General features: G+C 71.5%; 98 protein-coding genes (1 of these 98 running past the window's edge). 62 read left to right on the forward strand and 36 right to left on the reverse strand.

Going from position 1 to position 115,007, the window contains the following annotated elements:
* Positions 1–43: 43 nt before the first annotated feature.
* Positions 44–388, reverse strand: a complete 345-nt coding sequence (locus ABZ434_RS15635) for a hypothetical protein (RefSeq protein ID WP_359135859.1) — start codon at positions 386–388, stop codon at positions 44–46.
* A 137-nt stretch (positions 389–525) separates the two neighbouring features.
* Positions 526–1,308: a hypothetical protein gene (locus ABZ434_RS15640; protein ID WP_359135861.1), complete on the reverse strand. Its 783-nt coding sequence runs from the start codon at positions 1,306–1,308 to the stop codon at positions 526–528.
* A 696-nt stretch (positions 1,309–2,004) separates the two neighbouring features.
* On the opposite strand from ABZ434_RS15640, the gene ABZ434_RS15645 reads away from it, so the two are divergent.
* Positions 2,005–2,220, forward strand: coding sequence for an I78 family peptidase inhibitor (locus ABZ434_RS15645; RefSeq protein ID WP_359135863.1), 216 nt, complete (start codon positions 2,005–2,007; stop codon positions 2,218–2,220).
* Positions 2,221–2,319: 99 nt separating this feature from the next.
* Here the strand turns inward: ABZ434_RS15645 and ABZ434_RS15650 are convergent, their stop codons facing one another.
* Complete coding sequence (locus ABZ434_RS15650; protein WP_359135865.1) at positions 2,320–3,354, reverse strand: phosphatase PAP2 family protein; 1,035 nt, start codon at positions 3,352–3,354, stop codon at positions 2,320–2,322.
* A 554-nt stretch (positions 3,355–3,908) separates the two neighbouring features.
* On the opposite strand from ABZ434_RS15650, the gene ABZ434_RS15655 reads away from it, so the two are divergent.
* Entirely contained in the window at positions 3,909–5,648 is a 1,740-nt protein-coding gene (locus ABZ434_RS15655; RefSeq protein ID WP_359135867.1) for an MFS transporter, read from the forward strand.
* Positions 5,649–5,743: 95 nt separating this feature from the next.
* A complete protein-coding gene (locus ABZ434_RS15660; protein WP_359135869.1) occupies positions 5,744–6,955 on the forward strand; it encodes an acyl-CoA dehydrogenase family protein in 1,212 nt (403 codons plus the stop codon).
* 36 nt (positions 6,956–6,991) lie between these two features.
* Here ABZ434_RS15660 and sepF read toward each other — a convergent pair whose 3' ends face one another.
* On the reverse strand, positions 6,992–7,435 hold the full coding sequence (sepF, locus tag ABZ434_RS15665; protein ID WP_359135871.1) for a cell division protein SepF: 444 nt from the start codon (positions 7,433–7,435) through the stop codon (positions 6,992–6,994).
* Between the two features lie 248 nt (positions 7,436–7,683).
* Here sepF and ABZ434_RS15670 point away from each other — a divergent pair, with 248 nt between their 5' ends.
* Positions 7,684–8,973: a DUF5685 family protein gene (locus ABZ434_RS15670; protein ID WP_359135873.1), complete on the forward strand. Its 1,290-nt coding sequence runs from the start codon at positions 7,684–7,686 to the stop codon at positions 8,971–8,973.
* A 7-nt stretch (positions 8,974–8,980) separates the two neighbouring features.
* On the opposite strand, the gene ABZ434_RS15675 is transcribed toward ABZ434_RS15670, so the two are convergent.
* Positions 8,981–9,922, reverse strand: a complete 942-nt coding sequence (locus ABZ434_RS15675; protein ID WP_359135875.1) for an ABC transporter substrate-binding protein — start codon at positions 9,920–9,922, stop codon at positions 8,981–8,983.
* Between the two features lie 489 nt (positions 9,923–10,411).
* Between ABZ434_RS15675 and ABZ434_RS15680 the strand changes: the two genes are divergently transcribed.
* The 8 genes from ABZ434_RS15680 (at position 10,412) to ABZ434_RS15715 (ending at position 19,227) form a co-directional block, all read left to right on the forward strand.
* Positions 10,412–11,278: an amino acid ABC transporter permease gene (locus ABZ434_RS15680; RefSeq protein WP_359135877.1), complete on the forward strand. Its 867-nt coding sequence runs from the start codon at positions 10,412–10,414 to the stop codon at positions 11,276–11,278.
* Positions 11,275–13,119 carry an FAD/NAD(P)-binding protein gene (locus ABZ434_RS15685; RefSeq protein ID WP_359135879.1) on the forward strand — a complete coding sequence of 615 codons (1,845 nt, stop codon included), beginning with the start codon at positions 11,275–11,277 and terminating at the stop codon, positions 13,117–13,119. The genes ABZ434_RS15680 and ABZ434_RS15685 overlap by 4 nt, the downstream gene beginning before the upstream one ends.
* Before the next feature lie 109 nt (positions 13,120–13,228).
* Positions 13,229–13,981: an amino acid ABC transporter ATP-binding protein gene (locus ABZ434_RS15690; RefSeq protein ID WP_359136190.1), complete on the forward strand. Its 753-nt coding sequence runs from the start codon at positions 13,229–13,231 to the stop codon at positions 13,979–13,981.
* Between the two features lie 207 nt (positions 13,982–14,188).
* The gene (locus tag ABZ434_RS15695) at positions 14,189–15,256 is read left to right on the forward strand and encodes an LLM class flavin-dependent oxidoreductase (protein WP_359135881.1); all 1,068 of its coding nucleotides are present in this window, start codon (positions 14,189–14,191) and stop codon (positions 15,254–15,256) included.
* Positions 15,253–16,548: an NtaA/DmoA family FMN-dependent monooxygenase gene (locus tag ABZ434_RS15700; protein WP_359135883.1), complete on the forward strand. Its 1,296-nt coding sequence runs from the start codon at positions 15,253–15,255 to the stop codon at positions 16,546–16,548. The genes ABZ434_RS15695 and ABZ434_RS15700 overlap by 4 nt, the downstream gene beginning before the upstream one ends.
* Positions 16,549–16,552: 4 nt before the next feature.
* Positions 16,553–17,353 (forward strand): DUF1684 domain-containing protein, encoded by an 801-nt coding sequence (locus ABZ434_RS15705; protein WP_359135885.1) that lies wholly within the window; start codon positions 16,553–16,555, stop codon positions 17,351–17,353.
* Positions 17,354–17,617: 264 nt separating this feature from the next.
* Positions 17,618–18,517 (forward strand): S1 family peptidase, encoded by a 900-nt coding sequence (locus ABZ434_RS15710; RefSeq protein WP_359135887.1) that lies wholly within the window; start codon positions 17,618–17,620, stop codon positions 18,515–18,517.
* Positions 18,518–18,747: 230 nt separating this feature from the next.
* Positions 18,748–19,227 carry a hypothetical protein gene (locus ABZ434_RS15715; RefSeq protein WP_359135889.1) on the forward strand — a complete coding sequence of 160 codons (480 nt, stop codon included), beginning with the start codon at positions 18,748–18,750 and terminating at the stop codon, positions 19,225–19,227.
* A 30-nt stretch (positions 19,228–19,257) separates the two neighbouring features.
* Here the strand turns inward: ABZ434_RS15715 and ABZ434_RS15720 are convergent, their stop codons facing one another.
* A complete protein-coding gene (locus tag ABZ434_RS15720; RefSeq protein WP_359135891.1) occupies positions 19,258–20,184 on the reverse strand; it encodes a DUF4231 domain-containing protein in 927 nt (308 codons plus the stop codon).
* A gap of 226 nt (positions 20,185–20,410) precedes the next feature.
* On the opposite strand from ABZ434_RS15720, the gene fxsA reads away from it, so the two are divergent.
* The 4 genes from fxsA to fxsT all read left to right on the forward strand — a co-directional run bounded on the left by fxsA (position 20,411) and on the right by fxsT (position 28,390).
* Positions 20,411–20,578 carry an FxSxx-COOH cyclophane-containing RiPP peptide gene (fxsA, locus tag ABZ434_RS15725; protein ID WP_219571751.1) on the forward strand — a complete coding sequence of 56 codons (168 nt, stop codon included), beginning with the start codon at positions 20,411–20,413 and terminating at the stop codon, positions 20,576–20,578.
* A gap of 74 nt (positions 20,579–20,652) precedes the next feature.
* Positions 20,653–22,899 (forward strand): radical SAM/SPASM protein FxsB, inactivated metallohydrolase extension form, encoded by a 2,247-nt coding sequence (fxsB, locus tag ABZ434_RS15730; protein ID WP_359135892.1) that lies wholly within the window; start codon positions 20,653–20,655, stop codon positions 22,897–22,899.
* Between the two features lie 213 nt (positions 22,900–23,112).
* Positions 23,113–24,471, forward strand: a complete 1,359-nt coding sequence (gene fsxC, locus ABZ434_RS15735) for an FxsC protein (RefSeq protein WP_359136193.1) — start codon at positions 23,113–23,115, stop codon at positions 24,469–24,471.
* On the forward strand, positions 24,455–28,390 hold the full coding sequence (fxsT, locus tag ABZ434_RS15740) for an FxSxx-COOH system tetratricopeptide repeat protein (protein WP_359135894.1): 3,936 nt from the start codon (positions 24,455–24,457) through the stop codon (positions 28,388–28,390). Before fsxC ends, fxsT begins: the two co-directional genes overlap by 17 nt.
* Positions 28,391–28,433: 43 nt before the next feature.
* On the opposite strand, the gene ABZ434_RS15745 is transcribed toward fxsT, so the two are convergent.
* Positions 28,434–29,309: an alpha/beta fold hydrolase gene (locus ABZ434_RS15745; protein ID WP_359135896.1), complete on the reverse strand. Its 876-nt coding sequence runs from the start codon at positions 29,307–29,309 to the stop codon at positions 28,434–28,436.
* A 419-nt stretch (positions 29,310–29,728) separates the two neighbouring features.
* Here ABZ434_RS15745 and ABZ434_RS15750 point away from each other — a divergent pair, with 419 nt between their 5' ends.
* Both ABZ434_RS15750 and ABZ434_RS15755 read left to right on the forward strand, forming a co-directional pair.
* A complete protein-coding gene (locus tag ABZ434_RS15750; RefSeq protein WP_359135898.1) occupies positions 29,729–30,814 on the forward strand; it encodes a S1 family peptidase in 1,086 nt (361 codons plus the stop codon).
* A gap of 269 nt (positions 30,815–31,083) precedes the next feature.
* On the forward strand, positions 31,084–32,511 hold the full coding sequence (locus tag ABZ434_RS15755) for a serine hydrolase domain-containing protein (protein ID WP_359135900.1): 1,428 nt from the start codon (positions 31,084–31,086) through the stop codon (positions 32,509–32,511).
* 61 nt (positions 32,512–32,572) lie between these two features.
* On the opposite strand, the gene ABZ434_RS15760 is transcribed toward ABZ434_RS15755, so the two are convergent.
* Entirely contained in the window at positions 32,573–33,070 is a 498-nt protein-coding gene (locus tag ABZ434_RS15760) for a phospholipase (protein ID WP_359135902.1), read from the reverse strand.
* 353 nt (positions 33,071–33,423) lie between these two features.
* On the opposite strand from ABZ434_RS15760, the gene ABZ434_RS15765 reads away from it, so the two are divergent.
* The 4 genes from ABZ434_RS15765 to ABZ434_RS15780 are packed head-to-tail and all read left to right on the forward strand — an operon-like array spanning position 33,424 to position 36,432.
* A complete protein-coding gene (locus ABZ434_RS15765; RefSeq protein WP_359135904.1) occupies positions 33,424–33,930 on the forward strand; it encodes a DUF2617 family protein in 507 nt (168 codons plus the stop codon).
* Positions 33,927–34,322 (forward strand): DUF4247 domain-containing protein, encoded by a 396-nt coding sequence (locus ABZ434_RS15770; protein ID WP_359135906.1) that lies wholly within the window; start codon positions 33,927–33,929, stop codon positions 34,320–34,322. Before ABZ434_RS15765 ends, ABZ434_RS15770 begins: the two co-directional genes overlap by 4 nt.
* 48 nt (positions 34,323–34,370) lie before the next feature.
* Positions 34,371–34,811 (forward strand): DUF350 domain-containing protein, encoded by a 441-nt coding sequence (locus tag ABZ434_RS15775; protein ID WP_328893121.1) that lies wholly within the window; start codon positions 34,371–34,373, stop codon positions 34,809–34,811.
* 25 nt (positions 34,812–34,836) lie between these two features.
* Positions 34,837–36,432, forward strand: a complete 1,596-nt coding sequence (locus ABZ434_RS15780) for a polyamine aminopropyltransferase (RefSeq protein WP_359135912.1) — start codon at positions 34,837–34,839, stop codon at positions 36,430–36,432.
* Between the two features lie 449 nt (positions 36,433–36,881).
* On the opposite strand, the gene ABZ434_RS15785 is transcribed toward ABZ434_RS15780, so the two are convergent.
* Complete coding sequence (locus tag ABZ434_RS15785; RefSeq protein WP_359135914.1) at positions 36,882–37,937, reverse strand: DUF3533 domain-containing protein; 1,056 nt, start codon at positions 37,935–37,937, stop codon at positions 36,882–36,884.
* 161 nt (positions 37,938–38,098) lie between these two features.
* On the opposite strand from ABZ434_RS15785, the gene dnaE reads away from it, so the two are divergent.
* The 3 genes from dnaE to ABZ434_RS15800 all read left to right on the forward strand — a co-directional run bounded on the left by dnaE (position 38,099) and on the right by ABZ434_RS15800 (position 43,679).
* Positions 38,099–41,575 carry a DNA polymerase III subunit alpha gene (dnaE, locus tag ABZ434_RS15790; protein WP_359135916.1) on the forward strand — a complete coding sequence of 1,159 codons (3,477 nt, stop codon included), beginning with the start codon at positions 38,099–38,101 and terminating at the stop codon, positions 41,573–41,575.
* Between the two features lie 23 nt (positions 41,576–41,598).
* Positions 41,599–42,597 (forward strand): hypothetical protein, encoded by a 999-nt coding sequence (locus tag ABZ434_RS15795; protein ID WP_359136196.1) that lies wholly within the window; start codon positions 41,599–41,601, stop codon positions 42,595–42,597.
* Between the two features lie 188 nt (positions 42,598–42,785).
* Positions 42,786–43,679, forward strand: coding sequence for an alpha/beta fold hydrolase (locus ABZ434_RS15800; protein WP_359135918.1), 894 nt, complete (start codon positions 42,786–42,788; stop codon positions 43,677–43,679).
* Between the two features lie 31 nt (positions 43,680–43,710).
* On the opposite strand, the gene ABZ434_RS15805 is transcribed toward ABZ434_RS15800, so the two are convergent.
* Entirely contained in the window at positions 43,711–44,778 is a 1,068-nt protein-coding gene (locus ABZ434_RS15805; protein ID WP_359135920.1) for a lytic polysaccharide monooxygenase, read from the reverse strand.
* 229 nt (positions 44,779–45,007) lie between these two features.
* Here ABZ434_RS15805 and ABZ434_RS15810 point away from each other — a divergent pair, with 229 nt between their 5' ends.
* Positions 45,008–46,555 (forward strand): trifunctional class I SAM-dependent methyltransferase/NUDIX hydrolase/VOC family protein, encoded by a 1,548-nt coding sequence (locus ABZ434_RS15810; protein WP_359135922.1) that lies wholly within the window; start codon positions 45,008–45,010, stop codon positions 46,553–46,555.
* A 210-nt stretch (positions 46,556–46,765) separates the two neighbouring features.
* On the opposite strand, the gene htpG is transcribed toward ABZ434_RS15810, so the two are convergent.
* The 3 genes from htpG to ABZ434_RS15825 are packed head-to-tail and all read right to left on the reverse strand — an operon-like array spanning position 46,766 to position 49,701.
* Positions 46,766–48,709: a molecular chaperone HtpG gene (htpG, locus tag ABZ434_RS15815; protein ID WP_359135924.1), complete on the reverse strand. Its 1,944-nt coding sequence runs from the start codon at positions 48,707–48,709 to the stop codon at positions 46,766–46,768.
* Positions 48,710–48,758: 49 nt separating this feature from the next.
* Positions 48,759–49,292: a DUF402 domain-containing protein gene (locus ABZ434_RS15820; RefSeq protein ID WP_359135926.1), complete on the reverse strand. Its 534-nt coding sequence runs from the start codon at positions 49,290–49,292 to the stop codon at positions 48,759–48,761.
* Positions 49,273–49,701, reverse strand: coding sequence for a hypothetical protein (locus tag ABZ434_RS15825; RefSeq protein ID WP_359135928.1), 429 nt, complete (start codon positions 49,699–49,701; stop codon positions 49,273–49,275). The genes ABZ434_RS15820 and ABZ434_RS15825 overlap by 20 nt, the downstream gene beginning before the upstream one ends.
* 69 nt (positions 49,702–49,770) lie before the next feature.
* Between ABZ434_RS15825 and ABZ434_RS15830 the strand changes: the two genes are divergently transcribed.
* Positions 49,771–50,145, forward strand: coding sequence for a GntR family transcriptional regulator (locus tag ABZ434_RS15830; RefSeq protein WP_359135930.1), 375 nt, complete (start codon positions 49,771–49,773; stop codon positions 50,143–50,145).
* Positions 50,146–50,240: 95 nt separating this feature from the next.
* On the opposite strand, the gene ABZ434_RS15835 is transcribed toward ABZ434_RS15830, so the two are convergent.
* On the reverse strand, positions 50,241–51,347 hold the full coding sequence (locus ABZ434_RS15835; RefSeq protein ID WP_359135932.1) for a DUF5925 domain-containing protein: 1,107 nt from the start codon (positions 51,345–51,347) through the stop codon (positions 50,241–50,243).
* A 235-nt stretch (positions 51,348–51,582) separates the two neighbouring features.
* Here ABZ434_RS15835 and ABZ434_RS15840 point away from each other — a divergent pair, with 235 nt between their 5' ends.
* From ABZ434_RS15840 to ABZ434_RS15850, 3 genes are all read left to right on the forward strand, one after another.
* Positions 51,583–52,374: an SGNH/GDSL hydrolase family protein gene (locus ABZ434_RS15840; RefSeq protein ID WP_359135934.1), complete on the forward strand. Its 792-nt coding sequence runs from the start codon at positions 51,583–51,585 to the stop codon at positions 52,372–52,374.
* 283 nt (positions 52,375–52,657) lie between these two features.
* Positions 52,658–52,921, forward strand: coding sequence for a hypothetical protein (locus ABZ434_RS15845; protein ID WP_359135936.1), 264 nt, complete (start codon positions 52,658–52,660; stop codon positions 52,919–52,921).
* 174 nt (positions 52,922–53,095) lie between these two features.
* Entirely contained in the window at positions 53,096–53,704 is a 609-nt protein-coding gene (locus ABZ434_RS15850) for a TetR/AcrR family transcriptional regulator (protein WP_359135938.1), read from the forward strand.
* Positions 53,705–53,719: 15 nt separating this feature from the next.
* Here ABZ434_RS15850 and ABZ434_RS15855 read toward each other — a convergent pair whose 3' ends face one another.
* Positions 53,720–54,556 carry an ABC transporter permease gene (locus tag ABZ434_RS15855; RefSeq protein ID WP_359135940.1) on the reverse strand — a complete coding sequence of 279 codons (837 nt, stop codon included), beginning with the start codon at positions 54,554–54,556 and terminating at the stop codon, positions 53,720–53,722.
* Positions 54,553–55,515: an ATP-binding cassette domain-containing protein gene (locus ABZ434_RS15860; protein WP_359135943.1), complete on the reverse strand. Its 963-nt coding sequence runs from the start codon at positions 55,513–55,515 to the stop codon at positions 54,553–54,555. The genes ABZ434_RS15855 and ABZ434_RS15860 overlap by 4 nt, the downstream gene beginning before the upstream one ends.
* Positions 55,516–55,578: 63 nt before the next feature.
* Here ABZ434_RS15860 and ABZ434_RS15865 point away from each other — a divergent pair, with 63 nt between their 5' ends.
* Positions 55,579–56,289 (forward strand): TetR/AcrR family transcriptional regulator, encoded by a 711-nt coding sequence (locus ABZ434_RS15865; protein ID WP_359135946.1) that lies wholly within the window; start codon positions 55,579–55,581, stop codon positions 56,287–56,289.
* Between the two features lie 16 nt (positions 56,290–56,305).
* On the opposite strand, the gene ABZ434_RS15870 is transcribed toward ABZ434_RS15865, so the two are convergent.
* From ABZ434_RS15870 to hmgA, 3 genes are all read right to left on the reverse strand, one after another.
* Positions 56,306–57,523 (reverse strand): type ISP restriction/modification enzyme, encoded by a 1,218-nt coding sequence (locus ABZ434_RS15870; protein ID WP_359135949.1) that lies wholly within the window; start codon positions 57,521–57,523, stop codon positions 56,306–56,308.
* Between the two features lie 100 nt (positions 57,524–57,623).
* Complete coding sequence (locus ABZ434_RS15875) at positions 57,624–58,403, reverse strand: GntR family transcriptional regulator (RefSeq protein ID WP_359136199.1); 780 nt, start codon at positions 58,401–58,403, stop codon at positions 57,624–57,626.
* A gap of 46 nt (positions 58,404–58,449) precedes the next feature.
* Positions 58,450–59,778 carry a homogentisate 1,2-dioxygenase gene (gene hmgA / locus ABZ434_RS15880; protein ID WP_359135952.1) on the reverse strand — a complete coding sequence of 443 codons (1,329 nt, stop codon included), beginning with the start codon at positions 59,776–59,778 and terminating at the stop codon, positions 58,450–58,452.
* A gap of 130 nt (positions 59,779–59,908) precedes the next feature.
* On the opposite strand from hmgA, the gene ABZ434_RS15885 reads away from it, so the two are divergent.
* The 10 genes from ABZ434_RS15885 to ABZ434_RS15930 all read left to right on the forward strand — a co-directional run bounded on the left by ABZ434_RS15885 (position 59,909) and on the right by ABZ434_RS15930 (position 74,421).
* Positions 59,909–62,176, forward strand: coding sequence for a right-handed parallel beta-helix repeat-containing protein (locus ABZ434_RS15885; protein WP_359135955.1), 2,268 nt, complete (start codon positions 59,909–59,911; stop codon positions 62,174–62,176).
* Positions 62,173–63,000, forward strand: coding sequence for a hypothetical protein (locus tag ABZ434_RS15890; RefSeq protein WP_359135958.1), 828 nt, complete (start codon positions 62,173–62,175; stop codon positions 62,998–63,000). Before ABZ434_RS15885 ends, ABZ434_RS15890 begins: the two co-directional genes overlap by 4 nt.
* The gene (locus ABZ434_RS15895) at positions 62,997–64,307 is read left to right on the forward strand and encodes a hypothetical protein (protein WP_359135961.1); all 1,311 of its coding nucleotides are present in this window, start codon (positions 62,997–62,999) and stop codon (positions 64,305–64,307) included. The genes ABZ434_RS15890 and ABZ434_RS15895 overlap by 4 nt, the downstream gene beginning before the upstream one ends.
* Positions 64,308–64,404: 97 nt before the next feature.
* Positions 64,405–65,025 carry a TetR/AcrR family transcriptional regulator gene (locus ABZ434_RS15900; protein WP_359135964.1) on the forward strand — a complete coding sequence of 207 codons (621 nt, stop codon included), beginning with the start codon at positions 64,405–64,407 and terminating at the stop codon, positions 65,023–65,025.
* A gap of 143 nt (positions 65,026–65,168) precedes the next feature.
* Entirely contained in the window at positions 65,169–67,421 is a 2,253-nt protein-coding gene (locus tag ABZ434_RS15905; RefSeq protein WP_359135966.1) for a molybdopterin-dependent oxidoreductase, read from the forward strand.
* Positions 67,422–67,541: 120 nt separating this feature from the next.
* Positions 67,542–68,966, forward strand: a complete 1,425-nt coding sequence (locus ABZ434_RS15910; RefSeq protein ID WP_359135968.1) for a citrate:proton symporter — start codon at positions 67,542–67,544, stop codon at positions 68,964–68,966.
* 3 nt (positions 68,967–68,969) lie between these two features.
* On the forward strand, positions 68,970–70,241 hold the full coding sequence (locus ABZ434_RS15915; RefSeq protein ID WP_359135971.1) for an MFS transporter: 1,272 nt from the start codon (positions 68,970–68,972) through the stop codon (positions 70,239–70,241).
* 133 nt (positions 70,242–70,374) lie between these two features.
* Positions 70,375–71,733 (forward strand): ABC transporter ATP-binding protein, encoded by a 1,359-nt coding sequence (locus ABZ434_RS15920; RefSeq protein WP_359135974.1) that lies wholly within the window; start codon positions 70,375–70,377, stop codon positions 71,731–71,733.
* A gap of 169 nt (positions 71,734–71,902) precedes the next feature.
* On the forward strand, positions 71,903–73,297 hold the full coding sequence (locus ABZ434_RS15925; protein ID WP_359135977.1) for an aldehyde dehydrogenase family protein: 1,395 nt from the start codon (positions 71,903–71,905) through the stop codon (positions 73,295–73,297).
* 44 nt (positions 73,298–73,341) lie between these two features.
* Positions 73,342–74,421: a Zn-dependent alcohol dehydrogenase gene (locus ABZ434_RS15930; RefSeq protein WP_359135980.1), complete on the forward strand. Its 1,080-nt coding sequence runs from the start codon at positions 73,342–73,344 to the stop codon at positions 74,419–74,421.
* A 56-nt stretch (positions 74,422–74,477) separates the two neighbouring features.
* Here ABZ434_RS15930 and ppk2 read toward each other — a convergent pair whose 3' ends face one another.
* From ppk2 to ABZ434_RS15945, 3 genes are all read right to left on the reverse strand, one after another.
* Positions 74,478–75,413 carry a polyphosphate kinase 2 gene (gene ppk2 / locus ABZ434_RS15935; RefSeq protein ID WP_359135983.1) on the reverse strand — a complete coding sequence of 312 codons (936 nt, stop codon included), beginning with the start codon at positions 75,411–75,413 and terminating at the stop codon, positions 74,478–74,480.
* Positions 75,379–76,359, reverse strand: coding sequence for a DMT family transporter (locus ABZ434_RS15940; RefSeq protein WP_359135985.1), 981 nt, complete (start codon positions 76,357–76,359; stop codon positions 75,379–75,381). The genes ppk2 and ABZ434_RS15940 overlap by 35 nt, the downstream gene beginning before the upstream one ends.
* 67 nt (positions 76,360–76,426) lie before the next feature.
* Positions 76,427–77,077, reverse strand: coding sequence for a TetR/AcrR family transcriptional regulator C-terminal domain-containing protein (locus ABZ434_RS15945; protein ID WP_359135988.1), 651 nt, complete (start codon positions 77,075–77,077; stop codon positions 76,427–76,429).
* 64 nt (positions 77,078–77,141) lie between these two features.
* Between ABZ434_RS15945 and ABZ434_RS15950 the strand changes: the two genes are divergently transcribed.
* The 3 genes from ABZ434_RS15950 (at position 77,142) to ABZ434_RS15960 (ending at position 79,379) form a co-directional block, all read left to right on the forward strand.
* A complete protein-coding gene (locus ABZ434_RS15950; RefSeq protein ID WP_359135990.1) occupies positions 77,142–78,293 on the forward strand; it encodes an acyl-CoA dehydrogenase family protein in 1,152 nt (383 codons plus the stop codon).
* A gap of 87 nt (positions 78,294–78,380) precedes the next feature.
* Positions 78,381–78,671, forward strand: coding sequence for a YiaA/YiaB family inner membrane protein (locus ABZ434_RS15955; protein WP_359135993.1), 291 nt, complete (start codon positions 78,381–78,383; stop codon positions 78,669–78,671).
* A gap of 84 nt (positions 78,672–78,755) precedes the next feature.
* Positions 78,756–79,379: a TetR/AcrR family transcriptional regulator gene (locus ABZ434_RS15960; RefSeq protein WP_359135996.1), complete on the forward strand. Its 624-nt coding sequence runs from the start codon at positions 78,756–78,758 to the stop codon at positions 79,377–79,379.
* A gap of 78 nt (positions 79,380–79,457) precedes the next feature.
* Here the strand turns inward: ABZ434_RS15960 and ABZ434_RS15965 are convergent, their stop codons facing one another.
* Positions 79,458–79,919, reverse strand: coding sequence for a MaoC family dehydratase (locus ABZ434_RS15965; protein ID WP_136328192.1), 462 nt, complete (start codon positions 79,917–79,919; stop codon positions 79,458–79,460).
* A gap of 132 nt (positions 79,920–80,051) precedes the next feature.
* On the opposite strand from ABZ434_RS15965, the gene soxR reads away from it, so the two are divergent.
* Positions 80,052–80,537 (forward strand): redox-sensitive transcriptional activator SoxR, encoded by a 486-nt coding sequence (gene soxR, locus ABZ434_RS15970; protein ID WP_359136000.1) that lies wholly within the window; start codon positions 80,052–80,054, stop codon positions 80,535–80,537.
* 67 nt (positions 80,538–80,604) lie between these two features.
* On the opposite strand, the gene ABZ434_RS15975 is transcribed toward soxR, so the two are convergent.
* A complete protein-coding gene (locus ABZ434_RS15975; RefSeq protein ID WP_359136003.1) occupies positions 80,605–81,216 on the reverse strand; it encodes a hypothetical protein in 612 nt (203 codons plus the stop codon).
* Positions 81,217–81,446: 230 nt separating this feature from the next.
* Between ABZ434_RS15975 and ABZ434_RS15980 the strand changes: the two genes are divergently transcribed.
* A complete protein-coding gene (locus ABZ434_RS15980; RefSeq protein ID WP_359136006.1) occupies positions 81,447–84,293 on the forward strand; it encodes a penicillin acylase family protein in 2,847 nt (948 codons plus the stop codon).
* Between the two features lie 51 nt (positions 84,294–84,344).
* On the opposite strand, the gene ABZ434_RS15985 is transcribed toward ABZ434_RS15980, so the two are convergent.
* Positions 84,345–85,622, reverse strand: a complete 1,278-nt coding sequence (locus ABZ434_RS15985) for a DUF1343 domain-containing protein (RefSeq protein ID WP_359136008.1) — start codon at positions 85,620–85,622, stop codon at positions 84,345–84,347.
* 185 nt (positions 85,623–85,807) lie between these two features.
* On the opposite strand from ABZ434_RS15985, the gene ABZ434_RS15990 reads away from it, so the two are divergent.
* The 5 genes from ABZ434_RS15990 to ABZ434_RS16010 all read left to right on the forward strand — a co-directional run bounded on the left by ABZ434_RS15990 (position 85,808) and on the right by ABZ434_RS16010 (position 93,795).
* Entirely contained in the window at positions 85,808–86,572 is a 765-nt protein-coding gene (locus ABZ434_RS15990; protein WP_359136010.1) for an SDR family oxidoreductase, read from the forward strand.
* On the forward strand, positions 86,569–88,227 hold the full coding sequence (locus ABZ434_RS15995; RefSeq protein ID WP_359136013.1) for an AMP-binding protein: 1,659 nt from the start codon (positions 86,569–86,571) through the stop codon (positions 88,225–88,227). Before ABZ434_RS15990 ends, ABZ434_RS15995 begins: the two co-directional genes overlap by 4 nt.
* A gap of 38 nt (positions 88,228–88,265) precedes the next feature.
* The gene (locus tag ABZ434_RS16000; RefSeq protein ID WP_359136016.1) at positions 88,266–88,859 is read left to right on the forward strand and encodes a TetR/AcrR family transcriptional regulator; all 594 of its coding nucleotides are present in this window, start codon (positions 88,266–88,268) and stop codon (positions 88,857–88,859) included.
* A 116-nt stretch (positions 88,860–88,975) separates the two neighbouring features.
* Positions 88,976–89,140 (forward strand): hypothetical protein, encoded by a 165-nt coding sequence (locus ABZ434_RS16005; RefSeq protein WP_359136019.1) that lies wholly within the window; start codon positions 88,976–88,978, stop codon positions 89,138–89,140.
* Between the two features lie 71 nt (positions 89,141–89,211).
* Positions 89,212–93,795 (forward strand): HEAT repeat domain-containing protein, encoded by a 4,584-nt coding sequence (locus tag ABZ434_RS16010; RefSeq protein WP_359136022.1) that lies wholly within the window; start codon positions 89,212–89,214, stop codon positions 93,793–93,795.
* Between the two features lie 31 nt (positions 93,796–93,826).
* On the opposite strand, the gene ABZ434_RS16015 is transcribed toward ABZ434_RS16010, so the two are convergent.
* A complete protein-coding gene (locus ABZ434_RS16015) occupies positions 93,827–95,041 on the reverse strand; it encodes an acyl-CoA dehydrogenase family protein (RefSeq protein WP_359136025.1) in 1,215 nt (404 codons plus the stop codon).
* 8 nt (positions 95,042–95,049) lie between these two features.
* The gene (locus ABZ434_RS16020; RefSeq protein WP_359136028.1) at positions 95,050–96,072 is read right to left on the reverse strand and encodes a phosphotransferase family protein; all 1,023 of its coding nucleotides are present in this window, start codon (positions 96,070–96,072) and stop codon (positions 95,050–95,052) included.
* 153 nt (positions 96,073–96,225) lie between these two features.
* On the opposite strand from ABZ434_RS16020, the gene ABZ434_RS16025 reads away from it, so the two are divergent.
* Both ABZ434_RS16025 and ABZ434_RS16030 read left to right on the forward strand, forming a co-directional pair.
* On the forward strand, positions 96,226–97,515 hold the full coding sequence (locus ABZ434_RS16025; RefSeq protein WP_359136029.1) for a glucarate dehydratase family protein: 1,290 nt from the start codon (positions 96,226–96,228) through the stop codon (positions 97,513–97,515).
* 67 nt (positions 97,516–97,582) lie between these two features.
* Positions 97,583–98,518: an NADP-dependent oxidoreductase gene (locus tag ABZ434_RS16030; protein WP_359136032.1), complete on the forward strand. Its 936-nt coding sequence runs from the start codon at positions 97,583–97,585 to the stop codon at positions 98,516–98,518.
* Positions 98,519–98,590: 72 nt separating this feature from the next.
* Here ABZ434_RS16030 and ABZ434_RS16035 read toward each other — a convergent pair whose 3' ends face one another.
* From ABZ434_RS16035 to ABZ434_RS16050, 4 genes are all read right to left on the reverse strand, one after another.
* The gene (locus tag ABZ434_RS16035; RefSeq protein ID WP_359136035.1) at positions 98,591–98,902 is read right to left on the reverse strand and encodes a DUF202 domain-containing protein; all 312 of its coding nucleotides are present in this window, start codon (positions 98,900–98,902) and stop codon (positions 98,591–98,593) included.
* The gene (locus ABZ434_RS16040) at positions 98,899–99,294 is read right to left on the reverse strand and encodes a DUF202 domain-containing protein (RefSeq protein WP_359136038.1); all 396 of its coding nucleotides are present in this window, start codon (positions 99,292–99,294) and stop codon (positions 98,899–98,901) included. Before ABZ434_RS16040 ends, ABZ434_RS16035 begins: the two co-directional genes overlap by 4 nt.
* 44 nt (positions 99,295–99,338) lie before the next feature.
* A complete protein-coding gene (locus ABZ434_RS16045; RefSeq protein WP_359136041.1) occupies positions 99,339–99,851 on the reverse strand; it encodes an NUDIX domain-containing protein in 513 nt (170 codons plus the stop codon).
* Positions 99,852–99,990: 139 nt separating this feature from the next.
* Positions 99,991–100,884, reverse strand: coding sequence for a DMT family transporter (locus ABZ434_RS16050; RefSeq protein ID WP_359136044.1), 894 nt, complete (start codon positions 100,882–100,884; stop codon positions 99,991–99,993).
* Between the two features lie 218 nt (positions 100,885–101,102).
* Here ABZ434_RS16050 and ABZ434_RS16055 point away from each other — a divergent pair, with 218 nt between their 5' ends.
* A complete protein-coding gene (locus ABZ434_RS16055) occupies positions 101,103–102,758 on the forward strand; it encodes an FAD-binding dehydrogenase (RefSeq protein ID WP_359136047.1) in 1,656 nt (551 codons plus the stop codon).
* A 109-nt stretch (positions 102,759–102,867) separates the two neighbouring features.
* Positions 102,868–104,115 carry an aromatic acid exporter family protein gene (locus tag ABZ434_RS16060; protein ID WP_359136050.1) on the forward strand — a complete coding sequence of 416 codons (1,248 nt, stop codon included), beginning with the start codon at positions 102,868–102,870 and terminating at the stop codon, positions 104,113–104,115.
* 12 nt (positions 104,116–104,127) lie between these two features.
* On the opposite strand, the gene ABZ434_RS16065 is transcribed toward ABZ434_RS16060, so the two are convergent.
* A complete protein-coding gene (locus ABZ434_RS16065) occupies positions 104,128–104,559 on the reverse strand; it encodes an ASCH domain-containing protein (protein ID WP_359136053.1) in 432 nt (143 codons plus the stop codon).
* Positions 104,560–104,768: 209 nt separating this feature from the next.
* Between ABZ434_RS16065 and ABZ434_RS16070 the strand changes: the two genes are divergently transcribed.
* Entirely contained in the window at positions 104,769–105,434 is a 666-nt protein-coding gene (locus ABZ434_RS16070; protein ID WP_359136203.1) for a molybdopterin-dependent oxidoreductase, read from the forward strand.
* The gene (locus ABZ434_RS16075; protein ID WP_359136056.1) at positions 105,418–106,056 is read left to right on the forward strand and encodes a cytochrome b/b6 domain-containing protein; all 639 of its coding nucleotides are present in this window, start codon (positions 105,418–105,420) and stop codon (positions 106,054–106,056) included. Before ABZ434_RS16070 ends, ABZ434_RS16075 begins: the two co-directional genes overlap by 17 nt.
* Here the strand turns inward: ABZ434_RS16075 and ABZ434_RS16080 are convergent.
* Entirely contained in the window at positions 106,042–107,439 is a 1,398-nt protein-coding gene (locus ABZ434_RS16080; RefSeq protein ID WP_359136059.1) for a gluconate:H+ symporter, read from the reverse strand. The two genes, ABZ434_RS16075 and ABZ434_RS16080, sit on opposite strands and share 15 nt — an antisense overlap.
* An 11-nt stretch (positions 107,440–107,450) precedes the next feature.
* The gene (locus ABZ434_RS16085) at positions 107,451–107,960 is read right to left on the reverse strand and encodes a gluconokinase (RefSeq protein ID WP_359136062.1); all 510 of its coding nucleotides are present in this window, start codon (positions 107,958–107,960) and stop codon (positions 107,451–107,453) included.
* A 180-nt stretch (positions 107,961–108,140) separates the two neighbouring features.
* Here ABZ434_RS16085 and ABZ434_RS16090 point away from each other — a divergent pair, with 180 nt between their 5' ends.
* Complete coding sequence (locus ABZ434_RS16090) at positions 108,141–108,842, forward strand: FadR/GntR family transcriptional regulator (protein ID WP_359136065.1); 702 nt, start codon at positions 108,141–108,143, stop codon at positions 108,840–108,842.
* Positions 108,843–109,058: 216 nt separating this feature from the next.
* On the opposite strand, the gene ABZ434_RS16095 is transcribed toward ABZ434_RS16090, so the two are convergent.
* Positions 109,059–109,772 (reverse strand): TetR/AcrR family transcriptional regulator, encoded by a 714-nt coding sequence (locus ABZ434_RS16095; protein WP_359136068.1) that lies wholly within the window; start codon positions 109,770–109,772, stop codon positions 109,059–109,061.
* A gap of 99 nt (positions 109,773–109,871) precedes the next feature.
* On the opposite strand from ABZ434_RS16095, the gene ABZ434_RS16100 reads away from it, so the two are divergent.
* The 4 genes from ABZ434_RS16100 to ABZ434_RS16115 all read left to right on the forward strand — a co-directional run bounded on the left by ABZ434_RS16100 (position 109,872) and on the right by ABZ434_RS16115 (position 114,936).
* The gene (locus tag ABZ434_RS16100; RefSeq protein ID WP_359136071.1) at positions 109,872–111,395 is read left to right on the forward strand and encodes an APC family permease; all 1,524 of its coding nucleotides are present in this window, start codon (positions 109,872–109,874) and stop codon (positions 111,393–111,395) included.
* A 44-nt stretch (positions 111,396–111,439) separates the two neighbouring features.
* Positions 111,440–113,077 (forward strand): amidohydrolase, encoded by a 1,638-nt coding sequence (locus ABZ434_RS16105; protein WP_359136074.1) that lies wholly within the window; start codon positions 111,440–111,442, stop codon positions 113,075–113,077.
* A gap of 144 nt (positions 113,078–113,221) precedes the next feature.
* Entirely contained in the window at positions 113,222–114,307 is a 1,086-nt protein-coding gene (locus ABZ434_RS16110) for an S-(hydroxymethyl)mycothiol dehydrogenase (protein WP_359136077.1), read from the forward strand.
* Positions 114,307–114,936, forward strand: coding sequence for an MBL fold metallo-hydrolase (locus ABZ434_RS16115; protein ID WP_359136080.1), 630 nt, complete (start codon positions 114,307–114,309; stop codon positions 114,934–114,936). The genes ABZ434_RS16110 and ABZ434_RS16115 overlap by 1 nt, the downstream gene beginning before the upstream one ends.
* Before the next feature lie 9 nt (positions 114,937–114,945).
* Here the strand turns inward: ABZ434_RS16115 and ABZ434_RS16120 are convergent, their stop codons facing one another.
* On the reverse strand, positions 114,946–115,007 hold the final stretch of the coding sequence (locus ABZ434_RS16120) for a pseudouridine synthase (RefSeq protein WP_359136083.1). Its footprint extends 874 nt past the window's final position; 62 of the gene's 936 nt are visible here — the last part of the coding sequence; its start codon lies beyond the right edge, outside the window — the gene reads right to left on this strand; its stop codon occupies positions 114,946–114,948.

Below are 115,007 nucleotides of genomic sequence, written 5' to 3' on the forward strand. Positions count from 1 at the left end.
GGGCCACCCGTTTCAACGGGTGGCCCGGGGCTTCGTCGTGCGGTCAGGCTCCCTGGGAGCCCGGTGGCAGTGCCGCGGGCCGGCCCCGGCCCGCGTGCCGTCCGACCCGCTGCCACGAACCGAGGCTCCCCGTGTGGCTGCTCGGGGCGCCCTGCCCGCCCGTGCCGGCAGCGGTGCTTCCCGCTCCACCGCTCCCGGAGTGCGCGGAGTGGACGCTCAGCGGGGCGCGGGAGCCGAAGAGTCCGGCACCGAAGGCCGGCAGGCCCAGACTTTCCTCGCCACTCCGATCGCCCGGCAGCGCCCTGAACGACCTGCGGTACTCCGAGTACAGCGCGTCGTAGATCGGGGTGTGGGACGGGCCGCCCGATGGGTCCTGCGCGGGGCGCATGGCAGGGATCGGGCTCGGACGCTGGTGGGAGGGGTCGTATGAGTGCACGTATGTGCCAACGACCCCGCGGTCCGTCGGATGCGGGCCCGCGGGAGAAATAGCGGTTCGCCGCGGGCGCGCGGGGTGCACGCTCATGGTCAGGTCCCGGCCAGCGGCATCGCGGCGGCGACCAGCAGCCCGCCGGCCGCGGCCTTCTCCAGGGCGTCGCGCAGCAGGTCCTCGCGGGGCTGCTGGCCGATCGATCCGGCCGGGGCGGCATAGACCAGCACGGTCTGGGACTTGTTGGCCGCGGTCCGCCAGCCCTCGGTCACCTGAAGGGGAGCGTGGGCCTGCCACCAGGCCACCGGGGCTCCGCCGCCCGTGCCGGGCTGGAGCACCGCGTGCAGCTGCCCCATGGCGAGCAGGATCGACCAGCCGTGCAGCACCTCGGGTACCTGGTCCATACGGTGGACCGGGCGGAAGTTCTGCTCCAGCAGCAGCTGGAGGAACTCGTCACCGCCACTGCCGTCGGTCCCCGGGCGGGCGATCGCCCCGGTCGGCTCGACGACCAGGGCGGGATGGAGCTCGTCGTCGATCAGGACGAGGCCGCTGGTGATCCCGAGCACCGCCTGCTCGGGTGTCAGACGGTCCGGAGCCTCCTGCTCGCTGCCGGTGATGCTGCGTACCGCCCCCTGCAACTGCTCCTCGGCGACCTGGACCACCTGCGAGGGGATGCAGCTCGCATGGGCGAAGGCCAGGACGGCGGTCTCGTCGCCGACGAACAGCACCGTGCTGGTGCGTTCCTGGTCGGAGTCGCCGGGGGTGCGGCAGGAGGTGCAGTCGTAACTGCCGGGGGCGTTGTCGCCGACGAGCAGCCGGTCGGCTTCGGCGTCGCCGATCTCGGCGCGTACGTCCTCGCTGACGTCGAGCATGCGCGGCACGGGTGGCTCCTCGAACTCGGTACGTGCGCCGGGCGGTTCCCGGCTCATGAAAAAGACAACGGGTGAGTCGCTGCCGGGGTCACGCGAGAAGGGGAACGGAATCGAACCATCAGGCACGGCCCGGCTGGCGATACCCGGGCAAAGCGCGACATCACGAAACATGCGCAATGCAAGCGGGCCACCCGGAGGGCGCGGAGCCGGACGTGCCCGGGTCGTGGGGGGGCGGTGCCCGTGTCGCGCACGGCGTAGGTGCTCGCCGCGGCCGCCGATCCGTCGCACGCGGCCGGAATGCGGATCGCTCGGGTGTCCGCTATACGGGCAGAAGGGAGGTGGGGTGGGGGCTGTGGTGGGATGGTGTGGATATCGTCACCTGTGGATAAGGATGCGATAAGGAAGGGCGAATTCCTGGTGGTGTGTTCATTTACGGGTGGTCACTGCCGTAGAAATCGGCATCACCCGGTAGCGCTTATTCCGCTTGTTTTTCTGACTGTTTCAGTCTGCTTCGGAGATCATTTTCGGCCCTGTGTGATTACTGTGCGTCCGATGGCGAAAGGTGCGTCCGAACGAATGACTCCGCGGTGAACACATGTAGTGATGCTGTGACACAAGTGTGACCGGCGAGGTACGTGAGGATGCGGTGCGACCGGGTGGCGCCCCCGCTTCCGTCGTGGCCCGGAGCCGCCTACCGTGAGGGGCATGGCACCCGTACCGACTCCTTCCGCCCAGCCCGACGACACCCCTGGCGACTACGTCGGGCTCGCCGCCGAGACCGCCGAACGGCGGGCCCGGGAGCGCGGCTGGGCCACTGTCAGAGCCCTGCCGCCGGGCACCGTGATCACCATGGAGTTCCAGAGCGGCCGGATCAACTTCGAGGTCGAGGCTGGCGTCGTCAGGCGCTGCTGGACCGGCTGAGGACCTGGTGCCGCCCGGCACCCGTGCATGGCTGAGGGCCCCGACCGGAGTCGGGGCCCTCAGCCATGCACGGGGCGGGTGCCCCCGGCCCTGCGGGGGTCAGCCGCCTGCCACCGGCCGGGCGGGGGCGGCACCACCGCGTGGTGTGCGCTCCGCGTGCGGCGGGCGGCGGCTGCCGCCCGGGGTGACCGGCGTCCGCTCCGAGCGTGCGGCGTGGCCCGGGTGGGCCGACGGTGCGCTGTACGCCCGGGGGCGGCTGCCGGTGGCAGCGACCGCCGCCTGGTGGCCGCCGGTTCCGGCCGGCTCGCGGGCCGGGCCCCGTGCCGCGTCCCCCATGCCGGGCAGGCCGGCCGTGACCGGCTGGGGAGTGCCTGCCGTGGCGGACTTGGGTGCCACGGTCCTGCCACGCGCGCTCAGCCACTCGCGGGCCGCGAAGATCCAGTTCTCGGCCCGGGTGATCAGCGGTTCGACCCAGGGCAGGCCCAGGAGGATCAGCAGGCCGGCCGCCCAGCCGAGGACCACGTCGCTGAGCCAGTGCGTGCCGAGGTAGACCGTCGTCAGGCCCACCCCGAGGGAGACGATCGCGGACATGGCCGACAGGTAGCGCCTGGCGCGCGGAGTGGCGGCCAGGTAGGCAAGGATTCCCCAGGTCACCACGGCATTGGCGGTGTGACCGGAGGGAAATATATCGCCGCCGGCGAAGAGCTCGGCCGATCCGATCTGTGTCGCGTAGTGCGGGCCGAGCCGGCCGAGGCCGATCTTGACCGCGCCGACCGTCACGTTGAGCAGCAGGAGCGAGGCGCCCAGCGTCAGCAGGGGTCGCAGGGTGTGCTGCCGCCAGGAGCGCCAGCCCAGCCAGCAGGCGACCATGACGGCCGTCGGCCCGCGCTGGCCGAGGACGACGTAGTAGTCGAGGAAGGCGTGGATGCCGGGCCACTGCTGGTACGGCCGGAAGAGCATGACCTTCCAGTCCAGGGCCACCAGCCAGGACGACATGAGCACGGCAACGACGATGGCCAGATAGAACGCCAACGTCCCGCCGAAGAGAGCGATGCGGTGGGGGCTCATCCGCGGTGTCTCTATCTTCGGCGGTTCCGGCTCCCGGTCCAGACGGGCAAAGATGTCGGTACGCACCCAATCGACGTTACAGCGAGTGAGTGGGCGACCTGGCCGATCCGGCCGCTTTGTGATGACGATGTGATGTGGACTATGTCTCAGTCCGAGCCGATTTTCTGAGTTTCCGGGAGCCCGGAGTTCCTGCCGTTGCATTCACTCGGCATGTTTTTCCGTAAACGTATTCGGTTATGCGCGGAAAGGCTCGCCGGAGGGCCGAGTGCATTTCTCGCGAGCGCCGACGGAGGGGAACGGACGGTATCGGTCCGGTTACTGGGCGCCTTCGGCCTGCCGACTCCAGGGGGTCTCCGACGCCTGTGGCGCCTGTTGTCCGTGCGGCGGGGCGGCCGGTCGTCGCAGGTCGGGGTGGTGACCCGGAGGGGGCGGGTCGGGCTCCGGCAGTGGCGTACGCCACACTCGACGGCGTCGGCAGGTATGAGATGGGCCACGTGTGGCCCTGCCGAACTCGCGTACGCTGACGGATCACTCGCCCGTCGATGCCGGGCCCGAGGGACAGCGGACGCTGAATCCCCGGGGGGCCTGCCGAGCGCGAGGGACCTTTGGGAGGTAGATGCATGTCCGGGACGACCACAGCCCGAATCCGTCTGCGCGAAGCCGCCGACGGGGCCAATCGATGGGTCGTCCTGGTCGTCCTCTGCCTCAGTCTGCTGCTCGTGGCACTCGACGCGACCGTGCTGCACGTCGCCGTTCCCGCGGTCACCGAGGACCTGCGGCCCAGCGCCGTCGGCCTGCTGTGGATCGTCGACGTCTACCCCCTGGTCTGTGCGTCCCTGCTGATTCTCTTCGGCACGCTCGGTGACCGCGTCGGACGCCGGCGCGTGCTGCTGCTCGGTTACGCGCTCTTCGGGGTCGCCTCCGCCGTCGCGGCCATGGCCGACAGCGCGGGCGTGCTCATAGTGGCGCGTGCCCTGCTCGGCGTCGGCGGCGCGATGATCATGCCGGCGACCCTGTCGATCCTCCGGCAGGTCTTTCCCGACCGCCGCGAGCGGGCCGTGGCCATCGGTGTCTGGTCCGCCGTGGCCGCTGTCGGTGCCGCCACCGGCCCGGTCATCGGCGGTTTCCTGGTCGAGCACTTCTGGTGGGGCTCGGTCTTCCTGATCAACATCCCGCTGATGGCCCTGATCCTGCCGCTCGGCCGGCTGCTTCTCCCGGAGTCCCGCGGCAGCAACGACGGACCCTGGGACGTGCTCGGCGCGCTGATGGCCGCCGCCGGTGTCCTCGGGGTCGTCCTCGGCGTGAAACGCGCCGGGATCGGTGAGGGGCTGTTCGCCCCTGGCACGCTCGTGCCGCTGCTGGCCGGGGCCGCGCTGCTGGCCGCGTTCGTCCGCCGTCAGAAGCGGCGCACGCATCCGCTGATCGACATGGGGATGTTCGCCAGGCCCGCCTTCACCACCGCGGTGGGCTGCATCGTCCTCGCCATGCTCGCCCTGGTCGGCCTGGAGCTGATCGCCGTCCAGTACCTCCAGCTGGTCCTGGGCCTCAGCCCGCTGGAGACGGGTCTGCGACTGCTGCCGCTCACCTTCGCCGCCATGGCCGCGGGTGCCACCGGCTCGTACACCCTGCGCCGGGTCGGACCGCGCAGGATGGTCGGCTGGGGCTTCGTCCTGACGGCGGCAGCGGTGCTGATGCTCACCGCGATGGGCCAGCACGACCGCCCCGGCCTGCTGACCGTCTCCTTCGTCCTGCTGGGCTTCGGCCTGCAGTCCACGCTCTTCGGCGCATACGAGTCGATGCTCAGCGAGGCTCCCGCCGACCGGGCAGGCGGCGCCGCCGCGATAGGCGAGACCTCCTACCAGCTGGGCGCCGGCATGGGCATAGCCCTGCTCGGCAGCGTGATGAACGCCGCTTACGCCCCCGGTCTGGCCAAGCTCCCGGACGAGGGGGTCCCGGCCTCGGCCGGCGCCGCTGCCGCGCACTCGCTCGGCGAGGCCTACCAGGTCGCGGGGCAGCTGGGCGGCCCGCTCGGCGCCGTACTGCGCTCCACCGCCCGGGACGCCTTCGTCGGCGGGCTGCACATCACCCTGCTGGTCAGCGCGGGTCTGCTGCTCCTCGGGGCGCTCGCCGCCCTGAAGCTGCCCCGTCTGATGGAGTGCCCGCCGCTGCTCTGCGAACCCCGCAAGCCCGCCGACGGCCACGAGGTGCCCGGGGTCGGGGACGCGCAGGGGCCGTCGGCGCCCGGCGAGCTCCGGGGGCCGCGCGAGCTGTCGGCCCAGGAGCGGCCCGAGGTGCTGCTCCGCCTGCCCGCGCGGCGCAGGCCGGCCGAGGCGACGGGCTCTGGACGCGCGGCACACTGAGTCGTAACGTCGGCACGACGCCGTAACTAACACTGCTAGTTTTCGGCGTTCCCCACCGACATCGGTACCGTGCGAGCCGCCGGAGGCACCCCCTCATGTCCACCGCTCCGTCCTCGAAACTCCCGCCCTTCGACCCCCGCGACCCGATCGGCATCGACGATCTCCTGGGCGACGAGGATCTCGCGATCCGCGACACCGTCCGGGTCTGGGCCGCCGACCGGGTCCTGCCGCACATCGCCGAGTGGTACGAGAACGGCGAGCTGCCCGGCATCCGCGAACTGGCCCGCGAGCTCGGTTCGCTCGGCGCCCTCGGCATGTCCCTCCAGGGCTACGGCTGCGCGGGCGCCACCGCGGTCCAGTACGGGCTGGCCTGTCTGGAGCTGGAGGCCGCCGACTCCGGGATCCGCTCGCTCGTCTCCGTGCAGGGTTCACTGGCCATGTACGCCATCCACCGCTTCGGATCCGAGGAGCAGAAGCAGCAGTGGCTGCCCGGCATGGCGGCCGGGGAGATCATCGGCTGTTTCGGGCTCACCGAACCCGACCACGGCTCCGACCCCGCCGGGATGCGGACGTACGCCAAGCGCGACGGCGAGGACTGGGTCCTCAGCGGCCGCAAGATGTGGATCACCAATGGTTCGGTCGCCGGGGTCGCCGTGGTCTGGGCGCAGACCGACGACGGCGGCACGGGCAGCGGCATCCGCGGATTCGTGGTGCCCACCGATGCCCCCGGCTTCTCCGCGCCGGAGATCAGGCACAAGTGGTCCCTGCGCGCCTCGGTCACCAGCGAGCTGATCCTCGACGAGGTACGACTGCCGGCCGACGCCGTGCTGCCGGGCGTCACCGGACTGCGCGGGCCGCTCAGCTGTCTCAGCCATGCCCGCTACGGCATCGTCTGGGGAGCCATGGGCGCCGCCCGGTCCAGCTTCGAGGCGGCCGTCGACTACGCGAGGACACGTGAGCAGTTCGGGAAGCCGATCGGCGGCTTCCAGCTCACCCAGGCCAAGCTCGCCGACATGGCCGTGGAACTCCACAAGGGCATCCTGCTCGCCCACCACCTCGGCCGTCGGATGGACGCGGGCAGGCTCCGTCCGGAGCAGGTCAGTTTCGGAAAGCTGAACAACGTGCGGGAGGCCATCGAGATCTGCCGCACCTCGCGCACGATCCTCGGCGCCAACGGGATCTCGCTGGAGTACCCGGTGATGCGCCACGCGACGAATCTGGAGTCGGTGCTCACCTACGAAGGAACCGTGGAGATGCACCAGCTGGTGCTGGGCAAGGCGCTCACCGGCCTGGACGCGTTCCGGTAGACCCGGGACCGCGACCAAACCGCCGTGAGCCCCCGCTCAGCTCTGGTTGAAGAAGCCGTCGGCCGGCCGGCCGGCGGCTTCGCCGTTGACGACCTGGGTGTCGGCGGGGGTCAGCAGGAAGACCCGGGTGGCCACGCGGTCGATCGACCCGCGCAGCCCGAAGATCAGTCCTGCGGCGAAGTCCACCACGCGCTTGGCGTCGGCGGAGTCCATGGACGTGAGATTCATGATCACCGGGACGCCGTCCCGGAAGAGCTCGCCGATGCTCCGGGCGTCCCGGAAGCTGTCCGGGGTCACCGTGGCGATCCGGCGGCCCGTCTCCTCGGCCGCCTCCGAGACCACCCGCACCCGCGGATCGGTCACCCAGGCCTGACCCGTCCCGGTCCGTGCACCTTCGGCGTACTCGTCGTCGTCGTAGTACCGCTCGTCGTTGTCCTCTACGAGGCCCAGCCAGGCACTCGCCTTGCGCACCGATCCCATGGACGCCTCCTCTCACCGCGGTTCCTTGGTGTTCCGCATGTCTTTCGTATCCCTATCGTCGTCCATCATGCGGATCGTGCGCCAAGGGGATACGCGGCGCGCAGGGCTTTCGTGACGGTACTGGTGCAGAAGATGTGGCGATTCGTCAAGGTTCCTCCTGCATAAGGGGCCTGACGGTAGGAAAATATGGCCTTCCGGTCCGTATGGGTGACATGGGGGGCGTACGGGTGAACGGGTCACTCGATACGATGCACGTCGCGCAGGCGCCCGAGCGCCGCGCACAGCTGAACGACTCCCGGGGGATCGCCGTGTTCGGAATCGTCAGGCCCTGCACCCACCGCTTGTCGGAGGGGCTCAAGGCCGAGTGGATGGCCCATCTCTGCGGGCTTTGCCTGGCACTTCGCTCCGATCACGGACAGTTCGCCCGGATCGTCACGAACTATGACGGTCTGATCGTCTCGGTCCTGACGGAGGCTCAGACCGAGCGCACCCCCGCGCAGCGGCGCACGGCCGGTCCCTGCCCGCTGCGCGCCATGCGCACCGCGCCGGTCGCACGCGGCGAGGGTGCCAGGCTCGCGGCCGCCGTCTCGCTGGTGCTGGCCTCCGCCAAGGTGCGCGACCACGTGGCCGACCGGGACGGCCTGTTGGCGCGCCGCCCGGTGGCCGCGGCCGCGCGCAGGGTGGCCGCAGGATGGGACCGGGCCGGGGCGCGGACGGGCGCCCAGCTCGGCTTCGACACCGCGTTGCTCGTCGACGCCGTCGACCGGCAGACCGGAATCGAGCTGCTCGCCGGGCCCGGCACCCCCTTGCTGACGGTCACCGAGCCCACCGAGACCGCCACGGCGGCGGCCTTCGCGCACACGGCCGTACTCGCGGGCAAGCCGCAGAACGCGGGGCCGCTCGCCGAGGCCGGACGGCTCTTCGGGCGCCTCGCACATCTGCTGGATGCCGTGGAGGACCAGGAAGCTGACGCCGCGTCGGGTGCCTGGAACCCCCTCACGGCGACCGGCACCTCGCGTGCCGAGGCCCGCCGGCTGTGCGACGACGCCCTGCGCGGCGTCCGGCTGGCGCTGCGCGACGCGGAGTTCGCGGACGACAGGCTCGCCCATGTGCTGCTCGCGCACGAACTGCGGCGATCGGTGGACCGGGCGTTCGCCACGGACGTCTGTTCCCATCAGGGGAGTGGGCTCCTGACCGGAACCGGCGATCCGTCAGGAGAGCGGCCCGCAGGGTCGTTCGGACCGCCGCCGGGGAACCCCTACGCGCCCACGGGCCCGTCCGGTCCCTTCGGCACACCGCCGCCGGAGCCCCCGCGCGACCGGCGGGGGCTCATTCTGGGGTGCCTCGTGTGGGCGGGTCTCGCCTGCACCTGCCAGATGTGCTGCGGCACCTTCGACGACCCGTGGAGCCATCAGCGGCGCGAAGGGCTGTGCAGCAAGTGCGACTGCGGCGACTGCTGCGACGCCTGCGACTGCTGCAGCAATTGCGGCGACTGCTGTGACGGCTGCGACTGCTGCGGGTGCGACTGCAGCTGCTGACCGAACGTCACCTGATCTCCGGCGGCGAGATCTGCGAGGTCTCGACGGCCGAGGCGGAGATGCCCCACTTCTTCAGGATCCGGTCGTAGGTGCCGTCCGCCACGAGACGGTTGACGGCGGCCTGGAAGGCGGGCGCCAGCGGGGTGCCCTTCCTGAAGGCGAAGCCGACGTCGAGGCGCTTGAACTCGTTGAGGAACCGCACCCCCTCCTGCTGCCGCACGGCATACCGCAGTCCGTTGATGGTCGACATCACCACGTCCGTACGCCCCTGCTGGAGCGAGGTCCAGACCGCCGACGCATCGGAGTACGTCTTCACGTCGTACGGCTCCTTGCCGGCCTCGGAGCACCGGTGCCGGTTCTTCTCCAGCGTCACCTCGAACGTGGTGCCGGCGGTGGTGCCGACGGTCAGGCCGCAGAGCTGGGTGAGATCGGTGATCTCGGCCTGCTTGCTGTCGTCGCGGACCGCGAAGCCCTGGCCGTCGTTGAGGTACGTGACGAAGTCGATCGTCCGGCTGCGTTCGTCGGTCACGCCGAAGTTGCCCGTCCCGACGTCGTACTTCCCGCTGTCGAGTGCGGGCAGGATCGCCTCGAACGCGGCGACCTCCCGTTTCGGTTTCAGCCCCAGCACCTTGGCCACGGCGTCCCCGAAGTCGATGTCGGTGCCGGCCAGGGTCCTGCCGTCCGCGAGATAGGCGGCGCCGGGCGGGGCGCCGACCGCGGAGGCGATGCTCAGCGTGCCGGAGGAGCGGACCCGGGCGGGCAGCAGGGCGGCCGCCGCCGCATCCTTCCTGACCCCCGATACGACGTCGGCGGTGGGGACGGCGCCCTTGGCGGAGGAGCCGGCCGCGCCCGCGGGGACGGCCGCCGGATCGCCGGACCCGCACGCGGTCAGCGTCAGAGTGGCGGCGGTGATCAGCGCGAAGGCAGCGAGGTGCCAGGTACGGGGCATCAGGGATGGTTCTCCAGATTCATCGGCCGTGGACGGGCGCGGGGCAGCGCGGAACGACCCATGGACGGGGCGGAGGAACGGCGGAACACGACGGGCGGACCGGTGCGAGGGGAGGGTGGTGCGGGCGTTGTGTACGCGAGGGCACGCAGGGGAACGCTCAGGCGCCGTTCATGGCGTGAGCGGAGTTGCGAGGCGGAGCAGGGCGAAGGCTCAACAGGAAGAGGACCACACGCGACCGAAGTCGATGTGGGAGCGCTTGACCAGCCACTGCTGCGAATGCATGGCCCAAGTGGAACAGGCATCCGTTGGCCCGTCAACTGACATGAGACGTACGGCTCACAGTGTGGACAGGGTTGACAAGCCGTCGTCAACAGCGCTTACCTCAAGGGCGGATCGGGCTGAGGGGCCCGGTCCCCGTTGTGTTCCACCGTCGTGTTCCGTGCCGAGGGCGCGCCCCGTGTTCGATCGCCGCATCCACGGAGCCCTCGCATGTCCGCACAGACAGACCTCCTCCCGTCGGCTCTTCCGGCCGGCCCGCTCGAAGACGACGATGCCGACCGGCTGCGGATCGTTCCGGTGCGCCGGACCGGTCAGTGGACGGCGGCTGCCGCCGTGCTGGTCCTGCTGGTTCTCGCGCTGAACTCCGTCATCCGTAACGACGCCTTCCAATGGGGCGTCGTCGGCGACTACTTCACCACCACGGCGGTGCTGCGCGGTCTCGGGCTCACCCTCTGGCTCACCGCGCTCGTGATGGCGCTCGGTTTCGCGCTCGGGACGCTGCTCGCCGTCCTCAGGCTCTCCGCCAACCGTGTGCTCCAGGCGGTCGGCTGGGGGTACGTGTGGCTCTTCAGGTCCACCCCGATCCTGGTCCAGCTGCTGTTCTGGTTCAACATCGGCGCGCTCTATCCCGAGATCCTCGGCGTCCGTACGGTGAACCTCCTCGGTCCGGTCACGGTCGCCGTCATCGGACTGACGCTCCACGAGGCCGCCTACGCGGCGGAAGTCGTGCGCGGCGGCATCCTCTCCGTGGAACGCGGACAGATCGAGGCAGCGCAGTCCCTGGGCCTCGGCCCGTGGCGGCGGTTCCACCGCATCGTTCTGCCGCAGGCGATGCGCTCCATCGTGCCGCCCGCGGGGAACATGCTCATCGGCACCCTCAAGGGCACCTCGATCGTCAGCATCATCGCCGTACAGGACCTGCTGTACTCGGTCCAGCTGGTCTACCACCGCACGTACCAGGTCATCCCGCTGCTCCTGGTCGCCACCCTCTGGTACGTCGTCGTCACCTCGCTGCTCAGCATCGGCCAGCACTACGTCGAGCGGTACTACGCACGCGGCACCGGGGACCACCGGTGAGCGCCGTACCGTCGCTGGTCGTCATCGGGGCCGGACCGCGCGGCACCGGCCTCGTCGAGCGCATCGCCGCCAACGCCCCCTCGCTGTACGACGGCCGGCCGCTGGACATCCACCTCGTCGATCCCTTCCCGCCCGGCGGCGGCCGGATCTGGCGACACGACCAGTCGCCGCTGCTGTGGATGAACTCCATGGCCGAGGACGTCACGATGTTCACCGACGACACCGTCCGCCTCGAGGGCCCCGTCCGGCCGGGGCCGGCGCTGGACGTCTGGGCGGCCGCCGTGCGCGAGGGACGGACCGAACCAGGTCCGGACATCGCCGCCGACCCCGGACTCCGTGCCGAGATCGAGACGCTGACGGGGGAGGACTTCCCGAGCCGCCGGCTGCAGGGGGCATACCTGCGCTGGGTGTACGAGCAGTCCGTGGCCGCGCTCCCGCCCACCGTCACCGTCCACGAACACCGCGGCCGGGCCCTGCGCGTCACCGGCCCCCGCGACGGCCGCCAGTCCGTCCACCTGGAGGGCCGCGCCGAACCCCTCACCGCCGACCTCGTGGTCCTCACCCTCGGCCACCTCGACGCCGAACCGGACGACGAGCAGCGGCGGCTGTCCCGCTTCGCGGCCCGGCACGGGCTCGTCCACCTGCCGCCCGACTTCACCGCCGACAGCGACCTGAGCGTCCTGCCGGCGGGCGAACCCGTCATCGTCCGGGGCTTCGGGCTCGCTTTCATCGATCTGATGGTGCTGCTCACCGAGGGCCGCGGCGGACGGTACGAGGACGGCACGTACCTGCCCTCCGGAAAGGAACCCGTCCTCTACGTCGGATCGCGGCGCGGTGTCCCGTACCACTCCAAGATCGGATACGTCCGGCCCGGCGAGCGACCGCCCCTGCCGCGCTTCTTCGGGCCCGAGGTGGCCGACGAACTCCTGAGCCGGGCGGAGCCGCCCGATTTCCGCCGCGACATATGGCCCCATGTCGACAAAGAGCTCGGCTACGCCCACTACCACCGGCTCTTCGCCGCACACCCGGAGCGCACCACGGCCGGCTGGGCCGCCTTCGAGGAGAAGTACGCGGCCGCCGACGCGGGCAGCGCCGATCTGCGGGCCGTGATCGCCGCGGCCGTCCCCGACCCCGCCGACCGGCTCGACCTGACGGCGCTCGACCACCCGCTGGACGGGGTGCGCCACACCTCGGCCGCCTCCTTCCAGGAGACGACACGCGCCTACATCACCGCCGACCTGGACCGCCGGCACGATCCGGGGCGCAGCGAGGACCTCGCCGTGTTCCTCGGACTGCTCTCCGTGTACGGCCAGTTGATCAAGTTCCCCGACATCGGGGAATGGTGGCACGGCTTCTTCAGCTACCTCGCGTCCGGGCCGCCGGGCCCCCGGCTGCGGCAGCTGCTCGCTCTCTCCCGGGCCGGTGTCGTCCACTTCCTCGGTGCCGGGACGACCGTCGGGACGGACGAGGAACGGGGCCTGTTTTGGGCGTCCGGCGCCACCGTGCCGGGGGAGCGGACAGAGTCCCGCGCCCTCGTCGAGGCCCGGCTGCCCGACCCCTCGCCGGGACGCACCCGCAGCACCCTGCTCCGGGCGCTGTACGAGGACGGTGCCGCCGCCACCACCGGCGGACTGCTCGCCGTCGACCCCGGCGACGGCCGGATCCTGGACCGCGACGGTCTCCCGCACCCCCGCCGCTTCGCGCTCGGCCCCCACACGGCCGCCCGCACGAGCGGCGCCTTCACCCGGCCCCGCACCGGCGGGCCTGCCTTCGGGCAGAACGACGCCACCGCTCGCGCCGCACTCACCCTCCTGCGCGGCCTCGGCGGCACCGATGACTGACCGGCGCGCACTTCGATCCGAACAGCCCGAGGACACCACCATGAAGACGACCAGCCGCCCCCCGACCAGCCAACCGGCCCCCGCGCCCGTCGGCGGGCCCCCCGCGCCCATGGTCGAGATCCGGGGTGTGCACAAGAGCTTCGGCTCCCTCGACGTCCTGCGCGGCATCGACCTGTCCGTGCGCCCCGGCGAGGTGACCGTGATCCTCGGCCCCTCCGGCTCCGGGAAGTCCACCCTGCTACGCACCGTCAACCACCTGGAGAAGGCGGACCGGGGCTCGATCACCGTGGACGGGGAGTTCATCGGCTACCGCAGGAAGGGCGACAAGCTGTACGAACTCCCCGAACGCGAGGTGCTGCGCCGCCGCACCCGGATCGGCTTCGTCTTCCAGAACTTCCACCTCTTTCCCCACCTCACCGTCCTGGAGAACGTCACCGAAGCCCCGGTGGCCGCGCTCGGCCGCGCGAAGAAGGAGGCCGTCGACACCGCGCACCTGCTCCTCGCCCGCGTCGGGCTCGACGACAGGGCGACGGCGTACCCGAGGCAGCTCTCCGGCGGTCAGCAGCAGCGCGTCGCCATCGCGCGGGCCCTGGCCCTCGAACCAAAGCTCCTGCTCTTCGACGAACCCACGTCCGCGCTCGACCCCGAACTGGTCGGCGAGGTCCTCGACGTCATCAAGGACCTCGCGGAGCAGGGCACCACGATGATCGTCGTCACGCACGAGATCGGCTTCGCCCGTGAGGCCGCCGACACCGTCGTCTTCATGGACGGGGGACGGATCGTCGAGGAGGGCCCACCCGCCGAGGTACTCGACCGGCCGCGCCACGCCCGCACGCGCGCCTTCCTCTCGAAGGTGCTGTGACGACGAACGCGCACGCGCCTTCCTCTCGAAGGTGCTGCGACCACGAACGCCCGCGCGCCTTCTCCTCGAAGTCCGGTGACGACGCACGCGCGCCTTGCTCCCTCAGGTCCTGTGACCACGAACGCCCCGCGACTTCCTCCCCGAGGTGCTGCGACCCGGCACTCCGGGGCCATCAGCCACATCCGCACCCTTCGAAAGAGCCGGCCCATGTCACCTCTCCGCCCGCTCCACCTGGCCGCCGGGATCGGCGGCCCGCCCCGCTACGACCCCGCGCACTACACCGGCCTCGCCCGGCTCGCCGAGCGCGGGGCCCTCGACTTCATCACCCTCGGCGACTCGTTCGCCCGGCCCGGCCCGGACGCCCTCGCCGTGCTCTCCCGGGTCGCGCCGGAAACCCGCAGGATCGGCCTCGTCCCGACCGTCGCCACGACCCACACCGAGCCCTTCCACGTGTCGTCCGCCGTGGCCACGCTGGACTGGGTCAGCCGCGGCCGGGCGGGCTGGTGCGTGGACGTGTCCACGACCGCGGCCGAGGCCCGGCTCTTCGGCCGTGGCTCCGCCCCGCCCGCCTCAGAACTGTGGTGTGAGGCGGGCGAGGCCGCCGACGTGGTGGCGCGCCTCTGGGACAGCTGGGAGGACGATGCCGAGATCCGGGACGCCGCCACCGGCCGCTTCCTCGACCGCGACAAGCTGCACCGCACCGACTTCGAGGGCACCGCCTTCAGTATCCGCGGACCCGCCGTCGTGCCCCGGCCCCCGCAGGGCCACCCGGTCACGGTCGTCGACGGCACGGCCGGTCCGGCCCGGGAGACCGCGGCCCGCCACGCCGACGTGGTGCTCGTCCGGGCCGGCACACCCGAGCGGGCCGCCGAGATCCGCGACGACGTGCACCGCCGCGCAGCGGCCCACGGACGCGACCCCGGGACGCTGCGGGTGCTCGCCGCACTCACCGTCGACCTCGGAGACGTCGAATCGGCCCCGGAGCCGGGGCTGGCGAGCGGACCACCGCTCGCCGGGCACGGCACGTACTACCGCGGCGGCCCGGTCGACCTCGCCGACCTGATCACCCAGTGGTACAGGGCAGGAGCGGTCGACGGTTTCCACCTCACCCCGATCACCCCCGGGCGCGACCTCGAACGGATCGTCAACGGCACCGTTGCCCTGCTCCAGCACCGCAGCCTGTTCCGCACCTTCTACCCCGGCGGCACCCTCCGCGAGCACCTGGGGCTGGCCCGCCCGGCCAACCGGTACGCCCTCCGGGGAGCACGGGTATGACGGCCGCCCCGCCGAGGCAGATGCATCTTGCCGCGCACTTCCCGGCGGACGACACGGCCGTCTGGAACGACCCGCGCTCCGGCAGCCAGGTCGAGTTCGCTTCCTTCGAACACCTTGCGCGGACCGCGGAACGAGGGCTGTTCGACTTCTTCCTCCTCGCCGAGGGGCTGCGGCTGCGCGAGGACAACGGGCTGGTCCGCGATCTGGACGTGGCCGGCCGGCCCGAGCCCCTCACCGTGCTCGCCGCTCTGTCGGCCGTCACCCAGCGGCTCGGTCTCGCCGCCACCGTCAGCCCCGGTTTCCACGAGCCGTACGAGCCGGCCCGCCGCCTCGCCACCCTCGACCACCTCAGCGCCGGCCGGGCCGCGTGGAACGTCGTCACCTCGTCCGGGCCCCTCACGGGTGAGAACTTCCGGAACGGCGGCCACCGGGACCGGGCCGGCAGCCACGCCCGCACCGCCGAGTTCGTCGCCACCGCCCGCGCGCTGTGGGACTCCTGGACCCCCGACGGCACCCCGGCCCCCTTCGCGCACCGCAGCCGGCACTTCCGCGTCGAGGGCGAGTTCACCGTCCCGCGCTCCCCGCAGGGGCATCCCGTCGTCATCGGGACGGGCGACTCCTCGCAGGACCGCGAGTTCGCCGCGTCCGCCGCCGACGTCGTCCTCGCCCGGCTCGGCACCCCGGAGGCGGGGCGCGCCTTCTGCGCCGACGTCAAGGAGCGGCTCGCCAGGTACGGCCGGGAGCCCGGCGAACTGAAGGTCATGGCCGGCGCCGGTGTGGTGCTGGGCGACAGCGACGCCGAGGCCCGGGAGCGGGCGGCCGCAATCCGGCTCCAGCAGGTCTCGCCGCAGCACGCCATCCGGGCCCTGGAGCAGGTGTGGGGCCGCGACCTCTCCTCGTACGATCCCGACGGACCGCTCCCCGAGTGGGACCCGGAGCCCGCGGCGGAGCTGGTCGGGGCCCGGCACGGCGAAGCCCTCGCGGTCGCGGCGCGCTGGCGCGAGCTGTCGCGGACGAAGGGCCTGTCCATCCGGCAGACGGTCATCGAGGCGACGGGCCGACAGCCGTTCGTCGGCAGCCCGGAGACCGTGGCGGCGGAGATGACCGGTCGCGTCGCCACGGGAGCCGCCGACGGCTTCGTACTCGTCCCCCATCTCGTCCCCGGCGGCCTCGACGACTTCGTCGACCGGGTCGTTCCGCTCCTTCAGGAACGAGGAGTGTTCCGCGGCGCGTACACCGGCTCCACGCTGCGGTCGCACCTCGGGCTCGCCGAGCCGGTATGGAAGGGTTGACCGCATGAGCACGGACGAACAGCAGCAGGCGGCACGGGACTGGGACCAATGGCACCGGGAGCGGACCGCCACGGTCGCAGCCCCCCACGGACCGCTCTCCCTCGCCGGGACCCATTGGCTCTCCGACTACCCGGAAGGTCGAATTCCGGCCGTCCCGGGCCATTGGCGGGAGGGGAGCGAGGAGGTGGTGCTCACCGCCGACCCCGATGACGGGCTGAGCGTGGACGGGAAGCCGTTCAACGGCCAGGTCCGGCTCGGTGCCGACCGCGGGCCGATCGACGGCTCCCGGGTGGCGCACGGCGATCGCCGGATCGTCGTGCTGAGCCGCGAAGGCCTGTGGGCGGTACGGGACTTCGACCCGGACTCCGCGGCGCGGCGTGCCTTCCGCGCCATCGAGGCCACACCGTACGACCCCCGCTGGTCGGTGCCGGGCCGGTTCCGCCCGTACGACACCTCCCGCACCGTCCGGGTCGAGAACGCCGACGGCGTCGAGCGCGGCCTGGGGCTCGGCGGGGAGATCGCCTTCGAACTGGACGGCGCCCGGCACACGCTCCAGGTCGCTGTCGAGGGCGACGGCTCGCTCTGGGCGGTCTTCGCCGACGCCACCAGCGGGGACACCAGTTACCGTTTCCGGTTCCTGCGGCCCGCCGCCCCGGCCGAGGACGGCTCGGTGACGGTCGACCTCAACCGGGCGCTGCTGCCGCCCTGTGCCTTCGCGGACCACTTCATCTGCCCCTTCCCGCCGCCCGGCAACACCCTGACCGTCGCCGTCGAGGCCGGGGAGCGGAACAGGACCGACGGCTGACCCGACCCCTTCGGCCCGCCCGCGTCCGGCCCCGGCGGAGCGTCCTGCGCCGGGGCCGGGCGCGGCTGCGGGGAAGCCGAACTCCCGCAAGCTCAGGCCAAAAGGCGCCCTTGCGCGAGAAGTTGACGCCTTGAATACTCCCGAGCAGCGCTTGTCAGGGGCACGGCACATCCGGAAATCGGACGGATGGCCGCGCCCATGACTGCGCCTCACGGGTCCGACCACCCCACAGGCGGACCCCCGACTCCCCTCGGGAGGAAACAAGTGAGGATCAAGCGCACCACCCCCCTCAGCACCGCCGCGAGACGCAGCAGGGCCATCGGCATCGCCGCAGGTCTCGTGGCGGTCGCCGCGCTCACCGTCCCCAGTGCCCAGGCCAGCTCCACCGGAACGTACAGCGCGAACCAGCTCTCCGCCGCGAGCGATGCCGTCCTCGGTGCCGACGTGGCCGGTACGGCCTGGAACGTCGATCCCGTGACGAAGAAGGTGGTGGTCACGGCCGACAGTACGGTCTCCGCCTCGGAGATCCAGCAGATCAAGGACTCCGCGGGCGCCAACGCGGGCGCCCTGCGCATCGAGCGCACCTCCGGGAAGTTCAGCAAGCTGCTCTCCGGCGGTGACGCCATCTACGCACCCGGCTGGCGCTGTTCGCTCGGATTCAACGTCCGCAGCGGCAGCACGTACTACTTCCTGACCGCCGGTCACTGCACCGACGGCAACCCTCCCTGGTACACCAACTCCTCGAACACCACCTACATCGGCCCGACGGTCGGGTCCAGCTTCCCGACCAACGACTACGGTCTCGTCCGGTACGACAACGCCGCCGTCGCCCACGCCGGGACGGTCGGCAGCGTCGACATCACCAGCGCGGCCAACGCCACGGTCGGGATGTCCGTCACCCGTCGCGGCTCCACCACCGGCATCCACAGCGGCAGCGTCTCCGCGCTCAACGCCACGGTCAACTACGGCAACGGTGACATCGTCTACGGCATGATCAAGACGAACGTGTGTGCGGAACCCGGTGACTCCGGTGGCCCGCTCTACTCCGGCTCCAGGGCGATCGGACTCACCTCGGGCGGCAGCGGCAACTGCAGCTCCGGTGGGACGACCTTCTTCCAGCCGGTCACCGAGGCACTCAGCGCGTACGGCGTCAGCGTCTACTGACACAGCGGGTGGCCGGTTCCGTCCCCCTGGAACCGGACCGTCCCTCGAAAGCGCAAGTCGAACACGCCGAGCCCCCGCCCGAATTGTGGGCGGGGGCTCCCGCTGACCCCGCGGCCTTTGAGAAGATGTGACACAGGACGGTCACGCAGGAACAACGGGGGTGGGTGCTGCGCCTCCCGGAGGGATGCCCTCCGGGTGCCCCCGGCAGAGACCCAGGGGGTTCCAGGTCCGTGAAACGCATCGGAGTGACCGGTCATCGCAGCATTCCGCAGGAAGCCCACGACCATGTGCTGGCGTCGATGCGAGCGGCGTTGTGCGGGTTCGACGGCTCGGTGGAGGCGTTGTCCAGCCTGGCCGTCGGGGCGGACCAGCTCTTCGCCGACCTGGCGCTCGCCCGGGGTGCCCAGCTGACCGTGGTCATCCCCAGCGGCGACTACGAGGCCTCCTTCGCCGACGGGGCCGAGCTGGCCCGGTACCGGGCGCTCAAGGCCCGCGCCGTGCGGGAGGTCAGACTGGACTACCCGCACTCCACCGACGAGGCGTACTACGCCGCCGGCGCCTACATCGCCGACCACTGCGACCGGCTGATCGCCGTGTGGGACGGCCGCCCCGCCCGGGGCCTCGGCGGAACAGGGGACATCGTGACGTACGCCCGCGGGCTCGGGCGCCCGGTGACGGTGATCTGGCGTGACGGGATCGAACGGAACTGACCGGCCGTCACGGACCGGGCGCCGGTGCCCTCACATCTGGTGCCGTGCGAGCCAGTCGGTGTGCTGCGGGGAGACGATGCGCTCGGTCTCGAACACCGCACGCGGCCACTGGCGCTCGTTCAGCGTCGTCTCCATCGCTATCTGCATCGACTCCAGGTCCTTCTCCACCAGGGAGTGGGCCGAGATCAGGGGATGGTGGCGGCGCATCTCGGCCCAGGCGAGACAGGCGGCGGCCGCGGCCGAGAGCACTCCGGTCAGCGCGAAGGACTGACCGACCGAGAAGGCCCTGAGCAGGGCGAGAAGCAGGGCGAGGGCCGTCAGCGCGGCAATGGTGGTCGACCAGACGAGGGTGGCCCGCCGCGAGATCTCCTGGCGTCTGCGATACCAGCTGCGCTGTTCGATCAGCCGGTCACGCACATAGGTTTCCTTGCGCACCGTGAATGCCTTGTCCCGTAAGGCACGCATGGAATCGGTGATGAGCCCGCCGGAATCAGCCGTCCGGTCCCGGGGGTCGGACCAGCCCACCTTGCGGAGCTCCTGAAGCCCTTCTTCCAGCCGATTGGCGAACACCGCTTCGGGGTGCTGTGTGCCGGTATCGAAAGGTGAGCCGTGCACCGAGTACCGCCAGCACATCGATTTGATGAACTCTGCCGCGGAGCGATTGAGTTGCCAATGCGACTTTGCTTTCCGCCGGGAGGTGAGGTAAGTGGCGACCAGGACGCCGAGGTAGGCCAACACTGCCGCGCTGTCGCTGAGTTGCAGGGTGCCGGCGACCTCCGCACGCCACGGCAGCGCGGCCGGTATCGTGCCCCCGACCAGCAGGATGAGCTGCCACCGGGTGGTATTCACCGCCTCCCGTTGGCGGGCGATCGCAATGGCGTCCGTATGGTGAAAGAGCTCCGGCAGATCAGCGTTCCTGAAGACCATGCTCTGCAGTGGTCCGGGAATCGCCGTCATGTTCACTCCCGTCTGCGGTTATGTCGTCACCCTGATGGCGGAATCCATCGTTCCGCTCCATCCGGGCCGGTCCCGTGTGACGCTCGTGTTCCAAGTGGGCGTCCTCAGTTGCCAACCGAGGCCATGAGAGTAAAGTCGTGCCGCCGGACACTGCAATGGTGCATGTACCAACGCTGGTTTCGTGTCCGGAACCATTCCATCGGAACGAATCCCCTCAAGGACGGCCGTGAAGACCACTGAATCCTCCCTCTCCTTCGCCGTTGCGAAGAAGAGTCGTGTGCCGCTCGCCGCGATCGACGCGCGTGGCGGCGAAGCAGCCAGGAAGCTCGGTCGGGTGCATGTCGCCTCCGCCGGTCGCCCCAGCCAGGCATCCACCTTCAACTCCTCCCTCTGATCCCCGATTACGGATCACTCCACCGGGACGGCCGGTCTGCCGGATCACCCTTCCGGGCTGGCTAGACTGGCGGAATGACAGGACCCCTGGTCCCTTTCCGTGAAGTAGTACTCAAGGTTCACAGCAGGTGTGATCTTGCCTGTGACCATTGCTATGTCTACGAACATGCCGATCAGAGCTGGCGAACCCGTCCGAAAACAATCTCTGACGAAGTCATTTTCCGGACTGCTCAGCGCCTGGCTGAGCATGCCAAGACACACGCACTGCCCTCCGTGTCAGTAATCCTGCACGGAGGGGAGCCTCTGCTGGCCGGTCCCGCCCGGCTGCGGCGCATCTGCGAAGAGCTGACCTCCGCCTTCGACGGCATCGCCGCCCTCGATCTCCGGATCCATACCAACGGCCTGCAGCTCAGCCCGCGCTATCTCGACCTCTTCAGCGAGTACGACGTCAAGGTGGGTATCTCCCTCGACGGCGACCGCGCGGCCAACGACCGGCACCGCCGCTTCGCCGACGGGCGCAGCAGTCACCCTCTGGTGCTCAAGGCCGTCGAGCTGCTCCGGCAGGAGCGCTACCGCCATCTCAACCTCGGTCTCCTGTGCACCATCGACATCGAGAACGACCCCGTCGCGGTCCTGGACGCCCTCACGGAGCTCGAACCGCCGCTCATCGACTTCCTGCTTCCCCATGCCACCTGGGACGACCCGCCGCCGCGGCCGGACGGATCGCCCACCGCCTACGCCGACTGGCTCCTCGCGGTATTCGACCGCTGGCAGGAGCAGGGGCGCCCGGTGCCGGTGCGGATCTTCTCCTCGGTCGCCTCCACGCTCGACGGCGGCCCCAGCCTCACCGAGTCCCTGGGCCTCGCGCCGACCGACCTCGTGGTCGTCGAGACCGACGGCCGGCTGGAACAGGTCGACTCACTGAAGAGCGCCTACGAGGGCGCGGCGGACACCGGGTTCGACGTCTTCGCGAACGCCTTCGACGAGGTCGCGGCACACCCCGGAGTGCGGGCCAGACAGCTCGGCCTGGAGGGGGTCAGTGGGACGTGCCGCCGCTGCCCCGTCGTACGTTCGTGCGGGGGAGGCCTGTACACCCACCGCTACAGCTCGGCCGGCGAAGGCGAGGGGTTCGACAACCCGTCCGTGTACTGCCACGACCTCGCCGCCCTGGTGCGCGGCATCGAGGCCCGTACGCCGGCGGCCACCGCGGCACCGGAGGTGGCCGACCCGGTCGCACTGCTCGCGGCCCAGGAGGACCTCACCCGCACCCTGCTGGCGCGACTGCACGCAGACCTGGACGGCAGGGGCGGTGAGCGGTGGGCGCGGGCGTGGGATCTGGCGGCCGTCCTGGAGGGCTCGGAGGAAGGGGCGCGGGGACTGGACGGCGTACTCGCCCATCCCTACACGCGCACCTGGCTGCTCGACGCGCTGGACGCCCTGCACGAGGACCGGGCCGGGGCGCCTTCCGGCGCGGCGGACGGCCTGCAGACCCTGCTCGCCGCGGCAGCCGTGCGGGCGGGCCTCGATCTGCGACTGCCGGTGCCCTACCGGGACGGCGGGCTCGTCCTGCCCACTCTCGGGCGGCTTACGGTCGCCGGGCCGGGGGAGCACGGGACCGTGCTGGTGCGCGCGGCGGGGGACGGCTTCCTGGCGGGCCACGCCGCCGGAGGGGCCGAGCGGCGGATCCGGCGGTCCGTGGCGGCCGAGCCTGGCTGGCTGCCGGTGCGCGGGTTCGCCCTGCGGGGTGCCCCGTTCCCCGGACACGGATTCGTGATCGACGACCTCGATCCGTACCGGGACTGCTACGGCGCACCCGCCGCGGCCACACTCGACGCGGCGGCGGGCGGCCGTCTGGGCGATGCGCTGACCGAGGCCTGGGGGCTCATCGAGGAGCGGGCTCCCGCTCACGGCGCGGGATCGGTCGACGGTCCCCTCACCTTCACTCCGCTCACCGGGGTGGCGCCGGGCGAGCCCTCGGTGGGGCGGCACGGATACGGCGCACTCGGCATCGGGGCGGACGAGGGCGCGGGCACCCTGGCGCTCGCGCTGCTGCGCGGCGTGCGGCGGGCGAGATTCCGGGCACTGGTGGACGTCACGGATCTTTACGCGGCGGACGGCTCCTGGGAACATCGAATGCCCTGGAAGGAAGAATTGGTTCCTTTTTCCAGGCTGCTGGAAGCTGCCTATGAACGGCTGGCGCTCGCGGTATTCGACCACCGGTACCGGAAGGGCATCCCGCAGGCACTCGACACTCTGGAAGGGGCCGCCGAACTCACCGTCGGTGGGAAACGGCTGCTGACTCTGATGCGAAAAGAATTCTGAATCCCGGATTCCGGTTCGATGGAGCGTGCGGGCGCAGACTCGGGACAACCGGGAGGAACAGTTGCAGACCGCGTGCGCGCAGGAGTGTGATCAACAGGACCTGGGAACAGATGACTGAAAAGTGGCGTTGATTGACCGAACGTCATGGGGGTGGAGCAAGGTCCGCTCCGGAATGATGAATTCGCTCGCATTCTCTTCACTCCTCGGGTGCGGGTGCTCACACAGGACGGGGGTCGTGTGCACGCGACGACGCAGCAGCGAGCGGCGGACCATCGGCCGTACTTCTTCTTGAGCTACGCGCACACACCGGGGTACGGCGGTGGCACGGACCCCGACATGTGGGTCGAGCGGCTCTTCCAGGATCTCTGCGGCCATGTGATGGCCATGACCGATCTGCCCGCGGGCGCACCCGCGGGCTTCATCGACCGTGAGATACGTTCCGGCGAGGGCTGGTCGGAACGGCTCGGTGAAGTGCTCGCCACCTGCCGGGTGTTCGTACCGCTGTTCTCGCCGCGCTACTTCGCCAGCGAGATGTGCGGCAAGGAGTGGTACGCGTTCGCCCAGCGGGCCATCCATCACCGGGCCCGCTCCAATCAGCCGGCCGAAGCGATCGTCCCGGCGCTCTGGGTGCCGGTGCCGCCCAGCCAGCTGCCCGGTCCGGCCGAGCGATTACAGTTCAACCACCGCGATTTCGGGGACCGTTACGTCAGTGACGGGCTGTACGGACTGATCAAGCTCAAACTCTTCAACGAGGAGTACGAGCGTGCGGTGTACGAGCTCGCCAAACGGATCGTCAGCGTGGCCGACACCGTACGGATCGGCACCGGCCGGCCCGTCGACTACCGGCTGGCGCCCAGCGCCTTCGGCTCACCCACAGGCGGAGCAGGCGGCCCCCGCCCCATGCAGGTGACCATCGCCGCCGCCACCCGTCACGACCTGCCGGAGGGGCGCAACGCCGACTACTACGGCGACAACCCGCAGGACTGGAACCCCTACCACCCCGACGCCGCACGGCCCCTGGCCTATGTCGCCGAGGACCTGGTGCGCTCCCTCAACTACCAGGCCACCATCGCCTCCTTCGACGAGGAGGCCGGCCTGCCGGCCGGGAAACAGCCCCCGACCACACCGGAGATCCTCCTCGTCGACCGCTGGGCGCTCCAGGACGAGGACCGGTGCCGGCGGCTCGCCGCCTTCGACGCGGAGAACCGCCCCTGGGTGACGATGGTCGTGCCGTGGAACCGCGACGACCACGAGAGTAGAGCCGCGGAGGCCGAACTGACCGCCAAGCTGGAGCGGACCATGCCCACCAAGATGCGCCAGGGCCGGGCCTACTGCCGCGCCGCCGCCAGAGGCGTACCGAGCATGGAGGCCTTCGGCCAGCTCCTGCCGCAGGTGGTCGAGGCGGCCGCCCAGCAGTACCTGAGACACGCGGCCGTCTATCTGCCCGCCACCGGCGGCGGAGGACCCACCGAACGGACTCGACTGATGGGACCGATGGCGCAGACCCAGTACATCCACCGGACACATGACGCTGCGACGGATGCGGAGGACACGGATGACGGCCAGTCGTGACGGGCGCATCGTCACCTTCTACTCGTACAAGGGCGGTACCGGGCGCACCATGGCCCTGGCCAACACGGCCTGGATTCTCGCCGCCAACGGCAAACGGGTACTGGCCGTCGACTGGGACCTGGAGGCGCCCGGGCTGCACCGGTTCTTCCACCCGTTCCTCGACCCCTCGACGCTCGGAGCCACCACCGGTGTCATCGATCTGATCACCGAGTACGCCTGGGCCGCGACCAGCCCGGTGCAGCGAGCCGACGACTGGCACCGGGACTACGCGCGGATCCAGCCGCACGCGGTCTCGCTCACCCCCGAGGCGCTCGGCTGGGAGTTCCCGCACGGGGGCACACTCGACTTCGTCTCCGCGGGGCGGCAGAACCGCGAATACTCCGCGACCGTCTCCACGTTCGACTGGGACAACTTCTACGACCGGCTCGGCGGCGGCCACTTCTTCGACGCCCTGCGCGACGACATGAAGGCCAACTACGACTACGTCCTCATCGACAGCCGCACCGGCCTCAGCGACATCGCCGACATCTGCACCGTCCACCTGCCCGATGTGCTCGTCGACTGCTTCACGCTCAGCGACCAGTCCATCGACGGCGCGGCCTCGGTCGCCCGGCAGATCTCGGAGCGGTACACCGGCCGTCCCATCTCCATCTTCCCCGTCCCGATGCGAATCGACGAGGGTGAGAAGGAGAAGGCGGACGCCGGACGGGCCCTGGCCCGGCTGAAGTTCGACCGGCTGCCGCGCGACCTGTCCGGAGACGAACTCACCGCCTACTGGGGCGCCGTGGAGATCCCGTACCGCCCCTACTACGCGTACGAGGAGACGCTGGCGACCTTCGGGGACGAGACAGGGCTCACCAACTCACTCCTCTCCGCCTTCGAGCGGCTCACCTCCGTCATCACCGACCAGCAGATCACCTCGATGCCACCGGTCGGGGAAGAGGTACGGCTGCGCATCCGTGACGCGTTCACCCGGCGCAGGCCCGCACTGCCCGCCGATCTCTTCCTCAGCTACGTGGCGGAGAACCGGATGTGGGCGGACTGGATCGAGTCCGTACTCACCCGGGCCGGTTTCCGTGTCGTACCCCGCGACGTGTCCGCCGAGCGGGGGCCCGATGAGGCGACGGCCTCCGCCACGGAGAACGCGGTCCGCACCGTGGTGCTGCTCTCCAGCGCCTACCTCAAGTCGCAACGCGCGGTGAACCTCTGGGAACGCGCCGTCGCCGAGGATCCGGGCGGCGGGCGGCGCCATCTGCTGCCCCTGAGGGTCGGTGACGTACGGCTGTCCGCGCCCTACATCGACCGCAACCCCGTCGATCTGTTCCGGCTCGACGAAGTGCACGCCACCGCCGCCCTGTTACGCGCCCTGGACCGGCCCGTGCAGCTCACCGACGCGGTCTCGCCCGGCCCCCGCTTCCCCGGTACCGTCCCCCGGATCTGGAACGCGCCGCCGCGCAACCCCGGCTTCACCGGCCGCTCCCTGGTCCTGGAGCGGATGCGCGACCAGCTCGGCGGCGGCATGGCCGTCGTGCTGCCGCAGCCGCAGACCCTGTACGGGCTCGGCGGCGTCGGCAAGACGCAGGTCGCCCTGGAGTACGTGCACCGGTTCATGGCCGACTACGACCTGGTCTGGTGGATATCGTCCGAGCAGACCGACGACGTCGTCGCCGGGCTCGCCGAACTCGCCGTCCGGCTGGGCGCCCAGGGCGGCGACGACATGGCAGCCGCCTCCCAGGAGGCTGTCGACCTGCTGCGCCGCGGTGTGCCTTCGGACCGCTGGCTGCTGGTCTTCGACAACGCCGACGATCCCGAACGGCTCCGGCGGTACTTCCCGCAGGGAGGCTCCGGTCACATCCTGGTCACCTCCCGCAACCAGGCCTGGTCCCAGCACGGCGACGCGCTGCCCGTCGACGTCTTCCTGCGCGAGGAGTCCATCGAACACCTCCAGCGCCGGGCACCGGGACTGAGCGACGAGGACGCGGCCCAGGTGGCCACCGCGGTGGGCGACCTGCCGCTCGCCGTCGAACAGGCGGCCGCGTGGATCGCGGAGACCGCCACCCCGATCGACACCTACCTGGAACAACTGGCCCAGCAGGCCCCGGAGGTCCTGGCCCTCAACCAGCCGGCCGGATACCCCGAGCCGGTCGCCGCGACGTGGAACATCTCCATCCAGCGCCTCAAGGAGCGCTCGCCCGCCGCGGTGCGCCTGCTCCAGCTCTGCGCCTTCTTCGCCCCCGAACCGATCTCGGGGAACCTGCTGTACAGCAAGGAGATGATCGAGGCGCTGAAGCCGTACGACGCCTCGCTCCAGGAGAAGCTGGTGCTGGGCCGTGTCATCCGGGAGATCGGCCGGTTCGCCCTCGCCAAGGTCGACCAGGTCTCCAACTCCATCCAGGTGCACCGGCTCGTCCAGGCGGTCATCCGGGCCCAGCTCACCGAGGCGGAGCAGCAGGATGCCCGGCACGCCGTCCACCGCATCCTGGCGGGTGCCAGGCCCGACGACGACGAGCCGATCGACAACCCGGCCAACTGGCAGCAGTTCTCCACGATATGGCCGCACCTGGGCCCGTCCGACGCCCGCAACTGCAAGGAGCCCGAGGCCCGCAGGCTCCTGATCGACCGGGTGCGCTACCTGTGGAAGCGCGGTGACTTCAGGACGGCCACCACGCTCTGCGAGGAGCTGCGCGAGATCTGGCGCGAGACGCTGGGGGAGCGGGACATCCAGTACCTCTACCTCTGCTTCCACCTGTCCAACATCTACCGCTCGCGCGGTCGTTACGTGGAGGCGAAGGACCTCGACGAGATCACCCTCGCGACCCAGCGGGAGGTGCTGGGCCCGGAGCATCCGCACACGTACATGAGCACCAGCAGCCTGGCCACGGACCTCGGCACGCTCGGCGAGTACACCAGGGCGATCGAGCTGGCGACCGAGGCCACCGACGGCTTCAACCAGATCTTCCACGACTCGCACCCCAGGGCCCTGGCCGCGGCCAACAACCTGGCGTTCACCCTGAGGTCGATCGGTCAGTACGCCAAGGCCCGGGAGATCGACCAGGACGTCTTCGACCGACGCCGGGAGGTGCTCGGCGAGGAGCACCCCTACAGCCTCTCCTCGGCCATGAACCTGGCCCGTGACCTGCGGGACGTCGGACGGTACGAGGACTCGGTCGGCATTCTCAGCCGTACGTACGACAGCTACAAGGCCACACTCGGCCGGTCCTTCCCCGGCACGCTCAGCGCGGCCAAGAGCCTGGCGGTCTCGCTGCGCCGGGCGGGCAGGCTGGAGGACGCCCGCCGGCTCACGGTGGCGACCCGCGCCCGGTACCGGGCCAAGTACACCTCCGCCAACCCGGAGTGGCTGGCCTGCGACCTCAATCTGGCGGCCGACCTGTTCGCGGCCGGTGAGGCGGCCGAGGCCCGGACCACCGCCCAGGAGGTCGTCGACCAGTACATGAAGGTGCCGGGCGAGAAGCACCCGTACACCCTGGCGGCCCTGAACAACCTGGGCGTCTATCTCTGGGGGACCGGTGCGGCCGAGGAGGCGGAGCAGGTACTGACCCGGGTGGTGGCCTCGATGCGCGAGGTGTACGGGCGCGAGCACCCCAACACGCTGTTCAGCGTGATGAACCTGGCCAACGCCACGGCGGAGCGCGGCGACATCGACCTGGTGCTGAAGACCGAGCGGTCACTGGCGGTGCAGTTCCGGGAGGTGCTGGGCGCACACCATCCGGAGACGCTGGCCATGAAGTCGAACATGGCGGTCACCCTCGGCGCGATGGGGCGCAAGGACGAGGCGCTCCACGTCAGGGCGGAGACGGTCGAGGAGCTGTCCCGGCAACTCGGCGAGGACCACCCGCTCACCCGGATCGCCCGGGACGACCGCAGGTTCCAGCGCGAACTGGAACCGCAGGCGGTGTGATGCGCGCGGGAGCGTCCGGCCGGTGGCCGGACGCTCCCGCCGCTCAGCCTCTGGACGTGTCCAGCAGCCAGGTGAGGATGCGGGGGAGTGCGTGCAGCGCGTCGAAGTGCGCGGCCGCCGGCTCCACCACGACGGTGGCGCCCGGGATGCGGCTCGCCAGCCAGCGGGTGTGCCCGACCGGTGAGAACACGTCCTTCTCGCCGTGCCACAACAGCACCGGACCGGTGATGGCGGCCGGGTCGAATCCCCACGGGTGACTGAACGCGAGTGCGTCATCGATCCAGCCGTACGCCGAAGTGCGCAGCCCCTCACGGTAGTTGCGCAACAGCATGGTGCGTACGCCGGCGTCGTTGACCACCATGCGGTCGGAGTCGGTCAGCTCCCGGCGCAGATCGTCGATCAGCCGCACCGGATTCTTCCTGATCACCGCGGACCGCGAGATGAAGGACTCCGCGAGCCCGTCCGGGTCGGACCGTGCCGTGGTGTACGCCAGCACGTTGGAGGGGGCCATCCCCTCGAACCAGTCGAGACCCTCGGCGTCCCGGGGAGCAAGCCCGACCAGTGCGGCGGTACGCGTGACCCGCTCGGGCATCAGAGCCGCACAGGCCAGAGCATGCGAGGCACCACCGGACCGGCCCACCACGGCGAACCGGTCGAGCCCGATGTGGTCCGCGATGGCCCGCACGTCTTGGACGGCGTCGGCGACGCATCTGCCCGGCAGCCGGTCCGAGTCGCCGTATCCCGGCCGGTCGTAGGTGATCAGTTGTGTCTTGCGCTGGTACAGCACCATCCCGCGCGGCGCCGGACCGAGTCTGCTGCCGGGCATCCCGTGCAGCAGGAAGACCGGTCTGCCGCGAGGATCCCCCAGACGCTCCACGACCAGTTGCCGCCCGTCGGCCGCGCGCACCCGACTGCGCACTCCGTGCCTCCTCGCGATTCCTGCGGACACGACGTGCCCGGCTTTCCCCGCACCATCCGATGATGACCCATCAGAGGCGATCCCGGGATGGCGCGTGGGGAGAATCTGGGGGCGGTCGGGAGGGCTCGCAGGTGCGCGCACCCTCCGGACACGTCGGGATCCGGAACCCCAGGGGCGAATACCGGACAGGACTAGTCCTCACGCGCTGCCGACCGGGTGGTTGCACCGGGTGTTCGCAGAAGGAATCGACTAGGCCCGACCACCCATTAGTGAACGTGACACGACCGAACCGGTGGTGTCGTGTGTGCGTCCTGAAGTCGGCCTTGTGTGCTATCGGGGCGGTCGGAATAGTGGGCGCCCCATCCTCCGCGTACGGGCGACCCCACATCATCCGTGCGCGGCCCCACAGGAGGTCGAAGTTGAAGCATCGACGCATGTCCAGGAACCGCGCAGTGCTGGCCGGGTCGGCCGTGGTCGCCCTGGTCGCAGCAGGAGTGACGTTCCAGAGTGCGAACGCCAGTGACGACGTACCGCAGTTCCCCGCGCGGACGCTCGACGCGGTGGCGGCCGGAAAGCTTGCCACCGGTCTGGGCAAGGACCTGGGCGCCGACGCGGCGGGCGCGTACTACGACGCCACTCACAAGAACCTCGTGATGAACGTGGTCGACGAGGCCGCCGCCGAGCAGGTGCGGCAGGCGGGCGGCAAGGCCAGAGTCGTGCAGAACTCGCTCGCCGAGCTGAAGTCGGCCCGGCAGACCCTGACGGGCAAGGCCACGATCCCCGGCACCTCATGGGCGGTCGACCCGGTCAGCAACAAGGTGGTCGTCACCGCCGACCGCACGGTCCGGGGCGATGCCTGGCAGAGGCTCAGCTCGGTGGTCGAGGACCTGGGCGGCAAGGCCGAGCTCAAGCGGTCCGCCGGGGAGTTCAAGCCGTTCATCGCGGGCGGCGACGCCATCTGGGGCAACGGCGGACGCTGCTCGCTCGGCTTCAACGTGGTCAAGGACGGCGAACCGTACTTCCTGACCGCAGGGCACTGCACCGAGTCGATCTCCAGCTGGTCGGACACCCAGGGCGGCGCGGAGATCGGTACGAACGCGGGCTCGTCGTTCCCCGACAACGACTACGGCCTGGTGAAGTACACCTCCGACACCGCGCACCCCAGCGAGGTCGACCTCTACAACGGCTCCGCCCAGCCGATCACCAAGGCGGGCGAGGCCACCGTCGGGATGACGGTGACGCGCAGCGGATCCACCACCCAGGTGCACGACGGCGAGGTGACCGGGCTGGACGCCACGGTCAACTACGGCAACGGCGACATCGTCAACGGGCTCATCCAGACGACGGTCTGCGCGGAGCCCGGCGACAGCGGCGGCTCGCTCTTCGCCGGTGACACGGCGATCGGCCTGACCTCGGGCGGCAGCGGCGACTGCTCGGCGGGCGGCGAGACGTTCTTCCAGCCGGTGCCGGAGGCACTGTCGGCGTTCGGGGCGGAGATCGGCTGACCGTTCCGTGCGATCACGCAGGGCCCCCGGCGGTGCCGGGGGCCCTGTCCGCGCCGCGCCCGGCCCGGTGGCCCCGCCTGCCGCTCGACGTCTCGTCCGCCGGTGCGCGGCCGCGCACCGGCCGCGCGGGACAGCGGACCTCGGAGGTGAGATCCGCCGAGGCGGCAGGCGGAGCGGGATGGCTGCGTTGTTCCGCGTACCTGCTCCCTCACCGGCCCACGTCCACAACTCGGTCGCACCGGTGGGCGCGGATCTGTTAAAAAGCCAGGATGTCTACTCGGCACCCTCTGCTTCCACGTTCGGCGCCGGCTGTCTCCGGGATATCGTCCCGTTCGATCGCCCTGCTGCTGGACCGGCTCGAAGCGCGATCCGTCGAGTGTCACTCGATCATGGTCGTGCACCGGGGGCACGTCGTCGCCGAAGGCTGGTGGGCGCCGTACTCGGCCGACCGCCCGCACCTTCTCTACTCGCTGACCAAGTCGTTCACGTCGATCGCCGTGGGGCTCGCGATCGACGACGGGCTGCTCTCGCTGACCGACCGAGTGGTGGACGTACTGCCCGACCACGTCCCGGCCGGCATCTCGGAGCAGGGCAGCCGCATCACCGTTCACCACCTGCTGTCCATGACAGCCGGGCACCCCACGGACAGCCTCGGCGAGGCCTGGGAGCTGGAGCCCGGCGACTTGGTGAAGGGTTTCCTGCGCTTGCCGTTCGCCGCGGTGGAGGGCACGCGGCACACCTACGACAACTCGACCACGTTCATCCTGGCCAGGATGGTGGAACGGGTCACGGGCCGCGGCCTTCCGGAGTTCCTCGACGAGCGCCTCTTCGAGCCGATGGGCGTCGATCACGCCGAGTGGGACCGGGTGGCGAGCGGTGCCGCCTTCGGATTCCACGGCCTGCACCTGACGACCGAGGCCGTCGCCGCCTTCGGCGAACTGCTGCGGCGCGGAGGCCTCTGGGGCGACCGGAGACTGGTCCCGGGCGAGTGGGTGGAGGCCGCGACCGGGCGTCACATCGACTGCCTGCCGTTCGAGGACGGGTCGGGCGATGCCGACTTCTCCTGCGGCTACGGCTACCAGTTCTGGATGTCGCGTCACGGGTACCACGGCCACGGCGCCTTCGGGCAGCAGTGTGTGGTGGTCCCCTCGCATGATCTCGTGGTCGCCGTGACCGCCCAGGGCGAGTCGCAGCACGTACTCGACGCCATGTGGGAGTGCCTGCTGCCCGGCGTGGGCCGGAGCGGAAGCGTCCGGGACGACGAGATCCTTGCCGAGCGGCTGCGTCGCCTGTCGCTGCCGACGGTGCCGGGCCCGGCCGGCCCACGGCGCTCGGCCGGCGCGAGACTTGACGCCTCGGCCGAGGGGTCTGCCCTGCCCGACGGCACGACGCTGATCGTCGATCCCGCCGACGGTGGCTGGCTCGTGCGGTTCGAGTCGCTTTTCGGCATCGCGGTGGGCCACGGGGAATGGCGGGAGAGCTCCCCGCTCGGCCGGCCTGTCGTCGCGGCCGGAGCCTGGCAGGGCGACACGTTCGTGGCCGACCTCTACGTCATCACCACCCCGCACCGCGTCCGGCTGGTCGTCGACGCCGAGGCCGGGACGGCCACGGCGGTGTGGAGCACCCTGCCCCTCACCGGCCCTGACATGAGACTGCACATGCGATCGCCGCTGATGACCCGGCCTGACGTCGCGTAGGACCTGGACGCGGGAGGCTGCCCGGGCCGCTTCACGGCCCGGGCAGCCTGGCGGGGGCCGGTCAGGCGGCCTGGGCCAGTCTGCCGGTGCCCGCCTTCGCCGGGGCGACGCCGAAGATGTCCACCGCGTGGTAGTACGTCCAGGCCGTGGCGTTGCACGACGTCAGCGTTGCCCCGGAGTAGGCGGCGCAGACGCGCTTGAGGTCCGCGTAGAGGGCGGAGTCGAGACGGGCCTTGTTGGCGGAGAACGTGCCGGCGGCCTTGTAGTTGCGGTAGCCGAAGTCATGCCGGGCGCAGGCCGTTTGGAAGGGAAAGCCGAACGGGTTGTCGGGCGAGGTGCTGCAGTAGTCCGTGGACCAGTCGAAGCCGTACGCGGCCCATGCCCCCTGATTGCCGCGGGCGGCCTTCCAGGCGTTGTAGCTGGAGGCACTCGTCTGGGTCCAGGAGCTCAGGACCTGGGGCTTGTCCGCGGGGGCGGCGGAAGCGGACGCGGCGGGCAGCAGGGCGAGCGGGAGCGACAGGACGACGGTGCTGAGCAGTGTGGCGACGCGGCGGCGCATGGCAATCTCCGTGGGGTGAGGAGGAGTTGGGGGTCCTGCACCTCTTGGGGTTCATGAGGTGGCCCCAAGAATGCCGCCATGTACCTGTCATGGCTAGTCGTTGCGTCGACTGGACCCCGAGGGTGGGAGGGCCGTTATCCCGGAATTTCCGAGTACCGACGAGAGTTGATGGCCGATTGCCTGTGGTGCCTGCGCGGGCCCTGGGCCCGGGGCGGCAGCCCGTGCTGCCCCAGGTGCCGGCGGAACGCCCCGCCACGCGACCGTCCTCGGTCTACCGGGGACTGCTTTCCGGCCGTGGTTGGCGCATGTGCCATACTCGGCGCCGCTCATAGCAATATCGGACCGGGGGCCGCGTGCACGCCGTATCTCTGCAAGCCCCTTACCTGGACACGGCCGCGGATCAGCTCTGCTTCTCGCTGGACCTGACCGAACGGCCGGCGCTCGCCGAACATGAGGTGTCCGTGGGAGGGCTCGCCGTGCGACTGAGGCTGCTGGGCGCATCCCATCAGGTCTTCGCAGGCCCGATACGGGAGACCGTGGCCTGTCTGCCGGAGGCGGTCAGGGGGCTGCCGGCCACGCACACCCGGCGGTTGGCGGGATGGACGTACGACTTCAGCGCCGCCACGAAACGCTTCGGGCCCGGGGAGTTCAGCGACCGGGTCGCGGACGCCCTGAAGCGCGCGGACGAGGCGGAGCACAGCCTGTGCGGGGTCTTCCCCGGGTCTCCGGAAGCCGTGACGGCGGTGGTCGTCGAGGCGCGCGCCAAGCGGTCCGGCGCGGGGCTGGCCTGGCGTACCTGGCACAGCTACCCGCAGGACGGGCACATCGTATCGACCCACAGCCGGCTGGAGGCTCGATGAACAGCACCCGACTCCTACGCGGGGCGGTGGCGGCCGTGATGGTCACGGTCCTGCTCTCCGCCTGCTCCAGCGACGGGGAGGACGGCGTCCCGCGGAGCTGGATCGGCAAGACGTACTCCACCGGCGGGAGCGGGTGGCTCGACAGGAACAGCTCGCCGGCCAAGGTCGCCGACGCGATCGACCACCACCGCGACGCCCTCGACCGGACGACGGGCGGCGGCATGGAGTTCCTGCGCTACGGCGACGACATGGTGACCGTGTCGCCGTACCGCAGCGGCAGCACGATCGAGATCGAGGACTACCGCAACGGCTACCGCCGGCATCACCAGCACCTCACCTACTGGCCCAACCCGAGCAGCTTCCGCGGCGGCGGCCCCGGCTCCGGCAAGTGACGCCCGGCGCCCCGCGGCCCTGACGACGCCCTCCAGAAAGGCAATGCAGTGACCGAGATCTTCGAGTCGGCCGGGCAGGCCCTCCTCTACGGGGTCGTGGGCCTCGCCGTGATGGCCGTCGGCTTCGTCGCCCTCGACCTCGTCACGCCCGGCAAGCTCTTCCACGTGGTGTGGCGGGACCGCAACCGCGGCGCGGCCGTGCTCCTCGGCAGCCAGTCCCTGGCGGTCGGGCTGGTCATCATGTCGGCCATCCAGGCCAGCGAGTCCGAAGAGGGCCTGGGATACGGCCTGTTCAGCACGCTCCTCTACGGTCTGGCCGGCGTGCTGGTGATGACGCTGGTCGGCATCGTCATCGGCGTGCTGACGCCTGGCCAGATGGGCGCGGTGGCCCTCGACGACGGCGACGACCACCGCCCGCACCCCGCCGCCTGGGTCCAGGCCGGCATGTACCTGGGCACCGCCGTCATGGTCGGCGCGGCCCTCTCCTAGGACCACCAAAGAGGACCACCCCCCCATGAGCTCCACCCTGGACGACCGCGCCACCGCGACGCCCCCGCGCTCCCCGGCCCGGCACCACACCCGGGGAGCGCGGTTCCTGCTGCTGCTCGCCGTCTTCCTCTGCGCCGCCTGCGGCCTCGTCTACGAACTGGCCCTGACCGCGCTGGGCAGCTACCTCATCGGCAACTCGGTGCTTCAGACCTCCGTGGTCATCTCCGTGATGGTCTTCGCGATGGGAGTGGGCTCGCTGGCCGCCAAACCGCTGCGGAGCCGTCCCGTCGTCGCCTTCGCGGTGGTGGAGGGGGTGCTCGCACTGGTCGGCGGCCTGTCGGTCCTGGTGCTGTACGCGGCCTTCGCCTGGCTCCAGCTCTACATGCCCGCGATGATCGTGGTGTCCCTGGTGGTGGGCCTGCTCATCGGCGCCGAGATCCCGTTGTTGATGACGCTGCTTCAGCGCATCCGCAAACAGGAGGCGAGCAGTGCCGTCGCCGACATGTTCGCCGTCGACTACATCGGCGCCCTCGTCGGCGGCCTGTGCTTCCCGCTGTTCCTGCTGCCGACCTTCGGCCAGTTGAAGGGCGCGCTGGTGGTCGGCGGGGTCAACGCGGTCGCCGGGGTCATCGTCGTGGTGTTCATCTTCCGCCGCCAGACCGGCCGCCTGGTCAAGGCCGGGCTGCTGGGCGGCGTCACCGTGGTGCTCGCCGTGCTCGGCGCGACGTACGTGCTGGCGGACGACCTGGAGGTCACCGCGCGGCAGCACATGTACGCGGACCCGATCATCCACTCCGAGACCACGCAGTACCAGGACATCGTGGTCACCCGCTCCACCGCCTTCACCGGGAAGCCCGACGTACGGCTCTTCCTCAACGGCGACCTTCAGTTCAGCTCGGTCGACGAGTACCGCTACCACGAGTCGCTGGTCCACCCCGCGCTGTCCGGCCCCCGCTCCCACGTACTGATCCTGGGCGGTGGTGACGGGCTCGCGCTGCGCGAGGTGCTGCGCTACGAGGACGTCCGGCATGTCACCCTGGTCGAACTGGACCCGGCGATGACCCGGCTGGCGCGCACCTTCGAGCCGCTGCGGGGGCTCAACCACGGTTCGCTGGACGATCCGCGGGCCGAGGCCGTCAATGCGGACGCCTTCACCTGGCTGCGCGGGGCCCGGCAGCAGTACGACGCGGTGATCATCGACTTCCCGGACCCGGACTCGGCGTCGCTGGCGAAGCTGTACTCGGTGGAGTTCTACGATCTGCTCCGCCGGGTGCTGGCGCCGCACGGCCAGGTCATGGTGCAGAGCGGATCGCCGTTCTTCGCCCCCAAGACCTACTGGTCGATCGCGAAGACCATCGAGACAGCCGGGTACGCGACGACGGAGTTCCAGATCGACGTTCCGAGCTTCGGCAACTGGGGCTTCGTCCTCGCCACCCCCGGCACCGAGGCCCCGCCACTGCGGCTCGCCCCGGAGACGCCGAAGCTCCGCTACCTGGACGAGGCGGTACTGAAGGCGGCCACCGTGTTCCCCGTCGACCGCCGCCGCGCCGACGTACGACCGAGCACGCTGATGGATCCCGCGGTGCTCGAATACGTCCAGGACGAGTGGCGCGACTACTGAGGGGGGCACGTCCTCGCCCAGCAAGGTGACCGGTTCCGCGCTGCCGTCAGGCGTGGGGACGTGTGGGCACGTGCGCAGCGGGTCGAACCGTACGCCTTCGCCCTCCAGTACTTCCCGGGGCGGCGGCCGGTCGCTGCCGTCGGGTCGGTGGAATCCGGACGAGTCCGTGCCCTCGGAGTTCAGGACGCGGTAGGCGCCGCTCACCGTCGGGTCGGCCGCCAGGCAGGCACCGACCCGGCACCGGGTGGCTGCCGATGAGCTCGGCGGCATCGCCGTACGCCGTCCGGGTGCCGCTGGGCATCGCAACCAGCCTCACACGCGTTTCCGTCCAGCTCGACCGTTCCTCGCCGGCCGGGCGGAGCCCTCCGGTCGGGCGGGCCGGAGCGCTCCGCGGCACGCTTGCAGGGCCAGAGGGCGGAGGGCTGCCCCGCCGATCGTGCACGAGCGCGTCAGGCCTGCGTCGAACCCCCGCCCGCCGCCCCCGCGACCCGGGCGTCCGCGGTGTCCGTCGCGTCCGGCTTCCTCCGCATCGCCATCAGCAGGGTGATGACCGTGCCCACCACCGCCCACGCGGACAGCACCAGGAGGGGCCCGGTCACCGCGTTGCCCCTGAAGTACGCGATCGAGCGTGCCGTCCAGGTGGAGGCCCCCGGCGGCAGGGCGGGGCCGATCGCGCGCCAGAAGTCCGGGAGCATCGGGAGCGGGAAGGCGCCGCCCGCGCTCGGGTTGCCCGCGATCACGACGATCAGCACGGCCAGGCCGATGCCGACGATGCCGGTGAGCGCCTGCAGGGCGAGTGTGATCATGCCGACCGCGAAGACGGTCAGTGCGCCCAGGCCCGAGAGCCCCCAGAAGCTTCCGGGCAGGGCTCCGAGGATCGGGCCGATGATGATCGCGCCGCCGATTCCGCCCGCGATCGAGTACAGGGCCATGACGCCGGTCCGGATCACCGCGCGCTGACGGTTGGCGGGGCGGCTGCCCGCGCTGATCGCCAGGATCGAGGCGCAGAGGTAGCCGCCCACGCACCAGCCCACGGCCAGGTAGAAGGAGGAGAGCCCGTCGAAGTCCTGTTTCGAGGCCGGGGCCACGTCCACGGCGCGTGCCGTGCGGTGCTGGGTGCGCTCGACCTCCTTGATGATGTTCGTCAGGGAGGTGGCCAGGACGGTGCCGCCGCCGGAGGCGACCAGTACGGCGTCGGTCGTGCCCCTGGGGTTGACGACCAGGGCGCCGTCGATCTCGCGGTCGAGGATCTGCCGGCGGGCGGTGGCCGCGTCGGTCACCGTGCGGGGGTCCAGGGGGTCGCCGGGGAGGTTCTTCAGTTCTGTGACGAGCCGGGCGGACACCTGCTGAGGTGCGACGACGCCGAAGGGGACATCCGTGGGCTTCGGGTTGTGGAGTGCTCCGATATAGGACGCGATGAACAGCAGTTGCAGCGCCAGTACGCCGATGACGAGCAGTGCGGCCCGTGGAGTGACGGCGTTCTTCACCTCATCAGCGAAAGTCATGTCCCCACGGTCCGGGGTGCCCCGCGTTCACGCAGTCGGGGCCGGGCCGAATGGTTGAGGGCGGGGATGGCTCACACGCCGAGTATCGTACGAATGTTCGAAACTTGGTCTATGGTGGAGAGCGAGGGGGTGGTGAGTACGGATTGGTTCAGGAGGTGCGGGTGCCCGGGTTCACGCATCTGCATACCGTTTCCGGGTTCTCCCTGCGGTACGGGGCCTCACACCCGGAGCGGCTGGCGGAGCGCGCCGCCGAGCGGGGGATGGACGCCCTCGCGCTGACCGACCGCGACACCCTGGCCGGTACGGTCCGGTTCGCCAAGGCCTGTGAGCGAGCGGGGGTCCGGCCGCTCTTCGGGGTGGAACTCGCCGTGGCCCCTGCCACGCGTGCGGAGGGCGACGGGCGTACGCACCGGCTGCGGACCCCGGTCCGCGGGGGCGCCTTCGTCGATGAATCCGCACCCCGGGTCACCTTCCTCGCCCGCGACGGCGCGCAGGGCTGGGCCGAGCTGTGCCGCCTCGTCACCGCCGCCCATGCTGCCGTGCCCGACGGCGGCCGGCCCCTGGCCGACCGCTCCGCGCTGCCCGCCGAAGGGCTCACCGTGCTGCTCGGCCCCGCCTCCGAGGTGGGCGGGGCGCTGGCCGCCGGCCGCCCCGACCGGGCCGCCGCCCTGCTGGCTCCCTGGCGGGAGGTGTACGGCGACGACCTGCGGCTCGAAGCCGTCCACCACGGCCGGGACGGCACCGGACCCGGTTCGTTGCGGCTCGCCGCCCGCACCGTCGGCTTCGCCGCCGAGCAGGGGATACGGGCCGTGCTGACCAACGCCGTCCGGTATGCCGATCCGGGGCAGGGCCCGGTCGCCGATGTGCTCGACTCCGCCCGCAGGCTCGTCCCGGTCGACCCGCGCCGCGCCGCGCTCGACAGCGGTGAGCGCTGGCTCAAGGACGCCCGCGCGATGGCGGAGACCGCCGAGCGGATCACCTCCGCCGCCGGACTCGGGCCCGGCGCCGGGGCGCGGCTGCTCGCGGAGACCCGGCACACCGCCGACGCCTGCGTGGTCGACCCCCAGGGCGACATCGGCATCGGCTCCGTCCACTTCCCCGAACCGCACCTCGTCGGCGCGGACCGGCGTACCGCCCAGCGGGTGCTGGCCTCCCGTGCCGCCGCCGGCATGGTGCTGCGCGGCTACGACCGCAGGCGCGAGTACTGGGACCGGATGCACCACGAGCTGGACATCATCGCTCACCACGGCTTCGCCTCGTACTTCCTCACAGTTGCCCAAGTCGTGGACGACGTGCGGGAGATGAAGGTCCGGGTGGCCGCACGCGGCTCCGGGGCCGGCTCCCTGGTCAACCACCTCCTCGGCATCGCCCACGCCGACCCGGTCGAGCACGGGCTGCTGATGGAGCGCTTCCTGTCCAAGCGCCGCTTCGTGCTGCCCGACATCGACATCGACGTCGAGTCGGCCCGCCGCCTCGACGTCTACCGCGCGATCATCGGCCGCTTCGGCGCCGAACGGGTGGCCACCGTCGCCATGCCCGAGACCTACCGGGTGCGCCACGCCATCCGTGACGTCGGCGCGGCGCTCTCCATGAACCCGGCCGAGACCGACCGGCTCGCCAAGGCCTTCCCGCACATCCGGGCCCGCGACGCCCTCGCGGCCATGGAGGAACTGCCCGAACTGCGCGAGGTGGCACGGGACAAGGAGAAGTACGGGCGGCTGTGGGAGCTGGTGGAGGCGCTGGACGCGCTGCCCCGTGGCATCGCCATGCACCCGTGCGGGGTCCTCCTCTCCGACGCCTCGCTGCTGCGCCGCACCCCGGTCGTGCCCACCAGTGGCGAGGGCTTCCCCATGGCGCAGTTCGACAAGGAGGACGTGGAGGACCTCGGACTGCTCAAGCTCGATGTGCTCGGTGTGCGGATGCAGTCGGCGATGGCGCACGCGGTCGCGGAGGTGAAGCGGGCCTCCGGCCAGGAGGTGGACCTGGATGCCGTGGAGCCGGGCGATCCGGAGACGTACCGGCTGATCAGGACCGCCGAGACGCTGGGCTGCTTCCAGATCGAGTCGCCCGGCCAGCGCGATCTGGTCGGCAGGCTCCAGCCCGCCACCTTCCACGACCTGGTGGTCGACATCTCGCTGTTCCGGCCCGGCCCGGTCGCCGCCGACATGGTGCGCCCGTTCATCGAGGCCCGGCACGGCCGGGCTCCGGTCCGCTATCCGCACCCCGATCTGGAGGGGCCGCTGCGGGGGACGTACGGAGTGGTGGTCTTCCACGAGCAGATCATCGAGATGGTCGACATCATGACCGGCTGCGGCCGGGGCGAGGCGGACCGGGTCCGGCGCGGGCTCTCCGACCCCGAGTCGCAGGGCCGGATCAGGCTCTGGTTCGCCCAGCACGCGGCGGCCCGGAAGTACGACGCGGAGGTGATCGCCCGTGCCTGGGAGATCATCGAGGCGTTCGGCAGCTACGGCTTCTGCAAGGCGCACGCGGTGGCCTTCGCCGTGCCGACGTACCAGTCGGCCTGGCTGAAGGCGCATCACCCGGCGGCCTTCTACGCCGGGCTGCTCACCCACGACCCGGGGATGTACCCGAAGCGGCTGCTGCTCGCGGACGCGCGGCGGCGTGGGGTGCCGGTGCTGCCCCTGGATGTGAACCGGTCGGCGGCCGCTCATCGAATCGAACTGGTGTCTGATGAAAAGAGGGAGGGGAAATCCTGGGGGCTCCGGCTGGCGCTCTCGGACGTCCACGGGATCAGCGCGGCCGAGGTCGCCCGGATCGAGGCCGGGCAGCCCTACACCTCGCTGCTGGACTTCTGGCAGCGGGCCCGTCCGGGCAAGCCCGCAGCCGAACGGCTGGCCCAGGTCGGCGCGTTGGACGCGTTCGGCGCCAACCGCCGCGATCTGCTGCTGCACCTGTCCGAACTCCACCGCGCCCAGCGCGGCGCGGGCTCCGGCGGCTCCGGCGCGCAGCTCCCCCTCGGTGGCGGGCATCGCACCGGTTCGATCGGCCTGCCCGACCTCAACGAGGCGGAACGGCTCAGCGCCGAACTGGGCGTGCTGAGCATGGATGTCTCACGCCATCTGATGGGCGATCACCACGCCTTCCTGAAGGAGCTGGGCGCGGTCTCGGCCAAGCGGCTGCGCGAGGCGCGGCACGGGGACACCGTGCTGGTCGCGGGCGCCAAGGCGGCCACCCAGACCCCGCCCATCCGCTCCGGGCGCCGGGTCGTCTTCACCACCCTGGACGACGGTACGGGCCTGGTCGACCTGGCCTTCTTCGACGACAGCCATGCCACCTGCGCGTACACCGTCTTCCACTCCTGGCTGCTGTTGGTGCGCGGGGTGGTGCAGCGGCGCGGGCCGCGGAGCCTGAGCGTGGTCGGCGCGGCTGCCTGGAACCTGGCCGAGCTGGCCGAGCTGCGACGCACCGGCGGACTCGACGCGGTCGCGGCCCGGCTGGCGGAGGTGCCCGCCTCGGAGGAGGGCGCCACGCCGCCCGAGCCCCCGGCGGACGACGGCCGCCGGATCCGGATGCCCACCGGCTACGAGATGAACCCCTGGTCCGACCTCCAGCCCCCCGGCGAGGGGGCGCCCACCGGAAGGAAGCTGTGGCACCAGAGCCCGGGGAGTGCGGGATGAGCGAGGAGAGTGGGGTGAGCGGGATGGGTGAGCAGCCCGGAATCCTCTGCCTGCGGTTCCGCCGGGTCGGCGGCGGCCTCCCGGACGGCGCCGGCTATGCGGGGCTGCTCGCCCTGCTCGGTTCGTTCACCCCGGTCGTCGAGGCGACGCCACCCGACGGGGCGCTCGCCGATGTCCGGGGCGCGCTGCGCTACTTCGGACGGGACGTGACGGGCCTTGCCTCGGTGATCCGGGTCCGCGCGCTGGCCCTGCACGGCGTGGACTGTGCGATCGGGGCGGCCGAGAACCCGATGCTGGCCCGGATGGCGGCACGGCAGGCCGCGCCCGGGACGACCTTCGTGGTGCCCGCCGGCGGCGGCGCCGCCTTCCTCGCGGACCGGCCGGCGGGCGCACTGGACGGCGTCGGGGCGGCGACGGCCCGCACCCTGTGCGGATACGGGCTCGACTCCGTCGGCCGGATCGCGGCCGCCCCGCTCGGCACCCTGCAGCGGATCACCGGGGTGCGGACCGGGCGTGAACTGTGGGAGCGGGCGCACGGCATCGACCGTACGACGGTCGTGCCGAACGCCGCGGCCCGCTCGCTCGCCGCCGAACGGACCTTCCCGCGCGACGAGCTGGACCGGGAGCGGCAGCGGCGGGCGCTCATGTCGCTCACCGAGGAACTGGGGGCGAGGATGCGCGGCGAGGGGCAGGTGTGCCGCTCGCTGGCGGTCTCCGTGCGCTATGCCGACCGGACCGGCTACTCGACGCTGACCCGCAGCCGTACCCTCCGCGAGCCCACCGCCCACTCCGCGGAACTCACCGCGCTCGCCTACCGGATCCATGACTCGTTTGCTCTGCAACGGGCCCGGGTGCGGGGGATCGCGCTGCGCGCCGAGGGACTGGGCGAAGCCGATCGGGCCGCGCACCAGCTGACCTTCGACCCGGTCGACGAACGGGCCCGGCGGATCGAGGCGGTCGCGGACCGGCTGCGGGACAGATTCGGACCACGAGCCGTGATGCCGGGGCGACTCGCCGCCTGACCTGCCCGCCGGGAACTGTCCTGAAGCTACGGTTACTACCGGGTCAGTTTTTACCGACGCGTAACTTCCCACCCCACCTTACTCATGCGTAATTTGGCATGAGCACGTAGAACTTCGTCAGAACTTGTGGTCCGGGCCGCAGGGTGCACAGACATCGCAACTCCCTTGAGCCGCAAGGAGACCACACGATGCTGCCCTGGACCCGTGCGCCGCGTACCCCACGTGCGCGGACCACCCTCGCCGCACTGTTCCTCGCCGTCGCGGCAGTCGCCACCCCCACGGCCACTGCCGCTGCAGCCACCCCCACCACCGTCACGGTCACCTCCCGTGGCTGGAACGACTACTCCTGCAAGCCCTCCGCAGCCCACCCCCGGCCCGTGGTGCTCGTCCACGGAACCTTCGGGAACTCGGTCGACAACTGGCTCGTGCTCGCCCCCTACCTCGTCAACCGGGGCTACTGCGTCTACTCGCTCGACTACGGGCAGCTGCCCGGAGTGCCGTTCTTCAACGGCCTCGGGCCGATCGACAAGTCGGCCGGGCAGCTCTCCGCCTTCGTCGACAAGGTGCTCGCCTCCACCGGGGCACCCAGGGCGGACCTCGTCGGCCACTCCCAGGGCGGCATGATGCCGAACTACTACCTGAAGTTCCTCGGCGGAGCGGCCAAGGTGAACGCCCTGGTCGGGCTCGCGCCCGACAACCACGGCACCACCCTCCTCGGTCTGACGAAGCTGCTGCCGTACTTCCCCGGAGCCGAGGACCTGCTCAACGCCGGCACGCCCGGGCTCGCCGACCAGGTGGCCGGATCGCCCTTCGTCACCAAGCTGAACTCGGTTCCCGACACCGTTCCCGGCGTGCACTACACCGTCATCGCGACCAGGTACGACGAGGTCGTGACCCCGTACCGGACACAGTTCCTGGACGGGCCGGACGTACGCAACGTCCTGCTCCAGGACCTGTGCCCGGTCGACCTGTCCGAGCACGTGGCGATCGGGACCATCGACAGGATCGCCTACCACGAGGTGGCGAACGCCCTGGACCCGGCGCACGCCACCCCGACCACGTGCGCCTCGGTCATCGGGTAGGGCTCCTCGTCCGGACCCGGCCGGATCGGGTTCAGCGCCGGGCCGCCGCGGCGGCCCGGCGGCGGACCGAGGCCATGAGTGCGGCCGCGCCCAGTGCGATCGCGGCCGCACCGCCCATGGCCCAGTAGCGCGTGGCGGCGCTGCCCCCCGTCTCGGCGAGGCTGTCCACTCCCGCGCCGGGGGTGTCGCCGGACGCGCTGTCCGGCTCCGGGGCATTGGCACCGGCCGCAGCGGAGCCCGCCGGGGCCGCCGCCTCGGTGACGGCCGCTCCCGTACCGGGATCGTCGTCGCCGTGGCCGCCGTGCTCGACCGAGGACTTCTCCGCGCCCTCCGTGATCTCCTGCTCGGAGGGCGCGGACGCGGCCGGCGCGGGCACGGCGGCGACCGAACCGCTGCCGCTCGCCCCGCTGCCGTCCGTGCCGCTGCCGTCCGAGCCTCCGCCGCTCGTGCCCGCACCGTCGAAGACCACGTCGGAGCACGCGTAGAACGCCTCCGGGGAGTCCGACCGCTGCCAGACGGTATAGATCAGCTGACGCCCCGAGCGCTCGGGAACGGTACCGGCGAACTCGTACGAACCGTCCACCAGCTTCGGATCGGTGGCCTCGGCGAACGGCTTCTCCTCCAGGTCCGACCACTTCAGCGGCTTCGCTGGGTCGTAGCCGCTGTCGGTGAGATACAGCGCGAAGGAACCCTTGTGCGGGGCGGTGGCCCGGAAGCGGAACGTGTGGGTGCCCGCCTTCATATCGGTGGCAGGCCAGTCGGCGCGCGGCAGATCGAGTCCCCTGAACTTGTCGTTGGCCGCGCTGCACAGCTTGCCGTCCGGAATCAACTGCCGATGGTTCCCCGCCGCGTTGGCGATGTTGACGCCGTTCCAGTCGTACAGCGCCTGCGTGCCGCCCGCGGCGACCGCGGCCACGCACGCGGCGGACCGCGGGTGTTCGGGACCCTCGGCGAAGCAGGCCGAGACCCGGCTGACCGGATCCGTCAGCGAGCCGTGCGCCGCGGCCGGGGCCGCGGCCAGAACGGTGAGTGCGAGCGGAGTCGCACCGAGCGCGGCGACGGCGGCGGCCCTGCGACGGGCGGGGGTGATGACGGGCATGGCGGGGGTACTCCTTCAGCGGTCCAGGTCTGTGTGCGGGGCGTCCCGGGAACAGCAAGCTAGCCTCCGGCCGAGCGCGAAAGGCCCGCCTGAAGGGGCTGGTGACGATCGTTATGACGCGCTTAAGGAGCCACTCAAGAACGCTTAAGACCGGCCGCCCGCGGGCCCGGGGCCGGCCTTCCCCGGGGAGGCCGACGTCGTTGTCAGTGGCAGCTGGCACGATCGGTCCATGACGACGATCGACTGGGATTCAGCTGCCGGCTCCTTCGACGACGAGCCGGATCACGGCCTGCTCGATCCCGTGGTCCGGCACGCCTGGGCGCAGCGTCTGGAGAGCTGGCTGCCCCGGGAGCGTTCCGAGGTGCTCGACCTGGGGTGCGGCACCGGAAGTCTGGCGCTGCTCGTCGCCGGACAGGGCCACCGGGTCACCGCCGTGGACCTTTCCCCCCGCATGGTCGAGCAGGCACGCGCCAAGCTGGCCGGGACGGGGGCCGAGGTGCTGACCGGGGACGCGGCCGCACCGCCGGTGGGCAGGCAGCAGTTCGACGTGATCCTGGTCCGGCACGTGGTGTGGCTGCTCCCCGACCCGGACCAGGTCCTGCGCCACTGGTTCGGTCTGCTGCGGCCCGGCGGCAGACTGGTTCTGGTCGAAGGCGTGTGGAACGGGGTCGGTCTGTCCGCTGTTCAGCTCACCGCACTGCTCACCCCCTTCACCGAGCGCGTCCACCACGAGAGGCTCTCCGGCGACCGCGACCTCTGGGGCAAGGACGTCGACGACGAGCGCTACGCACTGGTGGCGCGTGCCGAGCCTCCGCGCCGGCACACCGAGGTCGTCGATGTGCATCTGATCCTCCGCCGGGGGCCCGACGTCCTCCTCGCCCGGCGGGCCGGCACGGGTTACGCGGACGGGCTGCTGCACGCCCCGTCCGGGCATGTGGAGGACGGCGAGGACGTCCGGGCGGCGGTGATCCGGGAGGCGGCCGAGGAGATCGGGGTGGCGCTCGAACCGGAGGAGCTGCGGACCGCCCTGGTCATGCAGCACCGGGGGCCGGGCGGCAGCCCCAGGACGGGCTGGTTCTTCGAGGCGGCGTACGACCCGGACCGGCCGCCGTACAACCGTGAACCGGACAAGTGCTCCGGGCTGGACTGGTTCCCGCTGGACGATCTGCCGGACGACATGGTCGCGTACTGCCGCGCAGGCCTGGACGGCTACCGGACGGGGGAGCACTTCCTGATCCACTGGCACGAGGACGGCGACACCGTGGCGTACGAACCACGGGGCGTCCGACGGGCCGTGCCGTTGCCGGCCGGCGGCGCCCGCACCGGGAGCATCCACCACCTCGAGCTGTGGGTTCCCGATGTGGCGGCCGCCGCCCCGGGCTGGGGCTGGCTCCTCGGCGAACTGGGCCATCTTCCGTACCAGCAATGGACGCACGGGCGCAGCTGGCGGCGTGGCGACAGCTATGTGGTGATCGAGCAGTCGCCCGACCTGGCCCCGGGAGCGCACGAACGACGCCGTCCCGGGCTCAACCACCTGGCGTTCCACGTCGAGGACCGGGCCACGCTCGACGCGCTGGTGGCCCGGGCCCCGGAGCACGGCTGGCGGCTCCTGTTCGGTGACCGTCATCCGCACGCGGGCGGTGACGGGCACGTGGCCGCGTATCTGGAGGACGCGGCGGGATACGAAGTGGAGTTGGTCGCCGGAGCCGCGCCCACCCGCTCCGGGCCGCCGACTCCGCCCCCGCACACCGATGGATGGGCTCGGCGCCGGGACTGAGACCGAGGCGTGTTCCGCGCGACGCGGCCCGCTGCGCGCACGTCCTCAGCGGGTGTGCACCGGGCCGCCCGAGCATGAAGGGCGACCCGGTGCAGGCTGGGCAGGGAGCCGTGTTGCCCACGGGCGACCCAGCGTACGCACCGGAGGCGCCGTGGCACCGCCCGGCGTCAGGGCGACCCGGCTGTCCGGCGGATCAGCGGCGTACGGACCTCAGAGCGTGCGCTCCAGGCGGTCCGCCATCAGGCGGACGAAGCGCGACGGGTCGCCCAGCTCGCCGCCCTCGGCCAGCAGCGCCAGGTCGTGGAGGAGCTCGGCCGTCTCCTCCAGCCCGGAGCCGGCGTCCTCGCCACGTCCGGCGTACGCCCGGTTGAGGCCACCGACCAACGGGTGCTCCGGGTTGAGCTCGAGGATGCGCTTCACCTGGGGGACGGGCTGCCCCATGGCGCGGTACATGCTCTCCAGGGCCGGTGTCACATCGTGCGTGTCCGAGACGATGCAGGCGGGCGAGACGGTCAGGCGCGAGGAGAGCCGCACGTCCTTGACGGTCCCACTCAGCCGGTCCTTCATCCAGCCGAGCAGATCCGCGTACTCCTGCTGCCGGTTCTCCCGCTCGGTCGCCGCCTCCTTCTTCTCCTCCTCCGTACCGAGCTCGACCTCGCCCTTGGCGACCGACCGCAGCTTCCTGCCGTCGAACTCGGGCTCCGCCTCGACCCATACCTCGTCGACGGGATCCGTCAGCAGCAGCACCTCGACACCCTTGGCCCTGAACGCCTCCATGTGCGGGGAGTTCTCGATCGCCTCCCGGGACTCGCCCGTGAGGTAGTAGATGTGCTCCTGACCGTCCTTCATCCGCTCCACGTACTGCCGCAGCGTGGTCGGCTCGTCCTTGTCGTGGGTCGTGGCGAAGGAGGCCACGCCGAGGATGGCCTCGCGGTTCTCGAAGTCGCTCAGCAGCCCCTCCTTGACCACACGGCCGAACTCCCGCCAGAACGTGGCATAGCGCTCCGGGTTGCCGGACATCATGTCCTTGACCGTCGACAGCACCTTCTTCGCCAGTCGGCGGTGCATCAGCTGGATCTGCCGGTCCTGCTGGAGGATCTCGCGCGACACGTTGAGCGACAGGTCCTGCGCGTCGACGACGCCCTTGACGAAGCGCAGGTACGACGGCATCAGCGCTTCGCAGTCGTCCATGATGAAGACGCGCTTCACGTAGAGCTGGATGCCGCGCTTGTACCCCTGCACGAAGAGGTCCTGCGGCGCGTGCGACGGGATGAACAGCAGCGCCTGGTACTCGAACGTGCCCTCGGCCTGGAGCCGGACGGTTTCGAGCGGGGCGATCCAGTCGTGGCTGATGTGCTTGTACAGCTCGTGGTACTCGTCGTCGGTGACCTCGTCGCGCGAGCGGGCCCACAGTGCCTTCATCGAGTTGATGGTCTCGGGCTCGCGCGCGGTGCCGCCGTCCTCGTCCCCCTCCCCGGAATCCGTGCCGGCGGGCTCAGGGACCATCCGTACCGGCCAGGTGATGAAGTCCGAGTACCGCTTGACGATCTCCCTGATCTTCCAGGGAGACGTGTAGTCGTGGAGCTGGTCCTCGGAGTCCTCCGGCTTGAGCCGGAGGGTGACCGTGGTGCCCTGCGGAGCCTCGTCGACGGCCTCGATCGTGTACGTGCCCTCGCCGGTCGAGGTCCAGCGGGTGCCCCGCTCCTCCCCGGCGCGCCGGGTCAGCAGGACGACCTCGTCGGCCACCATGAAGCTGGAGTAGAAGCCGACACCGAACTGGCCGATCAGCCCCTCGGCCGCGGCACCGTCCCCGGAGTCCCTGGCCTCCTTGAGGTCCCGCAGGAACGCGGCCGTACCCGAGTTCGCGATGGTCCCGATGAGCCGGACCACCTCGTCGTGCGACATCCCGATGCCGTTGTCCCGCACGGTCAGCGTGCGGGCCTCCCGGTCGGCTTCGAGCTCGATGTGGAGGTCGGACACGTCCGCGCCGAGCGCATCGTCGCGGAGCGCTTCGAGCCTCAGCTTGTCGAGCGCGTCGGAGGCGTTGGAGACGAGTTCGCGCAGGAACACGTCCTTGTTCGAGTAGATCGAATGGATCATCATCTGCAGAAGCTGGCGCGCTTCCACCTGGAACTCGAACGTCTCAGTGGGCATAGTCCGTGCATCCTTCTCAGGTCACCGGGCGGGCAATGACCTGAGTACTCTAAGTCAACTGATCGTCCTCACAGGCGCGTTCCGAAGGCCCCGAGAGCAGTCCGCTCAGACCCTCCGCGCGGGCCAGCCGCTCCAGCCCGTCCAGGGCCCGGACGGCTTCCCGGGCCGCCGCGGGATCGCGCCCGGCCAGTCCGCTCTCCTCGAACTCGTCCTCGTCCAGCCGCAGCACCGCAGAGCGGTCCGCCGACACCCATAGGTCGAGGTCCAGGTCCTCGACCAGGAGCGCCCCGTCCCGGACCTCCGCGGGACGGGTGATGTCGCAGTACCAGCCCTTGAGCACGCCCGCGCCGGTGCGCACCTCCTTCACGGCGAACCAGCGGTCGCGCCAGTAGTGCTCGGTGAACACGTCGCCCGGCTCGAACCGGACGAAACCGAAGTCCCGGACCCCCGGCGCGGCCCACGGCGCGCGCACCGTCACCCGGATGCCGTCGTCACGCACCAGCTCCGCCGGATAAGCGATCTTGGTCCGTCCGCCCTTCACCAGCGTGACCGTGAGTGAGGACTCAGTCGAACCTGCGGACATGGCGCACCTCCGTGGTACAGATCTCGTCACCGAGCCGGCGGTCGATCGCCGGCATCGGGCGGTTGCCGGCGTCGTTGCCGGTGTAGGCATCGGTGTACCCGGCGTCGCGCGCCCGGTGCAGCGAGCCGTTCTTGGCGAGCTTCGCCGGCCGCCGGCCCCGGTACGCCCGCCGGGTTCCGGTCATCCCCGACCGGTAGCGGTTCACCCCGCCGGTCTCCGCCAGGGCGAACGCCGCCACCTCGCCGTCCTCCTCCGCGACCAGCATCCGGTACCGCTTGTCCGGACGGGCGGTGGCCAGGTCGAGGACGACCTGCTCCGGTGTGGTCACCATGTACGGGAGAGCCGTACGCCGCACGCGCACCCGGTCCTCGGCGTCGGCGGGCCGGAAATCGCGCACGATGACAGTCATGTGCCGGACCGTACCCGCAGGTCCGGCCCGCCCGCCCTCGATTTTCCGGCGGTGGGGCAGAATCGGCCCGTGACTCTGAAGATCGCCGTTGACCCGGATTCCGGTACCGCCCCGTACGAGCAGCTGCGCACGCAGATCTCCGAACTGGCCCGCTCGGGGGCGCTGCCGGTCGGCTACAGACTCCCGACCGTTCGCGGCTTCGCCGAGGAGCTGGGCCTCGCCGCCAACACCGTCGCCAAGGCCTACCGCGCACTGGAGGCCGACGGGGTGATCGAGACGCGGGGGCGCAACGGGACCTTCGTCGCGGCCGCGGGCGACGCGGCCGAACGCAACGCGGCGTCCGCCGCACGCGAGTACGCGGAGCAGGCCCGGCGGTTGGGGATGTCCCGGGCCCGGGCCCTGGAGTTGGCCGAGGACGCGGTGCGGGCGGTGTACGCGGGGTGAGGTGAGGACCGTGCGGGGTGTGCGGGCGGGCGCATCTCCGGGCCGCGGGCTCGGCCCTGCGCCTGACGGCCGGAGCGAGAGGGCCCGGACGTGACTCAGAGGTAGAGCCCCGCGTCCGCCCCCGAGTCCTGCTTGGGGACCGACGCGGGTCCCGTACCGCGCCGCAGCGCGTACAGCTCGGCCAGCGTCGTTCCCTCGCGGGCCGCGTCCCGGCCGAGTCCCTCCTCCGTACCGAGCCACGCCACCGACTCCTTGCGGGTCAGAGGCCCCACCTCGATGCGGGCCAGGCAGCGGCCGGGCCTGACGACCGCCGGGTGCAGCCGCTCCAGGTCCTCGTTGGTCGTCACCCCGACCAGTACGTTGCGGCCCTGGCCCAGCAGCCCGTCCGTGAGGTTCAGCAGCCGCGACAGAGCCTGGCCGGCCGTGTGTCTGGCCTCGCCGCGGATCAGCTCGTCGCAGTCCTCCAGGAGCAGCAGGCGCCAGCGGCCCTTCGCGCTGCCGTCGTCCTCGCCGATCGCGATGTCCATCAGGTAGCCGACGTCGTTGAAGAGGCGTTCGGGGTCGAGTACGCAGTCGACCTGGCACCAGTCCCGCCAGGACCGGGCCAGCGTGCGCAGGGCGGACGTCTTGCCGGTGCCGGGAGGGCCGTGCAGCAGGAGCAGCCGGCCCGCGATGTCGTCCGGGGTGACCTTCATCAGCCTGTCCATGGCATCGGCCACGGGCGCGGTGTAGTTGGGGCGGATCTCGTCCCAGGTGCCGGCAGCGATCTGACGGGTCGTGCGGTACGGACCGCGGCGCGGCGAGACGTACCAGAAGCCCATCGTCACGTTCTCGGGCTGGGGCTCCGGCTCGTCCTGGGCGTCCTCGGTGGCCTTCTCCAGCACGGTGTGGGCCAGTTCGGGGCTGGTCGCGGTGACCGTGACGTCGGCCCCCCGGTTCCACCGCGAGATGAGCAGTGTCCAGCCCTCGCCCTCGGCCAGGGTGGCGCTGCGGTCGTCGTCGCGGGCGGCGCGCAGGACCTTCGCTCCCTCGGGCAGCAGCGTGGCGTTCTTCCTGACCCGGTCCAGGGAGGAACTGTGCGAGTACGGCTGCTCGCCCGTCGCGAAGCGGCCGAGGAACAGCGCGTCGACGACATCGGACGGGGAGTCGCTGTCGTCGACGGTGAGCCGGATCGGCAGAGCGGACTCGGGGGTGGCAGACATGGCGCCCATGATCCGGCACGGGCGCACCCGGCGCACCCAGGTTTCGTCACCTGCCCGAGCCGGTCCGGGGCGCGGAGTGCACCGAAATGGCACGAACCCGGGGAGCCGCCGGCGAAAGCTCATCCGATGGACTTGGCATGGACACTTCCGGAAGGGGCTCGGCTGCTGCTACCACTGAGTAGGCAGAGATCCTGCTGGTCGGTCCAAGGGAGGTCCCATGAAAATATCCAGACTCATGGCGTTATCGTCCTCGCTCCTGTTCGGTGCCGTCATCGCCCTGACCGGGGCGGCCACCGCGAATGCCGCACCGTCCGTCCAGGCCGTCGACTATGTCGCCCTGGGTGACTCCTACTCCTCGGGAGTCGGCTCCGGCAGCTACATCAGCTCCAGTGGTGATTGCAAGCGCAGCACCCTCGCCTACCCCTCGCTCTGGGCGGCCGCCAACTCCCCGGCCTCGTTCGCCTTCACCGCCTGCTCGGGTGCCCGCACCGGTGATGTGACAGCGAGCCAGCTCGGACCGCTCACCTCCTCGACCGACCTCGTCTCGATCTCCATCGGCGGCAACGACGCCGGATTCGCCGATGTCATGACGACCTGTGTCCTCCAGTCGGAGTCCACCTGCCTCAACCGGATCGCCACCGCCCGCGGCTACGTGGATTCCACGCTGCCCGGCAAGCTCGACTCGGTCTACGACGCGATCAGCGCCAAGGCTCCGTCCGCCCGCGTCGTCGTGCTCGGTTACCCGCGCTTCTACAAGATCGGCGGCAGTTGTGTCGTCGGTCTGAGCGACAAGGTGCGCACCGCCATCAACAGCGCCGCCGACTACCTCAACGCCGCCACGGCCAAGCGTGCCGCCGACCACGGTTTCGCCTTCGGTGATGTCGCCGGAACGTTCACCGGACACGAGATCTGCTCCGGAAGTGTCTGGCTGCACAGTCTCAACTGGTTCAACATCGGCGAGTCGTACCACCCCTTCGCCTCCGGGCAGTCGGGTGGCTATCTGCCCGTTCTCAACTCGCTCGACTGACCGTCACGAGCGTTCGTTCGTTCCTCTGCGTGACGCCCGTCGCGCCGCCCGCCGGAGGAGTCCTGCAGGTCAGGGCCTCCTCGGCGGGCGGTCCCCGACGGGCCTGATCCGGAAGGACATTGATGATCTGTCCAACTCGCCCTGGAATCGGGCAGATTCGCAGACTGGTCGTCAACCTCCGTATGTGTGTGCTCAATCCTGTGCCCGGGATACACGGGTGTCGCCGAGGGGCGATAGGGTTAACCTGCCCGGGCCGGGTGCCCTCGTACGGGTGGGGAGTGACATGGAACAGATAACGGTGCGCAGCAGGCCGCGTGTGCCTGCCATTACATGCGGGAGCGGTGCGACGAGTTCGCGCCTCGACCGCCATCTCGCAGTGCTGGGCGGCCCCGCCGTCCCGCAGCGTGAGTCCGCGGAGGCGACGCTGCTGATGCTCGAGCTCACCTCGCGCGACGTCGCGCACACCCGCCGGAGCAGGAGTGCGAGGGTTTCCCTCTTCGCCCCCCTGCGGCGGCTGCGGCGCTCGCTCTTCGGCAGCCGCCGCTGACCCGACGCCCGGTCCCGGCATCGCGCTGCTGCCTGCTCTTCCGTCATCCCCGGAGCCGGCAGTGGCGCGTCGTCATGTCCGCGTCCGGCTGCGGCCGGCGCTGTGGCCGCAGGTGTTTTCCGGTGGAGTGGGTGCCGAGGTAATTCGGTGCCGAAGTACTTCTAGACTGTCCGCATGCCCGAGAAGCGAGCTGCGCGCCTGAGCCCCGACGAGCGAAGGGCGCAATTGGTGGCGATTGGCGTGGACATGCTCTCCGATCGCTCGCTGGACGAGCTCTCCACCGACGATGTGGCCCGCCGTGCCGGGATCTCCCGGGGGCTGCTCTTCCACTACTTCGACTCCAAGCGCGACTTCTACCGTTCCATGGTGCAGCGGGAGTGCGACGACTTCGCCGCAGCCATGGAGCCGGACCCCTCGCTGGAGCCCGTTCCCTGGCTGCGGTCGTTCATCGCCGGTTTCGCGGCGTACGTCACGGAGCATCGCAGGGTCTATCTCGCCCTGGTCCGCGGTGCCGCCGGCAGCCATCCCGCCGTGGAGGACATCGTCGAGTCCACTCGTGCCCTGGTGGCCCGGCGCGCGGAGGAGGGGCAGCGGCGGCTCGGGATGCCGGACTCGCCCCGGCTGCTCGTCGCGGCCCGGGCCTGGATGGCCTTTGCCGAGGAAGCAGCCACCAGTTGGCCGCTCGACGAGCCGGACGCCCTCGACGACCTCGGCGCCTTCCTGGAGTCGAGCTTCATCGCCCTGCTGGGCACACTGGACCGGCCGGCCGTCCTGCCCGGCTGACCGCTCGCGCTTTCGTCACTCGCCGCCGCGGGAGTAGCGGCGCACGGACAGCGGCACCGCAGCCGCGAGCAGTACGGCCGACCAGAGCAGCGTGCCGGCCACCGGGTGGGCGACCGGCCAGGCCGCATCGGTGGCCGGCGCGGCATTGCCGAAGAGGTCGCGGGTGGCCGCGGCGACGGCGCTGATCGGATTCCACTCCGCGAGCGTGCGCAGCCCGCCCGGCAGGTTGTCGGTCGGGATGTAGGCGCTGGAGAGCAGCGGCAGGATGAACGTGGACGCGCCCACCTGGCCGGCGGCCTCCTCGTTCCGGATCAGCAGCCCCAGCCAGCAGCCCACCCACGAGGTGGCGAACCGGAACAGCAGCAGCAGTCCGAACGCCCCCAGTGCGGCGGCCGGGCCGCCCTCGATCCGCCAGCCCACGGCGAGTCCGGCGAGCATCAGCGGGAGCAGTCCGACGGCCGTCGTCAGCACATCGGCCGCGGTCTGCCCGAACGGCACGGCGGACCGGCTCATCGGCAGGGTGCGGAACCGGTCCATCACGCCCCGGTGGCAGTCCTGCGCGGACTGGAACATCCCGGTCATGATGCCGTTCGCGGCGGTCGCCGCCAGCAGCCCCGGCACCAGGAAGGCGCGGTACTCCTGGCCGGGGACGGCCAGGGCGCTGCCGAAGACGTACCCGAAGAACAGCAGCATCGTGATCGGCATGGTCTGGGTGAGGATCAGTACGCCGGGGGCCGCCTTGATCCGTTGCAGATGGCGGCCGAGCACGGCCAGGCCGTCCGCGACCGGTGTGTTCGCGGACGCGGCGGTGCCCGGCGTCCGGGGTTGTGCCACGAGTGTGCCGGTGCTCATGCTGCCTTCTCCTTGATGGGGGTGCTGCGCCCGGTCAGGCGCAGGAAGACCTCGTCGAGGGTGGGTGGGCGCAGGCTCGCGTCGATCACCGCGGCGCCCGCCGCGTCCAGCTCGCGGACGATCCGGGGCAGGGTGAGCGAGGGGTCGGTGGCGACCGCGCCCACCGTGCGGCGTTCGTGGTCGAGAACCGGTGCGGCGCCCGTCAGCCGGTCCAGGACGGCGGCGGCCGGTCCGAGGGCGCAGGCGTGGGCGACGACGACCTCGGCGTAACTCCCGATCCTGGCCTTCAGCTCGGCGGGGCTGCCGCTGTGGGCGGCCCGGCCGCTGTCGACGAGCACGATGTCGTCGGCCAGTTGGTCGGCCTCCTCCAGGTACTGCGTGGTGAGCAGGACGGTGGTGCCGCGGCCCGCCAGCTCCCGTACGGCCTCCCAGATCTGACCGCGGCTGTGCGGGTCGAGGCCGGTGGTCGGCTCGTCCAGGAACAGCACCTGCGGGCGGGCCAGCAGGCTGGCGGCGAGATCCAGGCGCCGGCGCATTCCGCCCGAGTAGGTGCGGGCCGGACGGTCGGCCGCTTCGGTCAGCTCGAAGCGTTCGAGGAGCTCGTCGGCCCGGGTGCGCGCGGCCTTGCCCCGGTGTGCGAGCAGCCTGGCGAAGAGCCGCAGGTTCTGCCGGCCGGACAGCTCGCCGTCGACGGAGGCGCTCTGCCCCGTGACGCCGATCGCCGCCCGCACGGCTCCGGCCTCCCGCACCACGTCATGGCCCGCGATCCGGGCGCTGCCGGCGTCGGGGGTGGTCAGTGTGGTGAGGACGCGCACAGCGGTGGTCTTGCCGGCGCCGTTGGGCCCCAGCACTCCGCAGACGGTGCCTTCGGCGACGGCGAGATCCAGGCCGCGCAGCGCGTGGACAGAGCCATAGCGCTTTTCCAGACCTTCACTAAGTACGGCGTACGTAGTTGTCATGCCGCAACGGTACCGCACTACGTACGGTGTACGTAACTACTATGGGGATCGAGGTGATGATCGATGGTGGGGCGACCCGCTGTACCGGAAGTGATCTGGGCGCGCCCCGAGCGTGCGGGCCGTGGCCCCAAACCCGCGTTCAGCCGTGCGGACATCGCGGCGGCCGCCGTGCGCATCGCGGACGCGGAGGGGTTCGACGCGGTGTCCATGAGGAAGGTGGCCGCCGAGCTCGGCTGCGGCACGATGTCGCTCTACAACTACGTTCCCCGCAAGGAGGACCTGCACGAGCTGATGCTCGACGCGGTCAGCGCCGGGTACGAGTACCCCGAGCCCTCCGGCGACTGGCGCGCCGACCTGCTCGCCCTCGCCCACCAGGCGCGAGGGATGATGCGCCGCCACACCTGGGTGCCCCGGCTGATGTCACCGGTGTACGGCTTCAGCCCGAACGCCCTGCGCTACCTGGAGTACGCGCTGAGCTGCCTGGACGGGGTCGACGCGCGGTTCGGCGAGAAGATGGAGCTCGTCGCCATGGTCAACGGAGTGGTCACCACCTACACCGCCAACGAGATCGCCACTGCGGAGCGCAGCAGGTCGCTGCCCTGGTCCGAGGAGCAGGAGCAGGCCGCCCGCACCGGATACCTGATCAGTCAGATCATGACCGGGAAGTACCCGCGGATGGCGGCCGGGTTCGCCGAGGACCCGGGGCCCATCGATCTGGACGCCGTGTTCGACCGGGCGCTCGCCCGGGTACTGGACTCGTTCGGGGGCGTGTAGGACCGGTCCGGCGGAGTCACAGCAGGGCGAACTGGCCGTCCGGGCCCTCCTCCTGATGATCGAGCACCGACGCCGGCCGCCGGGCGGACGCCGGCACCGGCAGCACGCCCGCCGCCCGCAGTTCGTGCACGTCGATCTCCGGACCTTCCGCCAGTTCCTCCTGACGGGGGCGCAGTTCGGCCAGCAGGGCGAGCAGCGTGATCAGTTCCAGCAGCTCCGACGTCCACTCCTGCGGCCAGACGCGGGGGAGCACGGCCTCCAGGCCCTCCGCGCCGGGCGCCGCTGTCCGCCGCCCGAACCACAGCTCCAGCATCCGTACACCGCCCACCCGGAACTCCCACGCACCGGCGGGCACCGGCGATATGCGGCCCGTACCGAGGTTCAGCGTCTCCTCGCCGGCGTCGTAGGACAGCTCCGAGGGGGCGGGCGGGACGGCGGCCCGCACATACGGGCGCCGACCGCCCGGCAGCCGGGGGCGCCCCCCGCCCCGGGCCCCGCGCAGCTGGATCCGCAGCAGCTCGTGCCCCAGCTCCACGCCCGCCGACCAGCGCACGGTGTCCGTGGGCAGCGGCACCGCGCAGCCGGCCGGAGTACGGCGGGCCGACGCGAGGATCCAGGCCAGTACCGACTCGGCGGTGACCGCGTTCCCGTGCCGGGCGCGCAGCAGATCGAGCAGCCCGGGGGCCAGATTGGGTTCGCTGCCGCCGGGGCGCCGGAACAGCGGACGGATCCGGCCGGGCCGCCCCGCGGGGGAGTGGCCGTCGGGCAGCAGCGCGGTCACCGAGAGGGCGGGGCCGGTGCCCTGGGGCACCCGGCCGTGCTCGACGGCGAAGAGCTGACGGTCGTCGGCGACCCGCCACAGTTCGGGCCGGGCCACGTCGATCAGGCGGTGGTCGGGAAGCAGCCACTGCTCGTCGAACGGCCCGTGCAGGATCCGTACCGGCTCCGGGCACGGTCCCGGCTCACGGGAGAGGCGGCCGGTCCCGGTGGACTGCCCGGGCAGGGCCGCCGCAGGAGTCCGCGGGGTGCGTGCACGGGTGGGCCCGAACAGCTGCTCGCGTTCGGCGTCCGGGGCACGTACGAGCTGCTCCCAGCGGGCCCTGAGGGAGGCCGGGTCCGGGGCGGTCACCCAGGGGCGCCCGGTCCTGAGCGGCCGTACGGACCAGGGCATGAGGTCGTCGAGGAGCGGGCTGCGCGGGCCCTCGCCGGACCCGGCCGCTGCCGGAGCTGCCACCGTGTCGTCCTCCCCGTCGCCACGTCTGCCGCCTTCCCCGGCATCGTATCGGCGGGGCCCCGGTACCGGCAGGGCCCCTGAGGGGAGCCGGTTGCCGGCGTCAGTGTGCCTCGACCGTGACCGAGAAGGAGAACCGGTCGCCCCGGTAGCGGATCTGGGCCACATCGACCACCCGGCCGCTCTCGTCGTACGTGACACCGGTGTAGTAGAGGATCGGGCTGAGCAGCGGAACCCGGAGCAGCTCGGCGGTGGCAGGGTCGGCGAGCCGGGCCTCGACCGTGTCGGTGATCCGGGCGATCGGGACGCCTACGCGGTCGCGCAGCACCTTGGTCATCGGCCAGCGTTCGAGATCGGCCGGGTCGAGATCGGCCGAGACCTCCGGATGGACCCAGTTCTGCGCCCAGTTGGTCGGCTCGCCGGTGTCCTCCTCGCACCGCAGGCGCCGGTAGCCGGTGACCTCCGGGCAGCCGGGGAAGTGCTCCGCGACGTCGCCCGGCACCGGCGACGGGCCGTGGTCGAGCACGGTCGTCCGCTCACCCGACTGCTGGGCGACGATCGCGTCGATCGAACCCAGCAGCCGCACCGGCGACACCCGCCGCGCCCGCGGCTCGATGAAGGTGCCGCGTCGCCGGTGCCGGCTGATCAGCCCCTCCGCCTCCAGCTCCTTCAGCGCCTGACGCATCGTGAGGACACTGACGCCGTAGTGCGCGGCCAGTTGTTCCTCGGTCGGCAGCCGCAGGGTGGCATCCGCGGTGCGGCCCAGTATCGAGGCGCGCAACGACTGCGAGACCTGGTACCACAGCGGGAGCTTGCGGTTGAGGACCAGCGAGTCGGGTGCGAAGGCGGCCCCCGGGGCCATGGGGGGCTTCGGAGGGGGCATCGGCACCTGGGTCACCTGCATTCGTCGTCGCTGCGGCACGCGGCCGTCACGGCCTGAAGTTGCGGCTCAGACCCTGCCACACGTCGTCGTAGCCGTGCTGGAGGTGGCCGGCAGCCGCAGCCTGGCCGGTCGCGGTGACGGGCCAGCGGGTCTCGAACATGAAGGCCAGGCCGTCGTCGATCTTCTGCGGTCTCAGCTCCGCCGCGCTCGCCCGCTCGAAGGTCTCCCGGTCCGGGCCGTGCGCCGACATCATGTTGTGCAGCGAGCCGCCGCCGGGCACGAAGCCCCCCTTGCCCGCCGTCTTCGCGTCGTACGCGCCCTCGATCAGACCCATGTACTCGCTCATGACGTTGCGGTGGAAGTACGGCGGCCGGAAGGTGTCCTCGCCCACCAGCCAGCGCGGCGCGAACACCACGAAGTCGACCCCGGCGAGGCCGGGGGTGTCCGAGGGGGAGGTCAGCACCGTGAAGATCGACGGGTCCGGGTGGTCGTAGCTGATCGAGCCGATGACGTTGAACCGGTGCAGGTCATAGACGTACGGGGTGTGGTTGCCGTGCCAGGCGACCACATCGAGGGGCGAGTGGTCGTACGTCGCCGACCAGAGGTTGCCGCAGAACTTGTTGACCACCTCGACCGGGCGCTCCACATCCTCGTACGCGGCGACCGGGGCGAGGAAGTCCCGTGCGTTCGCGAGGCCGTTGGCACCGATCGGGCCGAGGTCGGGGAGGACGAACGGCTGGCCGTAGTTCTCGCAGACGTAACCGCGAGCGGTGGTGTCGAGCAGTTCGACCCGGAAGCGGACACCGCGCGGGATCAGCGCGACATGGCCCGGTTCCGCACGCAGCAGGCCCAGTTCGGTGCGCAGCAGCAGACCGCCGTGCTCGGGGACGATGAGGAGCTCGCCGTCGCTGTCGCTGAACACGCGGTCGGTCATGGAGGCGTCGGCTGCGTAGAGGTGCACGGCCATGCCGGTGCGCTGGGCGGCGTCGCCGTTGCCGCCCAGCGTCCACAGGCCGGAGAGGAAGTCCGTGCCGGGCGCGGGCTCCGGGAGCGGGTCCCAGCGCAGCCGGTTGGGGTCCGGGACGGTCTCGGCGAACGGGGCGGTGCGCAGGGCGCCGTTGTCGATCCGCGTGAACGGCGGGTGGGCCGCGGAGGGGCGGATCCGGTAGAGCCAGGATCGGCGGTTGTGGACGCGCGGTTCGGTGAAGGCCGAGCCGCTGAGCTGCTCGGCGTAGAGCCCCAGCGGAGCGCGCTGCGGGGAGTTGCGGCCGTGCGGCAGCGCTCCCGGCACCGCCTCCGAGCTGTGCTGATTGCCGAATCCGGCGGAGTGCGCGAGCCCTTCCGCCGTCTTCCGCGCCTGCTCGATGCCGCTCATATGCGCTCCCGGTGCATGAGGAATCCTGGAATCCTATGGTCAACCGTAGGAATTGAGAGGCCGGGAGTCAACGGCATTCGTGCGGCACAGGGGGGTTCCAAAAGATGAACAATGCTCTACTCTCCGGCTCATGTCGTGGACACGAAGACTTCTGGTGGTTCTGGCGGCGCTCGCGGCCGCCCTGCTCGCGGCCCCGGCCGCCCAGGCGCACGAGGAGCGGCCGGTCACGCTGCCCGACGGCACCGGCAGCGTCCCCGTGTACCGCACGGGCGAGCCCGACCTCCTGGTCTGCAAGAGCGACCGGGCCGACTTCGGGCGCCGGATATCGGGGTTCCCGGACGCCCTGCGGACCAGGAACCTGGCGCTCTTCGACCGGTGTCAGAAGTCCGGCTACCGCCATCTCCAGCAGGCTGTCGACGCCGTCACCGGGCCCGGGAAGAACATCGCGATCCTGCCCGGTCTCTACGAGGAGGAGCCCTCGCTGCCCGCGCCCGTGGGGGAGTGCAAGCGGCTCAAGGCCCCCAACTCCCAGCTGGGCTACCAGATCCTGAGCTACGCCCAGCAGGCGAAGTGCCCGAACAACCAGAACCTGGTGGCGATCCTGGGGAAGAAGGACCTCCAGATCGAGGGCACCGGCGCCGCGCGCACCGATGTCGTCATCGACGCCAAGTACCAGAAGCTCAACGCGGTCCGCGCCGACGGCTCCGACGGCGTCTACTTCAAGAACTTCACCGCCCAGCGCACCACGTTCAACTCGCTGTACATCCTGGCCCAGGACGGCTTCGTCATCGACGACGTCCTGACCCGGTGGAACGACGAGTACGGCTTCCTGACCTTCGCCAGCGACCACGGCCTGTACAAGAACTGCGAGTCGTACGGCAACGGCGACTCCGGCATCTACCCGGGCAGCGCGTCGGACATCAACGACGCCCACGGCTACGAGGTGCCGCGCTACTCGATCGAGATCACCGGCTGCCGCAGCCACCACAACATGGTCGGCTACTCCGGCACCGCCGGGGACTCCGTCTACGTCCACGACAACGAGTTCGACCAAAACATGGGCGGCGCCTCGATGGACAGCGCCTTCCCCGGCCACCCCGGCCTGCCGCAGAACCACGCCCGCTTCGAACGCAACCTGATCCACGACAACAACGCCGACTACTACCCGTACGTCGCCGACGGCACCTGCGCCAAGCCGCCCGTCGAGCGCGGCTACGAGGACGGGGTGGTCTGCCCGCAGATCTCCATGCCGCCGGGCACCGGCATCATCACCGCGGGCGGCAACTGGAACCTCTACGAGAACAACTGGATCTACGGGCAGCAGCGCGCCGCCTTCTTCCTGAGCGCCGTACCCGCCTTCATCCGCGGCGAGGACGCCCTCGGCAAGCAGACCGACACCTCGCACCACAACCGCTACGCGGACAACCACCTCGGCACCGACAAGCAGGGCCGGTCGCGTCCCAACGGCACAGACGTGTGGTGGGACGGCCAGGGGGCCGGCAACTGCTGGCAGTCGGACACGGGTGCGTCCACGCCGCGCTCCCTGCCCGCGTGCGGGTCCGAGCGGGGCGCCGTCACCGGAGGTACCGACCGGCTGGTGGGCGAGCCCGTCAAACTCGCCCAGCTGCTGGTCTGCGCCGACTACAACGTGCAGGCGCGCCGGCTGCCGGCGGGCTGCGACTGGTACGGGGCGCGCGGCATCGAGCGTATCGAGGTGCAGGCGGCCCTGGGGATCGCGGTGGTGCTCGTGCTGGTCGGCGGGGTGCTGTGGTGGCGGAGACTGCGATCCAGTCGGCTCGCCACGGCCGCCACGGGCCTCGGCCTCATAGGCCTCGGGCTCGACGTGGCCGGATCGACGACGGGGCTCGCCGCCACCTACGTGCCCGCTTTCGCGCTCCTGCTGACCGGGCTCTGGTGGACGGGCATCGGGCTGGTGCTGCGACGGGAACGGCCGGGGCTGGGCTGGACCACGGTGGTGCTCGGCGGTCTCACACTGCTCGACGCGCTGGACAAGGGCGTGTTCATGATCCCGTGGATCCCGCTGAGCCCGGCCTGGGTGCGAGGGCTGCTGGGCCTGGTCTGGGTGCTGTGGGCCGTCGTGGCCGCGGCCCGTCACGGCGAGCGCGCGAAGGGGGAGCCGGACGCCGGGGCGGATGAGGGGGCAGCCGCTGACCCGCAGGAGGCAGCCGGAAGGGGCGAAGGGCCCGCCGCTGGCCCGCAGGAGGCAACGGGAAGGGGCGAGGGGGCAGCCGCTGACCCGCAGGAGGCAGCCGGAAGGGGCGAGGGGCCCGCCGAGGTCCCGGCCACCGGCTCCGAGGGGGCATCGGCCACGAAGGACCCGGCCCGGGCCGCCTCACCCACCCCGTCGTCCACCGACCCGAACGGGGACCCGTCGTGAACGGCCACCTGAACCGGCCATGGGCGCCGGCCCCCGGACGCAGGACCGCCGCCCTGTTCGCCGCTGCCGCCCTCCTGCTCGGCGCGGGTGCCTGTGGAGGGCGGGCCACCACCCACCACAAACCCGGTACCAGCCATGAGCAGGCAACCGGCAGCACCGGCCGGCTCCTGAGCGCGGAGGACGGCTCCGGCCACCGGCTGCGCCAGGTCGACGCCCAGGGCGCGCCGGAGGTGGCCGTGGCCGTGCGGCCGGACTCGGAGGACGGCTGGAACATCCACCTCACGGTACGGAACTTCCGGTTCACCCCGGACAGTGTCGGCGGCGCCGCACTCCTGGGACGCGGCCACGCCCGGTTCTTCCTCGACGGTCACCCCCTCGCCCGCGTCTACGGCACCTGGTTCCACCTCCCGGAGTCGCTCCTGCGCGCCGCCGGGGGCGGCACCCTGCTGACCGCCCGTCTCTACGCGGACGACCACTCCGCCTGGGCGGTCGATGCCGCCCCGGTGCAGGCCACCGCCACGCTCGGCGGGGCCACTTCCACACCCACCCCCGTTCCCACCCCCGCCACCACCGTGGACATCTCGCTCCGCGACGGCAAGGTCAGCCCCGCCCCCGGGCGCACCGAGGTCAAGAAGGGCCGGAGCGTGCGCCTCGTCGTCCGCAGCGACCGCGACGACACCCTTCACGTCCACGGTTACGACAAGGAGGCCCGGTTGCCCGCCGGCCGGACCGTCACCCTCACCTTCACCGCCGACCGCACCGGGCTCTTCGAGGTCGAGACGCACGAGTCCGACCTGCTCCTGACCCAACTCGTCGTGCGGTGACGGCCCTCGACGACTCCCCGGCGGTGCGTGTCCTCGCCCACGGCATCGGCGCCCAGCACGACCTGCCCCTCTCGCCCTTCTACGCTTTCGCGGGAGCCTTCGCCGCGCTCTTCGTCTCCTTCCTCGCCCTCGGTCTGCTCTGGTCGTCCTCGCGTTTCCGGGGCGACCGGGCGGGGCGCCCGTTGCCTGCCGCCGTCCAACGGGCCGCCGACGCCCGCCCCACCCGCATCGCGGCCCGCACGTTCGGCCTGGCCGCCGCTCTCCTGGTCGTCCTGCATCTCCTCCTCGGCCCGGCCGACCCGGACCGCAACCCGGCGCCCGGCGCCGTCTACGTACTTCTGTGGGTCGGGCTCGTCCCGGCCTCGCTGCTGCTCGGCCCCGTCTGGCGGCTGCTCAACCCGCTGCGCACCCTCCATCTCCTCGGCTGCCGCGCACTGGGACGCGACCCGGCCGAGGGCCGCCCCCTGCCCCCACGCCTCGGGATGTGGCCCGCGGCGGCCGGACTGCTCGCCTTCACCTGGCTCGAACTCGTCGCCCCCGACCCCGCCTCACCCACCGCGCTGCTCCTCTTCCTTGCCCTCTGCTCCACCCTCCAGCTTGCGGGCGCCGCCCTGTACGGGGCCCGCTGGTTCGACCACTGCGACGCGTTCGAGGTCTACTCGGGCCTCCTCGCCCGGCTCTCCCCGCTCGGGCGCCGCCCTGCGGACCGCCGCCTCGTCCTGCGCTCCCCGTTCAACGGACTCGACGCCACGCCCCGCCTTCCCGGGCTGGTCGCCACCGTCTGCGTGATGCTCGGCTCCACGGCCTACGACGGCTTCTCCGACGCACCCTCCTGGATCACCACCGTCCAGACCTCGGCCCTGGGCCGTACCGGCACCGGCACGCTCGGACTCCTGGGCGCCGTCGCGCTCGTCGCCACCCTCTACGCGCTCTGCGCCGGTGCCACCCGGCTCATCTCGGGCCAACTGCCCCATCCCCTCACCGCCTTCGCGCACTCCCTCGTCCCGATCGCCCTCGGCTACCTCGTGGCCCACTACTTCACACTCTTCGTCACCGAAGGTCCACGTACCGTCATGGTGGGACTGGGCACTGACAATCCGGCGGCGCCCCAGCCGCCCCTGGGCCCGGGCGGCATCGCCACGCTCCAGGTCGTCGCGATCGTCCTCGGCCACGTTCTCGGCGTCGTCGCCGCCCACGACCGCTCGGTCCGGCTCTTCCCGCCCGGCCGCGCCGTCGCCGGTCAGCTCCCGCTCCTGGTCCTGATGGTCGCCTACACGATCGGCGGACTGGCGCTGCTCATCGCCTGAGACCGCGGGCGGGGCGGCGCCCGCACCAGGAGGACCCGCGACCGGGCCGTGCCCGCGGGTCAGGCCCCACCCCCCGGCGCAGGAGGCCCACGGCATCATGGAACGCGTGCCCCATGCGAACACGAACCTCCGTCGCGCCCCTGTGCAGCAGCGCAGCGCCGAGCGCCTCGCCCGGATACTCGACGCCTGCGCCGAACTTCTCGACGAAACCGGCTACGAGCAGCTCACCACCCGGGCCGTGGCGGTACGCGCCGGGGTTCCCATCGGCTCCGTCTACCGGTTCTTCTCCAACAAGAGGGCCCTGGCCGACGCCCTCGCCCGCCGCAACCTGGACAGTTACGCCGAGCGGATCACCGCCCGGCTGGTCACCATCCCGGCAGGGGACTGGCGTCGGGCCATCGACGCCGTGCTCGACGAGTACCTGGCGATGAAGAGCTCCGTCCCCGGCTTCTCCCTCGTCGACTTCGGGGCCCCCGCACCCGACGACGACCCGGCCGACGACGCCAACCAGCGGGTCGCGAGCCGGCTCACCGACCTGCTCGCCGGTCACCTGGACCGCGAGTCCGACGACGATCTCCTGCGTTCCATCCTGGTCTGCGTGGAGGCCGCCGACGCCCTCCTCCAACTCGCCTTCCGCACCGACCCGTCCGGCGACCGGGCCATCGTCGCCGAGACCCGGGTGCTGCTCCAGGCCTACCTCGCGCGCGTGCTCGACTGACGGGCCCGGGCTCCGGGACAACCTTTCCGGCCCCAGACCTCCCCGGCATGCGTACCGGTCGGTATGCTCGGCCGTGTTCGGCTGTGCCTGCCGATGGTTCACCTGTGCCCGCGCCACCGCTGCCGCCGCCCCGGGAGGGCCTCATGTCGCACGACCCCAGCAACTCCCGTACCGCCCTGCGCATCTGCCCCCTCTGTGAGGCCACCTGCGGGCTCACCCTCACCATCGAGGGGGCCAGGGTCACCGGTGCCCGCGGCGACCGGGAGGACGTGTTCAGCAAGGGATTCATCTGCCCCAAGGGGGCATCGATCGGCGGCCTCGACGAGGACCCCGACCGTCTGCGCACCCCTCTCGTCCGCAAGGACGGAGTCCTGACGGAGGCGAGCTGGGGCGAGGCGTTCGACGCGATCGCCCGCGCCCTGCCGGCCATCGTGCGGGAGCACGGGCCGCAGGCCGCCGGAGTCGTCCTCGGGAACCCCAACGTGCACACCATGGCCGGCGCGCTCTATCCGCCCGCCCTGCTCGCCGCCCTGCGTACCCGGGCACTGTTCACCGCGAGCACCCTGGACCAGATGCCCAAGCACGTCTCCAGCGGACTGCTCTTCGGCGACCCGAACACCATCCCGGTACCGGACCTCGACCGCACCGGTCACCTGCTGATGCTGGGCGCCAACCCCCTCGAATCCAACGGCAGCCTGTGCACCGCCCCCGATTTCCCCGGCAGGCTCAAAGCGCTGCGACGCCGCGGCGGCACCCTCACCGTCGTCGACCCGCGCCGCACCCGGACCGCACGCCTCGCCGACCGGCACGTGGCCATCAGGCCCGGCACCGACGCCCTCCTGCTCGCCGCGATGGCCCACGTCCTGTTCGAGGAGAAGCTCACCGACCCCGGCGCGCTCGCGGACCACGTCGAGGGGATCGACGAAGTCGCCGACGCGGTACGCGACTTCACGCCGGAAGCCGTCGCCGAGGCCTGCGACGTGGACGCCGCGACCATCCGTACCCTCGCCCGGGAGCTCGCGGCCGCTCCGACGGCCGCCGTGTACGGCCGCATCGGCAGTTGCACCGTGGAGCACGGCACCCTCGCCAGCTGGCTCGTCGACGTCCTCAACGTCCTCACCGGCAACCTCGACCGCCCCGGCGGCGCCCTCTTCCCGCTCTCCGCTACCGCCCGCGCCCCGCGCCCCGCCGCCCCCGGGAAGGGGTTCGCCCTCGGCCGCTGGGCCAGCCGGGTCTCCGGCCACCCCGAGGCCAAGGGTGAACTGCCCATCTCCGCACTGGCCGAGGAGATCACGACACCGGGCGAGGGGCGGATCCGGGCCCTGATCGTCCTGGCGGCGAACCCCGTGCTCTCCGCGCCCGACGGCGACCGGCTCGACGCCGCGCTGGCCGACGGGCTCGACTTCATGGTGAGCGTCGACCCCTACCTCAACGAGACCTCCCGCCACGCGGACGTCGTGCTGCCCCCGCCGCCGCCCTCGCAGAGCGCCCACTTCGACTTCGCGTTCAACACCCTGGCCGTGCGCAACCAGGTCCGCTACACCCGCCCCGCCCTGCCCCTGGAGGACGGCCGGATGGACGAGGCAGAGATCCACGCCCGGCTCGTCCTCGCCGTCTCCGGGATGCACGGCGCGCAGCCGGACGCCGTGGACACCATGATCATCGACCGGGCCCTCGGCAAGGCGGTCGCCGACCCGCTCTCGCCCGTTCACGGACGGGACCCCGCAGACATCTCCGCCGCGCTCACCGGCCGTACCGGGACGGAGCGACGCCTCGACCTCATGCTCCGCCTCGGCCCGTACGGAGAGGGCTTCGGCACCGACCCGGACGGTCTCAGCCTGGAGCGGCTGCTCGCCCACCCGCACGGCATCGACCTCGGCCCCCTCGCTCCCCGCGTCCCCGAAGTCCTCACCACCCGCAGCGGGCGCGTGGAGCTGTTCCCCGCCCCGATCGCGGCCGATCTGCCGCGGCTGCGCCGCGCCCTCGACGGCCGCAGGGACCCCGGAGCGCTCGTCCTCGTCGGCCGCCGCCACCTCCGGTCCAACAACAGCTGGCTGCACAACATCGCCGCGCTCCGAGGCGGGTCGAACGTCTGCACCCTCCAGGTGCACCCCGAGGATGCGGAACGGCTCGGACTGACCGACGGCGCACCCGCCACGGTCACCGCGGACGGCGGCGAGCTCACGGTCCCGGTCGAGGTCACCGACGGCGTACGGACCGGCGTGGTGAGCCTTCCGCACGGCTGGGGACACGACCGTCCCGGCACCAGGATGTCCGTCGCCGCCGAGCAGCCCGGCGTCAACGTCAATCAGCTCCTCGACGGCAGCCGCCTCGACCCGCTCTCCGGCACCGCCGTGCTCAACGGGATCCCCGTCACCGTGACGCCCTCGCGTTGACCTGGGGTTTTGCTCGTATTGCTCACATGTCAACGTCTTGTTAACGCCATATGGCGCGCCCTAACGTCATCCGCACCGCCGGCTCCGGTGGGAGTTCAAAGGTGAACGATAGGTATCCATATGCTGACCATCCTCGGCTTTGCCATGATTGCGACCTTCCTGGTCCTGATCATGATGAAGAAGATGTCGCCGATCGCGGCGCTCGTCCTGATCCCCGCCCTCTTCTGCGTGGCCGTGGGGAAGGGCGCCCATCTCGGCGACTATGTCATCGAAGGCGTCGGCAATCTGGCGCCGACCGCCGCCATGCTGATGTTCGCGATCGTCTACTTCGGCGTGATGATCGATGTCGGGCTGTTCGACCCGATCGTCCGGGGCATCCTGCGCTTCTGCAAGGCCGACCCCATGCGGATCGTCGTGGGCACGGCGGTGCTCGCCGCGATCGTCTCGCTGGACGGTGACGGCTCCACCACCTTCATGATCACCGTCTCGGCCATGTACCCGCTCTACAAGCGCCTGGGGATGAGCCTGGTCGTGATGACCGGCGTCGCCGCCACGGCGAACGGCGTCATGAACACCCTTCCCTGGGGCGGTCCCACGGCCCGCGCCGCCACCGCCCTGAAGCTGGACGCGGGCGACATCTTCGTCCCCATGATCCCGGCCCTCGGCGTCGGACTGCTCGCGGTGATCCTGCTGGCCGTGGTCCTCGGCCGACGCGAGCGCAAGCGGCTCGGCACGCTCACCCTCGCCCCCGAAGAGGCGCGCGGGGCCGACACGGTGACGGAGCCGGAGCAGGTCCTCGTGGCAGCGGGCGGCGGCAGCGACCGGCTGCGCCGGAGCGCCGGCGCCGGTACGGGCGGCACGGGATCCGAGGAGGTGGAGGACGCCGGGCAGACCGGCGACGGTTTCAAGGGCCTCGACCCCCACCGCGCCACCCTGCGGCCGAAGCTCTACTGGTTCAACGCGGCACTCACCGTCGCCCTGCTCACTGCGATGATCATGGAATTGATGCCGATCCCGGTGCTCTTCCTGCTCGGCGCCGCCCTCGCCCTCACCGTCAACTTCCCCCACATGCCCGACCAGCGGGCCCGCATCGCGGCCCACGCCGACAACGTGCTCAACGTCTCCGGCATGGTCTTCGCCGCAGCCGTCTTCACCGGCGTGCTCACCGGCACCGGCATGGTCGACCACATGGCCGACTGGCTGGTCGGCGCGATCCCGGAGGGCATGGGACCGCACATGGCCCTCGTCACGGGCGTGCTGAGCATCCCCCTCACGTACTTCATGTCCAACGACGGCTTCTACTTCGGAGTCGTGCCCGTGCTCGCCGAGGCCGGCGCCGCGCACGGCGTCTCCCCGCTGGAGATCGCCCGCGCCTCCCTGGTCGGCCAGCCCCTGCACATGTCGTCCCCGCTGGTACCCGCCGTCTACGTCCTCGTCGGCATGGCCAAGGTGGAGTTCGGCGACCACACCCGCTTCACCGTCAAGTGGGCCGCGCTCACTTCGCTGGTGGTGCTCGGGGCCGGACTCCTGTTCGGGATCATCTGATCCATGACCGAGACCACCGGGCCCGGCCGGAGCTGGCTGCTGCGCCTCGTCATCGCCTTCGCCTTCGCGCAGGGGGCGGTGTCGATGGCGCGGCCCGCCGTCTCCTACCGGGCCCTGGCGCTCGGTGCGGACGAGCGGGCGATCGGAGTCATCACCGGGGTGTACGCGCTCCTGCCGCTCTTCGCCGCCGTGCCGCTGGGGCGCCGGACCGACCACGGCCGATGCGCACCCCTGCTGCCCCTGGGCGTCGCACTGATCGCCGGCGGCTGCGCCCTCAGCGGCCGGGCGGGCTCGCTCACCGCGATGGCGGCCTGGAGCGGGGTCATGGGGCTCGGTCACCTCTGCTTCGTGATCGGCGCCCAGTCGATCGTCGCCCGTCAGTCCGCCCCGGCCGAACAGGACCGCAACTTCGGCCACTTCACCATCGGCGCCTCCCTCGGCCAGCTCATCGGCCCGATCGCCGCCGGCTACCTGATCTCCGAGCGTGACGGTGCCATGGCCCCCACCAGCGCGCTCGCCCTGACCGTCTCGGCGGCGGTCGCCGCGGTCTCCCTCGGCTCCCTCTGGCGCATCGAGCACCGGACCGCCCCCGCAGTCCGCGACAGGGCCCCGGCCGCCAAGGTGCCCGTCGGCAGCATCCTGCGCGCCCGGGGCGTCCCGGCCGGGATCTTCATCAGCCTCGCCGTGCTCTCCGCGACCGACATCCTCACCGCGTACCTGCCCGTCGTCGGCGAACACCGCGGCATCGCCCCCGCCACGATCGGCCTGCTACTGAGCCTGCGCGCCGCCGCCACCATCGCCTGCCGGCTGGTGATGACCCCGATGCTCCGGGTGCTGGGCCGGGCCGGCCTGCTCGCTTCCACCTGCCTGCTGGCCGGAGTGCTCTGCGCGGGCATCGCCCTCCCCGTCCCCGTCGGGGTACTGGCCCTGATGCTCGCCGTCCTCGGCTTCTGCCTCGGAGCCGGCCAGCCCCTGTCGATGACCACCGTCGTCCAGGCCGCCCCGGAGGCCGCGCGCTCCACCGCACTCGCCCTGCGGCTGACCGGCAACCGGCTCGGCCAGGTGGCGACACCCGCCGCCGCGGGACTCGTCGCCGGCGTTGCGGGCACCGCGGCTCCCTTCGTCATGCTCGGCGCGCTGCTCGTAGCGGCGGCGGGCCTGGGTGCGCGCGGCGACGGCGGCCGCACCCGGCGCCGGGGCCGGGTCCCTGATCGTGATCCGGCCGTTCCCGAGGAGGGACCGACGCGGGCCGGTCTCAACCGGAATCCCGCCTGACACTTACGTCCCCGCACCCCCGGTACGGTGCAACCTTTGCGCGAGTCATTCCCTCACCCTGCGCAGTGAGTTAATTTCAGGCCACTGCTGCCGCTCCCCACCGCTCCACCTTCATCCTCCCGGGCGGAACCACATGACTCGCGCCATCACCCTGAACAATGTCAGCAAGGCCTACGGACGCTCCTCGCGTGCCGTCGACCGCCTCTCGCTCTCCATCGACCCGGGCGAGTTCGTCGTCCTGCTGGGCCCTTCGGGGTGCGGCAAATCAACCGTGCTCCGCATGATCGCCGGCCTGGAGGACGTCACCGAGGGCGAGATCCTGCTCGACGGTGAAGAGGCCAACCACCTGACTCCCCGCGAACGCGGCATGGCCATGGTCTTCCAGAACTTCGCGCTCTACCCGACCATGACCAACCGCGCCAACATCGGTTTCCCGCTGAAGCTGGAGAACCCACGCCAGGACCACAACGAGCGCATCGAGAACACGGCCAGGATGCTCGGCATCGAGAGCGTCCTGGACCGGTTCCCCGGCCAGCTCTCCGGCGGCGAGCGCCAGCGGGTCGCCATGGGCCGGGCGATCTCGCGTCAGCCCTCGGCCTTCCTCATGGACGAGCCGCTCTCCAATCTCGACGCGAAGCTCCGCAACCACCTGAGGGCCGAGATCTCACAGCTCACCAAGGAGCTCGGGGTCACCACGGTCTACGTGACGCACGATCAGGCCGAGGCGATGTCGCTGGGCCACCGGGTCGCCGTGATGCGCGGGGGAGTGCTCCAGCAGGTGAGTCCGCCGCGTGAGGTGTACTCACTGCCGGAGAACGTGTTCGTCGCCGCGTTCATCGGCACCCCGCGGATCAACCTGCTGCAGGCCGTCGTGCACGCGCCGCTGGAGGGGAGGATGTCGATCGACCTCGGCCGCCAGCGCCTCCCCCTGCCCGAACCCCTCAGCCCCGACCATCAGTTGCTGCGCATCCAGCAGGGACGGCGCATCATCGTCGGGCTGCGCTCCGAGGCGGTCCGGATCGCCCCGCCCAGCCAGGCGCGCCCCGGCGAGGTCGCACTCAGCGGCATCGTCGAGCACGTCGAGTACCAGGGGCACGAGGCGCTCGTCCACCTCAACACCGGTTCGCAGCCCGCCCTGGTCCCGGACCTGGAATCGGCCCGCCCGGAGCGCGCCACCCTGCGCAGACGCCGTGGCGGCCAGGGCGGGGTCGGCGTCCTGGAGCGGCTCAAGGAGCGTGCCACCGGACACTCCGGCGCGCCCGTGGCCGTCCTGGACGAACCGCGATTCGAGCCGCTCCCGCCGGGCGTGCGCAGTCCCGACCGCCCCGCCGTCACGTCCAGCGACCTTGTCGTCCGCACCGGTCCGGACATGCGGCTGCGCACCGGGGGCCAGGTTCCGCTGCTGGTCGACCTGGCACACCTGTACGTCTTCGACCACCAGGGCCGCCGGATCTGCCCGCTGCCGAAGGACGTTCCGGGCCTGGAGGTGTAGGGCGCGGACCGGTGCCCCGTCCGCCGCCGCCTCCTCCCGCGACCTGATCCGGGTCGTCGGCGGCGGACGGGCCGCGGCACGTGACCGACGTCTCTGGCGCCGCAAAACTAACGGCGCTAGTTTAGGGGGCGGACGACCTCGTCCGTCACCGCGTCCGGGAGGAACAGCCATGAAGGCCCATGACGGTATGTACATCGGCGGCGCATGGCGGCCCGCCGCCGGAACGGACACCATCGCCGTGGTGAACCCGGCGGACGAACAGGTCATCGCGCATGTCCCGGCGGGCACGGCGGACGACGTCGACGCCGCCGTCCGCGCCGCGCGCGCCGCGTTCCCCGGCTGGGCCGCGACCCCGCCCGCCGAGCGCGCGGCCCGGATCGGCGCGCTGCGCGACGTGCTCGCCGCCCGCAAGGACGAGATCGCCGAGACGGTCACCGCCGAACTGGGCTCGCCGCTGCCGATGTCGCAGACGGTGCACGCGGGCGTGCCGGTGCTGGTCGCCGGTTCGTACGCCGAACTGGCCGCGACGTACGCCTTCGAGGAGCGCCACGGCAACTCCACCGTGTTCCTGGAGCCCGTCGGCGTGGTCGGCGCGATCACCCCGTGGAACTACCCGCTGCACCAGATCGTCGCCAAGGTGGCGCCCGCGCTCGCCGCCGGCTGCACGGTCGTCCTCAAGCCCGCCGAGGACACCCCGCTCACCGCACAGCTCTTCGCCGAGGCCGCCGAGGAGGCAGGCCTGCCCGCCGGTGTCTTCAACCTGGTCACCGGCCTCGGCCCGGTAGCCGGACAGGCTCTCGCCGAGCACGCGGACGTCGACCTGGTCTCCTTCACCGGCTCCACCGCGGTCGGCAGGCAGATCGGAGCCACGGCGGGCGGCGCGATCAAGCGCGTCGCGCTGGAGCTCGGCGGGAAGTCCGCCAACGTCATCCTGCCCTCGGCCGATCTTGCCAAGGCGGTCAACGTCGGCATCGCCAACGTGATGTCCAACTCCGGTCAGACGTGCAGTGCCTGGACCCGGATGCTGGTGGACGCCGATCGGTACGAGGAGGCCGTCGCCCTCGCCGCCGCGGCCGTCACCAAGTACGTACCCGGCGAGCGGGTCGGTCCCCTCGTCAACGCCAAGCAGCAGGCACGGGTGCGCGGTTACATCGAGAAGGGCATCGAGGAGGGCGCCCGCGTCGTGGCCGGCGGCCCCGAGGCGCCGCTCGCCACCGGGTACTACGTCAGCCCCACCGTGTTCGCCGACGTCACCCCGGAGATGGCCATCGCCCAGGAGGAGATCTTCGGCCCGGTCGTCTCGATCCTGAAGTACGAGGACGAGGAGGACGCGCTGCGCATCGCCAACGGCACCGTGTACGGGCTCGCGGGCGCCGTCTGGGCCGCCGACGAGGCGGAGGCCGTCGCCTTCGCCCGCCGGATGGACACCGGGCAGGTCGACATCAACGGCGGCCGCTTCAACCCGCTCGCCCCGTTCGGCGGCTACAAGCAGTCCGGCGTCGGCCGCGAACTCGGTGAGCACGGTCTCGCCGAGTACCTCCAGACCAAGTCCCTCCAGTTCTGAACCGCCCGACGAGTCCGCGTCCCCGATCAGCAAGGAGCCAGTCCGTGGTCCGCGCCGCCGTACTGTCCGCCGTCGGAGCTCCGCTGGAGATCACCGACATCACCCTGCCCGAGCCCGGTCCCGGCCAGGTCCGCATCCGTCTCGCCGCCGCCGGGGTCTGTCATTCCGACCTCTCCCTGTCCAACGGCACCATGCGGCTGCCCGTGCCCGCGGTCCTCGGCCACGAGGGAGCGGGCACGGTCGTCTCGGTGGGGGAGGGCGTCGGCCACCTCGCCCCGGGCGACGGCGTCGTCCTCAACTGGGCTCCGTCCTGCGGCAGCTGCCACCACTGCGGCATCGGCGAGGTCTGGCTCTGCACCGACGCCCTGGCCGGCGCAGCGAACATTCACGCCCGCACGGCCGACGGCACCGAGCTGCACCCCGGCCTGAACGTCGCCGCCTTCGCGCAGGAGACCGTGGTCGCCGCCAACTGCGTCCTGCCCGCCCCGGACGGCATCCCGCTCACCGACGCGGCCCTGCTCGGCTGCGCGGTGCTGACCGGGTACGGCGCGGTCCACCACAGTGCCCAGGTCCGTACGGGCGAGTCCGTCGCCGTGTTCGGTATCGGCGGCGTCGGCCTCGCCGTGCTCCAGGCCGCCCGGATCGCGGGCGCCTCGAAGATCATCGCGGTGGACGTCTCCCCGGAGAAGGAGGAGCTGGCACGCAGGGCCGGGGCGACGGACTACGTGATCGCCTCCGCGACCACGCCCCGCGAGATCCGGGGACTCACCGGTGGCCAGGGCGCGGACGTGGCCGTCGAGTGCGTCGGGCGGGCCACCACCATCCGCGGCGCGTGGGAGTCCACCCGCCGCGGTGGCCGCACCACGGTCGTCGGCATCGGGGGAAAGGACCAGCAGGTGACGTTCAACGCCCTGGAGATCTTCCACTGGGGCAGGTCCCTGACCGGGTGTGTGTACGGCAACAGCGACCCGGCCCGTGATCTGCCGGTGCTGGCCGACCACATCCGCGCGGGCCGCTTCGACCTCTCGATGATGGTCACCGAACGGATCGCGCTGGACGGCATCCCGGCGGCTTTCGACAACATGATCGCCGGCAAGGGCGGCCGGGCGCTGGTCGTCTTCTAGGTGCCTGTCGTCGCACTGCCGTCTCCGTGCGGCGGACGGCAGTGCGACGACGGGCCCTAAGGGCTGCCCCGCCCTTGGCCGTCCTCCCGCAGCCCCGCGGTGAGCAGCCGGGCCTCGCTCTCGCCCTGCTCGAAGAGCCGGGAGGCCGGGCCCACGATCAGCGGGTCCGGCTCCCCGGCCACCGTCGCGTCCTTGTCGGGGTAGTCGAAGCGGTGCAGGACATGGCGGATGGCCTCCAGCCTGGCCCGCTTCTTGTCGTTGCTCTTCACCACTGTCCACGGGGCGTCCGCCGTGTCCGTGTGGAAGAGCATCAGCTCCTTGGCCTCGGTGTACGCGTCCCACTTGTCGAGCGACGCGAGGTCGACCGGGCTCAGCTTCCACTGCCGCACCGGATCGGTCTGGCGGCTCATGAACCGGTTGCGCTGCTCGTCGCGCGAGACGGAGAACCAGAACTTCACCAGATGGATGCCGTCACGGGCCAGCATCCGCTCGAACCCAGGGGTCTGGTGCATGAATTCCAGGTACTCGGGCATCGAGCAGAACCCCATCACCCGCTCCACACCGGCCCGGTTGTACCAGGACCGGTCGAACATCACGATCTCCCCGGCGGCCGGCAGATGTGCCACGTACCGCTGGAAGTACCACTGGGTGCGCTCGCGTCCGGTGGGCTTCTCCAGCGCCACCACCCGCGCACCACGCGGGTTCAGATGCTCCGTGAACCGTTTGATGGTGCCACCCTTGCCGGCGGCGTCACGGCCCTCGAAGAGGATGACGAGCCGCTCGTCGTGCTCCTTGATCCAGTGCTGGAGCTTGAGCAGCTCTATCTGCAGGGCTCGCTTGGACCGGTCGTACGCCTTGCGGCCGAGCTTGGAGGTGTACGGATAGTCCTCGCGCCAGGCGTCACGCGCCCGGCCCGGCGCCACCCGCCCCGTCGGCTCGGCGGCTCCCTTGGCCTTCCTAGGGCCGGTCCGCTGCTTGGCGCTCCGCGTCATGAGGGGGTCCTTCCACCGGCAAGGCGGGATTCTTCCGCGTCGCACCAGTCTGCGGACGCATCCGGGAGACCGCCACCCCGGCCAGGCAGAGCAGCCCACCGGCGACGGTGAGCAGTGCCGGTACCTCGTCCAGAAGCAGCCACGACATCAGCACCACGAGCGCGGGCACCGCGTACGTGGTGGCACCCATCCGCCCCGCCGTGGTGCGGGCGAGCGCGTAGGCCCAGGTGGTGAAGGCCAGCGCGGTGGGGAAGAGTCCCAGGTAGACCATGTTCAGGGTGGCCGACACCGGGGCGTCGGCCGCGTCGGAGATCAGTGCGCCGGTGAACGGCAGGCACGCCACGGTGCCCACCAGGCAGCCGAACGTGGTGATCTGGAGCGCCGAGCCGTGCCGGAGCGCCGGCTTCTGGCCGACGACTCCGCCCGCGTACGCCACCGCGGCCAGCAGGCACAGCAGCACGCCCAGCACGGAGGACCTTCCGTCGCCCGACATGGAGAGGCCCACCACCGCGGCACCCGCGAAGGACACGGCCATGCCCAGCAGCAGCCGGCGCGGCAGTCCCTCGCCGAGCAGCCGGGCGCCGAGCAGGGCGATCAGCAGGGGCCCGATGTTCACGACCATCGCGGCCGTCCCCGCGTCCACCTGCTGCTCACCCCAGTTGAGCACCACCATGTACAGGCCGAACCACAGCAGCCCGGACCAGAGGATCCCCGGCCAGGCGGCCCGCGACGGCAGGCCTTCCCGCCGTACGAGCAGGAGGGTGCCGAGCGCCAGGGAGCCGGCCAGCAGCCGCCCGAGGGCCAGCGCTCCGGGGGAGTAGGCCTCGCCCGCGCTGCGGATGGAGACGAAGGCGGAGGCCCACAGCACCACGGTGGTGCAGGCGGCGGCCGTGGCCCGCCGGTCACGGTGTGACGGGGGTGCGGCGGAGGAGGGGAGCGTCGTCATGGACCTGACCGTAGAGCCCGGACGGTTCGGTGCCCACCGAATAGTGGCGGACCGCCGGTGCGGCGGGCTACCGCAACTGCGGCGCGGGAGGCACGTACTGCAGGGCGAGTCCGTCGATGAGTGCCCTCAGGCCCGTCTCGAAGGCGCCCTCGTCGACCTGCTGGCGGCGCTCGGCCAGCAGATGTGCCTGGCCCAGGTGCGGATAGTCGGCGGGGTCGTACGCCGTCTCGTCGTCCACGAAGCCCCGGGCGAACGAGCCGAGGGCGGATCCGGTGATGAAGTAGCGCATCAGGGCGCCGATGTACGTGGCCTGGGCGGGCGGCCAGCCCGCGCGGACCATGGCGCCGAACGCCGCGTCGGCGACCCGCAGACCTGCCGGCCGGCGGCCGGGGCCCTGGGCGAGCACCGGGACGATGTGCGGGTGCGCGGTGAGCGCCGCACGGTAGGAGACGGCCCAGTCGTGCAGAGCGGCCCGCCAGTCGCGGGTGTCGGATTCGTCGAACATCGACAGATCGACCTGGGCGGAGACCGAGTCGGCGACCGCGTCCAGGATCTCGTCCTTGTTGCGGAAGTGGTTGTACAGCGACGGCCCGCTGACCCCGAGCTCGGCCGCGAGGCGGCGGGTCGAGACCGCGTCGAGCCCCTCGGCGTCCACGAGGGCGCTCGCCGTCTCGACGATGCGGTCTCTGCTGAGGAGGGGCTTGCGCGGGCGGGCCATGCGGCACATAGTAGGCCCTGCGCCCCTAAAACTAGCAGTGCTAATTAAAGTGGAGAGTCGAAGGATGAACCTGGAGCTCAGCGAGGAGCAGGAAGCTGTCCGGCAGCTCGCCAAGGACTTCGTGGCCCGCGACGTCGCCCCGTACGCCGTCGAGTGGGACCGGGCGGAGAACGTCGACAAATCGATCGTGAGGAAGCTGGGCTCCCTCGGCTTCCTCGGGCTGACGGTCCCTGAGGAGTACGGCGGCTCGGGCGGCGACCACCTGGCCTACTGCCTGGTGACCGAGGAGCTCGGTCGCGGGGACTCCTCGGTCCGCGGCATCGTCTCGGTCTCGCTGGGACTGGTGGCCAAGACGGTCGCCGCGTGGGGCGACGAGGACCAGAAGCGGCTGTGGCTGCCCCGGCTGACCTCCGGTGACGCCGTCGGCTGCTTCGGCCTCACCGAACCGGGCACGGGATCGGATGCCGGGAGCCTGACGACGCGGGCCGTGCGGGACGGCGGTGACTACGTCATCAACGGCAGCAAGATGTTCATCACCAACGGCACCTGGGCCGATGTGGTGCTGCTCTTCGCCCGCACCAACGAGACCCCGGGCCACAAGGGGATATCGGCTTTCCTGGTTCCCACCGACACCCCCGGCCTCACCCGGCGCACCATTCACGGCAAGCTCGGTCTGCGCGGCCAGGCGACCGCCGAGCTGGTCCTGGAGGACGTCCGCGTGCCCGCCGGTGCCCTCATGGGCCCCGAGGGCAAGGGCTTCTCCATCGCCATGTCCGCGCTGGCGAAGGGGCGGATGTCCGTCGCCGCCGGCTGCGTCGGCATCGCCCAGGCGGCCCTGGATGCAGCCGTGGGATACGCGGGGGAGCGCGAGCAGTTCGGCAAGTCCATAGCGAGTTACCAGCTCGTCCAGGAGCTCATCAGCGACATCGCCGTGGACGTCGACGCCGCCCGCCTGCTGACCTGGAGGGTGGCCGACCTGATCGACCGCGGCCGGAGCTTCGCGACCGCCGCCTCGCAGGCGAAGCTCTTCGCCTCCGAGGCCGCCGTCCGTGCCGCGAACAACGCCGTCCAGGTCTTCGGCGGCTACGGCTACATCGACGAGTACCCGGTCGGCAAGCTGCTGCGCGACGCCCGGGTGATGACGCTCTACGAGGGCACCAGCCAGATCCAGAAGCTCATCATCGGCCGCGCCCTGACGGGGGTCTCCGCCTTCTGAGTCCCGCCTGGGTCGAACGGGCGTCTGAGTACCGGTCTGAGTACGCGGACGGATGCGGGGTGCGCCGCACCGCCCGATGCTGGCGGCATGAGTGAGACGACATCGGTCAAGCAGCAGAACACCGCCGCCTTCTACGGCCAGGCCGTCGCGTCCTTCGGGATCGCGCTGGGGGCGGTGGCCCTGGGGATCTACTTCCTCGACGCCGACGGGTGGGTGCGTGCCTTTCTCGCCATCGGCGTGCTGTACCTCGTGACGTCCGCCTTCACCCTGGCCAAGGTCATCCGGGACCGCCAGGAGGCGGGCCGGATCGTCAGCCGGGTCGACCAGGCCCGGCTGGAGAAGATCCTCGCCGAGCACGACCCCTTCCAGAAGCTCTGACGATCTCACCCGCCGGACCCTCTAAGCGCTTGCTCAGGATCGGGGTATGGTGTTCGTCCTGCTGACTGAGAGGGGCGACCGACGATGAGCACGGCGGAGGAGACCGACGGCGAGAACACGCCGTGGGCCGAAGTGACGCCCGAGGCCGCCCGGCGGCTCCTCGTCGCGGCCGTCGACGCCTTCGCCGAGCGCGGGTACCACGCGACCACCACGCGCGACATCGCCGGCCGTGCCGGAATGAGCCCCGCGGCGCTCTACATCCACTACAAGACGAAGGAAGAGCTGCTCCACCGGATCAGCCGGATCGGGCACGACCGGGCCCTGACCCTGCTGGAGTCTGCTGCCGACGGCGAGGGCACGGCCACCGAGCGGCTCGCCGGCGCGGTGCGGGCCTTCGTCCGCTGGCACGCCGAGCGGCACACCACCGCACGCGTGGTCCAGTACGAGCTCGACGCGCTCGCCGAGGAGCACCGCACCGAGATCATCGAACTGCGCCGCAGGAGCGACGCGGCGGTGCGCCGGATCATCGGCGAAGGTGTGGCGGCGGGGGAGTTCGACGTACCCGACGTGCCGGGCACCGCGCTCGCCGTGCTCTCGCTCTGCATCGACGTGGCCCGCTGGTTCAACGCGCAGGGCAGCCGCACGCCGGACGAGGTGGGCGAGCTGTACGCCGGACTCGTGCTGCGGATGGTCGCGGCCCAGCGCTGACACCCCCCGCGTTCCGAACGCGGCGAAGGGCGTCGGCTCCTGCCCCTGCGGGGACCGGAGCCGACGCCCTCGTGCGACTCAGAAGTAGAAGCGCGACACCGATTCGGCGACGCATGCAGGCTTCTCGCCGCCCTCGCGCTCGACCGTGACGACCGCGGTGACCTGCACGCCGCCGCCCGCCTCCTCGACGCTCTTCAGGACCGCCGTGGCCCGCAGCCGGGAGCCCACGGGCACGGTGGAGGGGAAGCGGACCTTGTTGGTCCCGTAGTTGATGCCCATCTTCGTGTTCTCGACCCGCATGACCTGCGGTACGAGTGCCGGCAGCAGCGAGAGGGTGAGGTAGCCGTGCGCGATCGTCGTGCCGAACGGTCCGGCCGCGGCGCGCTCCGGGTCCACGTGGATCCACTGGTGGTCCCCGGTGGCCTCGGCGAAGAGGTCGATCCGCTTCTGGTCGACCTCCAGCCAGTCACTGTGTCCCAGCTGCTCGCCCACGCCGTCGCGCAGCTCCTGCGCGGACGTGAAGATCCTCGGCTCTGCCATGTCCCTGGTCCCTGCCTTCCCGCTCTCGACCATCCCGTACCGGCGCTGTCTAAGCGCTTGCTCAGCATGGTCGGCGGGTGCGTTCCTGTCAACGACGGACCGGCCGGGTGCGGGCCACGTAGGGTTCGATGAGTGCCCCAGATCCCACAGACACTCCATGCACTCACGGTCGGCCAGCTCTCCGCGCGCAGCGGCGCCGCGGTCTCGGCGCTGCACTTCTACGAGGCCAAGGGCCTGATCAGCAGCAGTCGTACCAGCGGCAACCAGCGCCGCTACACCAGGGACGCGCTGCGCCGGGTCGCCTTCGTCCGGGCGGCGCAGCGTGTCGGCATTCCGCTGGCCACCATCCGTGAGGCCCTGGCCGAGCTCCCGGAGGAACGCACGCCGAACCGGGACGACTGGGCCCGGCTCTCCGCTGCGTGGCGCTCGGAGCTGGACGAGCGGATCCGGCAGCTGGCCAGGCTGCGCGACCATCTCACCGACTGCATCGGCTGCGGCTGTCTGTCGCTGGACACGTGTGTGCTCTCCAACCCGGACGACGTCTCCGGTGACCGGATGAGCGGTTCGCGCCTGATGCCGGAGCGCCGGGCCGCGAGCGGGTCCGCGGGAGAGCGCTGACCGTCCGTCCGGGCGCGCCGGATGCCCGTCCGGCGGGCTCCGTGCGCCGGGCGGGCCGCTCCGTTCCTCAGGCGATCGTCGCCAGGTCGCCGAGCCGGGTCCGCCTGGCCTTCGCCAGTGCGTCCGGGGTGAGCACGGGCTGCGGTACGACGATGCCGCAGCCCGTGCAGACCGGGCCGGCCCCCGGTTCGATGTCCAGGTCCTGCCGCCACACGATGCGTGCCTGTGCGCACACCGGGCAACCGCTGCCCGGCTCCGACTCCAGGGCCGAGATCAGTCTGCTCAGTACGTCCGCGAGGGGTGCCGCCGGGTGGACCGCCGGGTCCTCGCACCGTGCGACGCCGTTCCCGCCCCAGGTGCACCGGTGCCAGTCGTCGAAGGCGGCCGGCCGGCGCAGCCCCTCGTGTTTCTCCCGCTTGCGGCGCTCGGCGAACCCCGCCTCGTATCCGAGCCAGACCGCCCGCGCCTTCTCCAGTTCGTCCAGCGCGCGCATCAGCCGCGCCGGGTCGGGTGCCCGGTCCTCGGGGCCCATCCCGTGCCGGGCGCACAGATGGGCCCAGGTCGCCCGGTGACCGTACGGTGCGAAGCGTTCCAGGCATTTGCGCAGCGAGTACCGCCGCAGTGCCAGATCACTCCGCGGATCGCGGACCTGTCTCGCAAGACTCCGGAAACCAGCCATGGCGCCGCCACCTCCGTCGCTCGTACTCCGTCGCCCGTACTTCGGCGTCAGTGAGTGGACGTACGCCTGCCCGGATCGGCTCCATCCAAAGACCGTTCCGTCCACGGACTGAGATGACGACTCGTCATGTGCCGGGATGTGGCGATTCGGAAAAGGTGACCGATGTTCACCTTACCCATGGGTCATACCGTCGGTAACCTCCGGCGGACCGGCCTCTCCGAGGAGCACGCATGCCCCCACGCACCCGCATGTCCCTACCCACCGGCAGAACACGAGCCGCCACCGTCGCGGCCGTTCTCGCCCTCGGCTCGTCCCTGCTGGCCTCCGCGCCCCATGCGGGCGCCGCCGAGGCGGACCCCGTCCCCGTCGTCGACCACTGCCAGGGGCAGTGCGACGACATCCTGCCGCCCGGCGAGAACGGCAACGCCACCCTCGTCGAGATCCTCGGCAACAAGGCGTTCGGCACCCACCCCGCGCACAGTGACGACCAACTCGACCGCTACGACGGCCTGGTGGCCGGGCATACGGGCCTCACGGACCAGAAGCTGAACGACTTCTTCAACGACGCCTCCTTCGGCGTCGCGAAGGACCAGGTCGAGTCCGTCACCTCGCCGCGCGACGACGTCACCATCACCCGCGACAAGGTCTCGGGCGTCCCGCACATCAAGGGCACCACCCGCTACGGCACCGAGTTCGGCGCCGGCTTCGCGGCCGGTCAGGACCGGCTCTGGCTGATGGACCTCTTCCGCCACATCGGACGCGGTGAACTGACCTCGTTCGCCGGCGGCGCACTGGCCAACCAGGGCCTGGAGCAGCAGTTCTGGCCACAGGCCCCGTACACCGAGGCCGATCTGGAGGCCCAGGTCGACTACATCAGGACCCATGAGGGTTCCCGCGGCGAACAGGCGATGGCGGACGCCCAGGCCTACGTGGACGGCATCAACTCCTACCGGGAGAAGTCGAAGAAGGGCCGGTACTTCCCCGGTGAGTACGTCCTCACCGGCAAGATCGACGCCATCACCAACATAGGCGAGATCCAGCCGTTCAAACTCACCGACCTGATCTCGATCGCCACGGTCGTCGGCGGCCAGTTCGGCGGCGGGGGCGGCGGTGAGGTGCAGGCGGCGCTGTCCCTGCTGTCGGCCCAGCAGAAGTACGGCGTCGCCGAAGGGACCAAGGTCTGGGAGTCCTTCCGCCAGCGCAACGACCCCGAGGCCGTGCTGACCGTCCATGACGGCACCTCCTTCCCGTACGCGAACAAGCCCGACAAGGCCGTGGGGACGGCGATGCCCGATCCGGGCTCCGTCACCACCGAGCCGCTGATCCACGACCGCACCGGCTCCGCGGGCACGGACGCGAAGACACCCGTCAAGGCACCGGCCGCGCTCAAGAAGGCCCAGGGGATCTATGACGACGGGGTCATCCCGGAGGGATCGCTCCCCGGCTCGGGATCCGGCGCACAGAGGCGCGGCATGTCCAACGCCCTTCTGGTGTCCGGCAAGCACACCGCGAGTGGCAACCCGGTCGCCGTGTTCGGCCCGCAGACGGGCTACTTCGCCCCGCAGCTGATGATGCTCCAGGAGCTCCAGGGCCCCGGTATCAGCGCCCGCGGCGTCTCCTTCGCCGGTGTCGGCATGTACATCCAGATGGGCCGCGGCCAGGACTACGCCTGGAGCGCCACCTCGGCAGGCCAGGACATCACCGACACCTACACCGTCGGTCTGTGCGAACCCGACGGCTCCACGCCCACCAAGGACTCCACGCACTACCTCTACCGCGGTGCCTGCACCGCCATGGAGAAGCTGGAGCGCGTCAACTCCTGGAAGCCCACCGTCGCCGACTCCACGGCGAAGGGCTCCTACCGGATGCAGGCGTGGCGCACCGGCTACGGCATCGTCACCCACCGCGCCACGGTGGACGGCAAGCCCGTCGCGTACACCACACTGCGCACCACCTACCGGCACGAGGCCGACTCCATCATCGGCTTCCAGATGCTCAACGACCCGTCCTACGTCACCGACGCGGCTTCCTTCCAACGGGCGGCGAGCAACATCGACTACGCCTTCAACTGGTTCTACGCCGACTCCCGGACCACCGCCTACTACAACAGCGGCATGAACCCGGTCCGCGCGGCCGGAGTCGATCCGGCGCTGCCCATCAGGGCGGAGAAGGCGTACGAGTGGCAGGGCTACGACCCGGCGGCCAACACCGCCGCCTACACCCCCTTCGCCGAGCACCCGCAGTCCAGCGGCCAGGACTACTACATCTCCTGGAACAACAAGCAGGCCGAGGGGTACGCCTCCGCGGGTTTCGGACTCGGCGCGGTGCACCGGGGCGACCTGCTGGACGACCGGGTGTCGAAGCTCGTGGCGGAGGGCGGCGTCACCCGCGCCTCCCTCACCCGGGCGATGGCGGACGCCGCGCTCACCGATCTGCGCGGCGAGCAACTGCTCCCCGAACTGCTCAAGGTGATCCGCTCCCAGCCGGTCACCGACCCGGAACTGAACACGGTGGTCCAGCAGCTCGATTCCTGGCGGGCGTCGGGCGCCCAGCGCAAGGAGAGCAGCCCGGGCTCGCACGCGTACACCCACGCCGACGCGGTACGCGTCATGGACGCGTGGTGGCCCCGGCTGATCGAAGCGGAGTTCAAGCCCGGGCTGGGCGACGACCTGTACGGTGCGCTGACCGCCAACCTCGCCACCGACGAGTCCCCTGCGGCCAGCCACGGGCCGAGCGGCGCGCACAGCGGTTCCGCGTTCCAGTACGGCTGGTGGGGCTTCGCCGACAAGGACCTGCGCCAGGTTCTGGGGCAGCCGGTCAAGGGCCCGCTGGCCAGGTCCTACTGCGGCAACGGTGACCTGAGCAGCTGCCGCACGGCCCTGCTGTCCTCGCTGAAGCAGGCGGCGGCGCTGCCGGCGGCGGAGGTGTACCCGGCCGACGACAGCTGCAAGGCCGGAGAGCAGTGGTGCACCGACTCGATCATCCACCGGGCACTGGGCGGGATCGCGCAGAAGGCGATCCACTGGCAGAACCGCCCGACGTACCAGCAGGTGGTGGAGTTCCCCGCCCACAGGTAGGGAGTGATCCAACCGGGCGGGCCCGAACCCCCGGGCCCGCCCGTTCCGTTGTCAGCGGTACTGCAGGTACCGCTTCCGCACGGCCCGGAACGCCGCCAGGTCCTGCGCCCACGCCCCGACGACCTCGTCCGTGTCGGCGCCCGCGTCGATCATCGTGCGGACGCGGGTGTTCCCGGTCAGCTTGTCGATCCAGTTGTCCGACCGCCAGGCGAACCCGCTCCACGACTGCTTCGCCGTCACGAGGAGCGCGATCCCGGTGCGTACCGGGTCGAAGACCTCGCGGTCCTGCACGTGCACCTGGACCCCGCCGACCGTCCTGCCCTGGAACTTGGAGAACGTCGGCGCGAAGTACGCCTCACGGAACGCCACGCCGGGCAGCTCCAGCGCGTTCGCCGCCGCCGCCCAGGTGTGGTCGACTCCCTCCGCGCCGAGCAGCTCGAACGGCCGGGTCGTGCCGCGCCCCTCGGAGAGGTTCGTGCCCTCGAACAGACAGGTGCCCGAGTAGACGAGCGCGGTGTCGGGCGTCGGCATGTTGGGGCTCGGCGGCACCCACGGCAGCCCGGTCCCGTCGAAGAAGTCCGAGCGCGACCACCCCGACATCTTCACGATCTCCAGCTCGGCCGGACGGTCCGCGAGGAACTCGCCGTTGAACAGCAGCGCCAGCTCCGTGACCGTCATGCCGTGGGCCTGGGAGATCTCCCGTCGCCCCACGAAGGTGCCGAACGCGGGGTCGAGCACGGGTCCGAGTGCCGCCCGCCCCGTCACGGGGTTCGGCCGGTCCAGCACCACGAGCTTCTTGCCCGCGAGGGCCGCCGCCTCGATGCAGTCGTACAGCGTCCAGATGTACGTGTAGAAGCGGGCGCCCGCGTCCTGGATGTCGAAGACGATCGTGTCCACGCCGGACGCGGTGAAGACGTCGGCGAGCGTCTGACCGCTCTTCAGGTACGTGTCGTAGACCGGGAGCCCGGTCGCCGGGTCGTCGTACCGGCCCTCCGAGCCGCCCGCCTGCGCCGTGCCGCGGAAACCGTGCTCGGGGCCGAAGACGGCGGTCAGGTTCACGCGCTCGTCCGGGTGCATCACATCGACGATGTGCCGGACGTCGGACGTGATGCCGGTCGGGTTCGTGACGACGCCGACCCGCTGCCCCTTCAGCAGCGCGTAGCCGTCCGCCGCCAGCCGGTCGAAGCCGGTGCGGACCCGGCCGTGTCCATGGCCGTGCCCCTTGCCGGGGGAGGGGAGGGCGGCCGCGGGCCCGGCCGAGGCGGCAGTCGCCGCGAGCGCGCCCACCGCACCGCCGGCGGCCAGCAATCCACGTCTGGACAGGCTCATTCAGCTACCTCCATGATCGCGACGTCTGTCATGGTCACGCACGCTAGCGCGCGTGACGGCCGCAGGGAACGAGCCGGACGGGACGGCTGTGGACACAGTGGCGGATGACTCGCCCCGACCCCCTTCCCCGACGACATACCGACTGGTTAGTCTGCTGGTGCAATCGGCTGAGAGAGGCGGGACCGATGAGTACGGTGCAGGGCGCGGGCGTAGTGGTCACGGGGGCCGGAGGCGGCATCGGAGCCGCCCTGGCCCGCAGATTCGCAGCCGAGGGCGCACGGGTCGTCGTCAACGACCTCGACGAGGGCCGGATCAGGACACTTGCCGAGGAGATCGGCGGCATCGCGGTCGCCGGTGACGCGTCAGGGATCATCGACGCCGCCCGGGACGCCCTGGACGGCACCGTCGACGTCTACTGCGCCAATGCCGGCCTCGCCTCGCCCGGCGACGTCTTCGCCGACGAGGAGGTCTGGGCCGCCGCCTGGGACGTCAACGTGATGGCCCACGTCCGCGCGGCGAAGGCGCTGATCCCCGACTGGCTGGAGCGTGGCAGCGGCAGGTTCGTCTCCACGGCCTCCGCCGCCGGACTGCTGACGATGATCGGCGCGGCGCCGTACAGCGTCACCAAGCACGGCGTGGTCGCCTTCGCCGAGTGGCTCTCCCTCACCTACCGCCACCGAGGGGTGAAGGTCCACGCGATCTGCCCGCAGGGCGTGCGCACGGACATGCTCACCGCCGCCGGATCGGCCGGAAAGCTCGTCCTCGCCCCCAGCGCGATCGAGCCCGAGGACGTCGCCGAGGCCCTCTTCGACGCCATGGCCGCCGACCGCTTCCTGGTCCTTCCGCACCCCGAGGTCGCCGGCTACTACGAGGCCCGGGCCAAGGACACCGACCACTGGCTCGGCAACATGAACCACCTTCAGCGGAAGTGGGAGGGGGTCGGCGCATGAGCGAGTCGATCTACGCGGCCAAGCCCTGGCTGCACCTGCTCAGCCAGGCGCAGCGGGCCCAGGTCAGCCCCGCCGAGACCCTGGTGCACGCCTTCCGTGACTCCGTGGCCAGGGCCCCCGGCCACCCCGCGCTCGCCTACTTCGACGGACGCCTCAGCTACCGCGAGACCGACGAGCTCTCCGACTCCGTGGCCGGGTATCTCGCCGCCCGGGGTCTGGAGCGCGGTGAGCGGGTCGCGATCATGCTGCAGAACTCCCCGCAGTTCGTGCTCGCGCTGCTCGGCGCGTGGAAGGCCGGGGCGACGGTCGTCCCGCTCAACCCGATGTACAAGTCCGCCGAGGTCGGCCACGTCCTGAAGGACGCCGAGGTCACGGCACTGATCTGTTCGGACCGGGCCTGGGAGGCGTATCTGCGCGACACCGCGGCCGGCGCCCCGTCCGTCCGGATCGCCGTCACCGCCTGCGAGCTGGACCTCCAGACGAAGAACGACGAGCGGGTGCTGAACTTCGAGCGGATGCCGGCCGCCGACGACGCCGACGACCTGGTGACCGTCGCCCGGCAGGGTCTCGCGGCCCCGGCCGGCCGGGAGCTGAGGGCCACCGACGTGGCGCTGATCAGCTACACCTCCGGGACCAGCGGCACCCCCAAGGGCGCCATGAACTCCCACGGCAACATCATGGTCAACGCGGAGCGCCAGCGCACCGGCCACCCCATCGCCGAGGGCGCCGCCTACTTCGTGCTCGCCCCGCTCTTCCACATCACCGGCATGGTCTGCCAGCTGGCCGCGTGCCTCGCCAACGCGGGCACCCTGGTCCTCGCGTACCGCTTCCACCCCGGCGTCGTCCTCGACGCCTTCGCCGAGCACCGGCCCGCGTACACCGTCGGCCCGTCCACCGCCTTCATGGCGCTCGCCGCGACCCCCGGTGCCACGCCCGGGCACTTCGAGTCCTTCGAGGTGATCTCCTCCGGCGGCGCACCGCTGCCCCCCGCACTCGTCGAGAAGTTCCGGACCGGCTTCGGCCCGTACATCCGCAACGGCTACGGCCTCACGGAGTGCACCGCGCCGTGCGCCTCCGTGCCGCCCGAGCGAGAGGCGCCCGTCGACCCGGTCTCCGGCACCCTCTCGGTGGGCGTGCCCGGCCCGGACACGGTCGTGCGGATCATCGACGAGAACGGGGCGGAGGTCCCCTTCGGTGAGCAGGGCGAGATCGCGGTGCGCGGTCCCCAGGTCGTCTCCGGCTACTGGCGGCTGCCCGAGGCCACCGCCGCCGCGTTCCCCGAAGGTGAGCTGCGTACGGGCGACATCGGCTTCATGGACCGCGAGGGCTGGCTCTACGTCGTCGACCGCAAGAAGGACATGATCAACGCGTCCGGCTTCAAGGTATGGCCGCGCGAGGTGGAGGACGTCCTGTACACGCACCCCGCGGTGCGTGAGGCCGCCGTGGTCGGCGTCCCGGACACCTACCGCGGCGAGACGGTACGCGCCTACGTCAGTCTGCGGCCCGGCGTCTCGGTCGAACCCGGCGAATTGGGTGCGTACTGCAAGGAACGGCTCGCCGCGTACAAGTATCCGCGTGAAGTCGAGATCCTGACGGAACTTCCCAAGACCGCAAGTGGGAAGATCCTCAGGCGGGAACTGCGTTCACCCCGCTAGAACCGGTGCACGCAACTCACGGAAGGAAGGTGGCGGCTATGGCCAAGGCGACGGACGGGAGCGGTACCCCCGTCCCCCAGAGGCTGCTTGCCGCCGCCACCCGGCTCTTCGCCGAGCAGGGGTACGACCGCACGTCGGTCCAGGAGATCGTCGAGGCGGCCGGCGTCACCAAGGGCGCGCTCTACCACTACTTCGGCTCCAAGGAGGACCTCCTCCAGGAGGTCTACGCACGGGTGCTGCGGCTCCAGCAGGAGCGGCTCGACGCCTTCGCCGAGGCCGACGCCCCCGTCGAGCAGCGGCTGCGCGAAGCCGCTGCCGACGTGGTCGTCACCACCATCGAGAACCTCGACGACGCCTCGATCTTCTTCCGGTCCATGCACCACCTGAGCCCCGAGAAGAACAAGCAGGTCCGCGTGGAGCGCCGCCGCTACCACGAGCGCTTCCGCGCACTCGTGGAGGAGGGCCAGCGCAGCGGGGTGTTCTCCACGGCCACCCCGGCGGACCTGATCGTCGACTACCACTTCGGCTCGGTCCACCACCTGTCGACCTGGTACCGGCCGGACGGCCCGCTGACCCAGCAGGAGGTCGCCGACCACCTCGCCGACCTGCTGCTGCGAGCCCTGCGGCCGTAGGGGCGTCTCGAGGACCGAAGGGGCGGAGCCGGCGAGTCCCCGTCCACCTACGGCGGTGACGCAGCCGCCGGATCCATCGGCTGGCCCGCAGCCGGTGGCGGGGTGAAGCTGGACATATGGCGCACATCCAGACTTCGACGCGTGTCCCCGCCCTGTGGGCCGTGGCCTACGGGCCGCACCGGCTCGTACCCGTCCGGATCCTCGCCCGGTGCCTGCTGCGGGTGCGGGCCTTCGTCCGCGAGCTGGCGCTGGCCGACCACGTACCGTACGGCGGCTACTGACGCCGCTGACACGGGCGCGAGAGCCCGAAACGCGGTGGTGGAGGCGCAGGGCGCCCCGTTAGCATCCGACGATGCGGATGCCGGCCGACGAAGAGATCCATGACCTGGGCCGACTGATCGGGCACACGGATCCCGGGCAGCGTCATGCGGGGCTGGTCCGGCTCGCCGAGCGCGTCGACGGATGCCTCCCGACCGACGACGAGGAGCTGGACGCACTCGCCGGGCTGCTGCCCGCGTCGCTCACCGGACCGCCCGAGGCAGATCTGCTGCTGGCCGTGCTCCACGAGCGACTCGGCCACCGCCTGGCAGGCCGCCCCCGGCCGCCGTGGCGCACGGCCGGGCACCTGCCCGCACGGGTACGGATCGCCTGGCTGCGCGCCGATGTGCTGCACGATCCCCGGGTGCTCCGCGACGAGGCACGGGGCGAGCTCCTGTACCAGGCCGTGCGAGGGGCGCGGATCGCCGGCACGCAGCGGCCGGGGCGGCTCGTGGAGGAGCTGGCGGCCAGTGACGATCCGGTGCTCCAGGCCGAAGCCCTGCGGCTGGCCCGGGAGGGCCTGCACGCCGGACTGCTGACCCCGGCGCTGGTCCGGGCGGAGCTGATCACCCTCCTGGGAGCCGCGAAAGCCCCGGTCGTCGCGGGCGTGCTGGACGAACTCGCCGAACCGTGGGCGGCGACGGACCCACTGCCGCCCGGCCTCTTCACGCCGTTCCTCCTCCCCGATCCGGTACGGGAGCGGCCCGGGCAGCCGGTGGGGCAGGCAGGGGAAGCCGCGGGGGAATGGCCCGTGGTGGCTGACGCCGCCCTCGCGGCCGCCGCCCGCCACGGGCACCGCGGACTGCTGCGCCGGGTCGTCGCGGATCCCGGCCTCGCGCCGGGCCTTCGGCGACGCGGGATGGAGCTGCTCGGTGAACTGGCGGACCGCGACGACATCGGTGAGCTGACCGCCGTCGCCGCCGGAGATCCCCTGCTGCTCGGCGCCCCGGCCATGGCCTGCCTGCGCGGTCTCCACCGCCGCGGACACTTCCCGGCCGCCCACCACGTCCGCACGGTCATCGGGCTGGCACTGTCCGATCACTCGATCCCGCCGCGCGACGTGGCGACGGTCCTCTACACATCCCGCAAGGAAGTACTGGGCATCCTGACGGACGCGCCGTCCGGCGATCCGGGATGGCCGCGACGGCTCGCCCTGCTCGTCGCCCTGGCCGGGCAGGGGGCCGGTGATCTCCCGATCGGCGAGGCCATCGCCCACGTACTCCCCTCAGCCGTCGCGCCGGCGCCCTTCCTCGAAGTGATCCGCGCACTGCGCCACGCGGACGCGGAGGAGGCCGTGATCGCCCTGCTGCCCTCGGTGCCGGCCGCGGCCCTGGACACGCTGGAGGCAATCGGCGGGGAGCGGACGGTACGGGCACTGCGCGAAGGCCTGGGCCTCACCACGGGCATGACCGCGCCGCACCTGCGGCCCGTACGCGGCCGGGCCCTCGAACTGCTGTGGCTGCTGAACCGCGATCCCGTACAGCGAAGCGCCCTTCTCGCACGGCTCGACCCCCTCGACCTGCCGCCCCGCATCGCCGCCGGTCTCGGCGCCCCGGATGCGCGGGAACTGGCACTGCTGAGCTCCCACCTGGACCCGGAAGCGCCGGTGGCGGCCCTGTGCCGGCTGGCGGCACACGGCGGTGCCGAGACCCTCCCGGTCATCGCCGACCTGCTGCTGCGCATCGTGGCCGGGCAGGCCGCCGCGAGGGGCCCGGGCGCGGCCGACCGGACGGGGGAGCACGGAAAGCCGGCCGGTGAGCCCGTGGTGCCGCAGGAGGTCCTGGTCGCCTTGGGTGCCCTGGGCCGCCGGCTCCACGCGCGGCGCGCGATCCGGCCCGTCTGCCTGCTCGGCGCCACGGACGCGCGGGAGGCCGGGAACGCGCTGGTCGCGACGCTGGCACTGGAACTGCTGGACCGCCCCGGACTGTCCGACGACGAGCAGGTGGTCCTGCTCGAACTCCTGCGCAGGGTGCCCTGGGCAGGCACTCGGGCACGGGTGCACCGACTGCTGCGTCACCGCGACCGGCACGTACGCAAGCACGTCATCGCCCTGCTCGCCCACGACGCCGCCGGCGAGGACGCCCAGGCACTCTCGGCGACGCTCATCGCGCTGACGAGGGCCCGGGACATCCAGACCGTCCGGCAGGCCCTGCTCGCCCTGGGCCACGCCCGGGCCCACTGGGCGAGCTCCGCGATCGCCGCCTGCCTCGACCATCCGAACATGAACATCAGAAAGACGGCAGGCGAGGCGCTGATACGGGCAGGCGCGCCGGCAGCGGTCCCGAAGCTCCTGTCCCGGCTCGGACAGGAGGGCAACCCCGGTCTGCGTGCCGCCCTCGTCGCGGCCCTGCGCGCCGTGCTCGGCGACGCCTACGCGGCCACCCTCGTCGCCGCCGCCGAACACAGCCGGGACGACACCGCCCGTCGCCTGCTGCTGGAGGGCCTGGACGGCGTCCTCGCCGCACGCTCCGTCCTGGCCCTGGACGAACAGAAGTCACCGGTGGCGCTCGACCTGCTGACCCTGGTGGCGTCCCGGCGGATCGCACCGGCCTCCGGCACCATGAAGGATTTGGCACCGGCCATGGCCCGGCACGGGATCACCGCACCGGCAGCCGGAGGCCCGCCGACGGCGTCCGGTGCGGCGGACCGTGACATCGCGACCCTGGTGACCGGGGGCTGGGACCCGGTGGCCGCGCTGCGTCTGGCCGGGCAGGACGTGCCGATCGGCCCCGCCCGGTCGGAACAGCTGCGGCCGATGGTGGGCGAGTGGCTCGCGCTGGCGGACTCGCGGCCGGAGTCCCGGGCCACGGTGCTCCGGTTCGTACTGGGGCTCTGCGCCGAGCCCCGGAGCGATGCGGAGCTCACGGCGTTCGCCCGGTCCGCCCCGCTCCTGCTGGACGCCCTGGCCGATGCCCGGGACGGGGACCGGCACGCTCTGATCACGGTGCTCGAAGCGGTGGCGCCGCTGCTCACGGCCACCGCGAAGGCCGCCGCCCTCGCCGCGGTGCGCGCACTGCGCCCCGCGCCGGCGTTGCCGAGCCGGTCCACGCTGACACTCCTGCGCCGCCTCGGTGGGGTACCGGTCCGCGCCGATCTCGACCGGGCCCTCGCGGACGCCCGTCTCGGCGCGGACCCCTGGCGGGCCGAGACCGCCGTGCTCCGGGAGGCCTTCGCCGTACCGGAGCCCGACGCCGCCGCAGCCGTGCCCGCGGGGACCCGGGCCTGGCGGAGGGCACTGGCCGACGCGGTCCGGACATCGGGCGCCCTGGCGGAGTTCCGCCGCGCGGACGACGGCGAAATCCCCTCGCGGGACCGGCTGGCCGCGCTGATCGAGGCCCACCGCGGTGCCGGCCCCGGGGCCGGCACCGCGCTCATCGACTGGATGTCGTGGCTCCAGCCCCTCGACGCGCCCGCCTGGACCATCGCGGAGACCTCCCGCGCACCGCAGCCGTCACCGCGCCGGGTCCGGTTCGACGGCCTGGACCAGCCGCGTTCTGCGGCCCTGCGGGAGCGGCTGCTCGCCATGCTGGGGTCGGCCGAGGCGGAGAGCAGGCAGACCGCGGCCGAGGCGCTGGCGCGGTGGCCCGAGCCGGAGGCCCGGCTGGCCGTGCTTCGTGCGTACCTGCGCGGCCGGGTCGCCCTGCCCGCCGAAGCGGGCTTCGCCCGCGCGCTCGCCGCCATCGGCGAGAGGGAACTCCGGAGCGAAGGAATCCTGCGCGAGCGGGTGGCACGCACGGCCGCGGCACTCGGCCCGTGGGAGACGGCACGGCTGGTCCCGCTGCTGCTGGAGTGGTGGGAACACGCGCCGCCCGCCGTGGCCCGGGCCGTCGGGGACGCGTTGCGCGGCTGTCCCGCCGACGCACTGGCCGAAGCGCTGGGCGAACGCCTCGACGCCGGGGCCTGGGGCTTCCTGGACCTGCTCGCCGGCCGCCCGCTGCTGCGAACCCCGGCTCTGACCCGGACCTGCCGGCGTCTGCGTACGGAAGGGCACAGTGAACTCGCCGACCGTCTGTGTCTCGTGGACGGGCCGTTGCGGGGCCCCGACGCCGGGCAGCACGACGCGGCGGCAGTGGCGGTTCTCCGCGGCCGCGGTGCGGCCGTCCCCGCTGCGAGGGGGAGCAGCCCGACCCGGCAGGAACTGCTGGACCTGGCCGCAACCGGCACGCCGGAGCAGATCTGCCGGGCGCTCACGGAACTGGCACAGAAGTACCCCGGTCCCGAACCGGACGAGGGTGGGCAGCTCCGGGCGCTGTTGGGCGGTCTGCTCACCCACCCCCGGCCCAAGGTGCGGCTGCGTGCCCACCGGACATCACGGGTGATGCTCGGCAGGGAGGCCCATCTGCGCCACACCGAAATACTGCTGGAGGACCCCCGGGCGGACGTGGTGCGCATGGCGGTCCGGACGCTCTGCCGGGCCGGCTGGGAGCCGGCGGTTCCGGCGGTGGCAGCGCTGCTCGGGCACCCGCACGCCGTCGTACGCGAGGCGGCGGCCGAGGGGCTCGTCGAGCTGGGCGTGGCGGCGGTCCCGGCCCTCCGCCACGCCGCCGCCCGCGCCCGGCCCGACCGGCGCTCCCTGTACACGGACGTGCTGGACCGGATCGGGGCCGACGGACACTGACCTGTCGGCCGCCCGGCCACCGGCCCGCCCCCTACAGGTACTTCTTGATCTCCCGTCGGGCCAGCGACCGCTGGTGCACCTCGTCCGGACCGTCGGCCAGCCGCAGCGTCCGCGCGGCCGCCCACAGCTCGGCCAGCGGGAAGTCCTGGCTGACCCCGCCCGCACCGTGCAGCTGCACCGCCTGGTCGAGGATGGAGACCACCGCGCGCGGGGTGGCGATCTTGATGGACTGGATCTCGGTGTGCGCACCGCGGTTGCCGACCGTGTCCATCAGCCAGGCGGTCTTCAGCACCAGCAGCCGCAGCTGCTCCACCGTGACCCGGGCGTCAGCGATCCAGTTCTGTACGACGCCCTGCTGGGCGAGGGGCTTGCCGAAGGCGGTACGGGCCACCGCGCGCCGGCACATCAGCTCGATGGCGCGCTCGGCCATGCCGATCAGCCGCATGCAGTGGTGGATCCGGCCCGGACCCAGCCGCGCCTGGGCGATGGCGAAGCCGCCGCCCTCCTCACCGATCAGGTTCGTGGCGGGAACCCGCACGTTGTCGAAGATCACCTCGGCGTGACCGCCGTGGTAGTGGTCCTCGTAGCCGTACACCTTCATGGCACGCTTCACCGTCAGGCCCGGAGTGTCGCGGGGGACCAGGATCTGGGACTGCTGACGGCGGATGTCCTCGCCGTCCGGATCGGTCTTGCCCATCACGATGAAGATCGCGCAGTCCGGGTTCATCGCCCCGGAGATGTACCACTTGCGCCCGTTGATGACGTAGTCGGCCCCGTCCCGCGTGATCCGGGTCTCGATGTTCGTCGCGTCCGAAGAGGCGACCTCCGGCTCCGTCATCGCGAACGCGGACCGGATCTCACCGGCCAGCAGCGGCTCCAGCCACTGCTTCTTCTGTTCCTCGGTGCCGAACTGGGCGAGCACCTCCATGTTCCCGGTGTCCGGCGCCGCGCAGTTCAGCGCGGTCGGCGCCAACTGCGGGGAGCGGCCCAGGATCTCCGCCAGCGGGGCGTACTGGAGGTTGGTGAGCCCGGCGCCGTACTCGGCGTCCGGCAGGAAGACGTTCCACAGGCCCTGCTCACGGGCCTCGGCCTTGAGGTCCTCCACCACCTGCGGGGTGTCCCACGGCGACGCCAGCTCTGCGCGCTGCTCCTCCGCGGTCTGCTCGGCGGGGTAGACGTGCTCGTCCATGAAGGTGAGCAGCTTGGCGCGCAGCTCTTCGGTACGGGCGTCGAATGCGAAGTCCATGGGGTGGGTCAGCCTTCCTGGAGGGTGGTGAGGCCGTGCTCGATGAAGACGGGGACGAGGTCGCCGATGCGGTCGAAGCCGCCGCCGACCGTCTGGCCCAGGGTGTAGCGGTAGTGGATGCCCTCCAGGATCACGGCGAGCTTGAACCAGGCGAACGCCGTGTACCAGGAGATGCCGGAGGTGTCCCGGCCGGAACGGGCGGCGTAGCGCTCGATCAGTTCGGCGGGGGAGGGGTGACCGGCCGCCCCGCTGGTGGTGGAGACCGGCGACTCGGGCAGGTCCAGGTCGGAGCTGTACATCACCAGCAGGCCGAGGTCGGTGAGCGGGTCGCCGAGCGTCGACATCTCCCAGTCGAGGACGGCCTTGATCTCGTCGTCGGACCCGATCAGCACGTTGTCCAGGCGGTAGTCGCCGTGGACGACCGTGGGGGCGGGGGAGTGGGGCAGCTGCCGGCCGAGCGCCGCGTGCAGCTCGTCGATGCCGGGCAGTTCGCGGTTGCGGGAGGCGTCCAGCTGCTTGCCCCAGCGCCGCAGCTGCCGGTCCAGGAAGCCCTCGGGGCGCCCGAAGTCGCCGAGGCCGACGGCCTGCGGGTCCACGGCGTGCAGCTCCACGAGGGTGTCGACCAGGCCCAGCACCGCCTTGCGGGTGCGCTCCGCGCCCAGCGGGGCGAGCTGCTCCGCCGTACGGTAAGGGGTGCCCTCGACGTACTCCATGACGTAGAAGGGCGAGCCGATGACCGAGTCGTCCTCGCAGAGCAGTACCGGTTCGGGGACCGGGACGGCCGTCGGGTGCAGCCCGCTGATCACCCGGTGCTCGCGCTTCATGTCGTGCGCCGTGGCCAGCACATGGCCCAGCGGCGGCCGGCGGACGACCCAGCGGCCGCTGCCGTCCGTGACCACGTAGGTGAGGTTCGAACGGCCGCCCTCGATGAGCCGGGCGTCGAGCGGTCCGTTCACCAGACCCGGCCGCTCGCGGTCGAGATGACCGCGCAAGCGGTCGAGGTCGAGACCTGGCGGGTGGACTGGGCTCATCGTGCGCACCTCCGGGATGAATAAGACGTCGGTGTTCATGATGCCGACCAGTCGGTATGTCGTCCAGTGAACTTCCGCAACGGAATGTGTGACTCTGGCCCGGATGACGGACAGGCTCTGGCATTCGGTCGCATGGCTGAATAGAGTTCATGTATGAATACAGACTGGTTGATCGACGAAGTCCGGCTGACCCCGATCCTCATCGCCGACCCGCCGCTCCTGAACACCCAGGGCGTCCATCAGCCGTACACCCCCCGGCTCATCGTGGAGGTCGTCACCCGTGGCGGTGCGACCGGCATCGGGGAGACCTACGGCGACGGCAAGTACCTCGAACTGGCCCGGCCGCTCGCCACGGCCCTGGTCGGGCGCCCGGTCAGCGATGTGAACGGGCTCTTCGCCCTCGCCGACGAGGTGTGCGGCGATTCACGCGCGGCCGACGAGCGGGTCGACGCGGGCGGGCTGCGGGGCGTCCAGACCGCGGACAAGCTGCGGCTCTCCGTGGTCTCCGGCTTCGAGGTGGCGTGCCTGGACGCCCTGGGCAAGACAGTCGGTCTGCCGGTGCACGCGCTGCTCGGCGGCAAGGTCCGCGACAGCGTCGAGTACGGCGCCTACCTCTTCTACCGCTGGGCCGCTCACCCGGAGGGCGGCGAGCGCGACGACTGGGGCGCGGCGGTCGACCCGGCCGGAGTCGTCGCCCAGGCGCGGCGCTTCGCCCGTGAGTACGGCTTCTCCTCCTTCAAGCTGAAGGGCGGCGTCTTCCCGCCCGACGAGGAGATCGCCGCGGTCCGCGCCCTGGCCGAGGCCTTCCCCGGGCAACCGCTGCGCCTGGACCCCAACGGGGCCTGGTCCGTCGAGACCTCGCTGTACGTCGCCGAGCAGCTGGGGGACGTACTCGAATACCTGGAGGACCCCGCGAGCGGCACGGAGCTGATGGCCGCCGTCGCGGCCGGCACCGGCGTACCGCTGGCCACGAACATGTGCGTCACCACGCTCGCCGAGGTCCCGGAGGCCTTCGCCCGGGGCGCGGTCCAGGTCGTCCTCTCCGACCACCACTACTGGGGCGGGCTGCACCGTACCCGGGAACTGGCCGGCATCTGCCGCACCTTCGGCGTGGGTCTCTCCATGCACTCCAACACCCACCTCGGGATCAGCCTCGCCGCCATGACGCACGTCGCGGCCACCGTCCCCAACCTCGACTACGCCTGCGACAGCCACTACCCCTGGCAGACCGAGGACGTCATCACCGCCCGCCATGTCTTCGAGGACGGGCGGCTCACCGTCTCCGACGCCCCCGGCCTCGGCATCGAACTCGACCGGGAACGCCTCGCCGTGCTGCACCGCCGGTGGCTCGACGACGACGGCACGATGCGCGAGCGCGACGACGCCGCCGCGATGCGCAAGGCCGAGCCGGGATGGGCGACGCCGTCGATCCCGCGCTGGTGACGGCCGGTCCGCCCCGCCGGCGCCGGCCTGAGTTGCGGGCACACCGCCCCGCGGCGAGTGTCGGTACATGAAGGCGATCAGCTACAGCAGGTTCGGCGGGGCAGATGTCCTGGAGTACGGGGAGCGCCCCGACCCCAAGGTCGGCCCCGACACCGTCCTGGTGAAGGTACGGGCCGCGGCGGTCAACCCGGTCGACCGCGTCGCCCGGGAGGGACACCTCGACGCCGCGCTGGACACGGTCTTCCCGGTGATCCCCGGCTGGGACGTCTCGGGGGTCGTCGTCCAGCCCGGCATCGCCGTGGACGAGTTCGCCGTCGGCGACGAGGTCATCGGATACGTGCGCGAGGACTTCCTCAGCCGCGGCACCTTCGCCGAGTACGTGGCCGCGCCGGTGCGCACCCTGGCGCGCAAACCCCTGAGCCTGAGCTTCGAGGAGGCGGCGGGGCTTCCCCTGGCCGGCCTCACCGCCTACCAGGTGCTGTACCGCTCGCTGCACATCCGCAACGGCGACACCGTCCTCGTCCACGCGGCAGCCGGCGGTGTCGGCTCGATGGCCGTGCAGATCGCCCGCCACACCGGATGCAGGGTCATCGGCACCGCGAGCGAACGCAATCACGACCACCTGCGGCAGCTCGGTGCCGAACCCGTGGCGTACGGGGACGGGCTCGCGGACCGGCTGCGGGCGCTGGCCCCGGACGGGATCGACGCCGCCTTCGACACCGTGGGCGGGGAGGCCCTGCGGGTGTCCGCCGAGACGCTCGCACCGGAGGGGCGCCTTGCTTCCATCGTGGACGACGAGGTGTTCTCCTACGGCGGCACGTACGCGTTCGTGCGACCCGACGCCAAGGACCTGGCCCATCTGGCGGAGCTGGCCGAGCGGGGCATCGTCGCGGTTCATGTGGACCGGGTCTTCCCCCTGGCCGAGGCCGCGGAGGCCCACCGGCTCAATGCCGAGGGCCGCACCCGTGGAAAGATCGTCGTCACCGTGGACTGGGAGGGCTGACCACGGGCGTGCCGCTCGGGACGGCGGTGCGGCGGGCGGTGGCCCGGGGAGCGCCGACCACGGGCGTCCCGCTCAGAACAGCATCGCGGCGGCGAACACCGCCAGTGCGACCGTGCACGCCGCCGCCGTCAGTGCCGCGCGGGCCCCCAGCGCCTGCGGGCGCGCGGTGCCCATGCCCTGCACCCGCCGGTTCGCCACCCGCAGGAACCCCAGCCAGGCCAGCACGCTCAGCGACAGGGCGACCACCCCGGCCGGCGAAACCCCGCCGTGCAGCGCCTGCTTTCCGGCGAGCAGTGCCACCACCGTGCACGACAGCGTCGTACGCCGCCAGGCAAGCCTGGTCCGCTCGGGCTGGAGCCCCGGGTCGCGTTCCGCCGCGGTCACCGGCCCTCCCAGCCGAACAGGACCACCACCACCATCGCCACAGCCACGACGGCCACCGCCAGACTCAGCAGGGTCGGGAAACGCGACACGGGCAGGTCCTCCCCGCGCCGCATCGCCCTCTCGCACCGCACCCAGTGGTTGACGGCCCGCAGAGCGCACAGCACACCGGCCGCCAGCAACGCCAGCGCCAGACCCGCACGGACGCCCCACGCCAGCTCGGGCAGGAACTGGTCGACCGCGAAACCGCCGCCGATCAGTGCGAGAGCCGTCCGGATCCAGGCGAGGAACGTCCGCTCGTTGGCGAGCGAGAAGCGGTAGTCGGGGGTGTCGCCCTCTTCGCGGATCCGCTGCGGCGCGAACCACAGCCGCAGACCCTGCACAAATTCCTTCACGCTCGGACCTTATCTGCCGCTTCTTCGTGCCTTCGTGACCGGTTTCAGTCAGATGTCCGGAATGCCTGGAGTCGCCGGTAGCCGTCCAGGCCGTCCGGCACCCACTGCCAGTCGGTGAGCCGCTGCTCCAGCTCCGCGTCCGTGAGGAAGGTGTGCCAGGCGACCTCCTCCACCTGCGGCTTCACCGGCAGCTCGCACCGTACCCGGTAGACGGGCGACCACCAGCTGTGTCCGCCGCCCTCGTAGAGGAACTTGAACAGGGGCTCGGGACGGGGCAGGCCCGCGACGCCCAGCTCCTCCTCGGCCTCACGCAGGGCCGCCTCGTCATAGGACTCCCCGGCACCGACGACCCCGCCGACGAACATGTCGTAGTGGGACGGGAAGACGAGCTTGGTGGCGGTCCTGCGGTGCACGAAGATCCTGCCGTCGGCGTCGCGGGCCTCGATGAAGACGCAGCGATGGCGCAGGCCCCGCGCGGTCGCCTCGCCGCGCGGCGCCTGCCCCACCACCCTGTCGTTCTCGTCGACGATGTCCAGGATCTCGTCAGAAGGATTCATACCCTCATCCAACATCAGGCTCCGACGACGCTCACTGCCCCAGGACGCATCGCACGGCCGGGCCGGTGGTCCGGCCTCGGTCCACGGCGGGTGGGCGGCGGCCGGGAGAGCCGGAAGGCGGTGAGGGACCGGATACCGCTCAGTGCGGCTGGAGGCTCTGTGTACGACGGCCGCCGACGGGGCCCTCCGGCATGGCCGGGTGCAGCCCCAGCAGCACGATCCCGGCCACGATCGCCGCGAGTCCGGCCGCCTGCCAGGCCAGCGCGCCCGTGTCCGTACGCACCTGGTCGCCCAGGAAGCCGATTCCGCAGGCGATCCCGGCCAGCGGCTGGGCCGCGGTCAGCGCGGGCAGGGACATCCGCAGCGGGCCCGTCTCGAAAGCGCTCTGTACGAGGATCAGCCCGGTCACCCCCAGCGCCAGCACCGCGTACGGCTGCCAGCTGGTGAAGAGCCCCGCCCAGCCCCCGTCGGAGAACCGCTCCCCGCTGACCCGGGTGAGGGCGTCCTGGAGTCCGTACAGCAGGCCCGCCGCCACCGCGAGCAGCGCGGGGGACACCCCCGAACGGGAGCGCTTGGCGAACGCGGTCAGCAGCAGGGCCAGGCCCACCACCACGCCGATCACCAGCCAGTGCCGCAGTGGACTCGACACCGCCTGCCCGCCCTTCGGCTCGCCCGCCACCAGGAACGTCGCGACCCCGCCGGCCAGCAGCCAGAGGCCCGCCCAGCCCTGCCGGCCCAGCCGCTGGCCGGTGCGGTGACGGGACAGGGCCATAGCGAAGAGCAGATTGGTGGCCAGCAGCGGTTCGACGACGGAGACCTCGCCCTTGCCCAGGGCCAGGGCGCCCAGCACCATGCCGCAGACCATCAGCCCGATACCGGCCAGCCAGCTGCGCACCCGCATCAGGTCCAGCAGCAGGCGGGGCGAGAGGTAGTCACGCCTCGGGGCGTGACTGGCGGCGGCCTGCTGCAGCACGAAGCCGAACCCCAGACAACAGGCCGCACTCACGGCGAGCACGAGGACCAGCACCGACACGCTTCTCCACCCCGAGTCAGGCCGGAAGAGGGTGATTTGTATCGACGATAGCGCCTGGGAACCACCGGTGCGGAAGGAGCGCCGCCGACCGGGCGGTTGACGCCGGGACGGCCGGTGCCGAAGATCTGACGCACGAGTAACTTCGCGAGCGGCCGCACGGGTGACGTGCGGTCCTTCCGCCGGACCGCGGCCCGGTCGCCCCGACAAGGATGGAACCCATGGCGTACGACGCTGACGTGATCGTGATCGGGGCAGGACTCGCGGGGCTGGTCGCCACCGCGGAACTCGTCGACGCGGGCCGTTCGGTCATTCTGCTCGACCAGGAACCCGAGCAGTCGCTCGGCGGTCAGGCGCACTGGTCGTTCGGCGGTCTCTTCCTCGTCGACTCGCCCGAACAGCGCCGCATGCGGATCAAGGACAGCCATGAGCTGGCCCTCCAGGACTGGCTCGGCACGGCCGGCTTCGACCGCAAGGAGGACCACTGGCCCAAGAAGTGGGCCGAGGCGTACGTCGACTTCGCCGCCGGCGAGAAGCGCTCCTGGCTGCACGCCCAGGGCCTGCGGTTCTTCCCCGTCGTCGGCTGGGCCGAGCGCGGCGGCTACGACGCGAACGGCCACGGCAACTCCGTCCCCCGCTTCCACATCACCTGGGGCACCGGCCCCGGCGTCGTCGCCCCCTTCGAGCGCCGGGTGCGCGAGGGCGTCGCCAAGGGGCTCGTCAGCTTCCGCTTCCGCCACCGCGTCACCGGCCTCGGCCGGACCGGGGGCACCGTCGACACCGTGAGCGGCGAGGTCCTGGAGCCCAGCGGCGCGGCCCGCGGCACCGCGAGCAGCCGGGAGACGGCCGGCACGTTCGAGCTCAGGGCCCAGGCGGTGATCGTCACCTCCGGCGGCATCGGCGGCAACCACGACCTCGTACGCGCGCAGTGGCCCGAGCGGCTCGGCACCCCGCCCGCGAAGATGCTGTCCGGCGTCCCCGCCCACGTGGACGGGCTGATGCTCGGCATCACCGAGGAGGCGGGGGCCCACCACATCAACCGCGACCGGATGTGGCACTACACCGAGGGCATCGAGAACTGGAACCCGATCTGGGCCAAGCACGGCATCCGGATCCTGCCCGGCCCGTCCTCGCTCTGGCTGGACGCCCGCGGCAAGCGGCTGCCGGTGCCGCTCTTCCCCGGTTTCGACACGCTCGGCACCCTCGAACACATCATGCACAGCGGCCACGACTACACCTGGTTCGTCCTCGACCAGAAGATCATCGGCAAGGAGTTCGCGCTCTCCGGCTCCGAGCAGAACCCCGATCTGACCGGCAAGTCCGTCCGTGACGTGATCGGCCGGGCGCGCGCGGACGTGCCGGGGCCGGTGAAGGCGTTCATGGACCAGGGCGTGGACTTCGTCGTCGAGAAGGACCTCGGCGCTCTGGTCCGCGGAATGAACGCCCTGACGGGCGAACCGCTCATCGACGAGGACGAGCTGCGCCGCGAGATCACCGCACGTGACCGCGAGATCGCCAACCCCTTCACCAAGGATCTCCAGATCACCGCGATCAGGGGCGCGCGCACCTACCTCGGCGACAAGCTCATCCGTACGGCCGCGCCGCACCGGATCCTCGACCCGAAGGCCGGGCCGCTGATCGCCGTACGGCTCAACATCCTGACCCGCAAGTCCCTCGGCGGCCTGGAGACGGACCTCTCCTCCCGCGTCCTCACCGCCGACGGCAGCCCGCTTTCCGGGGTGTACGCGGCCGGCGAGGCGGCCGGCTTCGGCGGCGGCGGAGTGCACGGCTACCGCTCCCTGGAGGGCACCTTCCTCGGCGGCTGCATCTTCTCCGGCCGGGCAGCGGGGCGCGCGGCCGCGGCGGCGGTCGGATAGAGCGGCAGGCGGGCGGTCGGCGGGCCGCCCACGGCCCCGCGCGCGTCCGTCCGGTGGGGTTCCGGACCCCGAACCGTGCCGAGGCGCCGGATTGGGGCATGGGAACAAGATGCCAGGAGTAGCCGAACCCGTCATCAACCTCGTCCGGCGCACCACCGAGCCCGTGGCCGCGCAGACCCTGCGTTCCACGGGCGCGGCGGTGATCGCCTATGCCGTGGCGACCGCGACGCTGACCGAGCCCGCACCCCTGACCGCACCGCTGACCGCACTGCTCGTCGTCCAGGTGACCCTCTACGCCACCGTCAACATGTCGGTCAAGCGTGTGGTGTCCGTCATCGTCGGCGTCCTCATCGCGAGCGGGTTCAGCGCCCTGGTCGGCATTTCCTGGTGGAGCCTGGGGCTGACCATCTTCACGGCGCTGATCATCGGCAGACTGGTCCGCGTCGACGAGTTCGTCCCCGAGGTGGCGATCAGCGCCATGCTCGTCCTCGGCGTCACCTCACAAACCGCGCGGTCCAGCATGGCGTGGGAGCGCGTGTACGAGACACTCATCGGCGCCGGTGTGGGCCTGCTGTTCAACCTGCTGTTCGCCCCGCCCGTCTGGGTGCAGACCGCGGGCACGTCCATCGACGGACTGGCCCGCGAGATGGGGCAGATGTTCCGCGACCTGGGGAGCGACCTCGCGCGTCCGGTCACCGTCCCGGAGGCAGCCGACCGGCTGCACCGGGCCCGCCGTCTCGACCACGACATCGTGGAGGTGGACGCGTCCCTGCGGCAGGCCGAGGAAAGCCTGATGTACAACCCGAGGGTGCGGCAGGGGCTGCTGCACCGGGTGGTGCTGCGCACCGGTCTGGACACGCTGGAGATCTGCGCGGTCGTCGTGCGGGTGCTGTCCAGGACGCTGACCGACCTCGCCAAGGACCGGGTCGACGAACCCCTCTTCCCCGCTGAGGTCGCCGGGCACATCACGGCACTGTTCGAGCAGATGGCGGGGGCCATCGAAAGCTTCTCGGTGCTCATCACCACTCCGGTGGCCGCCAGCGCCGAGGAGGCCGAGGAGCGGCTCACCGAGGCGCTCACCGCCAGCCGGACAACCCGGGACCTGGTGGCCGACATGCTGCTGGCCGCCGTCCAGGAGCATCCCAGGAAGTGGCAGCTGCACGGGGCCCTGCTCGCCGAGGTCGACCGCATCCTGGACGAGCTCGACATCGAGAAGCGCGCCGAACGTCTGGGCCAGGAGCTCGACCGCCGCTCGGCCGAGCTGCACGAGCGCCACCCCCGGCTGCTCGCGCTCCGGCGCCGCCTGGGCGTCGGCAAGGGCGCGAACCGGGAGAGGGCGGAGGCGGAGGTGCTGTGAGGACGGAGCCGGTCAGACCGGTTCGATGAGTTCGACGACCCGGAACCGCTCCGCCACGACCATGGTGTCGTCGTCGACCGTGAAGTCCGGGTCGCCGAGCGCCTCGCGCATCTCGTCGCTGTGCCAGAACCGCTCGTGGCTCTCCCGCCACCCGGCCACCGAGGTGTCGCCCTCGCCCTCGTCGAGCACGTGGTGCAGGTCGACGTCACCGAGCCGCAGGATCCGCACCTCCGTGATCTCCAGCACCGCGATCTCCCGCCCGTCCGAGTCGATGAGGGCGGACCGTTCGCCCACGGGCGGCGGCTCCTCCTTCTCCACCTGGTACTCCACGAGCAGTCCGGTGGTCGACACCTTGCGTCCGTCGAGCACGGCGGCGACCAGACGGTCGCGCAGCGGGCCGGGGAACGCGAGAAGGAAGGGCTTGAGCGCTTCACGGTTCGGCATGGCGCAAGTCTGGCATCCGCGGCCCGCCGTCGGCGGGGAGAATCTGACGGGACGGTGACGCAGGTCCCCCGCCCCTGGCGTCCGGTGGCCCCGAGTGCTCGAATCGACGGGTGAACAGTTCCTCTTCCGGCACGGAGCCGGATCCGGCGCAGCCGGGCCCCGACCCGGACGGCACCGGCACGCCCGTGGGCCGTCGGCTCGTCCTGACGATGCTCGGCCTCGGCGCCGCCGGGCTCGTCGCCGCCCCCGTACTGCAACGGACCCTGGAGTCCGGGCTGGGCGCGCTCTCCGACAAGGACCCCACCGGACTGACCGGACTGCTGCCCAACGGCGGCGGCTTCCGCTACTACTCCGTCGCCACGTCCGTACCGAGGAAGGGCGCCGCCGACTACCGGCTGACCGTCGACGGGCTGGTCGACCGACCGGTCACGTACACCCTCGACAGCCTGCGGCGGATGGAGCAGACCCGTATGGTCCGCGACGTCCAGTGCGTCACCGGCTGGCGCGTGCCCGAGACCCCCTTCGAGGGTGTACGGCTCTCCGCCCTGCTGGACGCGGCGGGGGTCAGGCCCGGGGCGAAGGCCGTCCGGTTCACCTGCTTCGACGGCACGTACAGCGAGAGCCTGACCCTGGATCAGGCCCGCCGGGCCGATGTGCTGGTCGCGCTGCGGATGCAGGACCGGCCGGTGTCCCACTCCCACGGCGGGCCGGTCCGGCTGTACGTGGCCCCGATGTACTTCTACAAGTCGGCGAAATGGCTCTCCGGGATCACCGTCACGGACTCCGTACGCCCCGGTTACTGGGAGAAGCTCGGATATGACGTCGACGCCTGGGTCGGCCGGTCCAACGGCCGCGACGATGCCCCCACCACCTGAAGCGGCCGGCCGGGTACGCCGTTTCAGCGGTCCGGTGCGCTGGGTGCACCGCACCACGGCCGGGCTGATGCTCGTGTGCGTGGTGTCGGCGGCCTGCCTGTACGTGCCTCAGCTCGCCGAACTCGTCGGGCGCCGCCATCTCGTGGTCACCGTGCACGAGTGGTCCGGGCTGATCGTCCCCGTACCGCTGCTGGCCGGGCTTCTCTCACGGTCGCTGCGGGCCGATCTGGGCCGGCTCAACCGCTTCGGGCCGCACGACCGGCAGTGGCTGCGGGCGGTACGCCGCCGTGACCGGCGGCCGGAATCCCGCCCGGCCGGGAAGTTCAACGCCGGACAGAAGCTGTACGCGGCGTGGATCGCGGGAGCGGTGCTCGTCATGGCGGGCACCGGGCTGCTGATGTGGTTCACGGGTCTCGCCCCGCTGATGTGGCGGACCGCCGCGACGTTCGTCCACGACTGGCTGGCGCTGGCGGTCGGAATCGTGCTGGCCGGACACATCGCGATGGCGCTCGCCGACCCGGAGGCACGCCGTGGCATGCGCACCGGGTCGGTCGAGCGCCAGTGGGCCCGTCGCGAGCACCCGCTGTGGCGGGAGCCGGGGGAGCGTCTAGAGGATCAGTGACAGGAGCAGGATGAAGGCCATGGAGACCACGGAGATGATGGTCTCCATCACCGACCAGGTCTTCACCGTCTGGCCGACGTCCATCCCGAAGTACTCCTTGACGAGCCAGAACCCCGCGTCGTTGACATGGCTGAAGAAGAGCGAGCCCGCGCCGACGGCGAGGACGAGCAGGGCGGCGTGCGAGGTCGACATGTCGGCCGCGAGCGGGGCCACGAGTCCGGCCGCCGAGATGGTGGCCACCGTCGCCGAGCCGGTCGCGAGGCGGATGCCGACGGCGATCAGCCAGCCGAGCAGCAGGGCGGGGATCGACCAGTTCTCGGAGAACTCCAGGATCATCTGACCCACACCGGCGTCGATCAGCGTCTGCTTGAAGCCGCCGCCGGCGCCCACGATGAGCAGCACACCGGCGATCGGGGCGAGGGACTTCTCCACGGTGGTGGAGAGCCTGGCCTTGGTGAATCCGGCCGCGCGGCCCAGGGTGAACATGCCCACGATGACCGCCGCGAGCAGGGCGATGAGCGGCGAGCCGATCACATCGGTGACGCGCTGGAGACCTTGCTCCGGGTCGTCCACGACGATGTCGACGAGGGCCTTGGCCAGCATCAGGACGACGGGCAGCAGGATCGTCGCCAGGGTGGCGCCGAAGCTCGGCCGGCGGTCCAGGTCCTCGGACGGGCGCTGCGGGATCATCTTCTCCGGCGCCTTGATGTCCACCCAGCGGGCGGCGTAGCGGGAGAAGACTGGACCGGCAATGATCACCGTCGGGATCGCCACCAGGACGCCGAGGGCCAGGGTGACGCCCAGGTTGGCGCCGAGGGCGTCGATCGCGACGAGCGGGCCGGGGTGCGGGGGAATGAGCCCGTGCATCACGGACAGCCCGGCCAGCGCCGGAATGCCGATCCGCATCAGGGAGTAGTTGCCGCGCTTGGCGACGAGGAGCACCACCGGGATCATCAGCACGATCCCGACCTCGAAGAACAGCGGCAGACCGATGATCGAGGCGATGAGGACCATCGCCCACGGCATGGCCCGGTTGCTCGTCCTCGCGAGGATCGTGTCGACGATCTGGTCCGCGCCGCCGGAGTCGGCGAGCAGTTTGCCCAGGATCGCGCCGAGCGCGATGAGGACGCCGACACCCGCGACGGTCGAGCCGAGGCCCGCGGTGAAGCTCGCTATCGTCTTCGCCGGCGCGGCGCCGGCGAACGAACCGAGCGCCAGTGAGCCGATGGTCAGCGCGAGGAACGCGTGCATCTTGAACTTGGTGATGAGCAGAACGATGACGGCGATGCCCGCCAGGACGGCGATGCCCAACTGCGCGTTGCCGGCCGAAGTGATCGGTTCGACGGCGTCCGCTGCCAGCATCTCGACGCTGAGACTGGTCACGGTGAAGATCCTTAGGTATCGAGCCGGCGCAACGCGGCGACGGCTCGCTGGGTGATTTCCTCGGGGGTGCCGGACACATCCACGGCGACGCCGGCCTCGTCGTCCTCAAGGGGCTGGAGCGTGGCGAACTGCGAGTCGAGGAGTGCGGTCGGCATGAAGTGGCCCTTGCGGCCGGCCATCCGTTCCTCGATGAGCTGCCGGTCGCCGCTCAGATGAAGGAAGACGGCACCGGGGGCCTCGCCGCGCAGCCGGTCGCGGTAGGCGCGCTTCAGCGCCGAGCTGCTGACCACGCCGCCGAGTCCGGCCCGGCCGTGTGCCCACTGCCCGATCGCATCGAGCCAGGGCCACCGGTCCGCATCGTCCAGCGGGGTGCCGGCCGACATCTTGGCGATGTTCGCCGCGGGATGGAAGTCGTCGCCCTCGGCGTACGGAACGCCCAGTTCGGCGGCGAGCAGGGGACCGATCGTGGTCTTGCCGGTCCCTGCGACGCCCATCACCACGACGACGTGGGGGGTGCTCATTACGGTGCCTCGCTGTCTTCTTCGATGTCGTCCTCGACACCGGTCCGTCGCGCTACTGAAACCTATACGTACGACTTATTCAAGATGGTGTGACATAAACGTCGTACTTTTCATTCCGACTGTGATCGACGAGGGGATTCCCCGGGCGGCCTCCTGAGGGTGCCCCCGTACTCTTGGCCCATGACCACACAGAGCCAGGGGCTGCATACACATGTGCTGGACGCCCTGGGTCTGGAGATCGCCGCGGGTGAGCACCCGCCCGGCCAGGTCCTGCGTACGGACGAGCTGGCTCAGCGCTTCGACGTCTCCCGCACGGTCGTCCGCGAGGTGATCCGGGTCCTGGAGTCCATGCACCTGGTCGAGTCCCGGCGCCGCGTCGGGGTGACCGTACGGCCGACCGAGGCGTGGAACGTCTACGATCCGCAGGTCATCCGGTGGCGGCTGGCCGGCGCCGACCGCCCGCGGCAACTGCGCTCGCTGACCGTCCTGCGCTCGGCGATCGAACCCGTCGCCGCCTCGCTCGCCGCCCGCAACGCCACCCCGCAGCAGTGCGCAGAACTCACCGAACGGGCCCTCGGCATGGTCGCCACCTCGCGCGGCCAGCAGCTGGAGGGATACCTGGAACACGACATCGCGTTCCACCGGATCGTCCTCAACGCCTCCGGCAACGAGATGTTCGCGCGCCTCGGCGACGTGGTCGCCGAGGTCCTCGCGGGACGCACCCACCACCAGGTGATGTTCGAGGACCCCGACCCGGCGGCCGTCACCCTCCATGTCCGGCTCGCCGAGGCGGTGCGCGAGGGCGACGCCGCCGCGGCGGAGCGGCTGACGAAGGAGATCGCGGTGGGCGCCCTGCACGAACTGGACGTGCTCGCGCCCTGAACGGGACGCCCCCGGGGTGTCCCGCTCCGGGTGTACTCGCGCCCTGAACCCGGCCCCGCTCCGGGTATCTCGCGCCCTGAGCCGGGCGCCCCCGGGGTGTCCCGCTCCGGACGTGCTCGCGCCCTGAACCCGGCCCCGCTCCGGACGTGCTCGCGCCCTGAGCCGGACGCCCCGGGGTGTCCCGCTCCGGACATGCTCGCGCCCTGAACTACTCGCTCACGGCGTCACGTGCTGCAGCCGCGCGGCGGCGGCGGCGAGCATCATCTCCAGCGCCGCGGGGTAGCCGCTGCGGCTCATCTCCGCGACCAGCACCGGCGCGGTCGCCGCGATGTTTGGATGCGTGTCCGCCGGCTGCCGCGCGTAGACGTCCGGCCAGGCCTGCGCCTCCAGGGCCCTGGCCTGCTCCGGGAGCGCCAGCGTCGAAGCGTCCAGCGCCGCGAAGGAAAGGGTCTGATCGACGAACACGTGGTAGACCCGCACCGCCTCGGCATCCGGGAACCCCGCACCCCGCAGCACCCCGAGGATCGCCTCCACCGACCGGATCTCGTGCGTGCGCCCGGTCACCCGTGCGCAGGTCAGCATGGCCGCCCGAGGGTGGGCCAAGTAGTCCGCGTGCATCCGCAGTCCCAGCGACCGCAGATCGGCCCGCCAGTCACCCGTCGGCCGCCAGTTGCGCAGCGTCCGTCCGATCAACTCGTCGGCCACCGCCAGCAACAGCTCGTCCGTGTCGCGGAAGTACCGGTAGAGCGCGCTCGGATCGCATCCCACGGCGGCCCCGAGCCGGCGCACGGTGAGCGCCCCCGCCCCGTGCTCGCCGATCAGCCGAAGTGCCGTCTCCACGATCAACTGCTCCGAGAGAACCGTGCCCTGCTTGGTGGGACGCCGCCGGCGCCTCGCCCCCTCCGGCACCACCCGCTCGATCGCGTTCATGGCGGCACCTTATGACAACAGCGTTGACCTGTGGAACCCCCGAGGAGTTCGATGTGCCGCCATCGGGGCCGAAAAGCGCCCCTCGGTGAAGGAGCGACCGTGACGTCCTCTCGTACGCGCTACCGCGATGAACCACCCGGACCGGTGCAGCAGCCCGCGGCCCTGCGCAAGAGCCTCGGTGTGGTCGACGGGTTCGCCATCGCGGCCTCGTCGACCGCGGCCACCACCAGCATCGGCATCGGACTCGGCGTCACCGCCGGCGCCGTCGGGCTGCACCTGCCGATCATCATGCTGCTCGCCTTCCTGCCGATCCTGGGCATCGCGAGCGCCTACTCCCGGCTCAACCGGGTCGAGCCGAACATGGGCAGCGGCTACGTCTGGGTCGGCCGTTCCCTGAGCCCCTGGCTCGGCTTCCTCGTCGGCTGGATCGGCATCGTCTCGACGGTCGTGTTCCTCGCGTACACCACCACCGTCACCGGCTCCGCGCTGATCCAGCTCGCGGGGGAGGGCGGGCTGCACAGGGTGGCAGGACTCCGGCTCGACCCGGACTCCAACGCCCAGTCGACCGTGCTCGGCATCGTGGTCCTGGTCGCCGTCACCTTCACCGCGATCACCGGCATCCGTTCGGCCGCCAACCTCCAGAAGTACCTTCTCGTCTTCGAGTACGCCGTACTGCTCGGCTTCTGCGGATACGGCCTGTTCGCCGGCCCCCACCCCTTCAGCCTCGACTGGATCAATCCGCTCACCATTCCCTCCGGACAACAACTCGCCCAGGGCCTCCTGCTCTCCGTCTTCTGCTTCTGGGGCTTCGAGTCCACCTTCAGCGTCACCGAGGAGATCCGCGATCCGCAGGACGCCTCCAAGGCAGGGTTCCTCACGCTCTTCACCATGCTGGGTCTGTTCCTGCTCGGCTCCTTCGCCTTCCAGCGCGTCCTGTCCCTCGACGAGCTGACCGGCCACGGCGCCCAGGGGCTCACCTACTTCGGCGACCGGCTTGCCGACCGGCCGATCGCCGCGCTTCCGCTGATCGCGCTCACCTTCTCGGCCGTCGCCTCGTTGCAGTCCGGGGTCATACCGACGGTGCGCGGCATGTTCGCGATGAGCCGGGACCGCACGCTCGGACCGCTCTGGACCAAGGTCAGCCCGCGCTACGGAACCCCCGCCGCCGGAACCGTCGTGATCGGCTGCGTCGCCGCGGCCGTCGCCGTCCTCTCGCTCGTCATCCCGAAGGTCGGTGACCTGATCCTGGCCTCCGTGAACGCGATCGGGGTCGTCGTCGCCCTCTACTACGCCCTCACCGCGCTGGCCGCCGCGGCGCGCTTCCGGGGCGCCCTGCGGGAAGGCTGGACGCAGGCGTTGCGGGCGGTGGTGCTCCCCGTGGCCAGCGCCGCCGTGCTGCTCGGCCTCGGCGGCTATCTCTGCTGGACGTTCTACACCTCCGCCGACCACTTCGAGATCAGCCCGGACAACGGGTGGTTCATGCTCCTGTGCCCGGCCGTCATGCTGCTGACCGGCGTCGTCGCCGCCGCCTGGGCCAAGTGGGCAAGAAAATCCCCCTACTTCGTCACCGGCCGCTCCGTGACCCCGGCCGCGACGACGGAGCCCGCCGCCGGCCCGGCCTGACCTCCCGTACCCGACAGCCCACCACCCCACGGAACGGAACCACCATGCCCCGCACGCCCGCCGACCTCGTCCTCACCGGCGGACCCGTCCTCACGATGGACGCCGCCCGCACCCGCGCGACCACGGTCGCCGTCACCGGCGACCGCATCACCGCGGTCGGCCACGACGAGGTCCGCGAACTCATCGGCCCCCGCACGGAGGTCGTGGACCTCGCCGGACGCCTCCTCCTCCCCGGCTTCCAGGACGCCCACATCCACCCCGTCGCCGCCGGGCAGGAACTCGCGCAGTGCAACCTGACGGACGCCGGCGACGCCCCCGCCACCATCGCCGCGGTACGGGCCTACGCCGACGCGAACCCGGAACGTGAGTGGATCACCGGAGGGGGCTGGTCCATGGACGCCTTCGCCGGAGGCGCCCCCACCCGGCAGCAGCTCGACACCGCCGTACCCGACCGCCCCGCCTTCCTGGTCAACCGCGACCACCACGGCGCCTGGGCCAACAGCCGGGCCCTCGCGCTCGCCGGCATCACCACACGTACCCCCGACCCGGCCGACGGCCGCATCGAACGCGACGGCCGGGGCGAGCCCACCGGACTCCTCCAGGAGGGCGCCATGGACCTGGTCGCCCGCCACACCCCCCGCTCCACGGCCGCCGACCGGCTCGCCGGCCTCCTTCGCGCCCAGCGCCTGCTCCACGCGTACGGCATCACCGCCTGGCAGGACGCCATCGTCGGCACCTACGGCCCGATGGACGACGTGGCCGACGCCTACCTCACCGCCGACCGGGACGGCTCGCTCACCGCCCGCGTCACCGGAGCCCTGTGGTGGGACCGCGAACTGGGCACCGAACAGATCCCCGGACTCGTCGCCCGGCGCGAGGCATCCGCCGGCCGCAACTTCCGCGCCCGATCGGTGAAGATCATGCAGGACGGGGTCGCGGAGACCGGCACCGCCGCCCTCCTCGCGCCGTACCTCGACGCCTGCGGCTGCGCCACGGCCAACAGCGGCACCAGCTTCGTCGACCCCGTCGAACTGCGCCGGTACGTCACCGAGCTGGACGCCCTCGGCTTCCAGACCCACTTCCACGCGCTGGGCGACCGGGCGGTGCGCGAGGCCCTGGACGCGGTCGAGGCCGCCCGCGCCGCCAACGGGCGCACCGACACCCGGCCACACCTCGCCCACCTCCAGATCGTGCACCCCGACGACATCCCCCGCTTCCGCGCGCTCGGCGCCACCGCCAACATCCAGCCGCTCTGGGCCGCCCACGAACCCCAGATGGACGAGCTGACCATCCCCTTCCTCGGCCGCGAACGGGCCGCGCTCCAGTACCCGTTCGCCGCCCTGCTGCGTTCCGGCGCCACGGTGGCCGCGGGTTCCGACTGGCCCGTCAGCAGCGCCGATCCGCTGCACGGCATCCACACCGCCGTCAACCGCGTCGCACCCGGCGGGGAGGGCCGGGTCTTCCTCCCGGAGCAGCGCATCTCCCTGACCGGTGCGCTGGCCGCGTACACGGCGGGTTCGGCCTACGTGAACCACCTGGACGACACGGGCAGCATCCGGGCCGGCGCCCTCGCCGACCTGGTGGTCCTGGACCGCGACCCCTACGCCGCACCGCCCGAGGAGATCGCCGAGGCACGAGTTCTGGCGACGTACGTGGGCGGCCGCCGCGTGTACGGGGACTGACCCGCGGGACGCCGCGGCAGTACGGTGGTGCGCCAACGCGGCGCACCACCGCGGCCCCCTGCACCGCGTACGGTTGTTCGTGATCGATCTCGGGAAAAGTCGGGAATCGATCTCAGGGAAAGTCGGGAAAGGGAGACCACGGGAATGGCGCAGCACGTACAAGGGGTCATCGCACCGGGAAAGAACGAGCCGGTACGGGTCGAGACGATCGTGATTCCGGACCCCGGCCCCGGTGAGGCCGTGGTGAAGATCCAGGCGTGCGGCGTCTGCCACACCGACCTGCACTACAAGCAGGGCGGCATCAACGACGAGTTCCCCTTCCTCCTCGGCCACGAGGCCGCGGGCGTCGTGGAGTCCGTGGGCGACGGCGTCACCGACGTCGAGCCGGGCGACTTCGTCGTCCTCAACTGGCGTGCCGTGTGCGGACAGTGCCGCGCCTGTCTGCGCGGACGCCCGTGGTACTGCTTCGACACGCACAACGCCAAGCAGAGGATGACCCTGCTGGACGGCACCGAGCTGTCCCCGGCGCTGGGCATCGGCGCCTTCGCCGAGAAGACCCTCGTCGCCGCCGGCCAGTGCACCAAGGTCGACCCCGAGGTCTCCCCGGCCGTCGCCGGCCTTCTCGGCTGCGGTGTGATGGCGGGCATCGGCGCCGCCATCAACACCGGCCAGGTCGGCCGCGGCGACTCGGTCGCGGTCATCGGCTGCGGCGGCGTCGGAGACGCGGCGATCGCGGGTGCACGGCTGGCCGGCGCGGCGAAGATCATCGCCGTGGACATCGACGACCGCAAGCTGGAGACGGCCAGGACGATGGGTGCCACGCACACCGTCAACTCCCGCTCCACCGACCCGGTCGAGGCCATCCGCTCGCTCACCGACGGCAACGGCGCCGACGTCGTCATCGAGGCGGTCGGCCGCCCCGAGACGTACAAGCAGGCCTTCTACGCCCGGGACCTCGCGGGCACCGTCGTCCTGGTCGGCGTCCCCACCCCGGAGATGCAGCTCGAACTCCCGCTCCTGGACGTCTTCGGCCGCGGCGGCTCGCTCAAGTCGTCCTGGTACGGCGACTGCCTGCCCTCGCGCGACTTCCCGATGCTCATCGACCTGCACCAGCAGGGCCGGCTCGACCTCGCCGCGTTCGTCACCGAGACGATTGGCCTCGGCGACATCGAGCAGGCATTCGCCCGCATGCACGACGGTGACGTCCTGCGCTCGGTGGTGGTCTTCTGATGACCGCTCGCATCGACCACCTCGTCACCTCCGGCACCTTCGCCCTCGACGGCGGCGAATGGGATGTCGACAACAACGTCTGGATCGTCGGTGACGACACCGAGGCGGTCGTCATCGACGCCTCCCACGACGCCGCCGCCATCGAGGACGCGCTCGGCGGACGTACGCTGCGCGCCATCATCTGCACCCACGCGCACAACGACCACATCGACGCGGCCCCGGCACTCGCCGATGCCACCGGCGCACCGGTCCTGCTGCACCCCGACGACCTGCCGCTGTGGAGGCAGACCCACCCGGACCGGGCCCCGGACGGTGAACTGACCGACGGCCAGGAGCTGCGGATCGCCGGCACGACGCTCACCGTCCTGCACACCCCGGGCCACGCCCCGGGCGCGGTCTGCCTGTACGCCCCCGAGCTGACGACCGTCTTCACCGGCGACACGCTCTTCCAGGGCGGGCCGGGCGCCACCGGGCGGTCGTTCTCGCACTTCCCGACGATCGTCGCCTCGATCCGGGACCGGCTGCTGGCCCTGGACCCCGCGACCACCGTCCGCACCGGACACGGGGACTCCACGACCATCGGCGCGGAGGCCCCGCACCTGGACGAGTGGATCACCCGCGGCCACTGAGGTCCCGGACTACTCCCGCGGCCACGTGGAGAGCCGCAGCCCGCTCTCGAAGCGGTGCGGCTCTCCCGTGA

It is taken from the genome of Streptomyces sp. NPDC005761 (genome assembly GCF_040630635.1).
Classification (GTDB): domain Bacteria; phylum Actinomycetota; class Actinomycetes; order Streptomycetales; family Streptomycetaceae; genus Streptomyces.

Coding starts and splice junctions, on each gene's coding strand:
- ABZ434_RS16070 (WP_359136203.1), top strand. CDS start 104,769: ATGCTCGGCCTCGGCGCCGCCGGGCTCGTCGCCGCCCCCGTACTGCAA.
- ABZ434_RS15825 (WP_359135928.1), bottom strand. CDS start 49,701: ATGACTGTCATCGTGCGCGATTTCCGGCCCGCCGACGCCGAGGACCGG.
- ABZ434_RS15905 (WP_359135966.1), top strand. CDS start 65,169: ATGTCGCACGACCCCAGCAACTCCCGTACCGCCCTGCGCATCTGCCCC.
- ABZ434_RS15645 (WP_359135863.1), top strand. CDS start 2,005: ATGGCACCCGTACCGACTCCTTCCGCCCAGCCCGACGACACCCCTGGC.
- hmgA (WP_359135952.1), bottom strand. CDS start 59,778: ATGAGCGGCATCGAGCAGGCGCGGAAGACGGCGGAAGGGCTCGCGCAC.
- ABZ434_RS15995 (WP_359136013.1), top strand. CDS start 86,569: ATGAGCGAGTCGATCTACGCGGCCAAGCCCTGGCTGCACCTGCTCAGC.
- ABZ434_RS15940 (WP_359135985.1), bottom strand. CDS start 76,359: ATGACGACGCTCCCCTCCTCCGCCGCACCCCCGTCACACCGTGACCGG.
- ABZ434_RS15805 (WP_359135920.1), bottom strand. CDS start 44,778: ATGCCCGTCATCACCCCCGCCCGTCGCAGGGCCGCCGCCGTCGCCGCG.
- ABZ434_RS15835 (WP_359135932.1), bottom strand. CDS start 51,347: ATGTCTGCCACCCCCGAGTCCGCTCTGCCGATCCGGCTCACCGTCGAC.
- ABZ434_RS15865 (WP_359135946.1), top strand. CDS start 55,579: ATGGTGGGGCGACCCGCTGTACCGGAAGTGATCTGGGCGCGCCCCGAG.
- ABZ434_RS15845 (WP_359135936.1), top strand. CDS start 52,658: ATGGAACAGATAACGGTGCGCAGCAGGCCGCGTGTGCCTGCCATTACA.
- ABZ434_RS15755 (WP_359135900.1), top strand. CDS start 31,084: ATGTCTACTCGGCACCCTCTGCTTCCACGTTCGGCGCCGGCTGTCTCC.
- ABZ434_RS15670 (WP_359135873.1), top strand. CDS start 7,684: ATGCACGTCGCGCAGGCGCCCGAGCGCCGCGCACAGCTGAACGACTCC.
- ABZ434_RS15655 (WP_359135867.1), top strand. CDS start 3,909: ATGTCCGGGACGACCACAGCCCGAATCCGTCTGCGCGAAGCCGCCGAC.
- ABZ434_RS16030 (WP_359136032.1), top strand. CDS start 97,583: ATGAAGGCGATCAGCTACAGCAGGTTCGGCGGGGCAGATGTCCTGGAG.
- ABZ434_RS15985 (WP_359136008.1), bottom strand. CDS start 85,622: ATGAGCCTGTCCAGACGTGGATTGCTGGCCGCCGGCGGTGCGGTGGGC.
- ABZ434_RS15780 (WP_359135912.1), top strand. CDS start 34,837: ATGAGCTCCACCCTGGACGACCGCGCCACCGCGACGCCCCCGCGCTCC.
- ABZ434_RS16025 (WP_359136029.1), top strand. CDS start 96,226: ATGAATACAGACTGGTTGATCGACGAAGTCCGGCTGACCCCGATCCTC.
- sepF (WP_359135871.1), bottom strand. CDS start 7,435: ATGGGATCGGTGCGCAAGGCGAGTGCCTGGCTGGGCCTCGTAGAGGAC.
- ABZ434_RS15965 (WP_136328192.1), bottom strand. CDS start 79,919: ATGGCAGAGCCGAGGATCTTCACGTCCGCGCAGGAGCTGCGCGACGGC.
- ABZ434_RS16010 (WP_359136022.1), top strand. CDS start 89,212: ATGCGGATGCCGGCCGACGAAGAGATCCATGACCTGGGCCGACTGATC.
- ABZ434_RS15960 (WP_359135996.1), top strand. CDS start 78,756: ATGAGCACGGCGGAGGAGACCGACGGCGAGAACACGCCGTGGGCCGAA.
- ABZ434_RS16095 (WP_359136068.1), bottom strand. CDS start 109,772: ATGAACGCGATCGAGCGGGTGGTGCCGGAGGGGGCGAGGCGCCGGCGG.
- ABZ434_RS15690 (WP_359136190.1), top strand. CDS start 13,229: ATGGTCGAGATCCGGGGTGTGCACAAGAGCTTCGGCTCCCTCGACGTC.
- ABZ434_RS16090 (WP_359136065.1), top strand. CDS start 108,141: ATGACCACACAGAGCCAGGGGCTGCATACACATGTGCTGGACGCCCTG.
- ABZ434_RS15910 (WP_359135968.1), top strand. CDS start 67,542: ATGCTGACCATCCTCGGCTTTGCCATGATTGCGACCTTCCTGGTCCTG.
- ABZ434_RS15920 (WP_359135974.1), top strand. CDS start 70,375: ATGACTCGCGCCATCACCCTGAACAATGTCAGCAAGGCCTACGGACGC.
- ABZ434_RS16110 (WP_359136077.1), top strand. CDS start 113,222: ATGGCGCAGCACGTACAAGGGGTCATCGCACCGGGAAAGAACGAGCCG.
- ABZ434_RS15975 (WP_359136003.1), bottom strand. CDS start 81,216: ATGGCTGGTTTCCGGAGTCTTGCGAGACAGGTCCGCGATCCGCGGAGT.
- ABZ434_RS15760 (WP_359135902.1), bottom strand. CDS start 33,070: ATGCGCCGCCGCGTCGCCACACTGCTCAGCACCGTCGTCCTGTCGCTC.
- ABZ434_RS15990 (WP_359136010.1), top strand. CDS start 85,808: ATGAGTACGGTGCAGGGCGCGGGCGTAGTGGTCACGGGGGCCGGAGGC.
- ABZ434_RS15680 (WP_359135877.1), top strand. CDS start 10,412: ATGTCCGCACAGACAGACCTCCTCCCGTCGGCTCTTCCGGCCGGCCCG.
- ABZ434_RS15900 (WP_359135964.1), top strand. CDS start 64,405: ATGGAACGCGTGCCCCATGCGAACACGAACCTCCGTCGCGCCCCTGTG.
- fxsT (WP_359135894.1), top strand. CDS start 24,455: ATGACGGCCAGTCGTGACGGGCGCATCGTCACCTTCTACTCGTACAAG.
- ABZ434_RS16015 (WP_359136025.1), bottom strand. CDS start 95,041: ATGGACTTCGCATTCGACGCCCGTACCGAAGAGCTGCGCGCCAAGCTG.
- ABZ434_RS15635 (WP_359135859.1), bottom strand. CDS start 388: ATGCGCCCCGCGCAGGACCCATCGGGCGGCCCGTCCCACACCCCGATC.
- ABZ434_RS15705 (WP_359135885.1), top strand. CDS start 16,553: ATGAGCACGGACGAACAGCAGCAGGCGGCACGGGACTGGGACCAATGG.
- ABZ434_RS15855 (WP_359135940.1), bottom strand. CDS start 54,556: ATGAGCACCGGCACACTCGTGGCACAACCCCGGACGCCGGGCACCGCC.
- ABZ434_RS15980 (WP_359136006.1), top strand. CDS start 81,447: ATGCCCCCACGCACCCGCATGTCCCTACCCACCGGCAGAACACGAGCC.
- ABZ434_RS15795 (WP_359136196.1), top strand. CDS start 41,599: ATGGGTGAGCAGCCCGGAATCCTCTGCCTGCGGTTCCGCCGGGTCGGC.
- ABZ434_RS15945 (WP_359135988.1), bottom strand. CDS start 77,077: ATGGCCCGCCCGCGCAAGCCCCTCCTCAGCAGAGACCGCATCGTCGAG.
- ABZ434_RS16115 (WP_359136080.1), top strand. CDS start 114,307: ATGACCGCTCGCATCGACCACCTCGTCACCTCCGGCACCTTCGCCCTC.
- ABZ434_RS16020 (WP_359136028.1), bottom strand. CDS start 96,072: ATGAGCCCAGTCCACCCGCCAGGTCTCGACCTCGACCGCTTGCGCGGT.
- ABZ434_RS16105 (WP_359136074.1), top strand. CDS start 111,440: ATGCCCCGCACGCCCGCCGACCTCGTCCTCACCGGCGGACCCGTCCTC.
- fxsB (WP_359135892.1), top strand. CDS start 20,653: ATGACAGGACCCCTGGTCCCTTTCCGTGAAGTAGTACTCAAGGTTCAC.
- ABZ434_RS15915 (WP_359135971.1), top strand. CDS start 68,970: ATGACCGAGACCACCGGGCCCGGCCGGAGCTGGCTGCTGCGCCTCGTC.
- ABZ434_RS16075 (WP_359136056.1), top strand. CDS start 105,418: ATGCCCCCACCACCTGAAGCGGCCGGCCGGGTACGCCGTTTCAGCGGT.
- ppk2 (WP_359135983.1), bottom strand. CDS start 75,413: ATGACGCGGAGCGCCAAGCAGCGGACCGGCCCTAGGAAGGCCAAGGGA.
- ABZ434_RS15770 (WP_359135906.1), top strand. CDS start 33,927: ATGAACAGCACCCGACTCCTACGCGGGGCGGTGGCGGCCGTGATGGTC.
- ABZ434_RS16045 (WP_359136041.1), bottom strand. CDS start 99,851: ATGAATCCTTCTGACGAGATCCTGGACATCGTCGACGAGAACGACAGG.
- ABZ434_RS15695 (WP_359135881.1), top strand. CDS start 14,189: ATGTCACCTCTCCGCCCGCTCCACCTGGCCGCCGGGATCGGCGGCCCG.
- ABZ434_RS16055 (WP_359136047.1), top strand. CDS start 101,103: ATGGCGTACGACGCTGACGTGATCGTGATCGGGGCAGGACTCGCGGGG.
- ABZ434_RS15800 (WP_359135918.1), top strand. CDS start 42,786: ATGCTGCCCTGGACCCGTGCGCCGCGTACCCCACGTGCGCGGACCACC.
- ABZ434_RS16060 (WP_359136050.1), top strand. CDS start 102,868: ATGCCAGGAGTAGCCGAACCCGTCATCAACCTCGTCCGGCGCACCACC.
- ABZ434_RS15785 (WP_359135914.1), bottom strand. CDS start 37,937: ATGACTTTCGCTGATGAGGTGAAGAACGCCGTCACTCCACGGGCCGCA.
- ABZ434_RS15700 (WP_359135883.1), top strand. CDS start 15,253: ATGACGGCCGCCCCGCCGAGGCAGATGCATCTTGCCGCGCACTTCCCG.
- ABZ434_RS15875 (WP_359136199.1), bottom strand. CDS start 58,403: ATGCCCCCTCCGAAGCCCCCCATGGCCCCGGGGGCCGCCTTCGCACCC.
- ABZ434_RS16085 (WP_359136062.1), bottom strand. CDS start 107,960: ATGAGCACCCCCCACGTCGTCGTGGTGATGGGCGTCGCAGGGACCGGC.
- ABZ434_RS15660 (WP_359135869.1), top strand. CDS start 5,744: ATGTCCACCGCTCCGTCCTCGAAACTCCCGCCCTTCGACCCCCGCGAC.
- ABZ434_RS15820 (WP_359135926.1), bottom strand. CDS start 49,292: ATGTCCGCAGGTTCGACTGAGTCCTCACTCACGGTCACGCTGGTGAAG.
- ABZ434_RS15925 (WP_359135977.1), top strand. CDS start 71,903: ATGAAGGCCCATGACGGTATGTACATCGGCGGCGCATGGCGGCCCGCC.
- ABZ434_RS15810 (WP_359135922.1), top strand. CDS start 45,008: ATGACGACGATCGACTGGGATTCAGCTGCCGGCTCCTTCGACGACGAG.
- ABZ434_RS15955 (WP_359135993.1), top strand. CDS start 78,381: ATGAGTGAGACGACATCGGTCAAGCAGCAGAACACCGCCGCCTTCTAC.
- ABZ434_RS16000 (WP_359136016.1), top strand. CDS start 88,266: ATGGCCAAGGCGACGGACGGGAGCGGTACCCCCGTCCCCCAGAGGCTG.
- ABZ434_RS15720 (WP_359135891.1), bottom strand. CDS start 20,184: ATGACGGCGATTCCCGGACCACTGCAGAGCATGGTCTTCAGGAACGCT.
- ABZ434_RS15850 (WP_359135938.1), top strand. CDS start 53,096: ATGCCCGAGAAGCGAGCTGCGCGCCTGAGCCCCGACGAGCGAAGGGCG.
- ABZ434_RS16005 (WP_359136019.1), top strand. CDS start 88,976: ATGGCGCACATCCAGACTTCGACGCGTGTCCCCGCCCTGTGGGCCGTG.
- htpG (WP_359135924.1), bottom strand. CDS start 48,709: ATGCCCACTGAGACGTTCGAGTTCCAGGTGGAAGCGCGCCAGCTTCTG.
- ABZ434_RS15840 (WP_359135934.1), top strand. CDS start 51,583: ATGGCGTTATCGTCCTCGCTCCTGTTCGGTGCCGTCATCGCCCTGACC.
- ABZ434_RS15675 (WP_359135875.1), bottom strand. CDS start 9,922: ATGCCCCGTACCTGGCACCTCGCTGCCTTCGCGCTGATCACCGCCGCC.
- ABZ434_RS15885 (WP_359135955.1), top strand. CDS start 59,909: ATGTCGTGGACACGAAGACTTCTGGTGGTTCTGGCGGCGCTCGCGGCC.
- ABZ434_RS15950 (WP_359135990.1), top strand. CDS start 77,142: ATGAACCTGGAGCTCAGCGAGGAGCAGGAAGCTGTCCGGCAGCTCGCC.
- ABZ434_RS16065 (WP_359136053.1), bottom strand. CDS start 104,559: ATGCCGAACCGTGAAGCGCTCAAGCCCTTCCTTCTCGCGTTCCCCGGC.
- ABZ434_RS15860 (WP_359135943.1), bottom strand. CDS start 55,515: ATGACAACTACGTACGCCGTACTTAGTGAAGGTCTGGAAAAGCGCTAT.